General features: G+C 49.7%; 82 protein-coding genes and 1 tRNA gene (2 of these 83 cut by a window edge). 58 read left to right on the forward strand and 25 right to left on the reverse strand.

Going from position 1 to position 115343, the window contains the following annotated elements; genetic code table 11:
• Positions 1–567 carry the 3' portion of an adenylate/guanylate cyclase domain-containing protein gene (locus CRO74_RS12140; RefSeq protein WP_097126329.1) on the forward strand. Its footprint begins 480 nt before the window's first position, so 567 of the gene's 1047 nt are visible here — the last part of the coding sequence; the start codon falls outside the window, past its left edge; the stop codon is at positions 565–567.
• Positions 568–618: 51 nt separating this feature from the next.
• Here the strand turns inward: CRO74_RS12140 and CRO74_RS12145 are convergent, their stop codons facing one another.
• The 3 genes from CRO74_RS12145 to hemC all read right to left on the reverse strand — a co-directional run bounded on the left by CRO74_RS12145 (position 619) and on the right by hemC (position 3314).
• Positions 619–1866 carry an ABC transporter permease gene (locus CRO74_RS12145; RefSeq protein WP_097126330.1) on the reverse strand — a complete coding sequence of 416 codons (1248 nt, stop codon included), beginning with the start codon at positions 1864–1866 and terminating at the stop codon, positions 619–621.
• Between the two features lie 84 nt (positions 1867–1950).
• A complete protein-coding gene (locus CRO74_RS12150; RefSeq protein WP_097126331.1) occupies positions 1951–2388 on the reverse strand; it encodes a GNAT family N-acetyltransferase in 438 nt (145 codons plus the stop codon).
• On the reverse strand, positions 2385–3314 hold the full coding sequence (hemC, locus tag CRO74_RS12155) for a hydroxymethylbilane synthase (RefSeq protein ID WP_097126332.1): 930 nt from the start codon (positions 3312–3314) through the stop codon (positions 2385–2387). Before hemC ends, CRO74_RS12150 begins: the two co-directional genes overlap by 4 nt.
• Positions 3315–3597: 283 nt before the next feature.
• Between hemC and CRO74_RS12160 the strand changes: the two genes are divergently transcribed.
• Both CRO74_RS12160 and CRO74_RS12165 read left to right on the forward strand, forming a co-directional pair.
• Entirely contained in the window at positions 3598–4005 is a 408-nt protein-coding gene (locus CRO74_RS12160; RefSeq protein ID WP_097126333.1) for an Hsp20/alpha crystallin family protein, read from the forward strand.
• Between the two features lie 158 nt (positions 4006–4163).
• Positions 4164–4391: a hypothetical protein gene (locus tag CRO74_RS12165; protein WP_144035905.1), complete on the forward strand. Its 228-nt coding sequence runs from the start codon at positions 4164–4166 to the stop codon at positions 4389–4391.
• 33 nt (positions 4392–4424) lie between these two features.
• Here CRO74_RS12165 and CRO74_RS12170 read toward each other — a convergent pair whose 3' ends face one another.
• A complete protein-coding gene (locus CRO74_RS12170; RefSeq protein WP_097126335.1) occupies positions 4425–5321 on the reverse strand; it encodes a UbiA prenyltransferase family protein in 897 nt (298 codons plus the stop codon).
• A 117-nt stretch (positions 5322–5438) separates the two neighbouring features.
• Between CRO74_RS12170 and treF the strand changes: the two genes are divergently transcribed.
• From treF to CRO74_RS12195, 5 genes are all read left to right on the forward strand, one after another.
• Complete coding sequence (gene treF / locus CRO74_RS12175; protein ID WP_097126336.1) at positions 5439–7046, forward strand: alpha,alpha-trehalase TreF; 1608 nt, start codon at positions 5439–5441, stop codon at positions 7044–7046.
• Positions 7047–7343: 297 nt separating this feature from the next.
• Complete coding sequence (locus tag CRO74_RS12180) at positions 7344–8066, forward strand: AbiV family abortive infection protein (RefSeq protein WP_097126337.1); 723 nt, start codon at positions 7344–7346, stop codon at positions 8064–8066.
• Between the two features lie 181 nt (positions 8067–8247).
• On the forward strand, positions 8248–8637 hold the full coding sequence (locus tag CRO74_RS12185) for a hypothetical protein (RefSeq protein ID WP_097126338.1): 390 nt from the start codon (positions 8248–8250) through the stop codon (positions 8635–8637).
• A 616-nt stretch (positions 8638–9253) separates the two neighbouring features.
• Positions 9254–10228 carry an AAA family ATPase gene (locus tag CRO74_RS12190; RefSeq protein ID WP_218840215.1) on the forward strand — a complete coding sequence of 325 codons (975 nt, stop codon included), beginning with the start codon at positions 9254–9256 and terminating at the stop codon, positions 10226–10228.
• Positions 10229–10232: 4 nt separating this feature from the next.
• Positions 10233–12767, forward strand: a complete 2535-nt coding sequence (locus tag CRO74_RS12195) for a S8 family peptidase (protein ID WP_097126339.1) — start codon at positions 10233–10235, stop codon at positions 12765–12767.
• Between the two features lie 151 nt (positions 12768–12918).
• On the opposite strand, the gene CRO74_RS12200 is transcribed toward CRO74_RS12195, so the two are convergent.
• The 8 genes from CRO74_RS12200 to fabD all read right to left on the reverse strand — a co-directional run bounded on the left by CRO74_RS12200 (position 12919) and on the right by fabD (position 20122).
• The gene (locus CRO74_RS12200; protein ID WP_097126340.1) at positions 12919–14187 is read right to left on the reverse strand and encodes an ATP-grasp domain-containing protein; all 1269 of its coding nucleotides are present in this window, start codon (positions 14185–14187) and stop codon (positions 12919–12921) included.
• Positions 14188–14398: 211 nt separating this feature from the next.
• A complete protein-coding gene (locus CRO74_RS12205) occupies positions 14399–15166 on the reverse strand; it encodes a DNA-primase RepB domain-containing protein (RefSeq protein ID WP_179830182.1) in 768 nt (255 codons plus the stop codon).
• Between the two features lie 162 nt (positions 15167–15328).
• Positions 15329–16363 carry an AAA family ATPase gene (locus tag CRO74_RS12210; RefSeq protein ID WP_097126342.1) on the reverse strand — a complete coding sequence of 345 codons (1035 nt, stop codon included), beginning with the start codon at positions 16361–16363 and terminating at the stop codon, positions 15329–15331.
• A gap of 214 nt (positions 16364–16577) precedes the next feature.
• Complete coding sequence (locus CRO74_RS32385) at positions 16578–16787, reverse strand: helix-turn-helix domain-containing protein (protein ID WP_097126343.1); 210 nt, start codon at positions 16785–16787, stop codon at positions 16578–16580.
• Positions 16788–16881: 94 nt separating this feature from the next.
• On the reverse strand, positions 16882–17622 hold the full coding sequence (locus tag CRO74_RS12220; RefSeq protein ID WP_097126344.1) for a hypothetical protein: 741 nt from the start codon (positions 17620–17622) through the stop codon (positions 16882–16884).
• A 5-nt stretch (positions 17623–17627) separates the two neighbouring features.
• Positions 17628–18836, reverse strand: coding sequence for a site-specific integrase (locus tag CRO74_RS12225; RefSeq protein ID WP_097126345.1), 1209 nt, complete (start codon positions 18834–18836; stop codon positions 17628–17630).
• A 214-nt stretch (positions 18837–19050) separates the two neighbouring features.
• Positions 19051–19121, reverse strand: a tRNA-Gln gene (locus CRO74_RS12230).
• 125 nt (positions 19122–19246) lie between these two features.
• Complete coding sequence (gene fabD, locus CRO74_RS12235) at positions 19247–20122, reverse strand: ACP S-malonyltransferase (protein ID WP_097126346.1); 876 nt, start codon at positions 20120–20122, stop codon at positions 19247–19249.
• Positions 20123–20494: 372 nt separating this feature from the next.
• On the opposite strand from fabD, the gene CRO74_RS12240 reads away from it, so the two are divergent.
• From CRO74_RS12240 to CRO74_RS12340, 21 genes are all read left to right on the forward strand, one after another.
• Positions 20495–21190: a succinate dehydrogenase cytochrome b subunit gene (locus CRO74_RS12240; protein WP_097126347.1), complete on the forward strand. Its 696-nt coding sequence runs from the start codon at positions 20495–20497 to the stop codon at positions 21188–21190.
• 90 nt (positions 21191–21280) lie between these two features.
• Positions 21281–23218 carry a fumarate reductase/succinate dehydrogenase flavoprotein subunit gene (locus tag CRO74_RS12245; protein ID WP_097126348.1) on the forward strand — a complete coding sequence of 646 codons (1938 nt, stop codon included), beginning with the start codon at positions 21281–21283 and terminating at the stop codon, positions 23216–23218.
• A gap of 25 nt (positions 23219–23243) precedes the next feature.
• Positions 23244–24002: a succinate dehydrogenase/fumarate reductase iron-sulfur subunit gene (locus CRO74_RS12250; protein ID WP_097126349.1), complete on the forward strand. Its 759-nt coding sequence runs from the start codon at positions 23244–23246 to the stop codon at positions 24000–24002.
• Between the two features lie 253 nt (positions 24003–24255).
• The gene (locus CRO74_RS12255; protein ID WP_097126350.1) at positions 24256–24744 is read left to right on the forward strand and encodes a GtrA family protein; all 489 of its coding nucleotides are present in this window, start codon (positions 24256–24258) and stop codon (positions 24742–24744) included.
• 469 nt (positions 24745–25213) lie between these two features.
• Complete coding sequence (locus CRO74_RS12260; RefSeq protein ID WP_097126351.1) at positions 25214–25885, forward strand: RNA polymerase sigma-70 factor; 672 nt, start codon at positions 25214–25216, stop codon at positions 25883–25885.
• A gap of 50 nt (positions 25886–25935) precedes the next feature.
• Positions 25936–27009, forward strand: a complete 1074-nt coding sequence (locus tag CRO74_RS12265; RefSeq protein WP_179830183.1) for a FecR family protein — start codon at positions 25936–25938, stop codon at positions 27007–27009.
• Positions 27010–27135: 126 nt separating this feature from the next.
• Entirely contained in the window at positions 27136–30417 is a 3282-nt protein-coding gene (locus tag CRO74_RS12270; RefSeq protein WP_245877830.1) for a TonB-dependent receptor, read from the forward strand.
• Between the two features lie 19 nt (positions 30418–30436).
• Entirely contained in the window at positions 30437–32299 is a 1863-nt protein-coding gene (locus CRO74_RS12275; RefSeq protein WP_097126354.1) for a RagB/SusD family nutrient uptake outer membrane protein, read from the forward strand.
• Positions 32300–32479: 180 nt separating this feature from the next.
• The gene (locus CRO74_RS12280; protein WP_097126355.1) at positions 32480–33850 is read left to right on the forward strand and encodes a 3-keto-disaccharide hydrolase; all 1371 of its coding nucleotides are present in this window, start codon (positions 32480–32482) and stop codon (positions 33848–33850) included.
• A 123-nt stretch (positions 33851–33973) separates the two neighbouring features.
• Positions 33974–35680, forward strand: coding sequence for a hypothetical protein (locus tag CRO74_RS12285; RefSeq protein WP_097126356.1), 1707 nt, complete (start codon positions 33974–33976; stop codon positions 35678–35680).
• Positions 35681–35897: 217 nt separating this feature from the next.
• Positions 35898–38486 carry a glycoside hydrolase family 95 protein gene (locus tag CRO74_RS12290; RefSeq protein WP_097126357.1) on the forward strand — a complete coding sequence of 863 codons (2589 nt, stop codon included), beginning with the start codon at positions 35898–35900 and terminating at the stop codon, positions 38484–38486.
• Positions 38487–38678: 192 nt separating this feature from the next.
• On the forward strand, positions 38679–41060 hold the full coding sequence (locus CRO74_RS12295; protein WP_097126358.1) for a GH92 family glycosyl hydrolase: 2382 nt from the start codon (positions 38679–38681) through the stop codon (positions 41058–41060).
• Between the two features lie 252 nt (positions 41061–41312).
• On the forward strand, positions 41313–44345 hold the full coding sequence (locus tag CRO74_RS12300) for a DUF6797 domain-containing protein (protein ID WP_097126359.1): 3033 nt from the start codon (positions 41313–41315) through the stop codon (positions 44343–44345).
• A 49-nt stretch (positions 44346–44394) separates the two neighbouring features.
• On the forward strand, positions 44395–45939 hold the full coding sequence (locus CRO74_RS12305; protein ID WP_097126360.1) for an alpha/beta hydrolase-fold protein: 1545 nt from the start codon (positions 44395–44397) through the stop codon (positions 45937–45939).
• Positions 45932–47938: an NPCBM/NEW2 domain-containing protein gene (locus CRO74_RS12310; protein ID WP_097126361.1), complete on the forward strand. Its 2007-nt coding sequence runs from the start codon at positions 45932–45934 to the stop codon at positions 47936–47938. The genes CRO74_RS12305 and CRO74_RS12310 overlap by 8 nt, the downstream gene beginning before the upstream one ends.
• Before the next feature lie 21 nt (positions 47939–47959).
• Positions 47960–50209, forward strand: coding sequence for a DUF7133 domain-containing protein (locus CRO74_RS12315; RefSeq protein WP_097126362.1), 2250 nt, complete (start codon positions 47960–47962; stop codon positions 50207–50209).
• 137 nt (positions 50210–50346) lie between these two features.
• On the forward strand, positions 50347–52353 hold the full coding sequence (locus CRO74_RS12320) for an NPCBM/NEW2 domain-containing protein (protein ID WP_097127083.1): 2007 nt from the start codon (positions 50347–50349) through the stop codon (positions 52351–52353).
• Positions 52354–52553: 200 nt separating this feature from the next.
• Entirely contained in the window at positions 52554–53375 is an 822-nt protein-coding gene (locus CRO74_RS12325; RefSeq protein ID WP_097127084.1) for a ceramidase domain-containing protein, read from the forward strand.
• Between the two features lie 18 nt (positions 53376–53393).
• A complete protein-coding gene (locus CRO74_RS12330; protein ID WP_097126363.1) occupies positions 53394–55676 on the forward strand; it encodes a DUF7133 domain-containing protein in 2283 nt (760 codons plus the stop codon).
• 114 nt (positions 55677–55790) lie between these two features.
• Complete coding sequence (locus CRO74_RS12335; RefSeq protein WP_097126364.1) at positions 55791–57110, forward strand: Gfo/Idh/MocA family protein; 1320 nt, start codon at positions 55791–55793, stop codon at positions 57108–57110.
• Between the two features lie 256 nt (positions 57111–57366).
• The gene (locus CRO74_RS12340) at positions 57367–58884 is read left to right on the forward strand and encodes a sulfatase family protein (protein WP_097126365.1); all 1518 of its coding nucleotides are present in this window, start codon (positions 57367–57369) and stop codon (positions 58882–58884) included.
• A gap of 232 nt (positions 58885–59116) precedes the next feature.
• Here CRO74_RS12340 and CRO74_RS12350 read toward each other — a convergent pair whose 3' ends face one another.
• Together CRO74_RS12350 and prfA are read right to left on the reverse strand one after the other, a co-directional pair.
• Positions 59117–59437 carry a BrnT family toxin gene (locus tag CRO74_RS12350; RefSeq protein ID WP_097126367.1) on the reverse strand — a complete coding sequence of 107 codons (321 nt, stop codon included), beginning with the start codon at positions 59435–59437 and terminating at the stop codon, positions 59117–59119.
• 26 nt (positions 59438–59463) lie between these two features.
• Entirely contained in the window at positions 59464–60537 is a 1074-nt protein-coding gene (prfA, locus tag CRO74_RS12355) for a peptide chain release factor 1 (protein WP_097126368.1), read from the reverse strand.
• 186 nt (positions 60538–60723) lie between these two features.
• On the opposite strand from prfA, the gene CRO74_RS32390 reads away from it, so the two are divergent.
• The 3 genes from CRO74_RS32390 to CRO74_RS12370 are packed head-to-tail and all read left to right on the forward strand — an operon-like array spanning position 60724 to position 61894.
• Positions 60724–61011, forward strand: coding sequence for a DUF4160 domain-containing protein (locus CRO74_RS32390; RefSeq protein WP_097126369.1), 288 nt, complete (start codon positions 60724–60726; stop codon positions 61009–61011).
• Positions 60968–61279 carry a DUF2442 domain-containing protein gene (locus CRO74_RS12365; protein WP_097126370.1) on the forward strand — a complete coding sequence of 104 codons (312 nt, stop codon included), beginning with the start codon at positions 60968–60970 and terminating at the stop codon, positions 61277–61279. The genes CRO74_RS32390 and CRO74_RS12365 overlap by 44 nt, the downstream gene beginning before the upstream one ends.
• A gap of 21 nt (positions 61280–61300) precedes the next feature.
• Complete coding sequence (locus CRO74_RS12370; protein WP_097127085.1) at positions 61301–61894, forward strand: hypothetical protein; 594 nt, start codon at positions 61301–61303, stop codon at positions 61892–61894.
• Between the two features lie 109 nt (positions 61895–62003).
• Here the strand turns inward: CRO74_RS12370 and mnmH are convergent, their stop codons facing one another.
• On the reverse strand, positions 62004–63068 hold the full coding sequence (gene mnmH, locus CRO74_RS12375; RefSeq protein WP_097126371.1) for a tRNA 2-selenouridine(34) synthase MnmH: 1065 nt from the start codon (positions 63066–63068) through the stop codon (positions 62004–62006).
• Positions 63069–63187: 119 nt separating this feature from the next.
• Positions 63188–63931: a pyridoxine 5'-phosphate synthase gene (locus CRO74_RS12380; protein WP_097127086.1), complete on the reverse strand. Its 744-nt coding sequence runs from the start codon at positions 63929–63931 to the stop codon at positions 63188–63190.
• Between the two features lie 130 nt (positions 63932–64061).
• Between CRO74_RS12380 and CRO74_RS12385 the strand changes: the two genes are divergently transcribed.
• The 7 genes from CRO74_RS12385 (at position 64062) to CRO74_RS12415 (ending at position 72724) form a co-directional block, all read left to right on the forward strand.
• The gene (locus CRO74_RS12385; RefSeq protein ID WP_097127087.1) at positions 64062–64511 is read left to right on the forward strand and encodes a GatB/YqeY domain-containing protein; all 450 of its coding nucleotides are present in this window, start codon (positions 64062–64064) and stop codon (positions 64509–64511) included.
• Positions 64512–64588: 77 nt separating this feature from the next.
• A complete protein-coding gene (locus CRO74_RS12390; protein WP_245877831.1) occupies positions 64589–65134 on the forward strand; it encodes a CvpA family protein in 546 nt (181 codons plus the stop codon).
• Between the two features lie 95 nt (positions 65135–65229).
• On the forward strand, positions 65230–65385 hold the full coding sequence (locus CRO74_RS31550; protein WP_179830184.1) for a hypothetical protein: 156 nt from the start codon (positions 65230–65232) through the stop codon (positions 65383–65385).
• Between the two features lie 43 nt (positions 65386–65428).
• The gene (gene rlmN / locus CRO74_RS12400) at positions 65429–66478 is read left to right on the forward strand and encodes a dual-specificity RNA methyltransferase RlmN (RefSeq protein WP_097126373.1); all 1050 of its coding nucleotides are present in this window, start codon (positions 65429–65431) and stop codon (positions 66476–66478) included.
• Between the two features lie 190 nt (positions 66479–66668).
• Positions 66669–68090, forward strand: coding sequence for an inorganic phosphate transporter (locus CRO74_RS12405; RefSeq protein ID WP_097126374.1), 1422 nt, complete (start codon positions 66669–66671; stop codon positions 68088–68090).
• Between the two features lie 362 nt (positions 68091–68452).
• On the forward strand, positions 68453–70591 hold the full coding sequence (locus CRO74_RS12410; RefSeq protein ID WP_097126375.1) for a sensor histidine kinase: 2139 nt from the start codon (positions 68453–68455) through the stop codon (positions 70589–70591).
• A gap of 24 nt (positions 70592–70615) precedes the next feature.
• Positions 70616–72724 (forward strand): sensor histidine kinase, encoded by a 2109-nt coding sequence (locus CRO74_RS12415; RefSeq protein WP_097126376.1) that lies wholly within the window; start codon positions 70616–70618, stop codon positions 72722–72724.
• A gap of 45 nt (positions 72725–72769) precedes the next feature.
• On the opposite strand, the gene CRO74_RS12420 is transcribed toward CRO74_RS12415, so the two are convergent.
• A complete protein-coding gene (locus CRO74_RS12420; RefSeq protein ID WP_097126377.1) occupies positions 72770–73573 on the reverse strand; it encodes a lysophospholipid acyltransferase family protein in 804 nt (267 codons plus the stop codon).
• A gap of 287 nt (positions 73574–73860) precedes the next feature.
• Between CRO74_RS12420 and CRO74_RS12425 the strand changes: the two genes are divergently transcribed.
• The 9 genes from CRO74_RS12425 (at position 73861) to CRO74_RS12465 (ending at position 86799) form a co-directional block, all read left to right on the forward strand.
• On the forward strand, positions 73861–74553 hold the full coding sequence (locus tag CRO74_RS12425) for a porin family protein (protein WP_097126378.1): 693 nt from the start codon (positions 73861–73863) through the stop codon (positions 74551–74553).
• Positions 74554–74776: 223 nt separating this feature from the next.
• Entirely contained in the window at positions 74777–75808 is a 1032-nt protein-coding gene (locus CRO74_RS12430) for a fatty acid desaturase (RefSeq protein ID WP_097126379.1), read from the forward strand.
• Between the two features lie 219 nt (positions 75809–76027).
• Entirely contained in the window at positions 76028–76609 is a 582-nt protein-coding gene (locus CRO74_RS12435) for an RNA polymerase sigma factor (RefSeq protein WP_097126380.1), read from the forward strand.
• A 78-nt stretch (positions 76610–76687) separates the two neighbouring features.
• A complete protein-coding gene (locus CRO74_RS12440) occupies positions 76688–77716 on the forward strand; it encodes a FecR family protein (RefSeq protein ID WP_144035906.1) in 1029 nt (342 codons plus the stop codon).
• A 36-nt stretch (positions 77717–77752) separates the two neighbouring features.
• The gene (locus CRO74_RS12445) at positions 77753–81319 is read left to right on the forward strand and encodes a TonB-dependent receptor (RefSeq protein ID WP_097126382.1); all 3567 of its coding nucleotides are present in this window, start codon (positions 77753–77755) and stop codon (positions 81317–81319) included.
• Positions 81320–81343: 24 nt separating this feature from the next.
• Positions 81344–83074 carry a RagB/SusD family nutrient uptake outer membrane protein gene (locus tag CRO74_RS12450; RefSeq protein WP_097126383.1) on the forward strand — a complete coding sequence of 577 codons (1731 nt, stop codon included), beginning with the start codon at positions 81344–81346 and terminating at the stop codon, positions 83072–83074.
• Positions 83075–83332: 258 nt separating this feature from the next.
• A complete protein-coding gene (locus tag CRO74_RS12455; RefSeq protein WP_245877832.1) occupies positions 83333–84559 on the forward strand; it encodes a metallophosphoesterase family protein in 1227 nt (408 codons plus the stop codon).
• 32 nt (positions 84560–84591) lie between these two features.
• On the forward strand, positions 84592–85392 hold the full coding sequence (locus CRO74_RS12460) for an endonuclease/exonuclease/phosphatase family protein (RefSeq protein ID WP_097126384.1): 801 nt from the start codon (positions 84592–84594) through the stop codon (positions 85390–85392).
• Between the two features lie 201 nt (positions 85393–85593).
• Positions 85594–86799: an alpha/beta hydrolase family protein gene (locus tag CRO74_RS12465; protein ID WP_097126385.1), complete on the forward strand. Its 1206-nt coding sequence runs from the start codon at positions 85594–85596 to the stop codon at positions 86797–86799.
• Positions 86800–87239: 440 nt separating this feature from the next.
• On the opposite strand, the gene CRO74_RS12475 is transcribed toward CRO74_RS12465, so the two are convergent.
• The gene (locus CRO74_RS12475) at positions 87240–88901 is read right to left on the reverse strand and encodes a carboxylesterase/lipase family protein (protein WP_097126387.1); all 1662 of its coding nucleotides are present in this window, start codon (positions 88899–88901) and stop codon (positions 87240–87242) included.
• A gap of 625 nt (positions 88902–89526) precedes the next feature.
• Between CRO74_RS12475 and CRO74_RS12480 the strand changes: the two genes are divergently transcribed.
• The 3 genes from CRO74_RS12480 to CRO74_RS31555 all read left to right on the forward strand — a co-directional run bounded on the left by CRO74_RS12480 (position 89527) and on the right by CRO74_RS31555 (position 94243).
• On the forward strand, positions 89527–90510 hold the full coding sequence (locus CRO74_RS12480; RefSeq protein ID WP_097127090.1) for a glycoside hydrolase family 16 protein: 984 nt from the start codon (positions 89527–89529) through the stop codon (positions 90508–90510).
• Between the two features lie 437 nt (positions 90511–90947).
• Complete coding sequence (locus CRO74_RS12485; RefSeq protein WP_097126388.1) at positions 90948–93974, forward strand: DEAD/DEAH box helicase; 3027 nt, start codon at positions 90948–90950, stop codon at positions 93972–93974.
• A gap of 92 nt (positions 93975–94066) precedes the next feature.
• Complete coding sequence (locus CRO74_RS31555; protein ID WP_012930624.1) at positions 94067–94243, forward strand: hypothetical protein; 177 nt, start codon at positions 94067–94069, stop codon at positions 94241–94243.
• Between the two features lie 102 nt (positions 94244–94345).
• On the opposite strand, the gene CRO74_RS12490 is transcribed toward CRO74_RS31555, so the two are convergent.
• On the reverse strand, positions 94346–94858 hold the full coding sequence (locus CRO74_RS12490) for a phosphoribosyltransferase family protein (protein WP_097126389.1): 513 nt from the start codon (positions 94856–94858) through the stop codon (positions 94346–94348).
• Positions 94859–94992: 134 nt separating this feature from the next.
• Between CRO74_RS12490 and CRO74_RS12495 the strand changes: the two genes are divergently transcribed.
• From CRO74_RS12495 to CRO74_RS12505, 3 genes are all read left to right on the forward strand, one after another.
• A complete protein-coding gene (locus tag CRO74_RS12495) occupies positions 94993–95409 on the forward strand; it encodes a DUF4783 domain-containing protein (RefSeq protein WP_097126390.1) in 417 nt (138 codons plus the stop codon).
• A 129-nt stretch (positions 95410–95538) separates the two neighbouring features.
• Positions 95539–96123, forward strand: a complete 585-nt coding sequence (locus CRO74_RS12500; RefSeq protein ID WP_097126391.1) for a YcxB family protein — start codon at positions 95539–95541, stop codon at positions 96121–96123.
• Between the two features lie 90 nt (positions 96124–96213).
• A complete protein-coding gene (locus tag CRO74_RS12505; RefSeq protein ID WP_097126392.1) occupies positions 96214–98415 on the forward strand; it encodes a S9 family peptidase in 2202 nt (733 codons plus the stop codon).
• 136 nt (positions 98416–98551) lie between these two features.
• Here the strand turns inward: CRO74_RS12505 and CRO74_RS12510 are convergent, their stop codons facing one another.
• The 6 genes from CRO74_RS12510 to CRO74_RS12535 all read right to left on the reverse strand — a co-directional run bounded on the left by CRO74_RS12510 (position 98552) and on the right by CRO74_RS12535 (position 109473).
• Complete coding sequence (locus CRO74_RS12510; RefSeq protein ID WP_097126393.1) at positions 98552–100024, reverse strand: DASH family cryptochrome; 1473 nt, start codon at positions 100022–100024, stop codon at positions 98552–98554.
• A gap of 480 nt (positions 100025–100504) precedes the next feature.
• Positions 100505–101923, reverse strand: coding sequence for a M56 family metallopeptidase (locus CRO74_RS12515; RefSeq protein ID WP_097126394.1), 1419 nt, complete (start codon positions 101921–101923; stop codon positions 100505–100507).
• Entirely contained in the window at positions 101920–104301 is a 2382-nt protein-coding gene (locus tag CRO74_RS12520) for a TonB family protein (protein ID WP_097126395.1), read from the reverse strand. Before CRO74_RS12520 ends, CRO74_RS12515 begins: the two co-directional genes overlap by 4 nt.
• Positions 104298–104669 (reverse strand): BlaI/MecI/CopY family transcriptional regulator, encoded by a 372-nt coding sequence (locus CRO74_RS12525; RefSeq protein ID WP_097126396.1) that lies wholly within the window; start codon positions 104667–104669, stop codon positions 104298–104300. Before CRO74_RS12525 ends, CRO74_RS12520 begins: the two co-directional genes overlap by 4 nt.
• A gap of 266 nt (positions 104670–104935) precedes the next feature.
• The gene (locus CRO74_RS12530; protein WP_245877833.1) at positions 104936–106876 is read right to left on the reverse strand and encodes a glycoside hydrolase family 2 protein; all 1941 of its coding nucleotides are present in this window, start codon (positions 106874–106876) and stop codon (positions 104936–104938) included.
• Positions 106877–106962: 86 nt separating this feature from the next.
• On the reverse strand, positions 106963–109473 hold the full coding sequence (locus tag CRO74_RS12535) for a glutaminase family protein (protein ID WP_097126397.1): 2511 nt from the start codon (positions 109471–109473) through the stop codon (positions 106963–106965).
• A 486-nt stretch (positions 109474–109959) separates the two neighbouring features.
• Between CRO74_RS12535 and CRO74_RS12540 the strand changes: the two genes are divergently transcribed.
• The 4 genes from CRO74_RS12540 to uxuA all read left to right on the forward strand — a co-directional run.
• Positions 109960–110904, forward strand: coding sequence for an RraA family protein (locus tag CRO74_RS12540; RefSeq protein WP_097126398.1), 945 nt, complete (start codon positions 109960–109962; stop codon positions 110902–110904).
• Between the two features lie 106 nt (positions 110905–111010).
• Positions 111011–112288, forward strand: a complete 1278-nt coding sequence (locus tag CRO74_RS12545; RefSeq protein WP_097126399.1) for a mandelate racemase/muconate lactonizing enzyme family protein — start codon at positions 111011–111013, stop codon at positions 112286–112288.
• A 428-nt stretch (positions 112289–112716) separates the two neighbouring features.
• On the forward strand, positions 112717–114042 hold the full coding sequence (locus CRO74_RS12550; protein ID WP_394341891.1) for an MFS transporter: 1326 nt from the start codon (positions 112717–112719) through the stop codon (positions 114040–114042).
• Between the two features lie 142 nt (positions 114043–114184).
• A protein-coding gene (uxuA, locus tag CRO74_RS12555; protein ID WP_097126401.1) for a mannonate dehydratase crosses the window boundary here: on the forward strand, positions 114185–115343 show its 5' portion. Its footprint extends 41 nt past the window's final position; 1159 of the gene's 1200 nt are visible here — the first part of the coding sequence; it begins with the start codon at positions 114185–114187; the stop codon falls past the right edge of the window.

Consider the following 115343-nt stretch of genomic DNA (forward strand, 5'->3'; position numbering starts at 1 on the left):
ACTGCTATATCGGCCAGTGAAACCGTTGTAGCTACCGTCCTGTTCATTGACATCTGCGGCTTTACCGCCATTTCGGAGCGTGAATCGGCCGATACGGTTGTGCGGCTTGTCAATCGGTACTTTGATGTGATGGTCAAAGAAATAATTGCCCAGGGCGGACACGTCGATAAGTTTATGGGCGATGCCGTCATGGCCGTTTTCAGGGGCGAGTACCACTTCGACCGGGCTGTCGAAGCGGCATTGGCGGTTCGGACGCAGATTGCGGCTTTGGAAGACAATCTGCCCAATCATCCTAATTACCATCCTCAGGTATCCATCGGGATCAACACCGGCGAAATGGTATCGGGGAACATCGGGTCTGCTACCCTCCGGCGGTTAGATTACACCGTTATAGGCGATGCCGTCAACATGGCCCAGCGCCTGCAAACCATTGCTCAGGCAGGGCAAATTGTGATTGTCGAGTCGGCCCAGCAGGAAATCGCAGAATCGTTTACCTGCGAGCGCATCGGCGAAGTAACCCTCAAGAACAAGTCGGCCCCGGTTGTGGTGTATAACGTACTTGGATGATGTAGGATGTATTGCTTTCGCAGTTACATACATCCTATATCATACATCTCTCTATTCTTCGGCCAGTGTCCTTGAGATGTTCATGCGGTAGACGCCCAGGGCGGGTAGGGCAGCCGCCAGAAGGCCAATGAGAATGGCAACGCCGAGTAAAGCCCACTCTTCGGGCAAAATGCCGAATGCAGCCAGATTATAGTGGTATTCCGACGAAACGCTGCTGGAGAATAACCACAATCCTACACGGCTGAGGAGGATACCCAGGATAAAGCCGATCAGGGCCAGTACCAGACCTTCGAGGAGTAACATGCCAAAAAGTTGCGCACGGGTAGCACCCATAGAGAGCATCAGGGCCATTTCGTAGCGTCGCTCTTTCAGGGAGTTGTACAACGAAACGAAAACACTGATTCCGGAGATCAGCATAATAACAATAGCCAGCCCACGCAGGGTTTCAACACCCACACCAAGGAGTGAAAACAGCCGATTTATCTCAATGTTGGGTAGTGCTGCCTGAAGTTTAGAGTTGCTGTTGATACCCCGCGCCAGCATCATGCCCAGCGGATTCCGAAATTTGATAAGCATACTCGTAATCTCGCGGGGTTCCCCAAGTTCTTCATCGTGATGGTTCTCATGACCACCTTCTGCTTCATGATCGGCAGTCCCGGTGGTTGGCTCGGCGTGTTCCTCATGATGCTCATGAATCGCCCAAACGCTGGAAAGGGGCGTTATAATGAGTTGGTCGGCAACGGTGTTGGTGGGGCTTAGAATCCCGACAACTTTATACTTCGTGTCGGCGTGTACGTCGCCGTCTTTGTCAAGGCCGTGTGAGCCGGAGAATGTATCGCCGATTTTTAAGCCCGTAACGGCCGCTACGCGCGGGCCAATCACCGTTTCCAGCGCCTTGTCAAACAGCTTTCCCTGAGCTACGGTGGCCCCAAAATGATCGAGGTATTTTTTGTTGGTGCCAACAATTCGAAACGACTGGTAATTATCGCCCATTGACAGGGGAATAGCCGTTTTGATCATTGGATTACGGGTTAGCCGTTCGGCTTCATCGAGCGGAATGTTGCCCGTTGGTGAGTCAATCTGGTAAATACTGGCCAGAATAAGCTGGAGTGGGCTTCCTTTGGCTCCGAGTACCATGTCAATTCCTTTTATGTTTTTGCGAAACTGATCATCCAACTGCTTGTTGAGCAACAGCAGCAACGAAATAATCGTGATACCGAATGTCATGAGCAGCCCGCTTAAAAAACTGCTCAGGGGTTTGTCTTTCAGGTTACTCCAACTAATTCGGAACAGATTCATTGGCTATATCAGGATTTAACCGTAAAGGTCGCAAAGAAAGGCTTTTTTGGTGTGTTTTATAGCGTGGCTGTGACGCCCGGCGCGCTACAAATCTAGTTTGAAGTGATGGCTGGTGATGTTGAATCCTTTATTCAGATAGAGCCGATGAGCATCGTAGCGAGCCGGATTCTGGCCCGAGTCGAGTGATACGCACTGGCAACCCAGCTCACGAGCCTGCTCTACAACAAAATCGACCAGGGCACTGGCATACCCCTTTCCCCGTGCATCCGGTAGGGTGGAGAGGTCGTCAATGTAGATCGTTTTGCCGCAGTACAGAAAATTCATTGTCCGATAGCCTACTACGGCTGGTGCTGGATCGGCGGGGTCTTCGGCTGGAACAAACGCCAGCACAAATCGCTCATTGGCTTGCTGGAAGCGGATTTGTTCAAAGGCCTGTTCGGGGCTTAAATGACTGCGCAGGGCCAGCATGGCGGGCAGACAGCGTCGGATGTCGTCATCCGACCGGGCAATCAAAGGGGTCATAGTTGTGCGCGAATTTCTAGTAACAAAGTGTCGCCCCCGCGTGCCAGAATGGCTTCGGCCAGTGAATGCCCCACCAATGGAGACTCTTCGGCGGAGCCGGAAAAGGTTTCGCGCAATAGCTGACTGCCATCCAGACTCACGAGTCCGCCCGTCAGGCCAATGGTTTCACTGTCCGTCCACTGGGCGAGTGCAAAGGACGGAATGCTGCAACCACCCTCCAGCCGGGCCAGAAAGGCGCGTTCGGCCCGCAGGCAGGCCTCCGTAGGCGCGTGGTTGACCAGGCGCGTAATGGCTTCGGCTACCTCGCTTTTGAGGGCATCTTTCGCTACTTCTATGGCAATACTGCCTTGTGCAACGGCGGGCGTAAACTCGTCCAGGGGCAGGCGTTCCACAATCAGGTCGTCGTACCCCATGCGGTGTACACCGGCATAGGCCAGCAGCAAAGCATCGCAATGGCCTTCGTCGAGTTTACGGATTCGGGTTTGCAGGTTGCCCCGCATATCGACTGTAGCTAGGTGCGGGCAGTAATGTTTGAGCATGGCCACCCGACGTGTTGACGAGGTTCCGATGCGAAACGATTCGCCCCCTTGTAAAGAAAGGGACTTGTTACGGCTAACGAGAACATCGTTGGCGGGCTCACGCTCGGTAAAGGCAATAATATGTAAGTCGGCCGGAAGGTTGGAAGGCAAATCTTTAGCGCTGTGAACCGCAATGTCGATGGCGCCGGTGCGTAGTTGATCTTCCAGTTCCTGGGTAAAAACGCCTTTGCTGCCAATCTTGGACAACGAACGGTCGAGTACTAAATCGCCTTTGGTTTCAATCAGGACTAATTCTGAGGTAAGACCTCCTTTTTCGAGTAATGCCTGTATATGTTCGGCCTGCCATACGGCAAGGCGGCTGCTTCTTGTACCAATTCGAATATGCATGATAGAACAAAGATACGCCATGAAAACCAGCTTTCAGACAGGAAGCCGAATTGTGGTAAGGTGTAGAAAGACAACCACATACAGACCACAATAGCAACACTATTCTTCTACACACAAAAAAACGGCAAAAAGGACGAAATACGTCTGTATTGTGCCAAAACGGCATTAAATGGGTGGATTAGGGCAGATTTTGCTGACAACCTGACTGAAAATAATGGGATTAATCCATTAGGCACGGCGTTTGTTTATTAAGTAGATACTTGAACAGTAAACAGCATCCACTATGAAAGCGATAGAAAATGTGTTTAAGGGAACAGGCGGTCAGATAGACTTGCTAAACACGCTCTACGGTGGTTCCACTCAAACAACCATGAATGTTGAGCGTGAGGATGAGCGTCTGGTGATTACCCTGACTGCTCCCGGCGTTAGTGCCAATTCATTTAATGTGCTTGTCGAGGGCAACAAACTCGTTCTCTATACTCTGCTGGTCAGCACATCCCGACAAACGCTGGACAACGAAAATAATCAGCGTTTAGCGGTACCTATGTTTTTACGCGTACTTGATATACCATCCTTTGTTGATGCCGATCAGATTGAGGCTATACACGAGCATGGTCAGGTCATGGTTATGCTACCCTTTAAAGACAAAGAACACATGCACCGCCGAATCGACATCAAGAATCTTTTTTAGTCTATACCCTGCATTTCCATCCGGGACACCTACATTGGTCCTGTAGCCTATAGATGAGTTCAAAGCCGCTTCTACGGAAGCGGCTTTTTGATTTTACAGAAGTTTTGTTTTGACAAGGCTTGTGTATATTGAGTCATTTACCGCTCAACGTACTGTTTATGCTTCGCCACACGCCTACACAACTCCTGATGGGTCTGGGAGTTTTCATTGCCTCAGCCACTCAGGCTCAAACCCTTACGGCCGATACCGGCTGGCTTAAAGAAAAGCTCAATAGTCTGGTGATCGATAAGGACGATTCCGTGACTCCTCAGTTCGACTTCAATGACTGTCAGATGAGCATGAAGGTCGATGCAAAAGAGGAGGGTATTGCGGTTAAGCTGGATTAGGCAATACTGCTGAACAAGTGTCGGCCTACCTTCCTAAGCAGGCGTAACGGCCAGCAGAATACCCGAAAGCATCAATAAGCCATCCAGGCCAATATAATACAGATAATCAGAAACCTTACGTAAAACCCGTTGGGCCAGCAGGACCAGTATGCCCATGGGTAGCCCTATACAAATGACGCCCCAAACCGTAAAGCCATGCCGGTACAACGCAAGTAGTGTCAGTCCGAAAAAGAAAACAAGACTGCAAAAGAATCGATATAACTGGGCATCGGTTAGCCGGGAGGCAAGAGTTAACCACCTCGACTGGCGGTCAACATCCCGGTCGCGGTAGTCGAACCAGAGCGCAATGCTGTAGATGAGCAGAAATCGATTGAGAATCCAAATTGCCATCAATAACCCGTTGGGCCGTTGAAGCGGAGAAACGACAAGAAAAGGCAGTACGACCGTAACATACGTCCAGACGAAGGTAAGATACAGGCTTTTCAGAACCGCAACTCGGCGCAGAGCCCGGAAGGGTGGGCTGTCGATTTTAGGGGCCGAGTACAGGAACGTAATCAGCACCACGGGCAACAGTTCGACCAGATACAGCCGCAGGAACCACAGCATCCACAGGCCCGTCAGCACAGCACCTACAAACAAACCCGCCAGAACGGGTTTATACTGATAATTCCAGCGGCCTCGTCTGGAGTAGTCAGCGGACGAATCCGTCAAAAACCAGTGCAGCGAATAACTGCCTAACGTGCCCACAAAGGTGAACAGCAGAAGCGATTCAGGTAAGGTTAGCCGAAACAACCGAGCTGTGGTTTGGCACATCACGACCGCACAAATGGCTATATAGACATTGCTGAAAAGGAGAAACTCCAGAATGATGGTGGAAACCCTGGCAATCCGCCTTATTATCCCCAACATATAAGCCGTTGTCGTTATCATCAATTGGGGTCCCGCAGGTGTTAGGGGAAATTCCTTTTACTAACAGAACTGGTAGGAAATGGTTTATACGGGGAAAGGCCATTGACGGAATCCGGTCCTACTGGCAAACAGTATATTATGAAATTACCCCTTATGAATAGAGTACTCTTTCTGTTTTTTCTGTTTTGTCTGACACCCGGCTGGAGTCAGCAAGTTCTTGAAAAACCTAATTCAACCATACTGAATCTGGCTGGTCCGGACGAACAGTTCGGGCCGCTGTTTGAGGCTGTTCAGTTAAAAGCCGTTTTTCCGGATTCGAAAACATTTGCCGATTGCACACCTAAATTCACGGTAGCTACCATCCTGGCCAGCTACGAAAGTGCACGGCAACGTAGCGACTTCGACCTGAAAGCGTTTGTTCTCCAAAATTTCGCCCTACCCATTAAACCGGCCTCTGGCTATACGAGCAAAGCAGGACAAACCGCTCAGGAGCACCTTACCGATTTATGGCCCGTACTTACCCGGCCTGCATCGCCCGCTGCCAAAACAGGTACACTTGCCGGTTCGCTGATTTCATTACCCAAACCTTACGTGGTTCCGGGTGGGCGATTTGGTGAGATCTACTATTGGGATAGCTATTTTACGATGCTCGGCCTGAAGGCATCCGGTCAGACAGCCCTGATCCGGAACATGATCGACAATTTTGCCTATCTAATCCGAACGTTCGGCTTTATTCCAAATGGCAACCGGACTTACTTTTTGGGTCGTTCGCAGCCGCCGTTTTTTTCCTTAATGGTCAACCTGCTCAGCGAAGTGCAGGGCCGCCGGGTGCTGGTTACCTACCTGCCTGAATTACAAAAGGAGTATGACTTCTGGATGGATGGCAAAGAACAACTGACCGCCGAACACCCGGCTCACCGGCGGGTGGTCCGGCTGGAGGAAGGTGTTTACCTGAATCGTTATTATGATGACAAGATGACACCCCGGCCGGAGTCGTACCGGGAAGACGTTCAACTGGCTAAACGGAATAAAACTCCGGCCATACTTTACAAGCATATCCGCGCCGGGGCCGAATCGGGTTGGGATTTCAGTAGTCGATGGTTTCGCGATGGAAAGAACCTGAAAACAATTCATACAACGGATTTCATTCCGGTCGATTTGAATGCGCTCCTCGTTAATCTGGAACAGACACTGGCCGAGGGCTACCGGCTGAAGGGCGATAAAGTCCTGTCGAAAAAATATACAGTTCTGGCACAGCAACGACGTGACGCTGTTCAACGCTACTGCTGGAACACCAAAAGTGAATTCTTTTTTGACTACGATTTCGTTGCCAGGAAACTATCGACGGTTTACTCACTGGCGGCTGTTTATCCGCTTTTTGTGCGAATTGCGACACCTTTGCAAGCGCAGGCAGTGGCTCGCACGCTGGAAAAGTCGTTTCTAAAGCCGGGTGGTTTGACTACGACTCTTGTCCGTACCGGCGAGCAGTGGGATGCGCCCAATGGATGGGCACCCTTGCAGTGGGTAGCCATTCAGGGCCTTCGAAATTACAAACAGGTTCCGCTGGCTACCAAGATTAAAACGAATTGGGTCAACGAGAACCTGCGGGTGTACAAAGCTGCTGGAAAAATGGTGGAGAAGTATGATGTTATCAGCACAGCAGGAGCAAAGGGCGGAGAGTACCCTAATCAGGACGGTTTCGGCTGGACAAACGGGGTGCTTTTAAAGCTGCTCACCGAGAAATAGTCAACTTTAGATTGTAATGCCGACCGTCCGGCAGTGATTAATAGCTCATCTTACCCGACCGGGACGGTCGGCACTACAGCCTAAAACAATTAAAGCCGCCTGACCTAAATCGAGCGGCTTTTTCTTGTAGTCCGAGAAGGACTGTAGTAACATCCTCATAACTAACAGTTTAAGGTAAAAGGTGGTAACTAGGTAGCAAACTTGTAGCAAAATATAAATGAGCGAAGTAAATTCACTCTCCTGAAAATGTGCAAGAAGGTCAGTATTACAAATAAAAATACATCTTGATAGTTAAATATGATGGATGAAAAAATTTTTGAACGCTTGAGCGAAGAAGAATTAATAAAAGGTTGTAATTCCTGCGCGATTAATGCAAACGCTCATTATGAAAGTGCGCTCAGGGTCGCAGAAATTGAACATTATGGAATAGCATCATCGCTGTTAATTTTATCGGTTGAAGAAGCAATTAAAGGATTAATATTTATGAGTAAACTTATGGGCATGGATACACCTGATAAAGTAGAGCGATTCTTCTCTAAACACGAATCTAGGCACCAGGCAGCAAGAGACCTTTATGAGTTCATTAAAAATATTATGGATTCCGTTGATGAAGTTAAAGATTGTATTAAGGAAAATGGGCGATTATTAATGATTCAACATGCGGTTAAAGGTATGCCGGATGATATTGAAGCATGGAAAATAGATTTTCTTTCTAATCTGACTAAAAATACTCAGGATGAAATTAGTAGGATAATAATGTCAAAGTCGAATGATAGAGACCAACAACAGGAACGTGCTGACAAAAAATGGTGGAATAAGGCCAACCAATTGAAAAATAGTGGGTTTTATGTTGATTATAAAGGTGAATGGCTTCTTCCTCAAAATATTACAAAAGAAGATTTTGATGTGAGTCAAACTAAAGTTTATAATGTACTTAGCTTGCTGCAAAAAATTTGTAGCATAGATATAGTAGATTATAATTTTATGAAGCAAATATTATCAACGACACAAGTAAAATGATATTATAAATCTGATAATTAGTCTAACATCTAAGATCAAACTAGATGTAGGGGTTATATCTAATTTGATCACAAATGTGAAAGCTAATTTATTAAATATTTATATCACTCACCAAATTAGGGCGCTTGCCTTTTATTCGCTTTGAATTTTTAATCCTTGCCATTTCTTATGTAGACTTCTTATGAAAATTATTTGGAAGTTATGTCTCACATATGAAGACGCGCGTAATTATACCGGAATCATTTATTTGCATGAATGGAACGATAAGCCTTTCTATTGGGGTAAAGCTGATAAAAGTTACTTTGGTGGTCATAAACGCATCTGCAATGAAAATAAGATTAGCGGGCGTTATAACGTTGGTTACCGGCATTGGATAGAAGGCTGTCTAAAACATGGTGCAAAACTTTACATCGGCATACTTGATGAGGAAGCGCTTAAGTCTATCAGTATGATTGAGAATTATATGATTGACAAGTATCCTAGTGAGATGAACAAGAAGAAATTACAGCCAGTACAACTAGCCATTGTACATGCTGGAGACGTACCAGCTAGCATCATTTTAGACAAGTAGCAGAAAAATTGGCCTCAGTCAGCGAAATTTGCACTTTGCCCGCAAGAGAACGAACAGCCTCTTTAGGTTATGTGTCAATAGAATTACAGAAATCAGCATGAATTCTGTTTACTATAGATACAAGTACTAATTATCTACAAGTAAGGTTGGAAGCACTAATTACCTTAACTACTCTCGTGAAGCTGCTGTCAGTAGCTTACTTAGTCCTTGAAGAATGGGGCTAATTGACCAATGACCAGTTGATTGGGTTGTTACAGAGTATCGCTGTGACAAAAGTGTATTATTTAGATTGATGATTGTATAGAGTAGTATTTTTTAGTCTCATACGTACTTTAGCAGTTATATTCAATAACAGGGTGTTTTGTAACATGTGGATATTCTAAGAAAAAGAATATTTGTTGCAAATATGAATCATTCCCGTATTTAGGTCGGATTGTCTTTCTAATGAGTTGATAATGAGCAAATTAAATGTCTTAGGATTCGTGATTTTTCTCTTGCTAGATTGAGGTTGATTTCGTAAATTTATTCAAAAAAGAGAAGTCAAGGAAATTTAAACTCACTTTGAATTTCCTTGACTTCTCGACTGTATTGTGAAATACGAACAACAAATTCTGTCATGAATAATTCTGAAATGGCCGCGGGGGAACAGATAAAGGCTTTAATCAAGTCTCATTTTGATGAGGAAAAAGAAAGGTTCATCACTCTTTCCCTTCAAATTGCTGCTAATCGTGCTCGTATGGGGCATACAGTACTAGCTGAAGATATAAAAAAAATAGTTGATAAGCATAAAGTCTCATTGCCAAGGTTAAAAGCCTTTGCTTCAGATCTTCAAGGGCTGATAATCGAAAAAGAACCTGATAATAGACTGAGTGATCTTATTCTTTCTGTTGAACTAAAAGGAAGAATAGACCGAATCTTATTAGAATATAGACAAAAGAATAAGCTGCATAAATATGGTTTATTTAACCGTAGAAAGCTTTTACTGTCTGGGCCACCGGGCACAGGGAAGACCATGACTGCTTCTGTTATTGCTCAGGAAACAGGGTTACCATTTTATGTTATATTAACTGATAAAATGGTTACAAGGTTCATGGGCGAAACTAGCGCGAAGTTGCGTCAGGTATTTGAAAGTATTGCTGAGAAGCCGGGTGTTTATCTATTTGATGAGTTTGATGCTATAGGCTCGGAAAGAGGAAAAGATAATGATGTTGGGGAAATGAGAAGGGTTTTAAGTTCTTTTCTTCAATTTATTGAAATGGATGAGTCTGATAGTATAATAATTTCGGCAACTAACAATTTGAACATACTTGATCAAGCTTTATTCAGAAGATTTGATGATGTGCTTCACTATCATTACCCATCAGAGAGAGAAGTAATTGAGCTTTTAAGAAATAAATTAACTTCTTTTAAAGGAAATTATAAACTAGATTCTATCGCAAAAGTAGCTTCTAATTTAAGTCATGCAGAAATAACGCAGGCGTGTCTTGACGCAATAAAAGAAGCCGTTTTAAATGATCAAGATGAAGTCAGTAAAATTGACTTGGTTAAAACAATAAAACAAAGAATTTCCGCTTATCCACTAAAATTGTAATAAAATGAGTATAAATTTTAAGCACATTTATTTGAATGAAAACTTTCAATCAATTAGTTATACTACTAAACCACAGCTAGGGCAGACGTTAAAAATACCTAAAAGAGATAGAGATGTACATGCAAATAAATTAAATGGTCAATTAGCGGCAATATGGAGTAAAATAAAGAAGAATAATGATGAGCGTTTGGCAATAGCTTTACCAACTAAAAATGGAGCTTATATAGAATTCCACAGCCAAGCAGGTAAAGACCTTATTACAAAAAGCCTTGAAGATACTAGGAAAGGAATAAGATTACTAAATGTGAGGTACCTAGGGGAAAATAAGGAATCTATATTAGCAACGGTTTATGTTCCTAAAGGTAAAGAAGCAGCACTTATTAAGAAGATAAGAGACTATAAAGAGAAAGAGACAGTAAAAGGTAATTTTAAAAATAAAAATTTAGTAGAAAGTATTGAGGATATTAGGTTAGCCTTAGCTGAGTCTTTATGGACTGATAGTTTAAATAATATGCCTAATGATACGAAGAAGTGGTGCGAAGCTTGGCTAAGAACTGAAGTAGATAGCAAAAGCGGGCAGCTTGAGTATGAGGTGCTATCTAAATTTAGGTCACTTTTAGATGGCTTACAAATTCAGTACAAACAAAATATTATATCCTTTCCAGAAAGAGTGATTATGCTTATATATGTAAGTAAAAAAGATCTGGAAGAGATAATTGAACAAAGTGATAGTATAGCTGAATTTAGAGCAGGACAAGAGACTGCTGGTTTCTGGGTCAATGAAAGAAATGCTGACCAAGTTGATTGGGTAAAAGAACTATTGGGGCGACTTAATATTATAAATTCAAATGTAAAAGTATGTATTCTTGATACTGGAATCTCAAATGGGCACCCATTATTATCCCCTATACTTAAACACGATGACTGTTTAACAGTAAATACTACGTGGGGAATTAAAGATCATGATACAGGAAGCGGACATGGAACACCTATGGCAGGTATTGTTGCTTATGGGAATTTAGAAGCTATCTTAGGAAGTCCAGAATCAGTAGAGATTACGCACACTCTGTGTTCTGTTAAAGTGTTACCTCCATTGAATCAGCCTAATACAAAAATGGAATTGTGGGGGGATATTACTGAGCAAGCAGTTAGCCGTGCAGAAATACAGTCACCGACTCACAACATGATTTTCTGCATGGCAGTGACTGCGTTTGAGGATGAATGTCATGGTAGGCCTTCTTCGTGGTCAGGAGCAATTGACAAACTAGCATATGGTATAGATGATAATAAACGTTTGGTAATTGTTAGTGGAGGAAATGTTAGGGAAGAGATATTTTGGTTAGCTTATCCTGATAGTAATTTAGTGCATTCAATTCGTGATCCCGCCCAGTCATGGAACGCACTTACGGTTGGTGCATATACTGACAAAGTATTAGTAAATGAAACGTCTTATGCAAATCATGCACCCTTAGCACCTTCAGGGTGCCTATCTCCTTTTAGTTCTACATCTCGCATTTGGGAAACAAAGTGGCCTAATAAGCCAGATGTTGTATTTGAAGGAGGAAATATACTTGTTTCTCCTGATAATCAGTTAATTTCAAATTATGAGGATTATGGTTTGTTAACTACATCGAAGCAATTTAATATTAGCCGTCATTTCGATACAATTAATGCTACAAGTGCAGCCACAGCAAAAGCGTCATGGATGGCAGCTAAATTAATGTATCAGTATCCGGAAGCTTGGCCTGAAACTATTAGAGGATTAATAGTTCATTCAGCTGATTGGAGTAATCAAATGATCTCACAATTTAATACTGATATTACGAGAAAATCGGATGTGAGTGAGTTGATTAGAATATTTGGATATGGTAAACCTGATTTGGAAAAAGCACTTTACACAACGAAAAGCAGTTTAACATACATTAGTCAACAAACTATTCAACCATTTGTTAAAGACGGAAATAGTTATAAAACTAATGATATGCATTTTTATGAGATACCATGGCCTAAAGATGAGCTATTAGCTATGGAAAATGCTATTGTTGAATTACAGATTACTTTATCCTATTTTATAGAGCCAGGGCCAGGGCAAATAGGTTGGAAAGATAAATATCGTTATCAATCTTATGCTTTTAAATTCGACCTTAACTCACCCACCGAAAGTGCTTTGGATTTTAAAAGAAGAATAAACTCAGAAGCGATGTCTGAAGCATTAGAGGAAGAAGAGATAGTAATAGCTACTGATAGTGGAAGCGGTAGATGGCAAATTGGTAAAAATGCTAGAAGTAAAGGTTCTATTCATAGTGATAGATGGATTGGAACAGCTTCTGAAATAGCTTCTTGTAATTTGTTGGCTATATACCCAATGATTGGATGGTGGCGTGAAAGACATAACTTAAAAAAATACGATTTTTCAACCCGCTATTCATTATTACTTTCATTGAGAACTCCATCTACTGATATTGATCTATATACTGAAGTGATTAATAAAATAAAAATACCTATTGAAATAGAAGTTAAAACTGGGAGTAATAAATAAAAATTTACAAAGTCCATACAGTATTACGACAACTAAATAATATTTTTTGTCTAGTCTCAGCAAGTGTATGAGCAAAATATTTTTTTAGATAAATGTTTATATAAGTAAAAGCCTGCTATAGAGAAGTAGCAGGCTTTTAAGATTTGATGAGTTAAATATCGAGATCTTTCATTAGTATAGGGTACTTACTTTTTAAGCGGTTTATATTTTCAATCCGAGCTATTTCTTGTTCACTTAATTTTTCATAAGGGTCAACTTTTTGTCTGAATAAAGTGACTTTGGTATTGCCGACTAGCCTATTACTAGTAGATGCCTCATCGGTATTATCTTCCTTATTTTCAATCTTACCAACTTTCTCTTCTACCATTTTAACCAGGTCTACAAAGTAGTTATGACCAGTTAGGTCAATGATTTTTGTGCCAGGATTACCATTTACTTCAATTACGAAGGTTTTACCTTTATCATCTTTCATAATATCTACTCCTGCAAACTCCAGACCAACTGCTTTTGCCGACCTTATACAAATGTCCTTATCTTCTTCTGATAGTTCAACTTTCCGACCTGAACCGTTCTTGCTAATATTCGCTCGAAAGTCTCCTTTGTTAGCTGTTCTTTCCATTGCTACTGCAACTTTATCACCAACTACGATAGCTCGAATATCTTTACCATTTGCTTTTATAAATTTCTGAATTTTCAAATCAATATTTGATTTCGAAAAGCTTTCTAGCATTGTGTTAGTAGCTAGTGGGGTTTCTAAGATGTTCACGCCGACACCTTGAGACCCTTGTAATAGCTTTGCTATAGCTGGTAAACCATCGACTTTTTTCAATAGAAAGTCAACGTGAACGGGATTCTTTGCATAAATGGTCTTAGGGACTCTCAAACCCCTGTAGCTTAACTTCTGGGTTGTTTTAAGCTTGTTACTGGCTGTAAGTAATCCGTCTGCGTCTTGAGTCGAGTAAATGCCCAAGTTCTCATTTATGTGCCTTAGAATGCATGTTCCATGATTCAAGCTATCGCCAATACGAGAAATAACAGCATCATAAGCGTTTGCCTTTAATCGCTTTGGCTCTGTTAGCTCTTGATTGCCATCGTAAACGCAATCATATCCATTCTCGGACGACGAAACGTATAAATACACATCATTTGGGTTGTAAATCTCGTACGTGTGTCCGCGTTGCTCTATAACGTTAATTAGCTTGTCTTGTTGACCTGTTGCCAATACCAAAAAGTGAAGTTTACTCATGATAAATAATTGATTTGATTGTGAAAAAAACTGTTTAAGAATTTGATGTAAACATCGCTTTATGCGAGACCAAGCGATAGGACATAACTTGTTGACATTTTGCGATAAACCTGACGACACATATTCTTTTTTTATTTTGGCGGTCGCCAATTTTGCTAAAGTGCGGGCAGTCATTCTTGACTTTACCGGAAAATAAAGGGGTGCTTTAAGAGTTAAGGTCTTGTGGAGCAGATTTTTAGCCAATGTGTAGACCGGAAAAGACCAAAAAACAGAAGTATTTTTACTGGAAAACTTATTCAGAAGTACTTGTAGTAGCTAATATTCGCCAAAAATTACGCTTATGGTAGGAGTTACTTGTTGGGTTCTGTAGCAGAATAAAACGTTCCTACTGTTTTAGGTCTCTATAGGCGTTTGCAATCGTTATGTTAAAATAACGCTCTGATCGGTTGCCTTTTCGCTCTAGGATGCTTGGCATTATGTAGTCGCTTATTTCACTACGGCTTTTGCCTTCTCTAATAAGTTGGCAGATTTTACCGTACTCCTTTGCGCTCTGACTGTCATCATATTTAGGTGCTTGCCTATTCGACCGGGGGGGACTGATAACAGGAGATTGCACCACCCCCCCCAAAGGGGGTAAAAAGGTCGTTTGTCGGTGTTCCCATCGCCAAAGTTTTACGATAGGGTACTCTCTGTAAAGTTCAAAATACTTCTGCTTTTGATTGCGAAATTCAGGGACACGCCCAACGTGATCTGGCTCGGCACTTGCAAGGTCAGCCCCAAACCGAACGGCCAATTCTTTACAAATCGCTTTGGCTGTGTCTCTGTCGGCGGGGGTTTCAGGCAGTATTAACCATGCCTGAAAATTACCGGGGCTGGTCTCAATCAGCATACAGGGTTTCAAGCTTGCTACGTCTGTTAAAACTTCTCGTGTCAGGTCGTCAAGTAGCACATATTGCCAACCAATAGGACGTGCATAGATATTAAACCCTTGTTGGTTCATCGCATAAAAGAACTTTCCTGATTTTATAAACTCTTCTTTGTTGTATTTCCCAAATTTGACTTTGCCAGTAATCGGATGTACCAACCGATAGTGGTACTTTGCCGCGTTGAACGCTGCTACGTAGTTCTTAATTACTGGTGTTATTGTGTCCATAGTCATTTTGTTTTCTACCCCCTTTGGGGGGGGGGTGGTGCTCTAGCACCTTTCTATACATGACTGTAATTTGGCCCTACTAATATGGCCAACTACACTACCTGTTTAATAGAATGGAACACTTTGGAACACCATACTATAGCTGTTCCAAAGTGTTCCATTCTATGATTCTGATAGAGTAATGGAGTCCTTTTCACGTTCTAATACTCTGCCTACTCTCATGTGATTTGTTTTAAGTTTGTCAGCTATTGACCGATTAGACAATTCAGGGTTGGTTTGCTTTATCTCGATAATTTGTTGATCTAATTCATTTAGTGCTTTTCCTGTCCATTCTCGTAAGTGCTCACGTTCCTCACTATAGCCTGTTAGCTCAAACTCTAAGAAATTAGAATGCTTGACAATATTGCAAACACAAACGTTATCATCTCCGTAGACTTTTTCCGTACTGCGTTCTTTGATTTGCTTGATATACCTTATTGTACTGTTGAGCGTACTTCTACCAATGGCAAAAGCACTATCGCAAAAATTCATTAACATTTTACTGCCACTTACATCATTACCGTTTAACGGTTTGCTCATGTCTCTTTTAGGAGTATGAGCTAAAACCATAACTGATAAATCGTATTTCTTTTTTAAGGCTTTTAATTGCTTCATTAGAGATAAAGCGTCCCTACCTTTCTCGTTATCACTACCTAAATAAGTTAGATTGTCAATAATCAATATTTTAGCTTTGACCTCTACAACTGCAATTTCTAATTGATGCAGTAAATAGGCTTCATAATTGTTTTTATATACATCTGGTATTCCGGCTTCGGGGTCTATCTCTACTCGTAGTAGCTTATCACTAAATGGGTAATGATTACTGAAATTTTGAGAATAACGAGTTTCAAACTGTTTATCAGATAATTCAAAATCAAAGTATAAAATTTGTTGTGGTAAATGAGATTCTAAGCGAAAACCGGCAATGCTTTTGCCTTTACTGATTGAATTGGCAATTTGAACGGCCAAAATAGATTTACCTACGTTGGAATCTGCGAATAGAATACACAGTTCACCCTCATGCCAGAACACATCAAAAAGCATCTGAGGAATAGGCCGGTTTTTGGCTTCTTCTATCCATTGACTTGCCTTTTTGATCTTAAACAGATTGGTATGACTGGTTTGTATTTCAGATTGCTTAGTGCTCTGATAATCCATATCTTTGCTTCGTTCAGGAGCCTGTTGCGAAGGGGCTTCTAATGATTGTTATTAGCCGGTCGGGAGCACACGACCGGCTTTTGCTTTTTAAGCCTTTTGGGGCTGTGTTCCGTGTTTGTCAGTGAATTGTTTAGCCGTTACTATCAAGCCGCTTAACATATCAGTCATAGCAGTTTGCACATTGCGAAATGGATCGGTTTTATGCATTAGTTAGTTAGGCGGCTTTGGGGTAGCCTCTTTCGAAAAACTTTTCTACATCACTCTTACGAACGAATACAGCCCTACCCTTTGGGTCTGGCTTTGATACTGGGAAAGCCCCATCTCTGACGAATTGATAGTACTTATTATGTCCTATCTTGAATATTCGTTGTATGTCTTTAGGCTTTAGCCACTCGTCGGGAGAGGTTATTTTTGATTGTGCCATACTTTAAAGGATTAAATAAAATGTTATGGGACAAATGTATATAGAAAATCGTGTTAATTTTTTAACACGAAAAAATAAACATAAAAAAAGACCATTACCCTTTATAGTGGTCTTTCAGAAGTTGATCTATTACCTTAACTGTTCGGCTATTGGTAATATCCTTTTTAAAGGTGCCGGTGTGCCAGTCGCTTAACGTTGGCTTGACTTGGTATCTGTGTACAGCATACAAACCATTATAAAGAGAATCGAAGCCAAAAGCAGGGCCATACTTTTTTTCAAGGTCGTTAAGTGGTTCAAAAAGCCGGGGTACTGCTTCCTGCAACAGAGTTAGTATAAGGTGAGCAGGTTTCTGCCAGTCAATGAGTGACACAAGACTGTTCTGTTGCAATAGAGTGACTATGGACACTCTGTTGTCTAAAGTAACATCTTGTGGTGTACTGGGATCATTAACAACAATACAGTAGCGTAGTTCATCCTTTAAACAATCTTCAATGATTATAGTAAAGGGGGTAGTTGATTGGCTATATGAGGAAGTTACAGCTTGAATTAAGAAATCCTGTTTGTTGAATGGATTCAACCCCTTTATGATAGTGGTTATATCTTTTATTTCTTGCTCCAAAAATAGCCTGTACTCATTTTTGAACCAGTCATAATGTTCTGGTTGAATTAATCCTGTTAGGCGGCTCTTGATATCTGACTGTTGCCCTTTAACCATTATCCGAACGTACAGAGGATAAGCATTACTGCCATCGGCTTGCTGTTTACCTTTTAGACGAGTGTTTAGGAAGTGCTTTACTGTAATCTTTCCTTCTCTACTAAGCTTTGTAGTTTCCATAGAGTTTATATGTTTTCCCAATTAGGTACATTGGTTAGAGCTTTACTCGTATCCTGTTGGTCTAAGTGAGTATAACCCATAGTAGTTTGAATACTTTCGTGTTGGGCTATGTACTGAATTATTGCCGGGGCTATACCAAGCTTGTGCATATTAGTTATGCCTGAATGTCGCGAAGTATGAAAACTAACAGGTTTTGTTATGCCTGCTATTTCAATTACCCGTTTGAGATACTTATTAATTTTTACGTGCGACCTAGCAAACAATGGGCGGTTGTCCGTACGAGAATATTTTTGTACTAAACGTTCTGGTTTACTTGGGCCATCTTGTGTTGGGTAAAGTAAGAATAGAGATAGCCTGTTAAGCTTACCCGTTTTCTTTGCTTTTAGCTCAAGCGCAACTCCTTCAATTGTATTTAGTAGATGACTTTGGCGTAACTGAGTTACATCGCTAATTCGTAATAGAGTGTAATAACCAAACAGAAAAGCATCTCTGTAAAATGCAAGGTGCTGTTCTTCAGGGTTGAATGTTAGTTGTTCAATACAGGCTATCTCTTCGGGCCTTAGAACGATTTTATTAACCTTTGCCAACTTAGGTCGGAACGTATTGTAAGGGTTCTTCACGCTTTCAAATAGACCTTTCTGAATGGCATTCGTTAAGTACCTCTGAATAATCTGGTGTTCTTTATGGATAGTATTAGTGCTTAATTTTTGAGAGGTTCTCAAGTACACAGTATACCGTTCTACAAAGTCAAGAGTAAACGCATCAAATTCAATGTGTGGTTGTTTGTGGAAAGCCGTTAGACGTTTCAATACTAACTGTCTACGTAAGATAGTGAATCTACCCAAAGCCGGTTTATCTCGCTCAAGTTGTTGTGCAAAGTGAGTAGTAAAGGTCAATTTTTCACGGGTAGGGGTTACGGCTTGCCTCATGGTTTTGAGGTCAGCTAGTGTACACGGGCGGTTATGTTTGGCGGAAAAATTGAAGATAAAGTTTTCCATCTCAAGTATGCTTTCCCGAATAACCCTGTTCAATTGTGGGTTTCCTTTTACCTCATTCTTCTTACTATCCCATTGAGCCGGGGTTAGCCTTATGCCGGTGCTTTCGTACTGACGCTTTCCATTGTGATAGGCTTCAATGCTGATAGGTGCTTTACCATTTTTATCTAATTCGTCTCGCCGGTTATAGATTACCCGAATGCTAATTACTTTGCTCATTGTGCCTTTTGCTATAATTGATTGGCACAAACGTATTTAAGCAATCAGACTAAACTTCCTGTATCAATCTGGTAGCAAATGAGAAGGATAAACGGGTACACTAACGGACTTAAACGTATTAAGGTGAAATGATCTAAAAAGCCTTAAAAGATTAAATCCCCTGCAAATTCTTAGTTTACAGGGGATTTAAAGACTATTTTTAACTATACTCTTGTAGTCCGAGAAGGATTCGAACCTCCACAAACAGAACCAAAATCTGTCGTACTACCCTTATACTATCGGACTGTTTTGTAATTGCGAGTGCAAAGGTACTTTATTTGAGGGGTTAAAAGCAAGTACTGGCATAAAAAAAATACCTTTTTTGTACCAGTACATAGCCTTTTGCTTGATTTTCAGGAATCTATCAATTCTCAAATACCGGCAACGGGCGTGGCAGAACTGATCTTTTTTATCAATCCCTGCAATACTTTACCTGGTCCGCACTCATAAAACTCCGTAGCGCCGTCGGCTACCATGCGTTCAACGGACTGCGTCCACCGCACCGGCGACGTTAACTGCGCAATTAGATTTGCTTTAATTTGTGCGGGTTCGGTGGTGGGTTCGGCGTTGACGTTCTGATAAACCGGGCAGCGGGGCGCACTGAAGGGCATATTTTGAACAGCTTCGGCGAATTCGGTCTGTGCTGGTTCCATAAACGGTGAGTGGAAAGCACCGCCTACCGCTAATAGAACAACGCGTTTGGCACCGGCAGCTTTCAGCCGCTCCTCGGCGAGCTGAATACCCGCTACACTTCCTGATATAACCACCTGGCCGGGGCAGTTGTAATTGGCGGGTACTACAATCTCTTCCGTAATTTCGGCGCACACCCGCTCAATAGTCTCATCGGCCAGACCCAGCACGGCGGCCATAGTGGACGGAACCAGTTCGCAGGCACGCTGCATGGCCGTTGCCCGAACGGAGGCCAGCCGCAGACCATCTTCAAAGGAGAGTACACCAGCCGCTGTCAGGGCGGATAGCTCACCCAGCGAGTGACCGGCCACCATCGTCGGGGCGAAGGAGTCATGGGTGAGCGCCATAACCACACCATGCAGGAAAACGGCGGGCTGGGTATAAATCGTCTGTTTGAGGTCCTCGTCGGTTCCTTCAAACATAATATGGGTCAGATCATAGCCCAACACCTCATTGGCCTGGTCGAATAACCGGTGGGCGGCTTCGGACTGTTGGTAGAGGTCTCGACCCATACCCCGAAACTGGGAGCCCTGACCGGGAAACACGTATGCTTTCATAGTAAAGATGAACTAACTGATGGTGCAAAATAGCCGGATAATTATCGTTGTTCAAAAGGTAAATCGATTTATCCCGTCTAAGGTGCTGTTTATCATTTGGTTGCCTTTTTTACTTATCGTAAACAAGGAAAATGAATAATCATTCTGGTAGCTATCTAATTAAAACCTTATCAAATCGAACAAACATTTATGACACACTGTTGAGAAAGTAGAGCAATAAAGCAATTTATACCGACTGTAAATAAAGTTATAAAACGGTTGATAATACCGCTTAACCTTGTTTCCATCGGGATTGTGCTTTAGCTTTGATGCGCCGTTTAAAGCGGCTTTTCTTCAATAGTTTACCACTAAATTTTTCGTGTCGTTCACCGTATGGCTTGGGTAACACAAACTCTGTCCAGCTCCCTCGGCCGCAAGGTCATTATGTCGCTGACGGGACTGTTTTTAAGTACTTTTCTGATTGTACATATGGCTGGTAATCTCCAGCTGTTCAAGGGTGATGGCGGGAGGGCCTTCAATGAGTATACGTACTTCATGACCCACAATCCGGTTATTATGACCGTTTCTTACCTGCTTTACACCTCGATTCTGGTACACGCGCTGATGGCCTTCGTGCTCACGCGCCACAACCAGGCATCGCGGCCAGTAAAGTATGCGTACAGTAAGCCGGAAGCGAATAGCGACTGGTCGTCGCGGAACATGGGTATCCTGGGTACCATTCTCCTGCTGTTCATCATTATCCACATGCGTACATTCTGGTACGAAATGCACTTCGGTTCGGTCCCTATGGCCGAGTATGACGGCAAGCAGTATAAGGATTTATACGCTGTAGTGCAGGTAGCATTTGGCGAGTGGTGGTATGTACTGCTGTACGTTATCTGTATGGGTGCTCTTGGCTATCACCTGGCACATGGTTTCCAGAGTGGTTTTCAATCACTTGGTGTTCGGCATAAGAAATATACGCCCCTCATTGAAGCACTGGGCAAATACTTCTTTGCCATTATTATCCCGCTGGCTTTTGCGGCAATGCCAATTTATGTGTTTTTACAGGTTCACCATATTATTTAATGAGTGAATGTGTGAATGAAGGAATGAGTGAATAACTCATCTCCCTTATTATTCACTCATTCGCTCAGTCACTCATTGACAATTGGACAAATGAAACTGGAGTCAAAAATCCCCGCAGGTCCTTTGGCCGAGAAATGGTCTCGGCATAAGTTTTCGCTGAAGCTGGTTAACCCGGCTAACAAGCGGAAATATGAAATTATTGTAGTGGGTACGGGGCTGGCCGGTGCATCGGCGGCTGCGTCACTGGCTGAGTTGGGCTACAACGTGAAAGCGTTCTGTTTCCAGGATAGCCCTCGTCGGGCGCACTCCATTGCAGCACAGGGTGGTATCAACGCTGCCAAGAACTACCAGAACGATGGCGACAGCGTGTTCCGGCTGTTCTACGACACTATTAAAGGCGGTGACTACCGGGCACGCGAAGGCAACGTACATCGCCTGGCCGAGGTTAGCGTTAACATTATTGATCAGTGCGTAGCGCAGGGGGTTCCTTTTGCGCGTGAGTACGGCGGTACGCTGGCAAACCGTTCGTTCGGTGGTGCCCAGGTGTCGCGTACGTTCTACGCACGGGGTCAAACGGGTCAGCAACTGCTGTTGGGTGCTTATTCGGCCCTGAGCCGTCAGGTAGCTAACGGGAAAGTGAAGCTGTACCCACGTACCGAAATGCTCGACCTCGTGGTTGAGGGCGGTAAGGCTCGGGGTATCATCACCCGGAACCTGATTACCGGTAAAATCGAATCACATTCCGCCCATGCTGTTCTGCTTTGCACGGGTGGCTATGGCAACGTATTCTACCTGTCGACAAACGCGATGGGCAGTAACGTAACGGCCGCCTGGCGGGCACACAAAAAAGGTGCTTTCTTTGGTAACCCCTGCTTTACGCAGATTCACCCAACCTGTATTCCCGTATCGGGCCACTACCAGTCGAAGCTGACGCTGATGTCGGAGTCGCTGCGGAACGATGGCCGGGTGTGGGCACCGAAGTCGAAAGAAGACGCGGTACGGATTCAGAAGGGCGAAATAAAGCCAACGGATCTGGCTGAAGACGCTCGCGATTACTTCCTGGAGCGCCGTTATCCGGCCTTCGGAAACCTGGTTCCCCGCGACGTAGCTTCGCGTAACGCGAAATATGTTTGCGACGAAGGACGCGGTGTGAGTAAAACCGGTCTGGCCGTTTATCTGGATTTCGCTGATGCCATCAAACGCGACGGTCGAAAAACGATTGAAGCCAAATACGGTAACCTCTTCGAGATGTACGAAAAGATCACCGGCGAAAACCCGTATGAGCTGCCAATGATGATTTACCCGGCCGTTCACTACACGATGGGTGGCCTGTGGGTCGATTATAACCTGATGACAACCATTCCCGGTTTGTACGCGCTCGGCGAAGCTAACTTCTCCGACCACGGTGCCAACCGCCTTGGTGCTTCGGCTCTGATGCAGGGTCTGGCCGATGGGTACTTCGTTATTCCGTACACCGTGGGTGACTACCTGGCTACAATTGGCCCGGCTGATAAAATCCCGGTTGATTCGCCAGCTTTCAGAGAAGCCGAACAGAAGATACAGGATCAGGTGAACAAGCTGCTGTCCATCAAAGGGGAGCGGCCTGTCGATGAACTGCATAAGGAACTCGGCCACATCATGTGGGAATACTGCGGTATGTCACGCACGGCCGAAGGACTGAAGCTGGCCAAGCAGAAGATTCAGGCCCTGAAGAAAGAGTTCTGGACGAATGTGAAAGTGCTGGGCGATGCAGAAGAGATGAACCAGGCACTGGAGCAGGCTGCTCGGGTAGCCGACTTCATTGAGCTTGGCGAACTGATGGTCGACGATGCGCTGAATCGCGAAGAATCCTGCGGTGGTCACTTCCGGGAGGAACACCAGACACCCGATGGCGAAGCCCTGCGTGACGATGAAAACTTCGCCTACGTAGCAGCCTGGGAGTTTAAGGGTGAAAATCAGCCCGAAGAGCTTAACAAAGAGATTCTCGAATTCGAGAACGTGAAACTGACACAGCGGAGTTATAAATAATAGTTGGTAACCACTGACTGTAATTATGAAAATTAACCTAAAAGTCTGGAGACAGAAAAATAATAATACCCCTGGTAAACTGGTTGAATACCATCTGGATAATGTATCGGAAGATATGTCTTTCCTGGAGATGTTCGACGTTTTGAACGACTCACTTACCCGGAAAGGTGAAGACCCCGTTACGTTTGACCACGACTGCCGCGAGGGCATCTGCGGTATGTGTTCGATGTACATCAACGGTCGGGCGCACGGCCCACAAACCGGCGCTACAACCTGTCAGTTGCATATGCGGTCGTTCAACGATGGCGATACCATTGTGGTTGAACCCTGGCGGGCGCGGTCGTTCCCGGTCATTAAAGACCTGATGGTAGACCGGTCGGCGTTTGACCGGATCATTCAGTCGGGTGGTTATGTGTCGGTAAACACGGGCTCGGCGCGTGATGCCAACGAAATCCTCGTTCCCCGCACGATTGCTGATGAAGCCATGGATGCTGCCGCCTGTATTGGCTGTGGTGCCTGTGTAGCTGCCTGCAAAAATGCTTCGGCTATGCTTTTCGTTTCGGCGAAAGTGTCGCAGCTGGCAATCCTGCCACAAGGGCATTCGGAACATAAAGAACGGGCTGAACGAATGGTTGCACAAATGGATGCTGAAGGCTTCGGTGCCTGCTCATTCACGGGTGCCTGCTCGGTTGAGTGTCCAAAGTCGATATCACTCGATCACATTGCCCGTATGAACCGCGAGTATCTGGGAGCTAAATTGTCTTCGGATAACGTTCAAGGCTAAACCAAGCTCTTTTGAATTAAGTAAGTCCGATGTTCAGTTGAGAACATCGGACTTTTTTTGTGGTTGTCAGCCGTCTATTTCAGGTATATGGCTACTGGCTAAACCAGGCATAAGATCAGTCGGTAAGCTTGTCCGAACTTGCGGTTGATAAGGGGTTTTGACAAACTCCGCTATTGTATTTCTAAAATTAGTAATCGACTACTTAGGCTATTTAAGAAAAGGACGTGTAGCTTTGCCCTCTTATTAGTGAATTATGACGAGTGGGCTTTTTAACCGCAGGGACATCCTTGCTTATTTTATTGTTGCCGCAATTGGCGCTTCCTTACAGCTTGTAGCGGGCAGCTTATTTCAGGAATGGTTTCAGTTTAGTTACGAACAGGCCTTGCTGGCAGGTTATGTCATTGCCTTTGTGGTAGGCTTCTTTCTGACAAAGCTTTTCGCCTTCAATGCCAAGAACTCAACCAAAACCCAGCGGGAAGCCATCAAATTTACATTGGTCTCTATCGTCTCGTGTCTGATTACGGTCTACGGCTCTTCATTCCTGTACGACTACTCGGTTGGTGAATTCGAGGTTCTGACCCTCGTTGTTCCATTCTCGGTAAAGCTTGTCAATGTTAACAAGCTGGTGGCTCACACGACGGGTATGGGTGTGAGCTTCCTGAGTAATTATGTATTACACAAGACATTTACCTTCCACAATACCGGTTTTTATGAACGTCTGAAACGGCTGTTGAATCTATAGCGAACACTAAGATAACAGCAGCGTAATCCCCTATTCCGGCTATCGACAGCCGGTTTTTTTATTTTTAATCCAAGCGGTTGGCGTTACTTCACGCTGGTACTACAGTTCGGATATACTTACGACCCTGCCTGTTTTTCAACGGTAGACGGTCGTTTACACTGCCGCCCCAACGACGTCATCCAGATGACAATACGTCAATCATTAAGGTAGACGTGAGATAAAAGAACCAACGATAAAATATTATTCGTAACGATGTGGGGTAAAATAGTAAAACTTTGTCTTAGAATTAGAACATTTTGTAGTAGCCTTTATCCCTTATCATGCTTCTCAGGGTTGATAGTTATCTACTACACATGTCATAAACTCAGCGACTTCGTGAAAATTTGATCTCAACGGCCTACAGCTAGCTCATGGCTAACTGTATTCTGGGGTTTATCATAACATCAGTATAGTATCAGCATTTGCATTAATGATACCTAAAGAGAAGGAGCAGGAAGAGAATCCACTTGGTAAGGAAACGTGTAGAGTCGCTACGGATTCGTCGGAAACCAGAGTGTTTTCTGACGAATACTTCATTGAGAAATGTTTTAGTAAATCGCCGAAAGAGGGCTTCGATTTACTCTTCAGGAAGTATTACACAAACCTATGTAATCACGCAATTCGGTACGTGTATTCGAAGGAAATAGCGGAAGATATTGTGGCCGAAGTATTTGCTAATTTCTGGAACAGCAAAGCGCACGAGCATATCACGACTTCCTACCGTTCCTATTTATATACAGCTGTAAAAAACAGAGTACATAATTTTATTAAAAGTGAACTGAATCGAAACACAAGTTTTGATTCGTGTACGATTGATTTTCAAAATTATAATACGATTACCGTATTACGACCCGATGAAATAACACACTTCCACGAGTTAAGTCAGAAGTTGGAAATAGCGATTCAGCATCTTCCCAAACAATCGCAGAAAGCGTTTCAGCTAAATCGCCTTGAAGGTAAGAAATATAGCGAAGTCGCTCTTGAAATGAAATTAACAGTTAGCGCCGTTGAGCGGCTGATTAGTCGGGCGTTAGCTCGAATTCGGGAGGAGCTTAAGCTTGAATATTTATTAACTATTTTCTTAGCCTATCTAATTTCCTGATACATAAACTATCAACGTGAATAAACGTAGTTATTATGGACTCATACTTAATGAAAAAAATCATATTCGATTATTTTAACGGGAATAATACTACGATTCAATGCAAACTGATTGAGGAATGGCTTGCTGAGCCAAAAAATATAGATCTTTTTTATGTGTATCTGGATGAGTGGGAAGCCCAGCATCCTCAATACCGGTTTGATCTGGACACGGGGCTGAAAAAAGTATATACGCACATAAATACACCAGCAGAAAAACGCCCTGTTGTTTCTGATGAACCCAGCGTTATAAGCCTTTATCCGTATCTAAAGTGGGCGGCTGCGGCCTCGATTTTACTGGTAGCTGGCTGGTTGAGCTGGTCGGTAGTCAACAAACCATCAGCGGTTTCGTATAAGAGTCTCGTTCGCTATACGAAGAATCAGACCGGCGAAATTTATGAGAAAGAAAACGTTACCAACCAGCCTCTACTCATCAATTTGCCCGACAACAGTTCAATAATTCTACAGCCTCACAGTAAAATCTGCTATTCGCCAAAACAATACAATAGGACAAAACGAGAAGTGATTCTGGCTGGCGAAGCATTTTTTGAAGTACAGAAAGACGCTAAAAGACCTTTCTTCGTCTATGCGAATGAGTTGATTACCAAAGTTTTAGGTACTAGTTTTTCCGTCAAAACGCAGCCCGAAACATCGGAGATAGAAGTGATCGTCAAAACAGGTCGGGTATCGGTGTTTTTGCAGCATGACCGCAACAGAAACAAAAAAATGACCGATAACCTTCTGGAAGGGCTTGTTCTGACGGCGAACGAAAAAGTAAGAGTTAGCGAAGACGACTTTCGCATTTATGCACCAACTGTTGTTGAACAAAAATCTCTTCAGCTACCCATTCAAAAAATTGCTTTCGATTTTGACGAGACTCCGCTCATTGAGGTGCTGAACGATTTGCAGAAAGCGTATTCAATTCAACTCGTTTATAATCCTGAAAAACTGGCCGATTGTAAACTGACCGCCCATTTGTCGGACGAACCTTTGCTGGAAAAACTAAAACTGATTTGTGCGGCTATTGACGCTACATACGAAGAGGTTAACGATAAACTAATAATACACACCAACGGCTGTAAATAAGCTTTCGGCTTCAATCATCTGCCCCCTGCCTTTTCACTATTCCTAACTAAACCACAAGCATGTACATCAATGAAACACACTCTACGAAGTAGTAAGACATTCGGTAGGATATTGCGAGTCACGTTCTTGCAACTCATACTGTCGGTATTCTTTTTTGGCATTTCGGCTGCGCATGATGGATACGCGCAGGATTTACTAAATAAGCGAATTAGCCTGAAGGTAGATAATCAGCCCATTAAAAAAGTGTTGACTGAAATCGAGAAATCGGCTGAGATTCGATTCGTTTATAATTCGAGCCTGATTAAATCAGAAAAGAAAATTTCACTGAATCTGGCCAATTCAACCTTGGGCGAAGCACTTGATAATCTGCTCACACCGCTTCAGTTAGATTACAGGATTTTAGGTAAACAGATTGTTTTGAACAGGACCGAACCAAAAACGGGACTTATTCAAAAGCAAACCCCCGAGCAAACCGAAATCAGTGCGTTGGTTATACCCATCAAAGGCGTTGTAACGAGTGAATCGGGCGAGCGTCTGCCGGGCGTTAGTATCGTCATTAAAGGCACGCAGCGGGGCACCACTACCGATCAGGATGGGGCATTTAGACTGGACGCTCAGGATGCGAAAACCATACTAATTTTTAGCTTTATCGGCTACGTCAGGCAGGAAGTTACGGTTGGCAATCAAACCGATATGACGGTTTCGCTTAAAGCCGATGATTTGTCGTTGAATGAGGTGGTCGTGGTTGGCTATGGCGAGCAGAAAAAGAGCGACCTGACCGGTGCGGTATCCTCCATACAACCTAAAGATATTGTACGGGCAAATCCGGTGCTGGCCTCCAAAGCTCTACAGGGGCAGGTGGCCGGGGCAACAGTCACCAAATCGGACAACCGGCCGGGCAGTACCTACAATATTACCATTCGGGGCGAAAATACCATCAACAACTCAACGGCTCCGCTGGTCGTAATCGACGGCCTGATGGGGGGCGACATCAATAACCTGAATCCGAATGATATTCAGTCGATGGATGTATTGAAAGATGCCTCGTCGACGGCTATCTATGGAGCCAGGGGCGCTAATGGGGTCATCATCATCACGACCAAAAAAGGAATTTCGGGTAAGCCGCGGGTAAGCTATGATGCGTATGTGGGTATAAAAACGCCCGCTCACGTTCCGCGCCTTCGCAGTACCGAAGAGTTTTATAAACTCACCTACACCGACCGGATCTTAGAGGGAGTTACCGGGACTACATTTACGGCGGCCGAACTGGATAATATCAAAAACAACCGGACAACGGACTGGGTTGCGCTGGTTACGAAACCGGGTATCCAAACGAGTCAGAATATCAGCGTATCGGGCGGTACTGAGAAAACGACCTATCGCTTTTCGGGTGGTTTTCTGAACGAAGACGGGAATGTGATCAGTACCAACTACAAACGCTATAATTTGAATGCGGGCCTCGATAGTAAGCTGGGGGAGCATTTTAAAGTTGGGTTTACCTCCTATGTAACGTACTCAAACCAGAATTTAGGCTCGCAGGAGTCGTTGCGTGGCGCGTTTAGAGCCCGGCCAACCGGTGTTCCTTATTACTCAGACCTGGCCAACCCAACGGAGAATCAGGACATCAATGTAAACAACACGGCTGTATGGATGGGTATCAACGACAAACAGGTCCCTAACCCGCTACTGGATACCGACCCTAAACAATCCAAGTTGCAAACGACAGTAGCCAACATTATGGGTAATGCCTATGTAGAGTATTCGCCCATAAAAGGGTTGAGCATTCGCTCGGCTCTGTCGGCAACGTATGGCTCGACCCGGATCGGTGATTTTAGAGGGACCTGGTCAAAATCGCAGATTGGAGCCAAACCACGGGCGCAGTTCGATAACCGGACGATCGGCAGCTACACGCTCGATAATATCATTACCTACAACATGGATTTGGGCAAGCACAGGCTAAATTTTACTGGTCTGCAAAGTGCGTTTTACCAGCGAAATGAAACCTATACCATTGCCGCCAAAGACCTGCCGTTTGATTCGGACTGGTACGCGCTCAACACGGGAACCATCACCAGCTTTGGCAGCTCGCTCGTAGAGCGTTCCCTATCGTCGTTCATGGGGCGGGTAAACTACTCGTTTAACGATAAATACCTGTTGACCGTTACGGGCCGTTCGGATGGGGCCTCCCAGTTGGCTCCCGGCAATAAATGGGCATTTTTCCCCTCGGTGGCCGTGGCCTGGAAGTTGATCGACGAGCCTATGATTCAAAACATAAAGGCCATTTCTAATTTGAAACTCCGGCTAAGCTATGGTCAGGTAGGCAACTCCACCGTCAATCCATACAGTACACAGGCCGGGTTGTTGAATACCGGTTACGACTTCGACGGAACAGCCGCTTATGGATTTGCGCCCGCCAACCTGGGCAACAAAGACCTGCGCTGGGAGCGTAGTAAAGAGCTTAATATGGGCGTCGATTTCGGTTTGTTCAATAACCGGGTATCAGGAACGGTTGAAGTGTACGACCGAAAAACGGAGGATTTGATCCTGAATCAGAAAATACCAACGGCTTCGGGCTTCTCGCAGGTGACTTCGAACATCGGTAAAATTCAGAACAAAGGCATCGAGATTTTGCTGAATACGGTCAACGTTGCCACCAGTAACTTTAGCTGGAACAGCACCTTCACTTTCACCAAAAACAATAACAAACTGCTTGAACTGTATGGCGATGGCCAAACGATCGACAAGGGAAACAAGCTGTTTGTGGGTTTGCCTATTAAAGCCAATTTCGACTATCAGTTTAACGGAATCTGGCAAACGGCCGACAAGGATTTAGCCACTTCTTACAAACAGGTACCCGGAGCGGTGCGGGTGGTTGACGTGAATAACGACGGCCAGATTTCATCGACCGAAGGCATCGACGACCGCGTTTATTTAGGGACTCAGCTGCCTAACTACCTGATTGGTATCACAAACCGGTTCAAATACAAGAACTTCGATTTTTCCTTCTTCACCTATTACCGCAACGGCACCCAGTACCGCAACAACACCCTGGCTGGTACATTTGGCGATATCGGAACGCGCTACAACAGCCTGGCTTCTCTGGATTACTGGCGCAGCGATAACCCGTCGAATACCTATTTCGGAGCCGTAGCGGCCAACCCTTACCGGAACGCCATTCTGTATCAGGATGCCAGCTTTCTGCGGATTTCCGACATTACGCTCGGCTATACGGTGCCAAAGGAGTTGATGAATAAATGGAAACTCAACACGGCTCGTGTGTATGCGCAGGTTATCAACCCCATTATACGATCGAAATTCACTGGATTTGACCCGGAGTTCAACTCATCGATCTATCAGGATGATCTTCCATCCATGACACTGAGTCTGGGCGTAAACCTTAGTTTTTAAATCCTCTGTCTGAAACAACATGAAAACCATATTTCGTAAAAAATATAGCGTGTGGCTGGGGCTTTCTCTGCTGCTTGTTTCGTCCAGTTGCAAAGAGCAGTTTCTGGATGAAACCCCCGTTAGTTCGTTAACCACCGATGTATATTACAAAACAGAAGCGGGTTTCGAAGATCTGGTGCGGTCGTGTTACCCACTCTTGAGAAACATTCATCAAAACCGGGTGCTGGTGCTGAATGGCACGGATATTTTTGCCAACAACAGCGGCTGGAATCCATCGGCCGTTACGGGCAAAGAGAACCAGCCAAGCCAGTACGATGTGTACGACTCCCGTTTCAATGCCACCCTGCCCGAAGCGCAGAGCCTTTGGACATTGTTGTACGCCGAAATTGCCCGCGCCAACACGGTACTTTCACGGGCGGATGCCATCACGACAATGGCTTCTGCGCTGAAAGATGCACGGGTGTCGGAAGCGAAGTTCCTGCGGGCATTATGCCTGTTTTATGCCGTACAGCAATGGGGCGACATACCCATGCCGCTTGCCGAAATCACGACGCCGGCCAAAGATTTTCCACGAGTAGCCTCGGCGGAGGTGTACAAACAGATCGTTAACGACTTACTCGACTGCGAAGCCAAACTTCCCGTTACGGCCTCTAACTATGGCCGAATCACGAAAGGGACCGCTCAGTTTTTACTGGCAAGGGTGTATCTGACAAGAGGGTGGAATTTCAATAATGCATTGGGCGGCACCAGTGCCGACTTTGATCTGGCACTACAATACGCCGACAAAGTCATTGACACGTATCCGCTGGCTGCCAATTACAAAGATCTTTTCCCGACTCGCTCAAATAATCCATTAACACAGTATACGGGGGCGCAGAATGACAAGAATGCAGAGATCGTTTTTGCCGTTCAGTATAATTCGGATGTGCTGACCAATAAAACCGATCCCGCTTTTACGCAGGATGCTGCGGGTGGAAACGACCTGCACTCCAAATTTGGTGCGAGCGGAGAGGGCTTTCCCGGAACCAAGGGGCGAACGACGGATTACAATCGTTGCTTAAATGTACACTGCCCAACAACCGCCGTTTACCGCTTTTTCGACCCCGAAAACGACACGCGGTATGCCCATAATTTTGTGACCGTTGGCTATGCGTTGCAGGCGGTGAAAAACTTTAAAGCGTTGCCCGTTAGTAACCCTACGTTGCTGGTTAATTATAACGCTGGCGATACGGTCATGCTGTGCCGCCCCTGGAACAACCCGGCTGTTAGCGCAACTGACCGGGGTGTAGATCTGGGTGGTAAGAAAAGCTATGCGGTGATAAACACCAATGAGTTTGGTGGCGGCTATCCGATAGATAACTCTGGTTTGGCGGTTACCATGCCCCTGATGTGGAAATTCTGGCAGCCGGGTATTCCGTATGGCGATGCGTTCGGGACGTTTAACGAGTGTATTTTCCGGTCGGCCGAAGCCTATCTGATTGCCGCCGAAGCCATCGTGAAAGGGGCCAAAGGTGGTAAGCTGGGAACGGCAGACGTGTACTATAACCGGATTCTCGACCGGGCACTGGGTACCAAAAAAGGTACAGACCCGAAATGCGCTGCCGCACCCGAAGATCAGAAATCACTCGCGGCCGTATCGTACCGGGCTACCCCCGCAAACATCGCCATCGACCTGATCCTGGACGAACGCGCGCGGGAGTTCATGGGTGAATATAACCGCTGGTTCGACTTGAAACGGACAGGAAAACTGGTTGAACGGGTGAAGAAGTACAACCCCTGGACAAAAGGCCAGTCTATTTCGGCCATACACAATCTTAGGCCTATTCCACAGGGTGAAATAGATTTGTCGTACCCCAAAATGACACAAAATCAGGGCTATTAAGGGAATTGGCTAGCTAGAAAAGGAGGGGGAGATTTTTACATCCTTCTCCTTTTTCATTTCAGCAAAAAAACTGGTTGTAATGCCGACTGTCCCGGTCGGTACTACAACCGTCCCGGCACCACATTTCATCAGTAGCAACTTGACCCGTAAAGCGTTTCCGATTTTTACAAAATCATCCTAATGAGAACATTAGTAACCGTTTGCCTGATAACCCTCGTCGCCGTTAACAGCCTGGCCCAGGTGCCGTGGAAGAATCTTTATAATGGGAAAGATCTGAAAGGGTGGGTAAAGCGAAATGGGAATGCGGACTATAAACTAACGAATACGGCCATCATTGGCGTTTCGCAACTCAATACACCCAACACCTTCCTATGCACCGAAGAAACCTACGGCGATTTCGTACTGGAAATGGACGTAAAAGTAGAGCCCGGACTCAACTCAGGCATTCAAATCAGAAGCCTGAGCGACCCCGCTTTTAATAATGGGCGTGTTCACGGCTACCAGATCGAGATCGACCCCGGCGACCGGGCGTGGAGCGGTGGTATTTACGACGAAGCCCGCAATGGCTGGCTCTATCCGCTATCCATCAATCCGAAAGGGCAGAAGGCGTTCAAAAACGGGCAATGGAACAAGTACCATATCGAAGCCATTGGCCCGCGTCTGAAAACCTGGATCAACGGCATCCCCTGTGCCAACGTGCTCGACCCGCAAACCGCCCGCGGCTTCATCGCCTTGCAGGTACACCAGATCAAGCGCGAAGATCAGAACGGCCTGACCGTTCAATGGCGCAACATCCGCATCGCTACGGAGAACCTGAAAGAGGCCGTTTGGTCGGGTGGCGAGGACATCGAAGAAGTGAATTACCTGCCTAACCAACTGTCTGACAATGAAAAACGGAAAGGCTGGCGGTTGCTGTGGGACGGTAAAACCCCGGCTGGCTGGCGAGTGGCCAATGGCGATAATTTTCCAACGGCAGGCTGGGCTATTCAGGATGGTGTATTGAAAGTGCTGGGGTCTAAAAAAGACAGCATTCGCAAAGGGGGCGATATTATAACCGATCAGTCGTTCGCGAATTTCGAACTGGAACTGGATTTCAAACTAACCACGGGTGGCAACAGTGGCGTAAAATACTTTGTGGTTGAAGACCGGAAGAAAAAGCCGGGTACCGGTGCAGGACCGGAATTTCAGATTCTGGACGATAAAGTCCACCCCGACGCCAAAGAAGGCGTTAACGGCAACCGGACAACCGGCTCACTCTACGACCTCATCACCGCCGAAAACCTCTCGGAAGGCAACACCGATAAGCGCATGAATCCGCCGGGGAAGTGGAATAAAATGCGGATTGTGTCGAAAGACGGTCATGTAGAGCACTGGCTCAATAACCTCAAACTGGTGGAATATGACCGCTATTCGCAGATTTTCCGCAATCTGGTAGCTAAGAGCAAATACAATACCTACCCCAATTTTGCGCAGGCATCATCCGGCCATATTCTGTTTCAGGATCACGGCGATGAAGTGCATTTCCGGAGCATCAAGATTCGGGAGTTGTAATCTTTTACCGGACAGCATCCCTGCTGTTCAGCCGTCAGGCTAAAATAACGAGTACATAACGCTTTCTTAGCCTTGCGGCTGGACAGCAGGGATGCTGTCCGATACATCTAAGCTACCCCAACCATGAACCGTCGACATTTCGTAACCCTGAGCGCTAGCTCCTTAACCCTGATACCAACGTTGGGCTTTAGCGAACTGGTTAACCGCGCTCCCCGCAAACCAGCCTGGCTGCTCGACTGGATCGCAATCAACGACCAGCAGTTGCCCAACTACGCACCCATAAAGGTTACGGATGCCAACAGCCGATACGCGGGTGGCTATATGAATGACGCCGACATGCCGAATCCGCACAGTACAAGTGGGTTTCTGATGAAAGCTAGCATGCTGTTTGCCACGCCTGAATCGAAGTACTACCAATCGAAGAGCCTGCTTGCCGAAATCGAAGCAGCAGCCCGTGCTATGCTCAAGTTTCAGCACAGCGACGGAACGATTGATCTGCTCGATACCAATTTCCATTCCACACCCGACACCGCTTTCGTGCTGGAAAACATCGTTCCGGCTTATAAATCTCTTAACGAGTCGAATGCCAAAGGCACCAGCACGGCCATTGGGTTGATAAAAGCCTTTCTGACCAACGCCGGTGAAGCGCTGATTGTGGGCGGCATTCACACGCCCAATCACCGCTGGGTGGTTTCGGCGGCCCTGACCAAGTTAAATGAGCTATTCCCGAATCCAAGGTATACCAAACGCATCGACCAGTGGCTGGCCGAACACATCGACCTTGATCCCGACGGGCAGTTCAACGAAAAGAGCACTAACAGCTATTCGCCCATCGTCGACCGGTCGCTGATCATCGTCGCTCGTGGCCTGAAAAAGCCTGAGCTTTTCGAGCCCGTCCGGCGGAATCTGATGATGACGCTCTACTACGTACATCCCAATGGCGAGGTGGTAACGGAGGGCTCGAACCGGCAGGATAAGGGCACCATCGGCAATATGGCGAAGTATTATTATTGCTACCGCTACATGGCGTTGCTCGACAAAAATGGTGAGATGGCGGCTATGTGTCGGCTTATCGAAAAGACCTGTCCGAAGGAACAACTGGCCGGGTACCTCGATTATTTTCTGGAAGACCCGACGCTCTGGAATGAACTGCCCGCCAGCAAACCGCTACCAACCAGTTACGTCAAAGCGTTTCCGTATTCGGGCGTGGTGCGTATCCGGCGGGAGGGGTGGGACGCTACATTGTTGTCGAATAACGCGGGCTGGCTCACCTTCCACAAAGGCAACGCCATTTTGCAGGGGATGCGGGTAGTCGCGTCGTTTTTCGGGAAAGGGCAGTTTCAGACCGAGAAAATTGAGCAGCAAGGTGCTTCCTGGGTGATGCGTAAGTCGCTGGAGGGGCCATACTATCAACCTATTGCGGCTGATAAAATTGATGCCAATGGCGACTGGGATAAAATGCCCAGAACCGACCGACCGCAAAGCGAAATCCAGAAAATGACGACCACTGTTACCGTTACGGAAGCCAATAACGGCCTGCGAATCGACATCGACCTATCGGGAACCGACAATGTTCCAGTGGCGTTGGAACTGATTTTCCGGCCGGGCGGAACGCTGGGGGGCGTTACCAAACACCCTAAAAAAGACAATGCCTTTCTCTTTTCGGACGAAGCGGGCACGTATGCCGTTGGTAACGACATAATTCGGTTCGGCCCAGGGAAGGTGGAACACAAAGGTGTGCAACTGCGGGGAGCGTTGCCCGCTATGGATGCGCCAACCGTTTATTTGACGGGCTATACACCGTTTAAACACAGTATTTTTCTGGGGTAAGGGATTCTGTTGTAAACTACCCCACCCCAACCCCTCCCCTTGAAAAAAGGGGAGGGGCTAGAGAATGAGTGACTTTTTATTGTTTTAATAGCTGGTCATGAAAAAACGCTCATTATCTGTGAGAAAGGTGGTCGTTGTAGCCCCTCCACTTTTTTTAGGGGAGGGGTTGGGGTGGGGTAGCTTGCTAGGAACCAGTTCTTATTGTTCCCTTACTACCATGAGTCGATTAATTCATTTACTGTTTTTCCTACTGCTTCCCGGCGTTCACTCGTTCGGGCAAAGCTCGTCGCAAACACTCTGGTACGACAAACCGGCCGCCGTTTGGTCGGAAGCATTGCCGCTGGGAAATGGCTATATGGGCGCCATGGTGTTTGGCGATCCGGCGAAAGAACACCTGCAACTGAACGAAGGCACGCTCTATTCGGGCGACCCGACCGGTACGTTCAAAACGGTTAATGTTCGAAAAGACTTTAAACAGGTCAGTGCGTTACTGGCCTCCGGCAACTATCAGGAAGCGCAGGCACTGATTGCCCGTGAATGGCTGGGTCGAAATCATCAGCTCTACCAGCCAATGGGCGATTTCTGGATCGACGTTGACCACAAAAATGCGCCTGTTTCGAACTACAAACGCCAACTCGATCTGGCAACGGCAACGGCTACCACCACCTATAAAGCGGACAACACAACCTACACCCGGACGTACTTTGCCAGCTATCCCGACCATGTGATTGTGGTGAAACTAACCGCCAATGGCCCCGGCAAAATCAATTGTTCGTTCCATTTCTCGACGCCCCATAAACCAACGGCCAGCTACGTTGCGCAGGGCAATACACTGACGATGCGGGGAAAAGTGCCCGGCTTTGGCCTGAGACGCACGTTCGAACAGGTTGAAAAACTCGGTGATCAATATAAATACCCCGAAGTCTACGAGAAGAACGGCCAGCGCAAGCCGGGCGTTGAGAATATGCTGTACGACCGGGAGATAAACGGTCTGGGTATGTCGTTCGAAACGCGGGTGAAGGCCATTAACACGGGTGGGCGAGTGAGCAGCGGCAACGGAACACTAACTGTTCAGGACGCTTCAGAAGTTGTTTTTGTACTTTCGGCCGCAACAAGCTTCAATGGGTTCGACAAAAGCCCGGCCTACGAAGGCGTCGCCCCGAAACCTATCCTCGACCAACGGTTCAACATCATTGAGAAGAAACCATATGCCGAGTTGTACAGAACGCATTTGGCCGATTATAAAAACCTGTTCGACCGGGTAGATCTCCAACTAGCCGCCGAAACGGAGCAATCGCAACTCCCGACCGATAAGCGGGTTGAGTCATTCTCGAATGGGAAAGACCCGGCTTTTGCCGCACTGTATTTCCAATATGGGCGTTATTTGATGATTGCCGGGTCGAGGCCGGGTGGTCAGCCGCTCAATTTGCAGGGCATCTGGAACGACCAGATGACACCGCCCTGGAATGGTGGCTACACCATCAACATCAACGCCCAGATGAACTACTGGCCCGCCGAACTGACCAACTTGTCAGAGTGTCAGGAACCGTTTTTCAAGGCGGTGAAGGAACTGGCCGTCAACGGGCGCGAAACGGCCCGGAACATGTACGGAAACGACGGTTGGGTAGCCCACCACAACATGGACATTTGGCGCCATGCTGAACCCATCGACAACTGCAACTGCGCCTTTTGGCCAATGGCAGCGGGTTGGCTAACGAGCCATTTCTGGGAGAAATACCTGTTCAACGGCGACAGGACCTTTCTCAAAAAAGACGTTTTCCCGTTGCTGAAAGGGGCGGTCCAGTTTTATCAGGGCTGGCTGGTGAAAAACGAGCAGGGCTATTTGGTAACCCCGGTGGGCCACTCGCCCGAGCAGAATTTCCTGTACGATGGAAAGAAACAAGCTACATTCAGCCCCGGCCCAACGATGGATATGGCCATCATTCGGGAATCGTTTTCTCGCTATGTCGAAGCCTGTAAAACGCTGGGTATTGATGATGCGTTTACCACCGGAGTAAAGCAGAATCTGGGTCAGTTGTTGCCGTACCAGATCGGTAAATACGGCCAATTGCAGGAGTGGCAGGACGATTTTGCCGATGCCGACGTACAGCACCGCCATTTCTCGCACCTCTACGCCATGCACCCCAGCAACCAGATCAATACCCGGTCTACGCCCGAGCTGGCGGCTGCGGCCAAACGCGTGATGGAGCGCCGGGGTGATGGCGCAACGGGTTGGTCGATGGGCTGGAAAGTGAACGTCTGGGCCCGACTGCACGACGGTGACCACGCCCTGAAACTGATCACCAATTTATTCAAGTTGATCCGGACCGATTCAACGCATATGTCGGGCGGGGGAACGTACCCCAACCTGTTTTGCGCGCACCCGCCGTTTCAAATTGACGGAAATTTCGGGGCCACAGCGGGCATTGCCGAAATGCTGGTGCAAAGTCACGCGGGCGAAATTCATTTGCTTCCGGCTCTGCCCAAAGCTTGGCACACGGGCCGGGTAAAAGGTCTGAAAGCGCGGGGGGGATACACCGTCGATATGGAATGGAAAGCCGGTAAGTTGACCAAAGCCGTCGTGCATTCGGCCCTGGGCGGCAACTGCCGAATCCGAACGAATGACCAAATGACGGTGCAGCCAACGGGTCGTAGCTCTGGTCAGGCTGTAAACCCGCTATTCAGCTTTGTCGATGCGGGGAAACCGATCATTAAGGATCAAACCAAATTAGGGGAAATGCCTGCGGTAAAAGGGTTCACGATTGGTTTGAAGACAGAGAAAGGAAAACAATACGAAATTCGATAAGAATGTGTTTTTGTGATCGCCTTTTTTGTCATCCCGACGCCAGGAGGGATCTTCGCTAGTAGCAGGCATTGTTAGCGTCTAGCGAAGATCCCTCTGACGTCGGGATGACAAAAAACATCGGAATGACACAGGTTTGTCGATAAGCCCACTGCCTTGAAAAGCTAAAACCCTCAGTAGAGTTGATTTATAACTATGAATAAACGCTTAACGTACCTACTAGCGCTCATCGCCATCCTGAACCTGGATCAAACCGCCATCGCCCAGAAACAACCCGTGGATCTGGTCAATCCGCTGGTCGATGCGGCTAATTCGCGGTGGTTCTTTTTTAACTCGGCGTCGCGTCCCTTTGGCATGGTCAACCTCAGCCCCGACAATGGCGTCAATTCCGACTGGGGCGCGGGCTATCGCTATCATTCCGACAGTATAAAGTGCTTTAGCCATGTACACGGCTGGCAGTTGTCGGGGGTGCCGGTGATGCCCACGACGGGTGAGTTCAAAGGGCATTTGGGCCCCGAAAAGTATGGCTCCCGGTTTTCGCATGAGAAAGAAATTGTAAAAGCGGGTTACCATAAAGTGGTGCTGGATGCCTACAATATCACCGCCGAATTGACGTCGACCACCCGCGTTGGCTTCCATAAATACACCTACCCAGCCTCGGCGCAAAGCTATATTCTGTTTGATTTTTCTACGTTTCTAGGGCCATCCGATACCCAGAAAGGCTACGTAAAGAAAATCAGCAATCAGGAGATTGAGGGCTATGCCATCATGGCCCCGACCATTCGTCGGCCAAAAGTGCTGCCCGTTTATTTCGTGGCCGTCTTCGACAAACCGTTTGACTCGTTCAGGGGTTGGCGAAACGGGAAACTGGAAACGATCGATGGCTTCATCGAAGGCGAACGCGTGGGAACGTACCTGAGCTTCAAAACTAAAGCGGGGGAGGTGCGGAAGATGAAAGTGGCCATTTCATACGTCAGCGAAGAACAGGCCCGAATCAACCTCAAGGCCGAACTGCCGCACTGGGATTTCGAGAAAACCGTGCAGGAGAGCCGCAGCGACTGGAACAACTGGCTGAGCCGGATTCAGGTCGAAGGCGGCAGCGATACCGTCCGAAGCCGCTTCTACACCGATCTCTGGCACGCCTTGCAGGGCCGGCGCATCATTTCGGACGTCAACGGCAAATACTCCGACATGACCGGTCCCGAACGGCGCATCAAACAGATTCCGCTGGATGCCAGTGGCAAACCCAAATTCAATCACCACAACTCCGATTCCTTCTGGGGGGCGCAGTGGACCATCAACACGCTCTGGCATCTGGTGTACCCGGAGGTCACCGAATCGTTTGTCAACTCGATGGTGATGATGTATCAGGATGGCGGGCTCATTCCCCGTGGACCGGCAGGCGGCAACTACACTCATGTGATGACCGGAGCCTCTACCACGCCCTTCATCGTGAGCGCGTTCCTGAAAGGCATCCGGGGCTTCGACATCGAAAAAGCCTACGAGGGTCTGCGCAAGAACCATTTCCCCGGTGGCATGATGAGCAAAGCCGGGTACGAACACAACACGTTCAAAGGGGGTGGTATCGAATTTTACCTGGACCGTGGGTATGTGCCTCACCCCATGAGCAAAACCCGCTACGGGTTCCATCAGGACGGGTCGACACAAACGCTGGAGTATGCCTATCAGGATTACACCCTGGCGCAGATGGCCAGAAAGCTAGGCAAAACCGACGATTATGCCCTGTTTATGAAGCGGGCGCAGAACTACAAAAACGTCTGGAATCCTGAACTGGGCTGGATGTGGAACCGCACCCTCGACGGCAAATGGGCTGAGCCGGTGGATATTCTGCGATACGATAACGGTTGGGAAGAGGGCAACGCAGCCCAGTACACCTGGTTTGTGCCGCACGATGTGCAGGGGCTAATTAATCTCATGGGCGGTCGCGAAGCTTTTACCAGTAAGCTGAACGGCTCGTTCGAGAAGGCGCAGAAACACGATTTTGTATCGGGTAAATCGCACGATAACGAGACGCTGGAAGAACTGCGCCGGGTATTTCTCAACTACGGCAATCAGCCGAGTATTCAAACGGCGCACTTATTCAATTACGCGGGTGCGCCCTGGCTCACCCAATACTGGACACGGCAGGTGATCGAGAAAGTATACAGCGGCATCTCACCCGATTACGGCTACAGTGGCGACGAAGATCAGGGACTGATGGGTAGCCTGTCGGTGTTGCTCAAAACGGGCTTGTTCTCGACCAACGGCGGCACCACGCCCGAGCCGTTCTACGAAATCAGCAGCCCGATTTTTAACAAGGTCACGATCAAGCTAAATCCGAAATATTACAAGGGCAAGCAGTTCGTGATCGACGCGAAGAACAACTCGGCCGCAAACCTGTACATCCAATCGGCGCAATTGAACGGCAAACCCCTCGATCGCCCCTGGATGTTGCACGAAACGGTGATTAACGGCGGTACCCTGACCCTGCAAATGGGTGCCCAACCGAACAAAGTGTGGGGTAGTAAACCTGAGCAGGCACCGGTGTCCATGTCGTCGGAGGCCACAAAACGATAAGATGAATACGCTACCCTGATTAGACTAAGTACTCTTCCAAAATAGAAACTTGAATAAAAGTTAGCGGTTGTGTCTGGGCCAAGCTCCAGCTTGGCCGTCGAACTGGGAAGTCAACGGCCAAGCTGGAGCTTGGACATAACCTAATCAGACGATTAAAGTGGAAGACTACTAAGTAGCTTGGTGAAAACAGCTTTGTCAGCATGACAAAAAACTTGATTAGGAAGACTTTAAAGTAAATTAGCCTTAGTCCTTATGAAGCGAAATGTGGTAGGCGGTTTAGTGGTGTTCGTGCTGGCTATTTTTGTGGCCGGGTTCGTTGCGGACCCGATTGAGGGGGCGTGGGAGTATACCATCAAGCTGGACGAAGAACTATCCGGCACCCTGACACTAAGCCGGAAAGAGGCAGCCTATACCGGCGCTTTACATTCATTCGAGCACGGAGCCATACGCATCCAGCCGCTAACGATTGACGCCAATACGCTGAATGGCCGTTTTACACTCCGAAAAGTAACCTACCAGCTAACCGGCGTGTTCACCGGCGATACGTTTACCGGTACCGTTTCGTCGGCCACGAAAACGTATCCGATAACCGCAAAACGGCCGCAGGAACCAACGGTTGCGTACAACCCTCCCGGGGTCTCCTACATCCTGTCGGATAACGAGCTGAACGCATTTGAGCGCGACATTGACCACGCGGGCCTGATCGCAGGTTTCGACCGGCAAGGATACACCCGTGGCGAGCGTATCTACAATGCCATCTGCATCAACTGCCACGGCAATCCCGAGATCGAAGGGTCTATTCCCCTGTCGCACAAGTTCTGGGCACAGCCGTTCAAGGCGGGTCACGACCCCCACGCGATGTATCGGACCATTACGAAAGGGTATGGCTCCATGCCGCCCCAGATGACGCTTACCCCGCAGGAGAAGTACGACGTGATCGGGTACATCCGGCAGAACTTTATCCGGGAAAGTAATCCCGGCCAATACTTCCGCGTCACGCCCGGCTATCTGGCCAAACTCCCAACAGGAACATCGACAGGACCGGCGGTGAAACCCTATCATCCGTGGTCGGATATGGACTACGGGAATTTCTTTATCAATACGTACGAACTGGCCGATTCGGCAACGGGGCCGAAACGCTTCCATTCGCCGGGACGCGCGCCCTATGCCGATGAGGACTATCGGAAGAACAATTTTGCGTACAAAGGCATTGCAGTGCGGGTCGATACCGGATCCGGTGGGGTATCGGCCGGGAAGGCCTGGATGATCTTCGACCATGACCTGATGCGCGTGGCCGGTGGGTGGACGGGCAAGGGATTTATTGACTGGGAAGGCATCCTACTCAACGATAACCACGAAACCTACCCCCGAACCATCGGGCAGTTGCACATCGAAACGCCCGTTGGCCCCGGCTGGGCAAATCCCCACACCGGTTCCTTCGATGACCCTCGATTTACCGCGCGGGATGGTCGCCAGTTTGGGCCGTTACCCAAACCGTGGGCTAACTACAAAGGGCTGTATCATTACGAAAACTCGGTTATCATTGCGTACAGCGTTGGTCAGGCGGCTATTCTGGAAAAGATGGGATTGGAAAAAATGGAAGGCCAGCCGGTCTTTACCCGAACCCTGACCATTAGTCCAGGTCAGCAACTGCTTAAAACCCGCGTGGCGCGGGCTGGCACCAACGTCGCGGCCATTGGCAAGGGGGCATCGCTGAAAGAGGAGGACGGATACGTTGTTTTACGGATTTCGGCCACGGCGAAAACGACCGTTAAGCTGTTTATGGCTCGGCCCGGCAGTAAACCCCTGACCTATTTTGCCGCGCGTTCTCCCAAACCCGAATCGCTCGACCAATATACCAAAGGCGGAAAGCCTCATTATCCGCAAACGCTCTACACGACCATCACGCGGGGGAACGACGACGGCTTGTTTGCGGTGGATCAACTGACGCCACCCTACGAAAACCCGTGGCGGTCGCGGATGAAACTCAGTGGTATTGACTTCATGAAAAATCCCAATGTCGCGGTTTTGTGCACCACCGACGGGGATGTCTGGCGGGTGACGGGCCTGACCAACCCCAGCGGGCGTCTGGGCTGGAAACGCATCGCATCGGGGCTTTTTCAGCCATTGGGTATCAAAGTATTAGCCGACAAAATATACGTGACCTGCCGAGATCAACTGGTCCTGCTCCGCGACTTAAACGGCGATGGCGAAACCGATTTTTACGAAAGCTTCAACCACGACCATCAGGTAACCGACCATTTTCATGAGTTCGCGATGGGCTTGCAGGCCGATAAGGAAGGGAACCTGTATTACGCCAAAAGTGGCCGCCACGCCCGCGAAGCCCTGATTCCGCAGCATGGAACCCTGTTGAAAGTCAGCAAGGATGGGGCCACCACGCAGGTTATTGCCACCGGCTTCCGGGCCGCCAATGGTGTGTGCATCAACCCCGATGGTAGTTTTATCGTGACCGACCAGCAGGGCTACTGGAATCCCATGAACCGCGTCAACTGGATTGATGGGAAGGGAAAATTCTACGGCAACATGTGGGGCTACAACCCGCCCAACGACTCGACCAAAGCGGCCATGGAGCAGCCGCTGGTGTGGATTGATATGGAGTTCGACCGGTCGCCATCGGAGTTGCTTTGGGTAGACAGTAAGAAATGGGGACCGCTGAACGGCGGTTTGCTCAGCTTTTCGTACGGATATGGGAAAATTCAACTGGTGCTGCCCGAAGATGTGAACGGACAGAAACAGGGCGGGGTGATCGACCTGCCGGGGGTTAAGTTCCGCACCGGCATCATGCGGGGCCGATTCAACCCCGCCGATGGGCAGTTATACGCCTGTGGCATGTCGGCCTGGGGAACGTCGCAAACGATTAAAGGGGGCGATTTCTACCGGCTTCGCTATACCGGAAAGCCCGTTTCGCTCCCCACCCGACTGAGCGCCGAAACGGATGGCGTTACGCTGACATTCGCCAGCGAGCTAGCCGACAAAAGCACCCGCAACCCCGCCAATTTCGAGGTAAAAAGCTGGGACATTCGGCGGAGTCGGAAGTACGGGTCAGATCGCTACAACACGCAGACGCTGATCATTGCCGACGTGAAACTGAGTAGGGACAAAAAGACCGTAAAACTCCTGCTCCCCGGCCTAAAACCCACCGATGTCATGACCATTGCCTATTCGGTTACGGATGCCAAAGGACACCCCTTGAAAGGGAAAGTACAGAACACCATCCACCAGCTGCGAAAAGCCAACAACCAGCTTTTTGCCGGGGGCAGGTAAGGCGTCGAAAAGGTCAAAAGAAAATGAAGACAGTCCACAACGAATAAATATGAAGTTTTCACTACGTCCAGCATCTGTTGCCTTTATTTGGTTTGTTCTGTTTATGGCGGCCAGCGAAGCCATTGCCCAGGTGCCCGTTTCCTGGAAAGTGACGGTTTCGGTGGCGCCTGAACTCCGCCCGTCGTTCCGAAAAGGGGGGCGGCTACTGCTTCACGTGACCAAACAGAACGAACGCGAACCCCGCAACCGGTCGGAGATAACGGTGGGCGTGACCCCGCAGCAGTGGAACGGGGTTAGTCCATTCGTGATCAATACGAAAGATAAGAACGTTCTGTCGGTTGGGCTGGATAAACTGCCCAGCAACCCGTCGGAGATGTATTATTTCCAGGTTGTTTACAAGCAAAACCCCGACGATGGGCAGGAGAACGTACCGGGTAATCTATACAGCATCGTCGACTCGGTGCCGTTCTCCAAAAAAGCAAACCTGAGCCTGACGCTCAAAACGCTGATTCCGCCCGCTACCATCGTTCAGCACAAATTTGTAAAATCGGTCGAGATCAACAGCCCGCTTTTGTCGGCGTTTTCGGGAAAGTCGCGCTCGTTGAAAGCGGCTATTCTGCTGCCGTCGGGTTATTTCGAGAATCCCGACAAAACCTACCCGATCTGTTACCGGGCTGCGGGCCTGAATGGTCGCTATACGGCGGTGAACGGGTTGATGGCCAACAAAGAATTCACCGACTGGTGGTTCACCAAAACCGCCCCGCAGATCATCTACGTGTTCCTGGATTCGCAGGGGCCCTACGGCGATACGTATCAGGTCGACTCAGAAAATAACGGCCCTTGCGGCAAGGCGCTGACCGAGGAACTGATCCCCGAAATCGAGCGGCAGGTTCGCTATAAACCCGACTCGAAACTGCGGTTCCTGACGGGTAATTCAACGGGTGGCTGGGTGTCGCTGGGACTACAGATCTTCTACCCCGATTTCTTCGACGGTACCTGGTCGTACAGCCCCGATCCCGTCGATTTCGAGCATTACGGTCTGATCAATATCTACGAAGATGAATCCATTTTCTACAACCGCTACGGCTACCTGCAACCCGGCCGCCGGACCATTTACGGCGAACCTACGTTCTCGATGAAAGACTGGATCGCGGGCGAAAATGTCAACAGCCGAACAGGTACGTACTTAATTTCGGGTGGTCAGTTTGGGGCGTACAATGCGGTGTTCGGCCCGAAAGGAAGTGATGGACTGCCGTCGCTCATGTTCGACCCGCTAACGGGAAAAATCGACCATGCTATTGCCAAACAGTGGGAGAAGTACGATTTGAAAAAGGTGCTGGCGAAAAACTGGTCGACCCTCGGCCCGAAATTACAGGGCAAAATCTGGGTGTGGATGGGCGATATGGATGGACTGTACTCGAACGTGGCGACCCGGTTTTTGCAGAAGTTTCTGGAGAAGACCGACAACCCGAAATCGGACGCTAAACTTTCCTTTACGGCTATGGCGGGTCACGGGCAGGAGTGGAGCGATAAAGCCGCGCTGACCCTGATTGCCGAACGAGTGGCTAAAAAACTGACACTGGTCCATGACTAATTTCTACCGACTGTTACTTGCCGGGTTTTGCTGCATTGTATCGGCCACCCACGCCCAGACAACGACCAAACTCTGGCTGGATGAAATCAATATCAAATCCTTCTCGGAAGGCATTCCGGCGGTATTAGGCAAAACCAACGCGGCCGGTGATTCCATGCTCATCGACGGGCAGTATTTCAGGCACGGCGTTGGGGTGAACGCTACCAGTATTCTGGCGCTTTCTCTGGACGGGAAAGCCACCGAATTTTCGGCGCTGGTAGGTGTAGACGACAAAGGGAATAAAGACTTACCCCACACCTTTTACGTGGTCGCCGACCGCAAAATCCTGTTCGACAGCGGAGAAATGCGGCTGGGCGACGTACCCAAACCCGTAAACGTAAACCTTAACGGTGTAAAGCGACTTGGTCTATTGGTTAAAGTCAACGACGAGGGGCGCACGAAAGTCTACGCGAACTGGGCCAACGCGCAGCTGACCATGCTGGACAATTACCGTCCCCAAAACATTCCCAATTCCGACGAGAAGTACATCCTGACGCCCCTGCCGCCACAAACGCCACGCATCAATTCGGCCAGCGTGTTCGGGGCCACACCCGGCAACCCGGTGTTGTACCTCATTGCCGCCACGGGCGAGCGACCCATGACTTTCTCCGCCAAAGGACTTCCGAAAGGCCTGTCGCTGGACGGGAAAACGGGCATCATTACCGGTAATGTAAAACAACGGGGAGCGTATCTGGCGACCCTGACGGCGACCAACGCGCTGGGTAAAGCCACCAAAAAACTGACCCTTAAAATCGGTGACACCATTGCCCTGACGCCCCCCATTGGCTGGAACGGCTGGAACTCCTGGGCCAGAAACATCGACCAGGGAAAAGTTATTGCCTCGGCCGATGCGCTGGTGAAAATGGGCCTGCGTGACCACGGCTGGACCTACATCAACATCGACGACGCCTGGCAGGGCAAACGGGGCGGTAAATTCAACGGCATTCAGCCCAACGAGAAGTTTCCGACTTTCCAGAAAATGGTCGATTACGTACATGGGCTGGGCCTAAAAGTCGGTGTGTATTCTACGCCCATGATTACGAGTTATGCGGGCTACATCGGCGGCTCGTCGGATTTCAAGGATGGTCATATTACCGACGCTATCATCACCAACAAACGCGCATTTCGATACGTTGGTAAGTACAGGTTTGAGACCAACGACGCTAACCAACTAGCCGCGTGGGGCATCGATTACCTCAAATACGACTGGCGCATCGAGGTGCCGTCGGCCGAGCGGATGTCGGTAGCACTCAAACAATCTGGTCGCGATATCCTGTACAGTATTTCCAATTCGGCACCCTTCGCCAACGTCAAAGACTGGGCTCGCCTGACCAACAGTTACCGTACCGGCCCTGATATTCGCGACAGTTGGAACAGCCTGTTTGTATCGGCCTTCACGCTCGACAAATGGGCTCCTTACGGCGGTCCCGGCCACTGGAACGACCCCGACATGATGATCGTGGGCAACGTAACCACAGGCACCCAACTGCACCCCACCCGCCTGACGCCCGACGAGCAATACAGCCATGTGAGTTTATTCAGCCTGTTGTCGGCCCCCATGCTCATCGGTTGCCCCATTGAACAACTCGACGCCTTTACGCTGAATCTGCTCACCAACGACGAAGTGATCGAGATCGATCAGGACCCGCTGGGCAAGTCGGCCAGGCTGGTCATGAACGAAAATGGTATGCAGGTCTGGCTGAAACCGCTGGCAGACGGGTCGTATGCCGTGGGCCTCTTCAACGTCGGTGATTTCGGGAAAACACCCGCGTCTTATTTTCGCTGGGGTGATGAGAAACCGAAATCATTCACATTTGATTTTATAAAAGTCGGTTTAACCGGAAAGTACCGGCTGCGCGATGTGTGGCGTCAGCAGAATTTAGGCAATTTTACACGCTCATTCAAAACCGAAATCCGTCATCACGGTGTTGTGATGCTACGAGTATTTTCGGAAAAGTAAACGGACGAATTCTCAATAAAGATGGCTAAGACAAAACGCTTTACGTTAGCAGTTGCCTCAGTAGTAGTGCTTTCAATTTTTATGCTGGGGTTTCAGCAAATCTCCGGTATCAAACCTGCCTTTTCACTCGACGATTACAAAATAGAGGAGGGATTTGAATTAAAATTAATTGCGTCGGAATCGTTGTTGAAAGCCCCCGTCAGCCTGGATTTCGACAACAAAGGCCGGATGTGGGTGGTCGAAATGATCGGCTACATGCCCAACCTGGAAGGCATCGGCGAGGAGGAACCCACCGGCCGAATTTCTATCCTCGAAGACCGGAATAAGGATGGCATAGCCGACCATGCGAAGGTATTTCTGGATAAGCTCGTGCTGCCTAGAGCGATGGCGCACGTATACGGCGGCCTGCTGTACGTGGATGGTCCCAAGCTTTGGTTTGTCGAGATCAACAACGACAAGCCCGGCAAAAAAACGCTGGTCGACCCGGTCTATGCCGAAGGCGGTAACGTGGAGCACTCGTCCAATGGGTTGATGATGAACATCGACAACTGGATTTATAACGCCAATTATAACTTTCGGTATCAGCTGAAAAACGGCAAATGGCTGAAAGAACCAACCACCGACCGGGGGCAGTGGGGCATCACGAGAGACAATTTCGGACGGCTGTACTACAACAACAACTCCACCAATTTGCAGGGCGATTTTGTGCTGCCCAACAAAGTAATCCGAAACAAGTATTTTAAGCCGACCGTCGCCGAACACCAGCGACTGGCCAGCAACCGCGTGTACCCCATTCATCAAACGTCGGTCAATCGGGGCTACCAGACAGGTGTTCTGGACGAAAAAGGCTTGTTAAAAGAGGTGACGGCTGCCTGCGGGCCACTGGTGTACCGGGGTGGCGCTTTCCCGGACGCGTACAATCAGAACGCGTTTGTCTGCGTGCCCGAAGCCAACCTGATCAAGCGAAATATCCTGAACTTTAAGGGCCTTCAAACAACGGCCAGTCAGGCTACGGAAGGCAGAGAATTTATTGCGTCGACGGACGAAGGGTTTCGGCCGGTGAATCTGTTTATGGGTCCCGACGGTGCCATGTACGTGGTCGATATGCACCGGGGCATCATTCAGCACAAGGCGTATATCTCGCAATACCTGACCGAACAACTTGCCAGTAAAAAGCTGGATACACTGCAAAATGCCGGGCGTATTTTGAAGATCACGAGCAAAACAAACAAGCTCAATCCAACCCCCGATTTCACCAAAGCGACGACTGGTCAACTGGTTGCGTTGCTGAGCAACTCAAACGGCTGGTTGAGAGATCGTGCGCAACAGGTGCTGATTCAAAGAAAAGATCTTTCGGTTGTTAATCAGTTGCTTACGCTGGCTAAATCTACCAATGAATTGGCAACGGCCATTCATGCGCTGTATGTACTGGACGGGTTAAACGCCCTTACATTTGACAATCTGAGTGCCCTGGTGAAGCAATCGAAACAGCCCGAAACCATTGCCCACGCGCTGGGCCTTCTGGAGCGCTTTGCCACACCCCAGCGGGTGGTCGGCATGAAGGCCATCAGTACCGAATTGCTGGCCCGGAACAACGAAACGATAGACCTCTATCTGTCGATGGCGTTGAACCCGTGGCTCAACCTGTCGGAGACCACCTTCCTGCCCATGCTGTCGGAGATAGAAAAAAAATACGCGACGCAGAAAGTAGTTCAGGAGGCTATTACCAGCGGCCTTGATGGGAAAGAGGCCGTGTATCTGGCGTCCATGAATCCGAGCGATTTTCTGAAAAATAACCTAACCCTGACCATCAGTAACCGGCAGAAAAAGCAACTGAACTCCATTTACGTAGCTGAGGTAAATGCCGTTGACGCCCGCACGAAAGGCCTGAAACTGTTCCGAACCATTTGTGCGACCTGCCACGGTGCCGATGGGAAAGGCATTCAGGATTTGGCCCCGCCCCTCAAAGGCTCCGAATACATTGACGGCTCCATGAAACGGCTGGCGGCTATCATTCTCCACGGCGTCAGCGGGCCGATTCACGTGAACGGGAAGCTCTACCAGTTGAACAACGAAATGCCCGCCCTACTCAACAACAAGGACATCAGCGATCAGGACATTGTCGATATTATCCGCTATACCCAGAATGCCCTTGCCAAAGAAGGGAAAGGCATTTCGACTGCTGACGTCAAAAAAATGAGAGACAAAAAGCCCTCGGGTAGTGGCGTTCTGACCGAAAAACAGCTGCTCGAAGAGGATTTTGAGAAGTGATGTTTTTTGTCATGGCACCGGCCACCCGGCCCGACGCAGGAGGGATCTTCGGCAGGCGGGCTATTTTTTACTCTTACCGAAGATCCCTCCTGACGTCGGGCCGGGTGGCCGGTGCCAGGACAAACAACCCACCGAACATGACTAAACTCTTTACCACTCTTTTACTTACGTTAACCCTCGGCGCGCAGGCCCAGAAAACCACCACCGTCTGGCTCGACGATCTGCCGATTCAAACGTTCTCGGAAGGACTCCGGCCGGTAAAGGCAAAACACAATTACAGCGACGACACGCTGCGCATCAACGGTACGCGCTATGTACGCGGGCTGGGTGCTCAATCGCCCTGTGTGCTGGCGTTTGACCTTGGCAAAAAAGCCACCCGTTTCTCGGCCCTGATCGCGGCCGATGATCTGGGCAACAAAGACATACCGCTGACCTTCTATGTGTTAGGCGATGGCAAGGTGCTTTTCGAGAGTAAGCCCATGCGCATCGGCGATGCGCCCGTTCCTATCAACGTCGACCTGACCGGGATCAGGCAGCTTGGGCTTCTGGTGACCGATAAAGTAGGCGGTGTTGGCAACAAGCGAACCTACTGCAACTGGGTCGATGCGCAGGTCGATATGCTTGGCAACGCCATGCCCGAACACATTCAGCACCCCGGCGAAACGTATAATTTAACGCCACCGCCGTCGAAAAAACCGAAAATCAATTCGGCAACGCTGTTTGGGGCCACACCCGGCAATCCGTTTCTGTATCTCATTGCGGCAACGGGTGATCGACCGATGACGTTCTCCGCGAAAGGGATTCCGCAGGGGCTGACGCTGGACCAGAAAACGGGCATCATCACCGGCCGCGTGGCCCAACGGGGAACGTACCGGGCAACACTCGGCGCGAAAAACAAGCTCGGGCAGGCTACCAAAGAACTGACCATCAAAATCGGCGATACCATTGCCCTGACGCCCCCCATTGGCTGGAACGGCTGGAACTCCTGGGAAGCGCACATCGACCGCGAAAAGGTCATTGCCTCAGCCGAGGCAATGGTAAAAATGGGCCTGCGCGACCACGGCTGGACGTATATCAACATCGACGATGCCTGGCAGGGCAAACGGGGCGGGCCGCTCAACGCCCTGCAACCCAACGCGAAATTTCCGCAGTTTAAGGAGATGGTCGATTACATTCACTCGCTTGGCTTGCGGGCGGGCCTGTATTCAACGCCCTATATTTCCAGTTACGGCGGTTACGCGGGCGCGTCGTCCAACTCGGCCTTTGGGGGCGAAACTCACGAGACGATCATGGTAGATCGGCGGGCGTTTAACCGGATTGCCAAATACCGGTTCGAGACGGAAGATGCCCGCCAAATGGCCGAATGGGGGTTCGATTTCCTGAAGTACGACTGGCGCATCGACGTTAACTCGACCGAACGGATGTCGACCGCCCTAAAAAAGTCGGGCCGGGACATTATTTTCAGTTTATCCAATAACGCCCCCTTCGAAAAAGTAGCCGATTGGGCGCGGTTGTCGAACATGTACCGCACCGGCCCCGACATCAAAGACAGTTGGACGAGCCTGTACCTAACCTCGTTTTCGCTCGACAAATGGGCTCCCTACACCGGCCCCGGCCACTGGGCCGACCCCGACATGATGATTCTGGGTAAAGTGTCCATTGGTCCCGTCCTGCACGACACCCGCCTGACGCCTGACGAGCAATACAGCCACGTCAGCATCTTCAGTCTGCTGGCTGCGCCCATGCTGATCGGCTGCCCCATTGAGCAACTCGATGCGTTTACCCTGAATCTGCTCACCAACGATGAGGTCATCGCCGTCAACCAGGACCCGCTGGGCAAACCCGCCCGACTGATCCGAAATGAAAACGGCGTCGAAATCTGGCTTAAACCGCTGGACGATGGTTCGTATGCCGTGGGCCTGTTCAATACGGGTGATTTTGGTAAAACACCCCAATCGTACTTCCAATGGGGCACCGAAACGCCGGAAGCCTTCACGTTCGATTTTGCCAGCATCGGCCTGAAAGGCAGCTATAAACTACGCGATCTATGGCAGCAGAAAGACTTGGGTACGTTCAGCGAGACGTTCAAGACGAGTATTCGGCATCATGGGGTAGTGATGCTTAAGATGGTTGCCCGTAAATAAGCGGAAGTTAGATATAAGCTTACAGATGAGGTTGCTAAATTGGTATTGGATAAACAGACAATTAGAAACGTGATCGTTTTTGATTGTCTGTTTTGAAGCCGTAGTTGGCGGACCCGTTAACTTTATCCAGTTGTTAGGATCAGAATACGTTAGTGATGACTTGGAAAATTATAATTTTTCAGCGCTTTTTCTCTTTAGTTATGCCATCCCAGACCATCTATAAACTCCTTATCCGCTCGTTTTTTCTGACGCTGGGTATGCTCGTTATCTGGTGGGGGCTGGATTCCTTTTTTAGCGGCTCGGTTTGGGCGGGCATGGTGGTCAGCAAATCGGCGCTGGTGGTGGAATACTGCGAATTCAATAACGTGGCCCGGTTCTTTCACCAGCCCATGAATACATACTCCAATCTGGCGTATTTCTTCTTCGGCGTGCTGATCCTGCAAATTGCTTACGACGACTATAAAAAGGAAGGCATCCGGCGACAGAACCGGCTGGAATCGTTCCCGATGCTTTCGGCCCTCATGGGCATCTGCTTCATTTATCTAAGCTTCGGCAGTGCCTTTTTCCATGCGTCGCTGACGTGGATAGGGCAGCGCGTCGACATGAACGGTACATACGGAATTACCCTCGTACTGGTCAGTATCGCGTTTTATCATGTGTTGCCTGAAATTAGATTTACGCAATTCGTTAAAAACGTCTGGGTCATTGCTTTAGTCATTGTGATTCTCCTGTTTTTGAAAATTGCCTTGTTGATTTCCAGTGGTGTTCTGTTGCCTTCGTTAATTCTGGCCCTGCTGGTAGGCATTGCAGTAAATTATCTCCAATTCAGGAAAAAACGCTCGATCCTGTTAGCCGTTGCCAGCCTGGTGCTTATGGTGGTTGCCGTCCGATTTCGCACGCTGGACGTGCAGAAAATAGGCTGCGACCCGCATTCAGTGATTCAGGGGCATTCCATCTGGCATTTACTAACGGCGCTGAGCAGCGTTTGCAGTTACTCATTCTTTCGATTTGCTAAACCCTAGACCAAAATACTCGCTAACATGAAGCGTAAACCATTGATTGTTTGCACGCTGGCTCTATCCGCATTGATCTACGCCTGTAAAGTGCAGATGGCGACGAACACCCCCGCCGGTAGCCCGGCTCCGATGACTGCCGCCGTCGATAAGGATACCGCGTTGCCATTGGCTCCGTTTGCCGTTACGCCCCTAACGCCCGAGCAAAGCCAGCAGGCCTTTGTGCTGCCCCCTGGTTATCATATGGAACTGGTGGCCAGCGAACCCATGATTACCGAACCCGTTGCCATTGCCTGGGACGGTAACGCCCGCATGTATGTGGCCCAGATGGAAACTTATACGCAGGACGCCGATGGTACCGGCACCAAGGACAAAAAAAGCCGGGTAATGCTCCTGGAAGATACCAACAACGACGGCAAAATGGACAAAAGCTCGGTGTTCATCAAAGACCTGATGCTGCCGCGTATGATCCTGTGTGTCAACCATGAACTTCTTGTCAATGAGACTGATACCTACGATATTTTCAGCTACAAAGACACCAATGGCGATGGCGTAGCGGATGAAAAACGAGCCGTATACACGGTTGGTAAAGTAGCGCCCGGTAACCTCGAACACCAGCGTAGTGGGCTGGTCTGGAACATCGATAATTACATCTACCAGACTGTTGACCCCATTCGTTTCCGGTACGTGGGCGGGATGCTCAAACCCGATTCCCTGCACAGCGGCTCCAATGGGCAATGGGGACTGACGCACGACAATTACGGCCGGTTGTTTTATAGCCGGGGTGGGGGCGAAAACGCCGGTTCGGGCTTTCAGATCAACCCGAAATACGGTGCCCTGGAGTTTGCCGACGCGTATAACGAAGAAACATTCAGCCCCGTCTGGTCGCGCATTTCCAATCCCGAAGTGCAGGGTGGTCCGCCCCGGTTACGTCCCGATAGTACCCTGAACCACTTTACGTCGGGCAATGGCCAGTCTATTTTCCGGGGCGACCGCCTGCCTGCCGATCTGGTGGGCGATTACCTGATCAACGAACCCGTAGCACGGATTATACGCCGGGCGAAAGTCGTTAATCGGGACGGCAAGACCTATCTGGAAAACGTGTACAAGCACAAGGAGTTTATTGCCAGCACTGACTTTTTCTTCCGACCCGTCAACACCTACACCGGCCCGGATGGCTTACTGTACATCATCGACATGAACCGGGGCATTATTCAGGAATCCAACTGGACGAAAAAAGGGACGTTCCTGCGGAATAAAATCGACCAGTACGGAATCGCCAAAGTGAACCAGCGCGGCCGCATCTGGCGGTTAGTACACGATGGCTATACACCCGGTCCGAAGCCTAACATGCTCGACGTTCCGGCGGTCGATTTAGTGAAACACCTGGATCATGCCAACGGCTGGTGGCGGGATAATGCCCAAAAACAGATCGTACTTCTCGGCGATAAGTCGGTTATTCCGACGCTGAAACAAATGGCTGGCGGTCAGAAAGGGGCTTCGGCGTTGGGACGTCTGCACGCGTTGTGGACGCTCGAAGGTCTGGAGGCCATCGACAAAGAGCTGTTGACGGCTACGCTTAAAGACACCGATGCGCAAATCCGGCGGGCATCGGTCTGGATCAGTGAGCGTTACCTCAAACAGAACGATGCCGACATGATTGCCCGCGTAGGTGGTCTGGTGAGTGATCCGAATTACGACGTAAAAACGCAGTTGGTTCTATCCTTAGGGGCTAATAAAAATGAGCGCGCCCGGCAAATCGTTCAGGATATTCTGGCCCAAAATCCGGAGAATCAAATGCTCGCCCGCGCCAAAAACAGCATCGACCGAAACGAAGATGCCAAGGTATACGGTATGAAGCTGGGTGGCTTCACGGCCTCGGAGCGGAAGCTGATCGTGAGTGGGGGAGAAATTTACAAAGGCATGTGTTCGCCCTGCCACGGGGGCGATGGCAATGGCTTACCCACCAATGCGGCACCGGCCTTGCGAGGAGCCAGACACGTTAATAACGACCGGGATTACGCCATCCGGATTTTGCTGCATGGCCTGAAAGGCCCGATTGAGGGGAAGACGTACCCCAGCGAAATGGCCTCAATGAAAGACAACACCGATGAGTGGATTGCTTCGGTGGTCAGCTACATCCGCTATGAATTTGCAGGTACGTCGGTGAGAGGGATAAAAGGTCGGCAATCGGCGGTAGTTCAGCCCGAGGAGATCAAAAAAGTACGGGAATCCTACCCATCCTCACGCGAAGCCTGGACAATAGACGAACTTGAAAAACAACTCCTGCCCACAACGACGTTGAAGTAATTGTTTTGTGTAGTACCGACCGTCCCGGTCGGGTGTGAAGTAAGTTGCCTTACACCCGACCGGGACGGTCGGTACTACACAAAACAAATCCAACCCCCTTTTACCAACATAAACATGAAAGAAGAACAAGGCATTAATCGCCGGGATTTCGTTGGGAAAGCCGCTACCGCTGTGGCCGGTTTTATGATCGTTCCCCGCTTCGTGCTGGGCGGCAAACGGCCAGACGGCACCAAATATCTGGCACCCAGCGATGTTATTTCCCTGGGCTTTATCGGTACCGGCAAGCAGGGAAAAGGGCTTATTAATTCGTTTTTAGGTACGAATGAAGCCCGGATCATTGCCATCAGCGAAGTCTACAAAGCCAAAGCACAACAGGGACTGGACCGGATAAAAGCCCATTACGAAAAGAACCCGCAGTCAGGCAAGTACGGTGACGTTCCGGTCTATACCGATTTTCGGGAGCTATTGGCCCGTAAAGACATTGACGCCGTAGTCATTGCCACCCCCGACCATTGGCACGCAGCTATGGCCGTTCGGGCGGCTCAGGCGGGCAAAGATATTTATTGCGAGAAACCACTGGCGCTTACCGTGAAAGAAGGTCGGGCCATGGTCGATGCCGCCCGCAAATACAACCGGGTGTTCCAGACGGGAAGTATGCAGCGGTCGTGGCCGGAGTTTCGGCAAACGGCCGAACTGATTCGCAATGGCTATATCGGCGAAGTAAAAACGATTAAAGTGAACGTCGGCCCACCGCCAACGCCTTACGATCTGCCTGCCGAACCTATTCCCGATGGGCTCGACTGGGGTAAATGGCTCGGCCCCAACGAGCCGGTGGCGTTCAATTCTGAACTGGCACCCCCGCTTTCGAAAGATGTGTTCCCCAATTGGCGCAACTACCGGGAGTTCGGCGGGGGCATGGTGACCGACTGGGGTGCCCATATGTTCGACATCGTGCAATGGTCGCTGGATATGGACAACAGCGGTCCCGTAGAGGTGATTGCGCCTGATGGCAAAGACCACCCGTTTCTGACCTATAAATACGACAACGGCATTGTGATGACCCATGAGAAATGGGACTGGAACAACGCCATACATTTCGTGGGGACGGAAGGTGAAATTAAAGTGCAGCGGAAAAAAATCGAAACGACACCGATTTCATTGGCCACCAAAGAAATTGGCGAGACCGAAAAGCATGTATACAGGAGCGACAACCATTACAAGGATTTTCTGGAGGCCATGCGCAAACGCAGCAAACCCATCTGCGACGTTGAGATCGGCCATCGCACCGCATCGGTCTGCAACATCGGTAACATTGCGTACCGACTGAATCGCCCCCTGCAATGGAATCCGAAGAAAGAACAGTTTAAGAACGATGCCGAAGCCAATGCCCTCCTCGGCCGCCCCATGAAAAATGAGTGGGGGATTAAGCTTTAAGTAATGCCGGTTTGTGTAGTGCCGAGCGTCGGCCCGGCGACCGTCCCGGTCGGCCGTGAAGTAAGTTGCCTTACACCCGACCGGGACGGTCGCCGGGCCGACGCTCGGCACTACACAAACCGTTTCTTTCAGCCGCTCGGCATTTTCGGCGATGCGGAGTTACTGTATCATTGGTCTTGTCCTCACAGACCGAAGATACGGTTGCGCGGCTTCCCTGCCGCGTTACGTATACAGAACCAATACCCCACCAATCAGAATGCTTAGATTTACTAAAGGGAGTGTCGTCATAGGCATCATCGGCTGTGTGCTGATTTGTATCAGCATGGCGATGAGACCCGCCCGGTCGCAACCGCCTAATATCGTTTACATTCTAGCCGATGACCTGGGCTACGGCGACGTGTCAGCGTATAACCCGGCGGGCAGGATTGCTACGCCCAACATTGACAAACTTGCCTCGCAGGGGATGCGCTTTACGGATGCTCATTCGCCGTCGGGTGTTTGCACACCTACGCGGTACTCCTTGCTGACGGGTCGTTATCCATGGCGCAGTCGCTTACCCGTGGGTGTTTTGCGCGGCTACAGCCGGACATTGATCGAAGCGGATCGTCCAACGGTGGCTTCGTTACTTAAACGTAATGGGTACCAAACGGCGGTCATTGGTAAATGGCATTTGGGCCTGGATTGGGTTCCGAAAAAAGGTAATGAGTCATTGTTAGCGTCGGCGAATTATGGCATCCAGGCAGAAATGGACCCGGAGGTGATCGATTTCTCACAGAATCCGGCGCAGGGACCTAATACCGTTGGGTTCGATTATTCGTATGTGCTGCCCGCTTCGCTCGATATGCCGCCCTATTGTTACCTGGAAAACCATAAACTGACCGAGTTACCCACAGACTACACCAAAGGCAATAAAATGGAGTCGGGCTATGCGGGGCCTTTCTGGCGCGAAGGCAGGATGTCGCCCTCGTTCGATTTTCATGGCGTGCTCCCTCGATTCGTTGAAAAAGCTACGAATTTCTTGAACCGTCAAACGGTGAAAAAACCGTTCTTTCTGTATTTGCCGCTGGCCGCACCGCACACACCCTGGATGCCAACCAAAGACTATACCGGTAAATCGAAAGCAGGAGAGTACGGCGATTTTGTGCAGCAGGTCGATGCGGCTGTAGGGGAAGTGCTGGCGGCACTCGAAAAAACAGGACTGGCTGGGAATACCCTCGTGGTTTTCACCAGTGACAACGGCCCCTATTGGCGGGAGGATTACGTAAAGCGGTTCGATCATAAAGCCGCCGGAGAATTTCGGGGCATGAAAGGCGATGCGTTTGAAGGGGGCCACCGTATTCCGTTTATCGTCCGCTGGCCCGGCACCGTGAAAGCCGGAACCGTGAGCAACGCCACAACGACCTTAGCAAACCTGACCGCTACCTGTAGAGAGATTCTGGGCAATACCAGCCCAAATGTGGAAGACAGCTATAGTATTTTGTCGGTGCTTTCCGGGAAAACCAACGACGTATCGAATCAACCGGCGGTTGTGCATAGCTCGTCGATCGGCTTTTTTGCCATTCGGAAAGGGGATTGGAAATTGATCGAAGGGTTGGGTTCGGGCGGTTTTACAGAACCTAAAGAAATCAAGCCTAAAGCGGGCGAGCCCATCGGGCAGTTATACAACCTCGCCACTGATCAACTGGAAACCACCAACGTGTATCAGCACCATCCCGAGAAAGTAAAGGAACTAACGGATTTGCTGGCAAAAATCAAGGAAGGGAAATCCAGGTAAAGCCAACTGCCGGAAACAACAGGCGCGACAAAATACTCTTTTGCCGCGCCTGTTATGTCTCGAAGGATGAGTGAACTACTGATACCGTCAAATAGATTGGCGTTTGGAAGCTTCGATTGCCAATACGTCTTCCAAGGTAAGATAAGGCCCCGAATGAGTAGCCCATCGCTCCCCCGATTCCGCTAATTCAGCCGAGGTATGCCCGTTTTTAATCACCTTAACCTTTGAGGCTTTAGTTACCTGGGTCTTCTTTCCTTTGTTGTTGGCTGATTTGAGCATAACGAATTCGTTCTTTTCGGCTGGCTGGTCGGCAACTTATCGGTCTAATTTGACCATTTCTAATTGAAAAGACAACGTATAGTAGTCGATTTTGGTTGCTAAGACCGACACTATGATACTGTTGCTCTCCACGGCTATCAATTCGGTCAGGTAATGGCTTAAAGTCACTATCAGCGAATAAGCTTTCTACTTCTTCTATAGTGTTTCCTCTTTCAGGGTAATCTTCTGTAACATGCTTTTTATTACCAGAATCCCATTGAAAGGGTAGAGACATTCGTCGGGAAATTAATAAAGAGTTATCTAAACCGTTGCGCCTTCTTTCAGCCGTTCGGCGTTTTCGGCGATGCGAAGTTGCTCGATGAATTCGCCGATGCCACCGTCCATCACAGCAGGCAGGTTATACACTGTTAGCCCGATGCGGTGATCCGTTACGCGGCTTTGGGGGTAATTGTAGGTCCGGATCTTGTCGGAACGGTCGCCACTGCCTACCATCGTTTTGCGCTGGGAAGCGATGGCGTCGTTGTGTTTCTGTAATTCGATTTCGTATATCCGCGACCGTAATACCGTCAGGGCTTTGTCGAAGTTTTTTAACTGCGACCGCTCATCCTGGCACTGAACAACGATACCGGATGGTATGTGAGTAAGCCGCACCGCCGAATAGGTAGTGTTTACCGATTGACCACCCGCCCCTGACGAACAGAAGGTATCCTTCCGAATGTCGTTCATGTTGAGCTCAACGTCCACTTCTTCGGCTTCGGGCAGCACGGCAACGCTGGCCGCCGAGGTATGAATACGGCCCTGGGTTTCGGTAGCCGGTACACGCTGCACCCGGTGAACGCCCGACTCGAATTTCAGTTTGCCGTATACATCTTCGCCTTCTACTTCGGTAATAATCTCTTTGTAACCACCAGACGTTCCTTCGGTAAAGTCGACCAGCGACATTTTCCAGCCCATTTTCTCGCAGAAACGTTGGTACATGCGGAAAATATCGCCCGCAAAAATGGCCGCTTCGTCGCCACCGGTGCCTCCCCGAATTTCCAGAATGACGTTTTTGCTGTCGTTCGGGTCTTTCGGCATCAGCATTTCCTTGAGGATTTCCTCCAGTGTATCCCGGCGAGGCAGCAGCTCGTCCAGTTCGCCTTTGGCCATTTCCCGAAAATCTTCGTCCTTTTCGGTCGCGATGATTTTCTTTGCATTGTCGATCTCTTCAAGCAGTTGCAGGTAGGCCTGGTACTGCACGACGATCTTTTCCAGATCCTTGTATTCTTTGCTCAACTTCATAAACCGCTTCTGGTCCGAAACTGCTTCGGGCTGCACGATTTGTTGAGCTACTTCGTTGAAGCGTTCGCGGATGGCTTCTAACTGGTCAAGCATATATGTATAACTTTTTCTGTTATTCCGGGGAATAAGAAGAGCGTGTATCTAATAAGAAAAACAAAATTACGAAAATTCTGTGGTTCACCTTTGTCTGATTGCCGATTGGCACCCGGCTAACACCTGAGTGCTTTTTAAAGCAGTATTTTTGTTGGTAAGGTTACAAATTTGGTGGTATGTTTGTCCATGCCTAAATTTTTTGAATTGTATGGCTGGCGTTTTTTTGCGGTCATGTTCGATCTATTAAACGAACCTTTTCATATTCACGTTACAGACAAAGGGAAAAAGGAATGCAAATATTGGGTAACGCCAGAGGGCGCTTTTCAGTTAGCCTTTAACCGAGGGTTTTCCCGACATGAACTTCGTAAAATAGAAAAAGCGATTACAATGCACGCAAGCCAGGTAATCGATCAATACCAAATATACTGTTATGAGAACGGCATCCAACCCGACTACAAAACGCTTACTCGCTAAACTGCCCACTAATCCTGCCTTGCGGATTGATCCACATCAGCTGCCGGATTTATCGACTGTCGAGGTGTCTGGTATGACAGTTGTCTGTGGTTTTGAGGATGGACGTATGATTAGCTTTCCGCTTAGCTGGTCTAGAAAGTTAACAGAGGCTACTGCTGAACAACGTCAGGCATTTGAATTTAACGCCCATTTTATTTTTTGGGACGATATTGACGAGATTATTGGCGTGAGAAATATTCTCTTTGGCAACCAATTGAAGTGGGAATAATTGATGAATAAAGGCTTAATCATGACACTGGAAACATTTTTTTGTACGCTTACATTTTCCGTTTTTTTAATTTCCTGCAATCCCGAACGGGTTCGCTACACCAATGAGTTGAAGCAGGAAATGGCCGACTCGAAGATCAAGCGGATTACGAATGCGGATCTGGTCGAAACGGTCGATGATTTGGGCGGAAAGGTAATCGCCGTGGTAGAAAAAGAACTCACCACACAGCTTCAGAAAACGACGGACCCCGCCGAGCGGGCAAAAATATGCCAGTTGCAGAACCTGCCCCGCACGAAAGCCATTGCCGAACGTTATGCGCTCGACATACGCCTGCTGGGTGAGGCCGATATTCAAAACAAAGCACTGACTGCCAAGGAGCGGGAAATTCTGGATGCTTATCTGTACAGTGCCAAACAGAAGCAGTCGCCGATCTCCAATATTCAAAAGCTTACGGATACCACCTACGTCTATAATAAGCCCGTACCACTCAGCAACCCCATTTGTGATGTTTGCTTTGGCAAGCAGGAAACGCCATTTGCGGTCTGGCATCTGGGTTTCAACAAACGCGAAGTGGTTCGGCGGATGAGTGCGTCGGTTAAGAAGAAGAAAGCGTAGGGTTGTGGTTGCTGGTGCGGGTATTGGTGTTGCTGGCGCGAGTATTCACTCGTGTCAGTTAATAAAGCCAGTATTCACTGGCGGTTAAATGCGTCAGCGAATGCTGACTTTATGAGAGGCACGGGTAAATACCCGCGCCAGACGCGCCAACCCGCGCCACCCACTCAATTAGCTGCTTTGCGGTTTCTTCCGGATTATCCTCGGCAGTGTTAATCGTTTGAATTGTAGCCGGGTCGCGGTGGGAAAGGCCGTGTAAGTAGGCTTTGTCGTAATAGTCCAGTGTCAAATCAGCGACGGTGGCGTAGTCGTGGTTGACTAGCGCGTTAAGGGCATCCTGTGTGACTTTGCCGCCCAGCCGTTTGCGTATTCGCTCGGTGGCTTCGACGAGTAGGCCGTGGTCTATGTTGGCGTATTCAGTCACCAGGCGGGTTACGCGTTTGGCTTTGGGTAAGTCGATGAACGCGACAGGAGCCGACCGCATCTGCTGCCAGAGGGCCATTGGAATAAAGCACGAACCGATGTTGCGACTTTCGTCTTCAAGCCAGATTCGGCGACTGGTGTCCAGGGTCAATAGTGTCTGGAAAATCAGGTTTTCAAACTGCTCCGAAGCCGGTTGCGGTCGTTGCCCGATGGCTCCGTACGACGATCCTTTATGGTTGGCAAGCCCTTCCAGATCAATGATCTGTTCGCCTTGGCGAGCCAGCTCTTTTAGAATGTCGGTTTTACCACTACCCGTTTTTCCCCCCAGAATGATAAGGTTCAGGGGTTGCGCGAAGGAGTCGAGCACGGCATTGCGGTAGGCTTTGTAGCCGCCCACCAGCGTCGACGCGGTCAGTCCGGCGGTGTCCAGCAGCCAGGCAAACGACCCGCTGCGCATACCGCCCCGCCAGCAATGGACCAGCACTTCCTTGTTTTGCGGGTTCAGCTTTTTCGACTGTTTTACAAAATCGGCCAGCTTCGGTCCAACCATACTGAGGCCTATTAGCACAGCCGCGTCTTTTCCCGCATTTTTGTATTTGGTGCCCACCTGTGCCCGCTCGTCGTTGTCGAAAAGCGGTATGCTCACCGCCCCCGGAATATGCGCATGGTCATACTCCCCCGGCGACCGGACATCAATGACCGGCAGGCTACGTGCCTTCTCTAAAAACTCTTCGACGGATAGTTTGTGGACCATATTTCTGAACCCGGATTTAGCTGATTTTTTTGATGGGCTATGATTTTGGTAATTAACGGGTTAGCCCATTTATCTGAGGGAAGTAAAAGTTACCTACTTTTAAATCATAGTCTGTCAAATTAATAAAATAAATCCTGCGGGGCCGCCCGGCGGTTCAGACACCGTAAATACATTTGTATCGTATTCTCCAGTCCGAAATAAAGCGCGTCGCAGATAAGCGCGTGGCCGATGGATACTTCTTCCAGACCGGGGACTTGCTCATCAAAGAAGCGCAGGTTTTCCAGACTCAGGTCGTGTCCTGCGTTCAGGCCCAGGCCCAACTCAATGGCGCGCTGAGCAGCCCGGACAAATGGTGCCACGGCGGCTTCCCGGTTCTCGGTGTAGTGGGCCGCGTAGGGTTCGGTGTATAACTCAATGCGGTCGGTGCCCACGGCTTTAGCTCCTTCGACCATGCGCTCATCGGCATCGACGAAAATAGATACGCGAATGCCATCGGCTTTGAACGTATCGACCAGATTCCGAAGGTGATCGGCATGGCGAATCGTATCCCAACCGGCATTGGACGTGATGGCATCGACCGCGTCGGGAACGAGCGTCACCTGCGCGGGCTTTACCCGTTTGACCAGCTCGATAAACCGCTCGTCGGGGTTACCTTCAATATTGAACTCCGTCGTAACGACCTCGTGCAGGTCCAGCACATCCTGATAGCGGATATGCCGTTCGTCGGGGCGGGGGTGAACGGTAATGCCCTGCGCACCGAAGCGTTCGCAGTCGAGGGCGACTTTTACGAGGTCGGGGTTGTTGCCACCCCGCGCATTGCGAATCGTGGCAATTTTGTTGATGTTAACGCTTAAACGGGTCATCGGGTAATGAATAATGACTAATGTACAACGAACAATGACTGGTTTCTTAACTTTGCTGAACCGTTGATGGTTCATGGGCGCTTACTGTTCTGCCTTATCCATCATTCATTTTACATTACTCATTATACCAATGTCTCTAAAACAACAAATTGACGCCGATATAAAGCAGGCTATGCTGGCCAAAAATCAGGATACACTGCGTGCGTTGCGGGCTGTAAAGTCCATGATCCTGCTTGAAGAAACCAAAGAAGGTCAATCCGGCGATCTGAAACCCGAAGACGAAACCAAAATCCTGACCAAAGCCGTCAAGCAGCGGAAAGATTCGGCGGACATTTACCGGCAGCAAAATCGGGCCGATCTGCTGGCCGTTGAAGAAGCCGAAATCGCCGTTATTGAGCAGTACCTGCCCAAGCAGCTTTCGGAAGACGAACTGAAGGCAAAACTACAGGCAATCATGACCCGTCTGGGGGCTTCGGTGCCATCTGATCTGGGCAAAGTAATGGGCGTTGCGTCCAAAGAACTCGCCGGACAAGCCGACGGGAAAGCCATCTCGGCGATGGTAAGACAACTTTTACAATAAGTTAAAGATGTACCTACGGACTTTAGTCCGTATTTACTTTATTAGAAATACGGACTAAAGTCCGTAGGTACGTTATTATGAACACACTCGACATACTTATGCTCATTCCCCTGGCCTGGGGGATTTTTAACGGATACCGCAAAGGTCTGCTCGTGGAGATCGTGGCGATTATCGCGTTCGTGGTGGCTATGATTGTCGGGTTTAAGTTTCTTGCGTTTGGGATTGACCTGCTCAGTCCCTACATCAGCCGCGAACTGGCCCGGAAAATACTGCCGTGGCTGGGTTTCTCGGTGATCTTTTTCCCGACAGTGGTCATGATCAATCAGATGGGCTTTGCTATTCGCCGGTCGTTAAAGTACTCCATATTAGGTACGTTCGATAGCGTGGCCGGGGCAACCGTTGGTCTTTTTACGTGGGTCTTTGGCATCAGTGTTATCCTCTGGTTGTTCAGTTATATGGGCGTGAAAATGCCCGCCCGCCAAACGGAAACTGCCTTTTTGTACCCCTATATCCGGCCCATTGCGCCCAAAGTGATGGACAAAGCCGCCGTTTGGGTACCCAAAGGCTTGGAAGAAGGGAAGAAATGGCGCAGTAGTGTCGACCGTCTCGGCCGGTTGAATTAACCAGCGGATTTGCTGTACTGCTCGTTCAAATGGGTACGCATTTTGTACAAATGAGTGTGTTCAGGTTCTCTCCTAAATACGCTCATTTGTGCAAAATGATGAAAAGCAGAATCTTCCAGCAAATTGGCCTTTCCAATGAATTTGAGGAATTGCAGGGACGCGTAAGAATCAATCAGGGCGACTGGAAAACGATGACGATGGGGTATGCCTCGCCCATGTTCAAGGTGAAAATTGATTTTTACGAAGATTGAGGAAGGAAACTTTGCCAGTTGTCAGTGCTGTTGTAGCAGTATAATGAAACAAGATATTCGTAAACTGACGGCTGTTCAGTTAAAAGACTGGTTTACTAAAAACGGCGAACAGGGTTTCCGGGCCAAACAGGTGCACGAATGGCTCTGGAAAAAATCGGCGTCGTCGTTTGAGCAGATGACCAATCTGTCGCTGTCGACGCGTGAGGTGCTGAACGCTAATTTCGAAATCCGTCCGCTAACCGTCGACCAGCAGCAGAAAAGCAACGATGGCACCATCAAGTCGTCGTTTAAGCTGTTTGACGGCAACCTGGTCGAAGGGGTTCTGATTCCGGCGTTACGAAACGACGACCTAGATCGAATGACAGCCTGCGTATCGAGTCAGGTGGGTTGCTCGCTGACGTGCAAGTTCTGCGCCACGGGCTACATGGATCGGAAGCGGAATCTCGACGCGGCCGAAATCTACGATCAGGTGGTGGCCATTGACCGGCAGGCCAAAGAAAACTACGATGCGCCCCTCACCAACATCGTGTACATGGGCATGGGTGAACCCCTGCTGAACTATAAAAACGTCCTCGAATCCGTCGACCGCATCACCTCGCCCGATGGGCTGGGCATGTCGCCGAAACGGATTACCGTGTCGACGGCGGGTATTGCCAAGATGATCCGGCAACTCGGCGACGATGCCGTGAAATTCAATTTGGCCCTGTCGCTGCATGCCGCCAACGACCAGAAGCGCGACCAGATCATGCCGATCAACGAAAGCAACACGCTAGAAGCTCTGGGCGATGCGTTGGCGTATTTTTACAAGAAAACGGGAACGCGTATTACGTTCGAGTACATTCTTTTCTACAACTTCAACGACACCCTGCAAGACGCGCAGGAGCTTTGGAAGTTCACCAAGCGCGTACCGGCCAAGGTGAACATCATCGAATACAATCCCATTGCCGAGGCCAATTTCAAAAACACTGATCCGCAAACACTGGACAAATTCGCCGGGTATCTGGAAAGTAAAGGTGTCATTGTCAACGTACGCCGAAGCCGTGGTAAAGATATTGATGCCGCCTGTGGGCAGTTAGCGGGGAAGAAGGTGTAGAGACCGGTCCGCCGGTGCGGCAATACCTTGCGTCTTAACGGCAATTGAGACTTAACAGCAACTAAGACGCAAGGTATTGCGTCTCTACTTAACAATTTGGTAATATAGCAATGCCTAGTTTACCGTACTTTTGTGGCAATCATTGGCTTACGGACCCACCGCTAGCTAAACCACAGACGATACATCACTTATGTTTGGATTAGAAACGGATGTTTTTATCCTCCTCTTTATCAGCCTTTTTGCTGCCTGCGCCTTCGAATTTGTAAACGGTTTTCATGATACCGCCAACGCCGTTGCCACCGTTATTTATACCAACTCCTTAAAGCCAACGGTTGCTGTTGTATGGTCGGGGATTTGCAACTTCACCGGCGTTTTGCTCGGCGGAATAGGAGTGGCCATGGGCATTGTCAATCTGCTTCCTGTTGAGTTACTGGTCGATCAGAACGTTTATCATAGCGTAGCCATGGTGCTGGCCTTGTTGCTCAGCGCCATAATCTGGAATCTGGGAACCTGGTATTTTGGTCTGCCCAGTTCAAGTTCACACACCCTTATTGGCTCTATTTTAGGCGTTGGCCTGGCGTTTGCTACCATGCCCGAAAACAAAACCGGAGCTGCCGTTAACTGGGACAAAGCGATTGAAACGGGTTACGCCCTGTTACTATCTCCGCTATTAGGTTTTAGTTTGGCCATTGTGCTGATGTTCATTTTACGTCGGTCTGTACCCGAAGAAGCTAAAGATCAGCTTTTTAAGGAGCCTAAAAAGAATACGGAACCACCTACCTGGGTGCGGGCTATACTGATTGCTACCTGTTCGCTGGTCAGTTTCTTCCACGGCAGTAATGATGGTCAGAAGGGCGTAGGCCTAATCATGCTAATCCTGATCGGTATCGTTCCCTACCACTTTGCGGTAAAAGCCGACCTTGACCCGCGCCTGATGCAGACGAACGTGACGGCCATTCAGCAAACCATAAGTGCGCTGGACTCCACCCATTTATCATTGACAAACCGCGTCCGACTGGCGCAAACGAATACTGAGTTGACCGAGTTGAGTGCGCTGGTAAATGGCCCACTCGTTGATGGTAAAATTCCGAACGAGAAACGGCTGGACGTACGGCGTGACTTACTCCTCATCAACAGCAACATCAAAAAAATTACGGCCGATGAAGGATCGAACCTCAGTGCGGCCCAGAATGCTCTATTAACGAAGAACTTAGGTGAAGAAGGCGGATTGCGTCGGTTTACGGACTACGCCCCGCTTTGGGTTATTCTGATGATCGCCTTATCGCTGGGTCTTGGTACTATGATTGGCTGGCGCCGGATTGTGGTGACAGTGGGCGAAAAGATCGGTAAACAACACTTAACCTACGCACAAGGAGCTTCCGCTGAACTGGTTGCTGCTATGATGATTGGGATGGCGTCCTGGCTGAAGTTGCCCGTTAGTACAACGCACGTACTTTCGTCGGGTATTGCCGGTAGCATGGTGGCCAACAAAGGGGTCAAAAATTTGCAGGCCGGAACGGTCAAAAATATTGCGCTGGCCTGGATACTAACGCTACCTGTTTCGGTACTGCTATCGTTCACGCTCTACATCTTCTTCCGCTGGGTATTGTAGTAGCAAAGCCATCACGAACAGCAGGTTATATTCTGTATAGTGCCGTGGTTTTGATTTAATTTTTATAGACAAGGCGCCGATTTATTCGAAGCCAGGACAAACAGCTCATAGTATTCATGCTTGATTAAAGCATGAATACTATGAGCTGTTTGCATTATAACATCCAAAAGCTGAAACCGTTGAGAGCCACAAGGCAGCGTAAACTGAGTTCATAATTGAGTTATTCATAGTATGGATTCACAGAAATAACAATACTTTTTTTAGTTATAAGTCTCTAACTAGTACATTCATATTATTACATTATAGCGTTATTTGGTCTGTCAGCACTCACTTCGCTGGCGAAGGAGCTAATCACCATATCCATGCCGGCTTATTTACGCCTGATCATCCTTGGGGCTATATTTATTTGTTTTGGCTCGGGGCTTTCTCGTGCTCAGTCCGTGTTGCTGAATGACCCCAACCAGTCTTATTTACTCTTCGAGCGTTTTTCTGTGCTTGAAGTAAAGTCCGGTACCGTCACCATCGACTCCCTGTTGCGCCACCCTCAGGCCTATGCCTTTCGTCCCGGTCAGAAACATACTTTCCGGCTGAATGACCAACCAAAAGCCTACTGGTTACGGTTGGATCTGACCAACCAAACTTCTCAACTTTTCACCCTGCGTATCTTCCTGTTAAGTTTTAACCGGATGGTTCTCTACGAAACCGACGGTGCGCGTGTCGTCAACCAGCGGGAGCTGACGTTGAAGGTTACAAATACAACGGACTTCTTCCAGCACAGTAAACGCATATGGCCTCTACACGTGAGTAGGGGGCAGACGCATACGATTTACCTGTACATCGACACAATCTTCGCGACCAGGCTACCCCTCTCTGCTCAATCCAGTGGGCTGCTACTCAGAGAAAGTCATCATGAGGATTTGTTCTATGGATTTTACTCCGGCTTCGTGCTGATTGTCATTCTGTACAGTCTGATTCTGTTTGTTCGTCTGGGTGATTGGGATAACCTACTTTATGCTATATGGGTCTTCCTGATCGGTTGTCAAATTGCCTATACATCCGGTCAGGGAGTTGAGTTATCAAACCAGCTGCATAATCTGTATTTTACATTTACCCCTCTCTTTATTACCTGCATTACTCTGGCCCATCTGTTATTTCTGCTGTCCTTCCTCCCGCTTCGCCAGCTTGCTCCGGGTTGGTACAGGGTAGGGCTGTATTTTGCTGGCTTCTTTGCTTTAACTATTACTGCTTTCATAGTCTTAATAATCCTAAGACAATTTACCAATACATTCATTGTCAGTTATTTCGGGATTTTACTTGGATTGCTTGAGTGGCTATTTAGTCTATCAGTGGGCATTGTGGCCTTCCGGCGAGGCTTCAGGCCAGCGCTTCTGTTTGTTATTGGCACGCTGGTTTACTACAGTTCCTTTATTGCTTATATACTGCTGCTGGTCGAAAGGCTTCCCTTTAGTTTCTGGACGCTGCACAGCGGAACTATTGGCTCAGGACTTGAAATTTTGATTTTTACTCTGGCGATGGGGAATAAAGTTAACCTGCTCAAAAAGAGGCAGGATGAAGCTATCCGTGAGCAATTACGGCTATCAGAGGAAAATCATCATTTGGTCGAACGCCAGAAACAGGAATTAGAGCAAAAGGTCGAGCAACGCACGGCCGAACTACAAGAGTCCCTTACAACCCTCCAATCAACACAAGCCCAGCTCATCCAGAAAGAAAAACTCGCCAGCCTGGGCGAACTGACGGCAGGTATCGCCCACGAAATCCAGAATCCACTCAACTTCGTCAATAATTTCTCGGAGGTTAGCACCGAACTGGTTGAAGAGCTAAAAAGCCCCCTAAACCCCGAAGGGGGAATACGGCCAGGCGAAAAAATGGATATGGCGTTGTTTGACGATCTAACCCAGAACTTAACCAAGATCACCCACCACGGCGGTCGTGCTTCGGCCATCGTCAAAGGGATGCTGGAGCATAGCCGCGCTTCTACCGGCGAGCGAACCCCCACCAACCTCAACGCTTTAGCCGATGAATATTTGCGGCTGGCTTATCATGGATTAAGAGCAAAGGACAAAAGCGCCAACTGCCAACTGATTACCGACTTTGGCGCTGAGTTACCCCCTGTGTCGGTAGTGCCGCAGGAGATTGGACGAGTGCTCCTAAATCTCTACAACAACGCCTTTTATGCGGTTGGTCAGCGGGTTTCAATCGCTGGCAAAGACGAAACGTATCTACCTACCGTTTGGGTCAGCACCCGTCAGGTCAATAGTCACGTCGAGATTGGAGTAAGCGATAACGGCATGGGCATTCCCGACAGCATTCGAGACAAGATTTTCCAGCCTTTTTTCACCACCAAGCCCACGGGTGAGGGCACGGGGTTAGGGCTGAGTTTAAGTTATGACATTATCACTAAGGGGCACGGAGGAATCATGGTGGTGAAGAGCTTGGAAGGGGAGGGTGCCCAGTTTATCATCCAGTTACTTTGTTCATAATTAAAAGATATCCCACCGTTTCTGATGAAGCTATTACTACTTGTCTTGCTGCTAAGCCTGTTGAATTTGGTTGCTATTGCCCAGCCGGTTGTGCTGAATGACCCGGCCAAGGTCTATCACATATTTCAAAACTGCGAGGTTCTGGCGCTTGAGCCAGGGCGTACTACCATCGACTCGCTCCTGGTACATCCCGAGAAGTACCTCTTTGCATCAGTCAACCAGAAGCCGGTTGTTTCGCTGAGCAATCAAGTCTATTGGTTCCGGGTGGAACTCACCAATCAAACCCAAACCGACCTGCTGTTACACTTCATTTACTTTACATTTCAACGGGTGACTGTCTACGAGGTGACCGGTAAGCAGGTATTAGCCAGCCAGGACTTTACCTACGGCCTCAGCAGAGGAAACGATAACTACTATCAAACCCGACGCATCTTTCCGCTTAAGGTAGCCAACGGGCAGACCCATACGCTGTACTTCTATGTCGAAGGAATGTATCAGCACTCGCTCCATGTTACGGCTCAGTCTGGTATGATTTTGCAGTCTCATTTGTTTGCCAAGGATTTGACAGCGGGTCTCTTCATCGGGTTTATCCTGATGATTATTCTCTATAGTGTGCTTTTATATATCCGGCTGGGCGACCGGGATAACCTGTTTTATGTCTTATGGGTATTCATAACTGGTTTTTTGTACTTAGCATCCTATAATCAGATCGCGCCTGTTTCAACGAGTTTACACAATTTTTATAGCTGGAACGGCAATTTTATTCAGTATGCCTCCTCTATGGCGCACCTGCTTTTTGCGCTATCCTTCTTACCTGTACGGCAACAGGCTAAAGGATTATTTCGGCTAAGCTTGTTAGTGGCTGCATTTTACATGGTCGCCATACTGCTTTTCCTGACGAATAAGGCACCGGATATCTTGTATAACCTCCCTTATCTGATAGATGGTATAATTTGTCTACTGCTGGGTGTAACTATGTATAGAAAGGGCTTTAAACCGGCACTGTATTTTATCATCGGTAATATTGTCTTTTTTGTTTTCTTTTATATTTCTCTCTTCACGCTTCTTGGCCTGGACCCGCCAGCCTTCTGGAGGTATAATGGCTCTTATTTGGGCGTATGTGGTGAGATTTTATTCTTTACCCTTGGCCTAACCTATAAGGTCAACCTGCTCAAAAAGCACCAGGATGAAGCCATTCAGGAACAACTTCGGTTGACGAAAGAGAATCAGCAACTCGTTGAGAACCAGAAACAAGCCCTTGAAGAGAAGGTCGAGCAACGAACCGCTGAGTTGCGAGCCTCCCAAGCCCAACTCATCCAGAAAGAGAAACTCGCCAGCCTGGGCGAACTGACGGCAGGTATCGCCCACGAGATTCAGAACCCACTGAACTTCGTCAACAACTTCTCCGAAGTGAGTGCCGAGTTAGTCGAGGAACAGAAAGAAGCCTTAACCAAAGGCGACTTAGAAGAAGCGGGCTTTATCGCCGACGACCTGGCCCAAAACCTGCAAAAGATTCATCATCACGGCAGCAGGGCTTCGGCCATCGTCAAAGGCATGCTGGAGCATAGCCGTAGCAGTACGGGCGAGAAAGCACCTACTGAACTCAACGCCCTCGCCAATGAATATCTGCGCTTAGCTTACCAAGGCTTGCGAGCCAAGGATAAAAGCTTTAACTGCGAATTGATGACGGACTTTACTTCCGACTTGAGCAAAGTTGAAGTAGTACCTCAAGAGATTGGCCGGGTGCTGCTGAACCTCTACAACAACGCGTTTTACGCTGTTCACGAAAAGCAGAAAACGGCTCCTGCGGATTATCAACCCACCGTCACTGTCAGTACTCGGTTCGTGTCTGCCAGTAGCCCTGAAAGGGCGACATCAATAACCAATCCCAACGGGCTTGGCGGAGTGGTCGAAATTCGGGTCCGCGACAACGGCGCAGGTATTCCCGAATCAATCAAAGCCAAAATCTTCCAGCCTTTTTTCACCACCAAGCCTACAGGCGAGGGTACGGGGCTGGGACTGAGTCTGAGCTACGACATCATTACCAAGGGGCACGGGGGAATTATGGCGGTGGAGAGCCGGGAGGGGCAAGGTGCCGAGTTTATCATTGAACTGCCGTCGAGCCAACTGTGAATGGAATCAGCTGTATTCCGTAGCTCTGTAGTTAAAAACGTCGCGTTACTGAACCCACTCCGGCGCATCCTGCTCGATGGCGTGCCGAACTTTGGCAACGATCTCGTCAACGGTATCATCGGGGCTAAAGTGCATTGGTTCCTTAAACTGAACCGTGAGCAGCGTATTCCGTTTCTTAAAACGTAGTCCTTTCTTGTCGAAGGCGCGTCGGAAGCCATTGATCACGACCGGCACCACAATGGGCTCGTTGTTCTTGATGAGGTATCCCGTTCCTTTTCGTACCGGCGCAAACGGCGTTGTGGTGCCTTGCGGAAAGCTTACTACCCAGCCGTGGGCGAGTGCTTTGGCAATCTTCTCATTGGCCGAATTATCGACCGCCCGTTGCACTTCACGCCCTTCGGCCCGCCACGACCGCTCGATGGTTAACGCGCCACCCGCGGCAAAAACGCGGGGAACAATTCCTTTTTTCATGGTTTCAGAAGCGGCCACATAATACTGTCGTGCCCGCGGACCGAACAAATAAACGGGGGGCAACAATGTATTCTGAAACCCCCATTTCACGGCGCAAAAGATGTGAAAAAAGGCAATCACATCGGCAAAATACGTCTGGTGATTGGACAAAAACAGGACGTTATTGATGGGTAAATTCTCCAGATTCTCGGTCCCTTCGATCTGAATTCGGTTCACTACCGTATAGCGGGCGTATGTCAGCCAGCCAACAAAGCCAATTATTATCCGTCTGAATAACAGCGAGTTGCCGAAAGGGTCGCACTCGAACAGGCCGAGAATATCCAGCGGCATCAGGAACTTGGGCAAATAACTGAATTTAGTTGGCTTTATGTACTTCATTTTCTGGGTAGGAATCGCAGCTAATGGGTAAAGTTACAAGTATGCTACAATGTTTTAAAGAAAAAGTGCAAATGCTTGATTTACACATGAAATATTTATCAATAACAACAGGCTTACACAATCACCAAAAAAGAATAATAAACTTTTTTTAAACCAGATTAATCCTTTGACCGGCTACGCCCTCTAACCATCAAATTCGCAACAATAAACAACTTCGCCTATTGCCGACAGTGTACACAACTAAGTTCAGGTTTCCCTTTTTTCTAATCTATTTTCCCTTTACAACCATGAAACGAATTGTGCTTGCCGGTGTCATTGCTTTGTTTGGTTTATTCGCTGCTCAAAGCACTTTTGCTCAGGTTCAGGTCGGCATCCGGGGTGGTGCCAACTTCGGCTTTGCGTCGAAACCCGAATACCTCGGCAGTCTAACGCCCGACTTCCATTCCTCCATCGGGCCAACCGGTGCCCTTTTTCTCGACATTCCCCTGAGTGACCGCGTATCGTTTCGCCCGGAGGTGTCGTACGTCCGAAAAGGCGTTGCGATAAAAGAAGGTTTTGATATTAATCTGGGCGGGTTTTCGCTGCCAATTGGGGCTTCTATCGCTTACCAGTCTCAGCAAATTGAGGTGCCCTTGTTGTTTAAATTCAACCTCAGCGATGGACCTGTACAGCCTTACTTTATCGCTGGTCCGGCTGTGAGTTATGCGTTCGACGGCCGTATCCGCACCCGTGGATCTGCTCTGTTCACGACCCGGCCGTTTGATGTAGATGTTAACTACGGCGGTATGCTAACCCCCTGGGATGTTAGTGCCGTTGGTGGGTTAGGTCTGGCTATGGATGCCGGTGCCGGTAAGTTATTTATCGAAGGTCGCTATACACACGGGTTCACCCGCCAGGTGCAGGTACCGGTTGTCAATGTCAATGTCCGCAACCGGGGTGTGGCCGTATCGCTGGGTTATTCATTCCCGATTGGTTATTAGTTCACTCATTCCACCACTTCACTCATTTTTCTATTGAATCAACCTGAATTAGCAAAGGCGGAGTCTCTCGACTTCGCCTTTCTTGTTTAATGTAAGAATGGAGTTAAAATCAGGGAACTTTGGTTGACTAAGTGGGATTTCACACTTGAATTGTATTAATTTTACTTCTCGTTAATTACCAAACCACACGGGCGTTCCCCGTTGCACTTGCGACACTTAACTTATGGCAATGGTATCTGATTTTGTTCATTCAACTGCTCCCGAACCCCACCGTATTCGGACCCGGCAAATTCTGAAATCGCACCCCGAAATTAAAAAGTTGATTGGGCAAAAGAACCCGACTACGATTTGGGTAGCGCTGGGATGTGTTATTCTGATGACCGGCATGGCGTACCTGGTTCGCGATCAATCGTGGTGGGTTATCGTGGCAGCCGCCTGGTTCATTGGTGCTTTCCCGGCTCACACGCTGTTCGTTTGTATTCACGAAGCGGCTCACAACCTGATTTTCCGCAAACCGTCGGCCAACGCATGGGCGGCTATTTTTGCGAACCTGCCAACGGTTTTTCCAACGGCATTGACTTTTAAGAACTTCCACATCAAGCACCACGCTTTTCAGGGTGTTCATGAGCTGGACGCCGATTTGCCGGACTGGTACGAAGCGAAATTGATCAAAAACTACGCCATTGGTAAGGCCATCTGGTTGTTGTTCTATCCTATTTTTCAGGGTATTCGCACCCTGCGTATGAAAGAGCTGGCCGTTTTTGATAAGTGGGTCATTGCCAACTTTATCATTCAGATCACCTTTGATGTGCTGATCGTAACGTTCTTTGGCTGGAAGGCACTGGCGTTTATGGTGCTTTGTCTGTTCTTCTCGGTTGGCCTGCACCCGCTGGGCGCTCGCTGGGCGCAGGAGCACTTCCTGACCCTCGACCCACAGCAGGAGACATACAGCTACTATGGCCCGCTGAACGGCCCGAACCTGAACGTTGGTTTCCACAACGAGCACCACGATTTCCCGTCTATTCCCTGGAATAAATTACCGGAAATCAAGAAGTCGGCGCCCGAATATTACGAGTCGCTCAAATACCATACATCCTTTATAAAGCTATTTTTCCTCTTCCTGTTCGATCAGGAGATTTCGCTTTACTCCCGTATTGTTCGCAAAGAGCGGGGTCGCGTTCCCGTTTCGGATCAATCGAAACCGGATATGGATCTGGTGCAAGCACAAGCTGTGTCTGTGGAAGCGGCCGCTTAACGACCTGGATCAGTTATCAGGGAAAACATACAATTATTAATAAAAAGCCCCATTGCGCAAGTGATGGGGCTTTCTGTTGTTCAATGATTGGGGCTTAAGGTTGCTGAAAGAGTAGAAATAACTACGTATGTTCCTTAGACTAAGTGTTCTTTCCAGAATTCACAGAAACTTAATTTATGTTTGGTTGCCGAGTGAACTGTCTATGTCAACTTTGTGGCTATGTCTGAGCAAGAGCTAACCGATACCGAATTAGTAGCCCTGCTTCGTGAAGATAGCGAGGAGGCATTTCGCGCGTTGTACGAACGCCACTGGTACGACCTTTTTGTGCTGGCAAAGCGCAAACTCCGCGACGAAGCGATGGCTTCCGACATGGCTCAGGAACTGTTTCTGCGGCTATGGCAAAAACGTAAAACGTTACTCATCAACAATGTTGGTGCTTACTTGACCACTTCCCTAAAGCACCTTATTGTCGACCATATACGCACGCAGTTGCAGGGGGAGAAATATGCCAGTCACTTCGTTTATACTCCGCCAACGGATACCCTTAACACGCTCCATTCGGTTCAGTTTAGCCAACTGACCGAATCGCTCAACCAGGCCTTGGAGCAACTGCCCGACAAAACCCGCGAGGTATTTGTTCTCAACCGATTCGAGCAACTAACCATCCGCGAAATCTCCACCCGGCTTGGCCTCTCCGAAAAAGCCATCGAATACCACCTGTCCCGTTCGGTTGCCTTCCTCCGCGCCAACCTGCACGACTATGCTACGGCTGTGGTGCTGACTACGTTATTCACCGCTTAACAAATTCGTAACATATGGGTCTTAGGGTATTTTTCGAGTTGTTCGTCTTACCTTCTGAATACGGCATAAACTGATACGTTGCCGTCGCCAGATGATATGGACCCCAAAGCGCTACAAGCCTTACTGACCAAGTACCAGAACGGTGATGCAACCGACGAGGAACGGGCGCAGGTCGAAGCATGGTACGATGCGCTGGATGGCGAAGCTGAACCCCCTTTGTCGGCGTCTGAAAAGCAGGCATTCGTAAATCAGCACTGGCAGGAGGTAGCGGCACAGATCAGACAGACACCAACCCGTAGCTGGCAATTGACGCTGTTTTACCAACTGACTGCTGCCGCTGTGCTTGTATTAAGTATCGGGCTGGGCTGGTATTTTTTGATGAACCGTTCGCCGGAACCGGTTTCCGATCAGGTAGCGGCTCAAACGGGTCAGTCGAAGCTGGTTGCTAAAACAAACGAGTCGCGAAAGCCGCTTCGGATTGCGTTATCGGATGGAAGCGTTATTACTCTCAAGCCGGGGAGTCAGGTGCAGTATCCCGAACAATTTGCCGAAAACCGGCGGGAGGTTCGGCTGGTGGGCGAGGGATTCTTCGAGGTCACTAAAAATCCGAAGCGCCCCTTTCTGGTCTATGCCAACGGACTGGTTACGAAAGTGCTGGGCACCAGCTTCACCATTGTGGCTCATGCGGGTAAGCCCACCGCCGAGGTCGTCGTTCGGACGGGGCGGGTAGCGGTCTACCGGCAGGCAGATCAGCCAGCAACCACGTCCGACATGGTATTGACACCTAACGAGAAAGCCACTTTTTATCGGGCGGAGAGCCGGATTGTCAAATCGCTGGCCGATCATCCGGTGGTTATTCGGCCTCAGGCCATCAAAACCCACTTTGTGTTCGACAATACCCCCGTAGCCCGCGTGTTTAAGGAGTTGGACGAAGTGTATGGCGTAACCATCTCCTTCGACGCCGACGCCCTCGTAAACTGTACACTCACGGCTAATCTGGCCCACCAGTCATTACCCGACCAATTGAACATGATTTGCCTGTCCATTGGGGCTACCTATCAAACCAGCGGCACGAATATTCAGATCAGCGGTCGGGGCTGTCCTTAAAAATCAAACCAGCTTACTTACAACTACTTACACTTTATGAAACGTTTTCTTTCGCTATTGGTCAGCGTCCTGCTGAGCAGTAGTCTAGTCCAGGCTGTGCCCTTATCAGCACAGGAACTGATGAATCGCCCCGTTTCCATAACGGTAGAAGGCGAGACGGTACGAACGGTGTTGCAGCAACTGGAAAAGGCTGTCGATGTGCGATTTGTGTATAGCCCTCGGGTGATTGGTGCCGAAAAACGAATTTCGATCAGTGCCCGCAACGAACGATTGTCGAGTGTGCTCCAGCGGTTGTTTACGCCCCAGAACATTGCGTGGGAAGTGATCAACGGACAGATCATTCTGAAAAAAGTGGATGGACAAAGCAGCCTGCTGTCCGTCCCGGCTTTTCAGATCAGCCGGGCTGTAACGTTCGACCAGCCCCGGCGTATACTGTCGGGTGTGGTGCGCGATAACACCAGTAACCAGCCGTTACCCGGTGTGAGCATTGTGGTGAAAGGCACCACACGCGGCACGTCGACCAATGCTGATGGCGGCTTTTCGCTGAATATTCCGGATGCCGGTGGCAATTTGGTTCTGTCTTTTTCCTTCATTGGCTACGAAACGCTGGAAGTACCGGTAAATGGCGGCCAGTCTACCCTCAACGTGAGCCTGAAAGAAACGCAGAACGCGCTGAGCGAAGTGGTGGTGGTCGGTTACGGTACCCAGAAGAAAGTGAACCTGACGGGAGCCGTGTCTCAGGTGCTGGCCAAAGAACTCGAAAACCGGCCGTTGAACAACATGTCGCAGATTCTTCAGGGCATGGTTCCCAACCTGAACATCACCTTCAGTACGGGCCAGCCGGGGCAGGGGGGCAACCTGAACGTACGTGGCGAAACATCGATTAACGGGGGAGGGCCGCTGGTGTTGATCGACGGTATCCCCGGCGACATCAACCGGATCAATCCGGCCGACGTGGAGTCGGTATCGGTGCTGAAAGATGCGGCCGCTTCAGCGATCTACGGAGCGCGGGGTGCGTTCGGGGTTATTCTGGTGACGACCAAAACGGCCAAAAATGGCAAGACAACCATATCATACAGCAATAACTTCGGCTGGTCGGCCCCAACGGTCAGCACCAAGTTTCTGACCAATGGCTACGAGTATGTGCGGATGAATGATGAAGCCTTTACGCGGGCTACGGGAAATAGCTATACCCGGTATTCGGAGGAAGATTACAAGGAACTGGAGGCCCGCCGGTACGATAAAGTGGAGAATCCGGCCCGCCCCTGGACAATCATCAAAAACGTAAACGGAAAAGATATTTACAACTATTACGGGAATTACGACTGGTGGAACGCGCTCTTCAACACGACCGAACCTTCCAAACAGCACAACATCAACCTGTCTGGCGGGACTGACAAGGTAAATTATTTTCTGTCGGGGTCGATTTTTGAGAAGGACGGGATCATGAAGATCAACACCGATAAATTCACGTCGTACACCCTCCGCAGCAAAATCAACGCCCAGCTAACGCCCTGGCTCAAAGTGGGCAGCAACATCCAGTACTTTGATTCGAAGTATAAATACCCCGGTCTGGAAGGGGGTGCCAACGCGAACTTTGTCGGGATTACGGTTCATGCCTTACCCGCCTACGCGCCCACGAACCCTGATGGGACAGCTACCTATAACACCCTGAAAAACAATTACTCCATTGGCGATGGGCTCTACGCGAACCTGCTGAAAGGCGTTGCCGGGGGCGAAAAACGGGTGCATGAATTAACGGCGATCAACTCGGTTACCATCGACTTCACCAAAACCTGGAATCTGGTCGCCAACTACTCCTATTCATTCTACATTGCTGATGACTGGTACCGGTCGGCCGTGGCGCAGTACTCCATTCAGCCGGGAATTCTGACTACCGTGCCCAACTACAATACCGATCAGTACCGCAAAACATTCTGGTTCGACCCGATGAACGTGACCAACGTGTATTCGTCCTACAACCATACGTTCGGGAAACACTATATGGCGGCCACGGCGGGGATCAATTACGAGTCTAAAAAGCACCAGCGGCTGTTTGGGGCGCGCAAGAACCTGCTCTCCGAAAGTCTCAATGACCTCAACCTGGGCACGGGCGAACAGCTTTCGGCGGGTGACTCGTATCAGTATTCACTGTTCGGGGCATTTTATCGCCTGAACTATGACTATGCCGGCAAGTACCTGCTGGAAGTGAACGGCCGCTACGACGGAACCTCACGATTTGGCGAAGGTCGGCGGTACGGTTTCTTTCCGTCGGTTTCGGCGGGCTGGCGGCTGAGTGAAGAACGTTTCTTCGATCCGCTGAAGGGGATTGTCGATAATTTCAAAATCAGGGCTTCGTACGGTACGCTGGGCAATCAGTTGCCGTCCAACACCAACTCGGCCAGCTTTTACCCGTATATCTCTATCATGCCAACGGCGCAGTCGAGCTGGATAACCAACGGGCAAAAGCTGTCGTACGTGAACAGCCCGAACCCGATTTCGCCGGACCTTACCTGGGAAAAAGCCACCACCTCCAACCTGGGTCTGGATGCAGGTTTGTTTAAGAACCGACTCAATCTATCCGCTGATGTCTACGTCCGAAACACAACGGGTATGCTGGTTCCGGGACAGGTGCTGCCAGCGGTTTACGGGGCCGGTGTGCCGACCCAAAACGCCGGAGATTTGCAGACGAAGGGTTTCGAACTGTCCATCGGCTGGCGCGATCAGGTTAAAATGGGCGGCAAGCCATTCGTCTATAATGCGTCGTTTGTCCTGTCCGATTCCAAATCGACCATTACCAAATACGACAATCCAAACAAGATTCTGTCGAGTCGCTACGAGGGGCAGACCATTGGCGACATCTGGGGTTATTCCATCGACGGGTATTTCAAAACCAACGAAGAAGCACAAGCGTATGCCGTCGATCAAACGCTGGTCAACAAGCAACGCCTGAGCGCCCCCGGCGACTGGAGCAAACTACAGGCCGGTGACCTCAAATTCATCGATACCGACGGGAACGGGAAGATCGACCAGGGTGCCAATACGCTGGCGAATCATGGCGATTTGAAGATTATTGGCAACGACCGGGCACGCTACCGGTACGGTGTCAACCTTGGTGCCAGCTGGAACGGCTTCGACATGTCGGTGCTGGCGCAGGGTATCCTTCGGAAAAACTGGTATCCGGGCAACAACGCCGATAAATTCTGGGGGCCTTATTCGCGGCCGTATTATTCGTTTATTCCCGAGAACTTCGAGGCCGACGTCTGGACGCCGACCAATACCGACGCGTACTTTCCGGTGCTGAGAGGCTACACGGCGCTGAACGGCGGTGGTGACCTGAACGCTGCCAACGATCGCTACATTCAGAACATCGGCTACCTCCGCCTGAAAAATGTGGTGATTGGCTACACATTGCCCGAAAGTCTCAGCAAAAAGATCAGCATAGCCCGCGCCCGGATTTATGTAAGCGGTGAAAATCTGCTCACTTACACGCCCTTGCGTTCCAAATACATTGACCCCGAGCAACTCGACGGCGACGCCACAAACGGCAGAACCTACCCGCTGTCCAAGACAATTTCTGCCGGTCTGAATCTCACGTTCTAGGTCCATCCAACTCTTCGTACTCCGATGAAAAAAATACTAAGTATCCTGGCTGTAACCCTTGGTTTGTCGGCCTGCGACCTGAACATGCTGCCTCAGGACGCCATCTCACCCAATACCTTTTTCAATACCGAAAACGACCTGCTGCTCTACACGAACTCGTTTTATAACGCGCTGCCATCGGCCGAGGATGTGTATAATGAAGACGTCGACAATGTCGTTAAAAATAGCCTGCGCGATGAATTGCAGGGTACGCGGGTAGTGCCCACCAGCGGGGGCGGCTGGAGCTGGGGAACCCTGCGCAACATCAACTATTTTCTGGCTAATTCAGGCAAATGCCCGGACCCCAAAGCCGTAGCCAAATACAACGGACTGGCCCGCTTTTTCCGCGCTTACTTTTATTTCGGCATGGTGAAGCGCTTCGGCGATGTCCCCTGGTATTCGAAACCAATTGAAATAATGGATCAGGAAATGTTGACCAAAGCACGCGACCCCAGAGCGATGGTCATGGATTCAGTCATGGCCGATATCAATTATGCCATTGCCAACCTCGACGCGTCGCGGCAGGTGAGTACGGTCACGAAATGGACAGCGCTGGCACTGAAATCAAGAATAGGGCTGTACGAAGGTACCTTCCGAAAATACCATACCGAATTTGGGCTGCCCGGTGCCGATAAATTTCTGGATGAGAGTATCATAGCCTCTGAGGATTTAATGAAGAATAGTGGGTACACGATCTACAAAGCTACCCCCGCTACGGCCTATGGTAAGTTGTTTTCGTCGGATAACGCCATTCCCGATGAGGTGATCCTGGCCCGCGATTTCAGCGATGAGTTGCAGGTATACCACAACCTGAACTATTACACCATGACGGCCTCCTACGGAAAGCCCGGTCTGGAGAAGAAGCTGGTGAACAGCTATCTGATGGCCGATGGCACCCGTTTTACCGACGTCAAAGGCTACGAAACCATGCAGTTTGCGGACGAGGTACAAAACCGGGACCCCCGTCTGGCGCAAACCATCCGGACGCCGGGCTACACTCGTATCGGCGAAACGACGCCACTGGCGCCGGAGTTTGGCGCAACAGTTACCGGCTACCAACTAATCAAGTTTGTTTCGGCACCCAAATGGGATACGTTTACCAAAGACATTACCGACATGCCCATTTTCCGGTATGCTGAAGTACTGCTGAATTTCGCCGAAGCCAAAGCTGAGCGGGGCACGCTCACCCAGGCCGACCTGGATCTGTCGACCAAACTTACCCGCGACCGCGTGGGCATGCCGAACATCAATCTGGCCGCTGCCAACGCCAATCCCGACCCCTATCAGGCGCAGCAATACACGCAGCTAAAAGGCCCCAACACGGGTGTCATTCTGGAAATACGGCGAGAACGGCGCGTGGAGCTGGTGATGGAAAACTTCTTCCGCTGGGACGACATCATTCGTTGGAAAGAGGGGCAACTGCTTACCAAAACATTCAAGGGGATGTATTTTCCGGGGCCGGGCAGTTATGATCTGGACAAGAACGGGAAAGTGGACCTGGTTATCTACGAGGGCACCAAACCATCCGTGCCAGGGGCTCAACTCCTCAAGCTGGGCAGCGAAATTCTACTGGAGAATGGTAATAAAGGCGGCAACATTGTCGTGAACGGGCACATCAACAAAAAATTCAACGAATCCCGCGATTACCTGTACCCCATTCCTACACAGGAGCGACTGCTGAATACTAAGCTGATGCAGAACCCTAATTGGGAGTAAGGGGAAGCGGAGCTGGTTTAGTGTCAATGTTTTGGTAAGTGTATCAGACAGCATCCTTGCTGTCTGGCCGTCAGGCTAAAATTGCCGTAACTAGCCAAGTTGAAATGGGTAAGTAACTTATCTTTAGCCTGACGGCCAGACAGCAAGATGCTGTCTGATACAACTGCCCAAACCTCTACAAGATTAGTTTTAAACCGTAAGATGCTTCTGCAAAATTCGTAATCACCCACCCCTAACCCCTTAACCCTACACACCACTATGCTTTCTGACAGACGATCGTTTCTTGAAAAAATGGCTCAGGTCGGGGCGCTGGGTTTGCTGCCCACGGCTCCGGCGCTGGCTGCGGCCGCGTCTCCCGTTTCGGCAGAAGAAAAGAATCATTTTGTGGCCGGACCGTACCTGCAAAATATGAGTACCCGCAACGTGACAATTATGTGGATTACGCACAAAAACTGTTTCAGTTGGGTCGAGTACGGAGCCGGAACCTACACCAGCAAACGGGAATTTGGCTATAGTAACGGGTTGATCGAAGCCAATAACCGGATCAACAAAATAACCCTGTCAGGGCTGGCACCGGGGGCCGACCATAAGTACCGGATCGTTTCGACCGAAATATTGGGCTACAAAGGCTCGAAGGTGGAGTTCGGCGAAACCATTACCAGCCCGATGTACGGCTTTAAAACCCCGGCCGAAAACGAGGAAGAGTTTAAACTGGTTATCTTCAACGACATCCATGACCGCCCTCAGATCATTCCTCAGTTGCTGTACCGCCACGGCTACACGGGCAATAAACGGGATTATGATTTTGTCGTCTTCAACGGTGACTGCTTCGACTGGGTTACTGAAGAAACCCAGATGGTAGAGCATCTGATCAAGCCGTCGGTTGATATTTTTGCGTCGGAAATGCCGTTCATTCTGACGCAGGGCAATCACGAATGCCGGGGTAGTTTTTCCCGCCATATTCCTGCCTACTATGCTTATCCCGATGCTAAGTACTACTATGCGTTCACGCGTGGCCCGGTGCGGTTCGTCATTCTGGATTCGGGTGAAGACAAGACCGACGACAGCGTTGAATACGGCGGACTATCGGCGTTTGATCGCTATCGGGAAACACAGGCAAAGTGGCTGGAAAAGGAAATAGAAAGTAATGAGTTCAAAAAAGCGGCTTTTCGGGTCGTGCTGATTCATATTTCACCCTACCATTCCGGCGATTGGCATGGCACGATGCATTGCCGACAGGTTTTTGGCCCGTTGTTAAATAAGGCAAAAGTCGATCTTCAAATTTCGGGGCACACGCACCGGTACGGCACTCATGATGCCAATGCCGATCACAATTATCCCATCGTAATTGGCGGAGGGCCGCTGGAAGGAAACCGAACGTTGATAAAGCTGCATGCTACCAGCAAAGAACTGAATCTGAAAATGATTCGGGATGATGGCGAAGTGGTTGGGAAGTATACCCTTTCCAAAAAGAATCGTTCGTAAAACCAATGGAACTCTACCCTAGTCAATCACTTATGAAACTAATTAACAGCCTGCTGTTCTTACTCCTGTCCTTCGTTGTTTATGCCCACGAAGGCCCATCTGACGTAGCGAAGAAAGCAAAAAGTCTAAAGGTGATGACATATAATATTCATCACTGCAATCCACCCTCTGCCGGGAGCAAGATTGACGTGGAAGCCATTGCGCGCGTCATTACGGCCGAAAAGCCTGATTTTGTGGCCTTACAGGAGGTCGACGTGAATACCGAACGGTCGGGGAAAGGACTGAATCAGGCGAAAGAACTGGCCCGGTTGACGGGTATGCATTTCTTCTTTTCCAAGGCCATCGACCACCAGGGGGGCGACTATGGCGTTGCGGTTCTGTCCCGGTTTCCCATCCTCGACTCCACGCGCTTTATTCTGCCCATAGACCCCGCCATTGGGGGCGAAACCCGTACCATAGCTGCCGTGACGGTGGAGCCCACAAAAGGGAAGCGGATCATCTTCGCCAGTACGCACCTGGATTTGAAAGAACCCAACCGACTTACGCAGGCTGAACTAATTATTAGGCATTTCAACGGACAGCGTCTGCCCGTCATTCTGGGGGGCGATTTCAATGCTCAGGCCGACAGTAAAGTTATCCAGCTTTTTGACCAGACGTTCGTCCGGAGCTGTCAGCCCTGCGCCCCCACCATTCCGGTCAAAAACCCCAACCGCGCAATTGACTTTGTCATGTATAAACAGGACAGCTCTCTGAGAAGTGTGTCAACCAACGTTATTGACGAGCAGTACGCGTCCGACCATCTGCCCGTAGTAGTTGAATTGAAACTGAACTAACTGTGATAAATAAGTCGTAGAACGTGGGGTTTTAATGAGTTGACAAACTAGAAAAACCGAGCACTTGCAGACTTAAATTGCCCATTGGAGTTGCCTGGGCCACCAATAGATAGATATACCGCTATTGGCGGGTTGTATGCCCTTACTTTGTGGTCTGTGTGATTTGTTCACAACAGCCAACGTTTTAACGCATACCAACCCATGAATTTTCGATACTTCCTCAAAGCAAGCCGCTCGTTTAGCGTAGCACTTTTTGTTGCGCTGTACCTAGTCGGGTGTACGTCAACACCCAACGATCCGCAACCCGCTGCGGATCAGTATCTGGTTAGCAGCAGCAACGTAGCTACCGTTTCCAAAGACCAGTTAACGGCTCAGGCATCAGCCATTAGTCCCTTATATGCGCTGTTATTGAAGCAGGGCATTTCGGTGATTAAACTCGTTTATAAAACCAAGAACTGGGATGGTACGGCCATCCAGGCATCGGGCCTGCTGATTGTACCCAATACAACCACTGCCGTTCCCATGATTAGTCAGCAGCACGGGACTATTTTCGATGATGCCGATGCGCCTTCTAATTTCGGTCCGGCCAGTGAAGCGTATCAATTCGCCACGATTTTTGCCTCTATCGGCTACATCATGGTCTGTCCGGATTACATCGGCTTTGGTGCGTCTAAAAATCTGCCGCATACCTACGAAAACCGAACGAGTCTCGCCCAGGCCAGTCTGGACATGCTGCGAGCCGCCCGGGAGTACATAGGTAGCCATTCGGAGATCAAATGGGATTCCCGGCTCTACATGGCGGGCTATTCGGAAGGGGGGTACGCTACCATGGCGCTGTACAAAAAGATGCAGGATGAGGTGCCCACGGAGTTCAATCTGCGGGCGGTTTCCTGTGGCGCGGGGGCTTACGATAAAACCAGTTTCATGAAGGCCTTGCTGACGCAGAAATCGGCGGGGGTGGCGCAGTGGAACCGGGCGTTTCTGTGGGTATTGCTGACCTACGATCAGATATATAAACTCAACCGGCCGCTGTCGTTCTACTTCAAAGAGCCTTATCTGGCAGATATTCAGAAAAGCCGCCAACTGGCCACGTTGGATGTAAGCTTCGATCAGGTACTGACCGACTCGTTCAAAGCGGGCATTTTAAACGGAACGGACACTGCCTTTCTCAACGCCGTGGCCGATAATAATATTTATGACTGGAAGCCGCTGACTACCCTTCATCTTTACCACGGGGATGCCGATCCGCAGGTGTATTACCTGAACTCCAAAAATGCTTATGATGCCATGCAGGTGCGGGGAGCGGGCAAAACGGTTCAACTCTTCACCAGCGTTGGTAAAACGCACGTTCAAACGATTCCGGATTGGCTGGCAGGCACGTACACGCTGTTTACCACGGTGCAGTAAGCGTTGATAACCACAGAGCCGCAAAGCGCACAGAGGTTGATGGAGGTCCTTTCTTCCCCAATCAACCTCTGTGCGTTTTGCGGCTCTGTGGTTAAACTACTCTGTATTGCAAAAGTGTTGCGGTCTTACGTTCACCTGATTTCAACCTGCATAGCCCATTAGATGGTAGAAGGAACTGTACTGTTCTACAGCACCAGCGTATTTTTTCGGTTTTGAGTACATGGGTTTTCCCCTTCCAGGCAAAGTTGCCGGTAGTTTTTGGCGGAAGGGTTACGTCAGCCCGCAGCGCGCCTTTTTGAACGACATAATTGACGGCAACTGTCCCGTTAGGGTGAGGAATCTCACCGCTGATCGTATTTATGGAACCCAGGTGGGGCTTGGCCTGAGCTACTTTCTTGAAGTGGCGACTCATGTTCAATCGAACGAGTTTTAAGCGTGCATTATAACTTTCCGACGGCTCGCCATACGGCCAGTTCGTGACTAAATCGGTCATCAATAACCTCGCAGGTGGTATCAATCCGCATGGTGGGTCGGGTTTTAAGGTTGTAAGCTGGCCACTTGGGTACGTCTTTGGCGGCCGGTTTGCCGGTTCGGGCGAACGTAGTCCATAATTCAGCGAAGTGACGCGAGGCCGTGAAGCGCTCAGGCCGGTTACCGCCGAAGAAGCTTTCTTTGGGCGCAGAACCGTCGCGGGGTGGAATTTCGTTGTTGAACTTAAACGAAATGTCCATCGCGTGGGGCGTACCCATTGGGTAATCGGTACCCGGAATTTTCTTCTCCGACTTGTACCCGAAATTGTACAGATAGACCGGTGCCCCGCCCTGTTTCACCTTTTTCTCGGCAATATCGACCGAACCTAAACCCATCATGGTAATGGAGGATATGGCCATGAAAATCTGTGGTGCCGTGGCATCAGGATTTGCTTTTCGGTAGGTATCAACAATTTTAGCCGTGTCCTCGCCGTATTGGGGCTCCAGTTTTTTCGATAGGCTGTCGAAGTCCAGTTTGGCAAACTCGGTGTCTTTACGTTCCCAGGCGAAGAAGGCGTATTCGTCCTCATTCCAGCCAACCAGCAGCGGTTTATTACGCGAAATGGCCGGGGCCGTTGGATCGAACGGATGATGAGGCAGCACAACACCATCGACTACCGGGCCAAAGCCCCCGTAGTTTCGGCGCATCATGCCCAGATTCTTGTTCTTTTCAATAAAGGGCGGTACAAACGGCAACTTGGCCTGCATAGCGAGCAAGTCCGCAGCCGGTATATCCAGCAACTTCCGCCAGTCTTTGGGAGCAATATTCAGTTCTTTCAATAGCATGGCCGTTGTTTCGGCGGCTATTTCTTTGGTCGTCATCCGAACGCCCGGCCCGCTTTCGATGGAGGCCTTGTTAAAGTAGGGGGCCGCTTCGGGCATGGCGTACAGACAGGAGGTTTTGGCCCCACCGCCCGATTCGCCCCAGATCATGACGTTGTTCGGATCGCCCCCAAACTGCGCAATGTTGTCGTATACCCATTTCAGGCCAGCCGCAATATCCAGCATGCCCATGTTGCCCGACCCGGCATAGTCGGCACCGCCAAGTTCATCCAGGTACAGAAACCCAAGCAACCCTAAGCGGTGATTGGTTTCGACGACTACCACATCGAAATTTCGGGCCAGGTTCGACCCGTCCTGTCCTCCTGCGGCTCCCGAACCACCTACAAAGCCCCCACCGTGACTGTAGAACATAACCGGCCGTTTCTTATTGTCATTGGCCGGGGTCCAGACGTTCAGAAACAGGCAATCTTCCGACGGGGCTGGCTCATTCCGGCGGGGTGGCTGAATAGCGGGCGCACCAAACTGCAACGCATCCCGCACGCCAGTCCAGGGTTCGAGCGGGGCCGGTCGTCGGAACCGTCGGTCGCCGGAAATGCGTCCTCCGTAAGGTATGCCTTTGAATAGATTTACCCCTTCGTTTTGCATTCCTTTTATCCGGCCATAGGTTGTTTCTACCTCAACAAACGCGTCAGCTTTGCTATGGAACGAAAACGCATGTTTGGGTACAGAGACCGCAACCGTTGCGAGTGATAATTGAGCTAAAAAATCCCGGCGGTGTAGTTTTTCCATCAGAAAGCGTATTCGGTTATTTATACGTGCTTTATTACAATAGTATAGTTTATTCTTTTATTAATTTAATATAGTTTTCTTATATACTGATAGGTAAAGCTGATCGAGGCATGTTCTTCGTCTATCCGCCAGATAAACTATGAAATTAGTGATCGAATAGTTTCGGGAAACACTTATTGGGCAGTTCGAGTATTCGCTACTTCAGGAACTGATGCGGGTGTGGCCATTCAGGCGCGTTTCTATCGGCTCTTCGGCTACATTTTTTACTTCCTTACCCTATGGTTCTCCAACAAGAATACAGGCACTTTCGTCTAGTTCTTGTTGGCTATAGAAAGAGGTAAAGGTAATTTAATGGAAATATATAGATTCCAATATCTGGAATATATATACAAAATATGGAATATTAGTTACTGAAATCTAATAAGGGTTACTTTATAGGGTAAAGGAAAAAATAAAAAAAATGTGTTAATAATCAGTAGACTAGCTCTCTTTCCTATCGGGATTGCTACTGATTAATACGCTTTATGGAAATTCTGGCCCTGAAATTGTTAGGCCGTTTCATGCTATTGTTCTCCCGTATATAGGTAGATAAACTCTAGCTATGGAAACGCATTCCCTTTACGCTATGAAACGTGCTCTGCTTTCCTTAACAATGCTATTTTCGTTGGGCATCTTCACTGCCATTACACCGAGTTGTAGGCAGGTTGTTCTATATCCGCTTGACCCCGTTGTGTCGGCTATTGTCTGTCAAACTGACGAATCAAACCTTTGTAGTTTTGATTACGCCACATCAGCCGATTCGCTGTTGGCAAAGGACGGCTGGGGTAAGGCTTTTGATGATAACTTCGATAAGAGTCCGGCTGATCCGACAAATCCTAACTGGAGGCTTTGGATAGGCGGGAGTTTTAACAATGAACTACAACTCTACACCAATAACCCGGAGAACATAGCGGTTACTAAAGATTTCGAAAAAACGGCCAATAACTTGTTGGTAATCAAAGCGAAAAAAAGGAAAGTAAAGGGTTATAAATACCGTCAGGACATCGATGAGACTTGGAAGGAATTTGATTTTACTTCGGCCCGGATCGAATCGAAGGCCCTGTTTATGCTCAATGATATCACTAGTCAGCTGCGGGTAGCTGCCCGTATCAAATTGCCCACCGGCTATGGCATGGGAGCGTCTTTCTGGTCTTATGGGGATAACTGGCCGACCAACGGGGGCATTGCCATCATACAGGCCCGTGGTCATGACCCTTATAATTTCCAAAACGCTTACTTCTATGATGATGTGCTGTACCGGGAACTCATCCCTCAGGAGGGAAGAACGATAACCAGCACCACCAACCTGACAGATCGCTGGCATGTATATGAAATGATCTGGCAAAAAGATACCCTGACATTCTTACTGGATGGCCAGGTGATTGACACCAAACAGGGTGACTATGTAGCAAATCTGTTTGAGAAACCGCAGCGAATTACGTTGAACCAGGTAGTTGGGGGCGACTTATTCTTACGCGAAAACACCCTGCCCACCGCCGATCAGATAGTACTCAATGGCAACGAAGGCATCATGCAGGTCGATTGGGTAAAAGTGTACGCAAAAAACTAGGTAACCCACCCGGTAAATCCGGTAATGATGAACGGTTATTTACTGGGGTTGGCGTACCCTGCGAGGCTCCTGCTTACGTAGTGCTCCCCGTACTCTTCAAAATAAAAGCCAGAAAATCCTCGCTGACTTCCTTCTGGTTTAGTGGCCGCTCCAGGCCGCTCTTCAGCCTCATTTCCTTAATTTTCATCACTTTTACACGGCATTTTTACCATTCACTGATTTTGTCAGTTTCTTACTTGTACATTTTGTTTTGATTCGTATATTTGAAATCTTTGACAACTGTAAATATCAGTTAATTGATTCATTATGAGTGAGTTCGCTGGTTTTATTGTGCAGATGTCGGCGCGCCATCCACGCTAGTCTTTAACCGCTATTGTTCACCCTCTTCCCGACGTTCAGGCTGGTCTTCCAAAGGCTGGGTTGAATGCTATTGAACCATGAAAGTCTCGCCGTTGCAACCGTTTCAAATCGTGTATTCGCTGCTGGATCACGAGTTTCTGGGCTACCTCATTGAAGCATTTGTTGTGCAACGTAATAGTAAAGGAGAACTGACGCTGCAAAACCAGACGCTGTCGACCCAAAATGTTGGGGAATTTGCCAAAGGATTGGATGAGCGGGATTTTGAGTTGGTTAAACTCATCGATAGTATTCAGCAGGATACCATTGTTAAAAAGTTCAACACCCGAAAGCTGCCCGCCGTTGATTTCTTGCTGAAAATATACGATTCCCAGAAAGGTGATAAACTGGTTCAGGAGGCTATTGGAGGCTATCTGGAAACCATTAAAGCCCAAATTATGGCCCTGCTGCCCGGCAAGCCTTTTTACATTATGGGTAATGATGGCAACCCCGCCTGGGAGTCCATTATCTGGATGCCCGAACCAGCACGGGTGCATTTTCACTTCGTCCGGAACGCCGACTCTACCCACTATTTCCCAATTATCCGCTATCCGGTTGGCCCACGAGAGGGCGGCCCACGAGAGGGCGGCCCAAAAGATGGTAAGGATAGTGGACCGGTGGATACGGAGCGGGTTGAGTTTCAGTACAAAGATGCCCTCATGATTTGTGATGAACCGGCTTATCTGCTGGTTAACAACCGGCTCTATCATTTCAGTAAGAATGTCGATGGTAAAAAGCTCCGGCCCTTCTTTACGAAAAATCATATCGTTATTCCCCGCAACATTGAACAACAGTATTACGAGCGGTTCGTTACACCCCTGATTGCCTCGTATGACGTGTATGCAAAAGGATTCGAGATTCGAACCGAAGCCATGGAGCCGGTGCCCGTTCTGACCGTGGCCGAAATGGTGCATTCGAGTAAAGCGGTTCCGGTGGCCTTGTTTCAGGATGGGTCGGAAGCTACTGACAATGAGGATGTCGCTAGCCAGCGAATTATGTTCGATCTGTCGTTTCAATACGGCGATTTCACCTTTCGCTACGACAACTTCGGAGCATCGGCCAACGTGAGTCTGGAAAAGAAAAACGACGAGTATATTTTTCATAAAATTCGTCGGGATCAGCGGCTGGAACGCCTGAAACTTACGTTTTTACGGGAATCGGGTCTGGATCTACGGCATGGTCGGCTGGCGCTGTCAAAAGCCGAGGCCTTCAGCTGGCTGGCCAATAACAATAGTCAACTGCAGGAAGCCGGGTTTTTACTTCGGCAAGATGCGCAGGATACCAAACGGTACTTTCTTGGCTATTCGAGCATTAACGTGTCCATTAAAGAGGGTCGCGACTGGTTCGATATTTACGCCAACGTTCGATTTGGCGAGTTCGAAATTCCGTTTCTAAAATTACGGACGCTCATTCTTAACAAGAAGCATGAGTTTACCCTGCCCAACGGCGAAATAGCGGTCATTCCCGAAGCCTGGTTTACCAAGTATTCCGAACTTTTCGGCTTTCTGGAACATCCCAATGGGATTGATGAAGATGAGCGACTGGTCCTGCATAAGCACCACCTGGCGCTGGTACAGGAACTGGAACGCGAAAACCTGGCCACGACCATCATCAGCCGAAAGCTCGAACGGCTGCGCGATTTTGAAGAAATTGAGTCGTTCCCGCTACCCACTCGCTTTATGGGCAGCCTCCGGCCCTACCAGCAGGCGGGGTACGACTGGATGAATTTTCTGCGGCAGTACCGGTTTGGCGGGTGTCTGGCCGATGATATGGGTCTGGGTAAAACTGTCATGACACTGGCTATGCTACAAGGCCAGAAAGAAGCAGGTGTAACGGAGCCAAGCCTGCTGGTTATGCCCACATCGCTGCTCTATAATTGGGAACTCGAAGCCCGGAAGTTCACCCCCGACCTGCGCGTGATGGTCTATACCGGAACCTATCGCGAGAAGAATACCGCCCAGTTCGACGGCTATGACCTCATTCTAACCTCGTACGGAATTGTCCGGATCGATATTGATCTGTTGAGCGATTACCGGTTCAACTACGTCATTCTCGATGAGTCGCAGGCCATTAAAAACCCGTCGTCGCACATCACCAAGGCCGTTATGCAGCTTAATAATGCGTACCGGCTTATACTGACGGGTACGCCGATCGAGAACAGTACAATGGACCTGTGGTCGCAGATGACCTTCATCAATCCCGGCTTGCTGGGTAGTCAGTCATTCTTCCGGAATGAGTTTCAGATACCCATTGAAAAGCGGCACGACGAGGCCAAAACCGGCAAGCTGTACGGGCTCATCAAGCCGTTTATGCTTCGGCGTAACAAGGCGCAGGTGGCTACCGATTTGCCGCCTAAAGTAGAAAGTGTACTCTACTCCGACATGACTCCCGATCAGGCCGCTCAGTACGAAGAAGCTAAATCGTACTACCGTAATCTGATTCTGGAACGGATTGAAGAGGAGGGAATTGCCAAGTCACAAATGATTGTGCTGCAGGGCCTGACCAAACTTCGGCAGATTGCCAATCACCCCCGCATGGTCGATGCCGAGTACGAAGGTGACTCAGGCAAGCTGGATGATATGCTGATGCGGCTGGAAAGCGCCATGACGGAAAATCATAAAGTGCTGGTGTTTAGTCAGTTTATTAAGCACCTCACGGTGGTAAGGCAGTATCTGAAAGAAAAGAACATCAAATACGCGTATTTGGATGGGTCGACAGTTGATCGCCAAAGCCAGGTGGAACTGTTTCAAACCGACGATTCGGTGAAGTTATTCCTGATCTCGCTGAAGGCGGGTGGTCTGGGACACAACCTGACGGCGGCCGACTATGTGTTTATTCTGGACCCCTGGTGGAACCCCGCCATCGAAGCGCAGGCCGTTGACCGGGCGCACCGAATTGGTCAGCAGAAAACCGTCTTCACGTACAAATTCATTGCCAAGAACACGGTAGAGGAAAAAATCCTGTCGTTGCAGCGGGCCAAACAGCAGCTGGCGGGTAGCCTGATTACCACGGAGGAGAATTTTATGAAAGCCCTTACAAAAGAGGATATTATGGTGCTTCTGGAGTAGCCTGATAAAAGAATGAACTATTTCAGGGAGGATTTTAGCTGAGAGTAGTTATTAACCCGGTTATGAACCGTTCACGCTAAAAAACTCAACGTATGAATGCGAAAAGCATCTTAGGCATTATCCTGACTCTGGCCGGTTTGATCGGCCTTATTTACGGTGGCATCGATTTTACCAAAGGGGGTGTTTCTCAGGCATCCTTTGTGTATGTTATTCTCGGCGGCATTTTCTTCTTTGCCGGTATCGGTCTGGTGAGAAGTACGAGAGTGTAATTGGTTATTAAGTTAATAGTTATTGGTTAATCGTCATGGGCAATCGTTAACCAATAACTATTAACTCAATAACCATTAATTTAATAACCATTAACCAACCAACTACGTCAAATAAACGCCCATCCGCTCCTTGTCACTTAACACAACATCGACGTGCTCGGTCAGGGTGGTGCTGAGCTCGTAGCCTTTGTAGTCGGCGGCTACCGGGTAACGCGGGTGATTGCGGTCGACCAGAACCGCAACCTGTAATTTTCGGACGGGTTGGCTTAGAAAGGGCTGTAAGCTGAACGCCAACGTTCGGCCGGTATACAAAACGTCATCGACAACAATAACGACGGCATCCGTATAACTGGTAACGGGCGGGTCAACCGTCACTGTCGGTTGTGCTTCCTGTGTTTTGTCGAAATTTAGCTGAAGCAGACTTACTGAAAAGGGAGCTATGGCCTGCAACTCCTGCGCCAATGCCTGCGCCAGCACGTAGCCCTCTCCGGCAATACCCGCCAACAGCAGCGTGGACTCTTCAAAATTATTTTCATAAATCTGAAAGGCAATTCGTCTGATTTTTTGCTGGATCTGTTCGGCGTTCAGGATAAGCGTCGGCTGCGCGGTATTCATAAGCGAATTGTAAAATAAAATGACCCCGCAAAGATGGGGAAAAAGGCGTTAAGCAATGAAATATAGCACTGGGGTATTTAGTTGGCATAGTTTTCGCCTTTTGTGCTGAAAAGAGAATTATGCTCTCGACAGCTATGAGCCTATTATTTAGTTTTATGTTTAGTTTATTGCTGGGGCTACACCCCGCAATACGACCGGCCGAAGCCGACATCACCCAAACTGTGGGCACCTCCCTGCGTAGTGGCGATGCAGGGCAGTTATCGGCTCGTTTCGCCAAAACAATTGAATTGGTGATCGACACCGAAAAAATTGACTTTAAGGCTCTCCAGGCCACCCACGCCGAACTCATTTTGCGATCCTTTTTTCGTAAATACCCGCCACATAGTTTTCAATTCGTGTACCGGGGCTCGTCTGATCACCTGCAATACAGCACCGGCACGTACGAAACCAATGGGCAGGTGTATTCTGTGTATGTGCTGATACGCCAGACCACCAACCATCAATACGCCATTAATGCCCTGCACTTCCGAAGGGAGAAGAAAGACGTGTGATGTAGGATGTAGGATGTATGATGTAGGATATATGATATAGCTGGCTGACCGCGAAAGCAATACATCCTACATCATACATCCTACATCATACATCTTTCTCTTATCTTTGCACTTTCATGTAGAGGTGCTATGATTGTTAAGACAAAAAAATACGCGTTAGACCAAAAAACGTATATTAACATTGCCCTGCGCCAGTGGGTAAAAGATAACTGGAAATGGGGATTTGTGCCGCTGGCGCTCATTTTACTGAACGTCGTGCTGAGCCTGACGAACATCTATCCGAATTACTGGATTTACATTGTTGTTGTGCTGCTTACCATCCTGTATGTACTGTTTTGGGCCGTTCAGATTACGGGTATTGCCCAGATGGAGCAGAGTAAGGCATTATTTCAGAAATACGTCTACGAAATTGATAGCCGCCAGATTTTAATGCGGATCAATGCCAAAGAAGGCGGTATTCTGAAATGGAACCAGATTAATGGCGTTTTCAAAGACAAGGATGCTTACATTCTGTTTCTGGACAATGCCGAAGCCATGTCGAACGTAAAAGCCAGCTGGATTGCCAAAACTGTGACCAAAGGCCTGGCCAAAGCGCAATTCCTGTACTTACCCTATAGTATCTTCACCAGCGAAAATGACCTGCGCTTTACGGATGCCCTCCTGAAACGCAAAGGGCTGTTGCCGGGCAGCGTCCCTGCCGAACCGGTGAAATAAGGTATCTTCCCAATAGAACGGTTCGCCGTTGCGACGGTTCGCTGTTGCAACAGCGAACCGTTTTGTTTTGTACATCCTAAAAAAACGCTCATGACTGCCCGCCAATTTCTAATTCGGATTCTCTTTTTTCTTGTTGCCTTCCCAGCCATTGGTCAAACCCGAAAGAATATATCACTCGATGATATCTGGGGGCGAAATCAGGGCGTTTTTAGCCAGCGTACCGTCGAAGCCGTTAACTGGATGAAGGCCGGTGGCTTTTATACCACCCTCGACGGCGGGAAAATCGTTAAGTTTTCCATTACTACCGGCGCGCCCGTAGAAACCCTCTTCGACGCGCAAAACGCAACCGTGTCGGGTACGGCAAAACGGGTTAGCGTAGAGGGTTACCAACTGTCGGCCGATGAGCGGAAGATGCTGATCACTACTCAGGAAGAACCCATTTACCGCCGGTCGAGTAAGGCGGATTTTTACGTCTATGACCTCAATTCGGCCCGGCTGACGCAGCTAAGCAAAGGCGGTAAGCAACAGTACGCTACCTTCTCGCCCGATGGCAAACGCGTAGCATTCATGCGGGACAACAACCTGTTTGTGGTCGACCTGGCCACCAAACAGGAAACTAAACTCACCACCGACGGTAAGCTGAATGCCATCATCAACGGTGGTGCCGACTGGGTGTATGAAGAAGAATTTAGTATGGCGCGGGCGTTCGAATGGTCGCCGGACAGCAAGCGACTGGCCTGGATTCGGTTCGACGAAAGCCGCGTTCCCGAATACGACATGCAACTCTGGGGAGGTCTCTATCCGGTAGAATACCGCTTCAAATACCCGAAAGCGGGTGAAGCAAATTCCCGCGTGTCGGTTTGGGTGGCCGATGTGCTTACCGGCAAAAAAGTACAGGCGCAAACGGGTGCTGAAACCGATATTTATCTGCCCCGCATTCAATGGACCAAAAATCCGGATCTGCTGTCGATTCGGCGAATGAACCGGTTTCAGAACAAGCTCGACCTGCTGCACGTAAACGCGGCAACCGGCCAGGCAACAACGGTCCTCACCGAGACAAGCCCCACGTACGTCGACCTGGAATTTACCGACGACCTGACGTACCTGAACGATGGAAAGTCGTTCCTATGGAGTAGCGAACGCAGCGGCTACAGGCACCTGTATCTGTACGGTATGAACGGCCAGCTTATTAGGTCCATTACGACGGGCAACTTTGAGGTGTCCAGCGTATCGGGCGTCGATGAGACGAGTGGCACAATCTTTTTCACCTCTACGGAAACGTCTCCGCTCGAACGGCACCTGTACCGAGTTGGCGTGAACGGCCAGAACAAACAGAAACTGACGACGCTGCCGGGTACGTACACCGCCAATTTTAGCCCCGATTTTACGTACTATTTGCTGTATCATACGTCGGCCAGCGCGCCGGTTCGTGTTAGCCTGCGGGATACCAAAACAACCAGCGACCTGCGGGTATTGGAAGCCAACGATGCCCTGAAAGGCCGTTTGGCAACCTATACCATCACGCCAAAACAGTTTTTCCAAACCAAAGCAGCCGATGGTTCCCCGCTCAACGCCTGGATGATTCGTCCCACGAACTTCGACAGCACGGGTGCCAAAAAATACCCGGTGCTTATGTTCGTATATGGTGGTCCGGGCTCGCAGACGGTGAAAAACGATTGGGATAGCCGCGATTTTTTCTGGTATCAGACCCTGGCGCAGAAAGGCTACATCATTGTGTCGGTCGATGGGCGGGGTACGGGTGCCCGTGGAGCCGCCTTCCGAACGGCTACTTACGCCCAGCTTGGCAAACTCGAAACCGAAGATCAGATTGCCGCTGCCCGAAATTTAAAGACCCTGCCTTATGTTGACCCGGCCCGCGTTGGTATATGGGGTTGGAGTTATGGTGGCTACATGAGTGCGCTGTGCATGACCCTGGGGGCCGATGTGTTCAAAGCGGGGGTTTCGGTGGCACCCGTTACAAACTGGCGGTTCTACGACACCATTTATACCGAACGTTACCTCAAACGCCCACAGGATAACGCAGCGGGTTACGACGATAATTCGCCCGTTACGCACGCGGCCAAACTGCGCGGCCCGTTCCTGCTCGTACACGGCACCGGCGACGACAACGTGCATTTTCAGAATTCCATTGCCTTCGAAGACGCCCTTATTGCCGCTGGCAAGCAATTCCAGTCCTTTTATTACCCCAACCGGAACCACGGCATCTACGGCGGCAACACTCGGCTGCACTTGTATCAGATGCTGACGGATTTTGTGGAGAAGAATCTGTAAGTAGTAATGATGTGTGATTGTTTTATTGAAAAATAGCCCTTCATCCTCGGTCTGTGTCCTTACAGAACGCTGTTACTATAGCTTTTATGAGCGTTCTGCAAGGATACAGACCGAGGAGGGGTTAGGGCGGTCGGTACTACAGCTGTGGGGCAATCACCCACTTATTTGGGTCTACCACCGGCAAGGGGTAATCCTGCCCGAGCACTACGCCATACTGTTCCTGTTGCTGAGCGGTTAAATTCGAGACGAGATGTACCTGATCGTTGGGCACTTTAGCCAGTTCGGGGAGCCAGTGTTTTACGTAATCACCCCGCTCGTCGTAGCGGAGAGCCTGGCTGAGTATGTTGAAGTAGCGCGGTTGCCCGTTGCTGAACTGGCGCGGGTCGTTGCCGACGCCCGCCACATAATTCCAGTTGCCCCAGTTGCTGCACGGGTCGTAATCAATGAGTTTGCTTTCAAAATAAGCGGCTCCCCAGGTCCAGTCGAGGCCGAGATCGCTCACCAGAAAGCTGGCTACATTTTGCCGCCCCCGGTTGCTCATGAAGCCCGTTGCATTCATCTCGCGCATATTGGCATCAATAAACGGAATTCCCGTCTGGCCTTCAGTCCATTTCCGAAACAGGCCCTCGTCTCGCCCGAACGTTTTATGGAGGTCATGTTTAATGCCACTCCGTTTAAAAATGCGAGAGCCAAACTTAAGCGCTACAAACCGAAAAAAGTCGCGCCAGAGAAGTTCGAAAATCAGCCAGTAGGTCGAATCGTTGCGAACGCGATCGGATTCGTATCGCCTTATCTCTTTGAAGACCTGCCGGGGCGACAGGCATCCATTTGCCAGCCAGGCTGAAAATTTACTCGAATAATCGTCGCCTAACAGGCCGTTGCGAGTTTCTTTATAGGTCGCAATCAGGTCGGTTTGCCACAGGTATCGGTTGAGTCGGGCGAGCGCCACCGTTTCGCCCCCTTTAAAGGGTACTGCGCCACGAGCATCGGGTTCAGAGATCAATTTTACATCTGCATCATTAAATCCAAGAGTTGATAAGGATGGTATTTCGCCTGGGTCTATAGCGGGTACGAGGTCGACGCGGGTCGGGGTGGCGAAAGCGGACCGAATGGTGACCTGTTTTTCCAGTTGCTGCCGGAATTTGCTGAACACATCGGGCAGTTGCGAAATGGTAAACGGCAAGTCCCGTACGTGGTAGAGCGTACTCATCCAGAACAGCTCGAAGTCGATGTTGAGGGGTTTCAGCTTCGTACTTAGCCTTGTTTCCTGGGTGGTTTCTTCCTGCGTGACCTCTTTGCTGGCGTACACGGCTGTGGCCCCCATTTCTTTGGCCAGTTCGGAAAGAACATCAGCGGGTTTACCAACGCGAACAATCAGGTCGGCTCCCCGGCTCCGGAGCGACTGGCGCAGATCGGCTACACTTTCGAGCAGGAAATTGGCCCGAAAAGCCGACATCCGGTGAAACCCCAGCTGAGAATGCCCGGCAAACCAGCGCGGGTCAAACACAAATATGGGGAGTACCTCATCAGCGACTTCAAGCGCCCGGACAAACCCTTCGTTGTCGTGCAGGCGGAGGTCATTACGAAACCAGTACAGAATGCGATTCATTAGTAACAGAGAGCGGTTGTCTGTTACTAATGAATCAGCAGCCAATCTTGTTCATTACACCCTAAAATATGCCGCAAATTAACTAACCCCGCAGGGGTTGACTACGGATATCCGGGGGCGCAGCCCTCGGAGTGGCAGTGGTCTGACCACCTGCCCCAACCCCGCAGGAGTTGACTGTGGATAACCGGGGGTGTAGCCCCCGGCTTTTACCTGCGAGACTATACTAACCCCGATAGGGGTTGACCACGGGTGACCTCCAGGCTCCGTCTGATCCGAGGGCTGCGCCCCCGGTTATCCGTAGTCAACCCCTTCGGGGTTGGAGGTAGGTGGTGCTGTCTCCGGGGCGATCCGAGGGCTGCGCCCCCGGTTATCCGTAGTCAACCCCTTCAGGGTTGGAGGTAGGTGGTGCTGTCTCCGGGGCGATCCGAGGGCTGCGCCCCCGGTTATCCGTAGTCAACCCCTTCAGGGTTGGGTGGTCTGCTATTTGGTGATGATGGAGACTGTTTTGTTGGGTTTATCTACATCCATCCGGGCAATTTTGGCGGGTGAAACAGCCGTAAACTCCTTTTGGGTGACGGGTTTACCATCAACGAGGAATATGGCTATATCCTTGAAGGCTGATTCATTTGAGGATGGTGCTTCAGCATCTAGTTGAAAATTAATGGGCAGATTATACTTTACATTTACCACCTCGCCATTCTGTCTGGCTGGTGTCCAGTTGGGCATATTTTTTACCACCCGTACCGCTTCGGCATCGGCACCGTAGCCAATACCTTTCAGGATTTGCACATCGGAGATCTCGCCGGTTTTTGTGACAATAAAACTAACAAACACCCGGCCATGAACATTCGCCTTTAGGGCGGCTTCTGGGTATTTCATGTTTTTCTCAAGATAAGCACCTAATTGTGCCATGCCTCCCGGAAATTCGGGCTGTTGTTCAACCACGGTAAAGATTTCACCGTCTACTTTCACGGACTTGCGAGCGGAGGTTTCGGCAGTGGTGAGAGCGGTCTGGTCCTGCTCCGATTGGGTACACATGGTCAGTAGGGCGGCCAGGGGCAGGGCGAGGACGTAGCCGAGGAGCGCCCGGCGATGGGTTTGCGGTTTTTGTAACATAACGATACGTTGTTTGAGGGTTGATTTAGAAACGAAGGGGGTTGTCAGGGCGGTCATGGGCACATCGAGCGCGTAAGCCACTAGTTGTTGGGCATACGTGGGCTGAGCAGCAATGTAATGAGTAGGTATTGTACTGGCAGACAACTGGCGGACAGCGGCCTGGTCGGCCAGAAACTCGTGGATCTCCTGAAGGGCGCGCTTGTACAGCCAAAGCACCGGATTGAACCAGAAAAAGGCCTGTGTAACTTCCAGAAGCAGCACATCGGCGGTGTGGCGCTGGCGGATATGGGCCTCTTCATGGCGCATCAGGGCTTCGGGCTGGGTACGGGCATCGGTTTGATTCAGCACCAGATAGCGGCCGAACGAAAACGACGGGGCTTCGTTGGTTGGGAGCTGCACGAGCGTATAAGCGGGGGTGCGCTTAGCCGTGCCACGCCGGATCAGGCGAAATACGGACCACAGATTGACGCCCATTCGTACCAGCGTGGCAAATACGCCCAGGCCGTAGATCAGACACAGCCAGTCCGATGCGGTCAGGCTATCGGATTGCGGTTGCGGGCTGCCAATAACAAACGTCGGTAAGATAATCGTACCCACCGGTAGTGAATCGCCCGTTCCGGTGGGTAGTTCGACCAGCGGGAGCAATAACGAAAGCCCCACCGATACGAGCAGATACGCCCGGTTCATGCCGAAAAACGTGTTTCGGCGCAGCAACAGCGCGTAACAGCCGTAAAACAACAGCAGATACAGGCTGGCGGTTAAGAGATAGGGGAGCGTGTTCATTTCTTTTTTGTGGTTACGAGTATGACTCCATTTTTACCTTTTTCACCGTAAACCGTTGCCGATTCGCCTTTCAGGACCGTGACATTGTCGATGTCATCTGGGTTGAGGTGGCTGATACCGCTTTTAGCTTCGACACCATCAATGATGATAAGTGGCTCGCCGGTCATGAATCTATTACTTCGTATCGTAAAGCTTGTGCCCGGCTTTCGTAGGGAATCGGGTAAGGGCATCGCATACCGATTTTTACTGCCGCCCGACATGCCTTTATCTAATTCAAAGCTTCCAGGCTTATTCGTATTGACAATATTGTCCAGGGTTTGCACCGAACCAGCTTTTGAATCAGGCGTAACCTGCCCCGTTCGCTTATCCTCGGTCTTCTTTTCGAGCGAAAACTGAATGGGGAGATTGTACATGACAGACACGGCCTTACCCTGTTGCTTACCGGGAATCCAGTTTGGCATTTGACTAACCACTCGTATCGCTTCTTCATCACAGCCACCGCCAATGCCCTTCAGAACCCTCAATTCCCGGATATCACCGGTTTTGTCGACAATAAACTTTACGTACACTCGGCCTTGTATTTTATTTTGGCGAGCTTCGGTCGGGTAGCGTAAGTTGCGGGCCAGGTATTGATATAGAGCACGTATACCACCGGGAAATTCTGGTACTTTTTCAACAACGGTGAAGATTTCATCGCCGGTCTGGGATATCTGTTTCTGGGGTGTTGGCGTCGATGCTGGTTCGTATCCAATTACATGTACATCGTTCAGTTGATTGCCTGAAACCTGCCCGGTTCGTTTATCATCGGTTTTCTTTTCGAGCGCGAACTGAATGGGGAGAACATACTGGGTAGCTACGGTCTTTCCATTTTGTTGGCCCGGAATCCAGCGCGGCATTTGCTTCACAACGCGCAGAGCTTCTTCATCACAGCCACTGCCAATACCTTTTTTAATGCTGGCAGAACCGATGGCACCGGTTGGCAGCACCACAAACTGAACCAGAACGTTGCCCTCAACACCAGCCGCTTTGGCTTTAGCCGGATACCGTAGCGCATGTGCCACATATTGCATCAATCCCGGAATACCCGTTGGAAAAACAGCTGGTTCTTCAACCGCCCGGTACACCTTACCATTAATGGTTTCTGAAGAAGGCGGTGTGCGTACCGGCATAGACGGATTAGGCTTAATCGCCTTGTAAGCCGCCGTTGCGCCCATGGTAGGTAACTCATTTGGGTCAGTTGGAGATAGGGCGATGTTTAACGTTGTTCGCCCCTTTTCCCCAACTTGAGGAACATTTGTTGTCGAAAAACCGACAAAACTGAAACTGATCGTTGCTGTTTTAGGGACGTTCTTAAGAGTGAACTGCCCCTGTGTGTCGGTAGGTATACCTTTGCCGGTTTCGGCAACGACAACTATCGCCCCCGGCAGCGGCTTCCCATCCACTGAACTCGTCACTTTTCCGGTTACCGTAATTCCCTCATCCTGAAGCGAGTCCACGACAGCCGTAATTTCTTCCCGTGCCGTGGTCATGGCCAGCAACCCAAATGCCAATGGAAGAACCAGCACGTATTTGCCCAGCGCCCAGCGGGTCGTGGCTTTTTGTTGCAGCATGATAATGCGTTGCTTAAGGAGCGACGGGTTGAAGAAACTGTTCGTTAGCGGGTCGGGACTGCTTACGCTGAGTTGTGTACCAAAGGAGTAAGCCACCAGAAAGCGGGCGTATTCCGTGGGTTGGGTGGCGGGCTGATCGGCCAGAAATTCGTGTACCTGGCGTAGCAGACGGGCAATCAGCAGCAGTGCCGGACAAGCCCAGAATACAGCCTGGACAATGCCCAGGCCGAGCACATCGGCGCTATGCCATTGCCGAACGTGTACCAACTCATGCCGCAAAATCAGGGTGTTGTCGGTATCGGCGGGGTTCAGGATAATGTAGTTGAAAAACGAGAAGGTTGGGAGCGTCGGGTCGTTTGGCTGCACCAGTATATACCCATCCTGCGTCTGCCGGGGCGACCAGTGAATTAGCCGCAACAGACGCCCGGTTCGGATGCCTAACCGGGTGAGTAAGGCCAAAGCAATGAGTCCATACCCCCACAGCGCGAGTTGCTCCCAATCGGGGCTGGGCTCGGCTTGAGGGGCTTCGAGCGTAGCTACCTGGATAGTAGTTACGGGCAGCGCTATAACGCCCACCGGCATTGGGAGTGTTTCCACGGTTTCGGCGGGTAGCCTAACCAGCGGCAGAGTCAGTGAGAGCACCAACGAGGCCAGCAGATACGCCCGGTTCAGCCCGAAAAACGTATGCCGACGCAGCAGCAGCCAATAACAACTGGCAAACAGCAGACCGTAGAGGTTCGCTTTGAGGAGGTAATCGAGGGCGTTCATTGGTCTTTCTGTTTGTTTAGGAGCTTGATGATTTCGTCGGCTTCACCTAGACTGATGTTTTTATCCTGCACGAAGAACGACACCAGTTTTTTGAGCGAATTATCGAAGTAGTTCGCCATGAGTTGCTCGGTCTGAAAACGCCGGTATTCTTCCTCCGAAATGAGGGGATAATACTCGTGCGTTTTCCCATAAGCCCGGTAGCCAACCAGTTCTTTCTTTTCCAGAATGCGGATAATGGTCGAGACGGTATTGTAGGCGGGTTTGGGCTCGGGCAGTTCGGCCAGAACATCCTTGACAAAGCCTTTCTGAAGTTGCCAAAGCACCCGCATGATTTCTTCTTCGGCTTTGGTAAGGTCGCGTATCGGCATGACGTACAGTGATTTATTGATAGTGAACGAAATGTATGACTAATGGTTTAGTTTTACAACTAATTTATTAGTTATATTTTTTGAGGAAACTAAAAAAGCCCTTTCTGGTGGCAGAAAGGGCTTTGTGTTGGGGTTGTACCCGACAGCATCTTGCTGTCGAGCCGTCAGGCTAAAAAACAGTCGTCTAAAATACGTTTCACTAAAAAAGGGCGGTCACTATTTATCGCCTAACGGTTCGACAGCAAGATGCTATCGGGTACAAGTGACTACTTAAACAAGGGCGCGTGAATCTTCTTCAGCGTTTCAATGGGAATTTTAATGACTTCGCGGTCGTAGGTGAGCAGGCCATTTACTTCGCCTTCTACATCCGTCGTTTGCGTATACACAGCTGCCGAAAGGGCCTGTTTCTGATAATACTCCACGATTTTAGCGTATTTCTTTTGGTAAGCTTTCAGCACTTCATCGGCCGATTGATAGGTCTGGTAACCCCAGTTGCGCATTTCAGGATTCCACAGATGCCCCTGCACCGGCCAGCCGATGCCGCCAAATTCACCAATAACCACTACGCGGTCGGTTTTTGGGGCGGGTGCGTTGGGTTCTGGCTCGTAGGTATGAATATCGTAGAAATCGCCCGCGCCGAGGTCGTTCCAGCCGCTGCTGGCGTTAACGGTCCGGCTGGGGTCGAGGGCTTTCACCCAATCGGCCAGGCGCTTGTTGTCGTACTGGCCCCAGCCTTCGTTATGCACCACCCAGGTAACAATGCTGGGGTGGTTATGCAGGCGGTTCATCATCCGGCGCAGTTCCAGTTCAAACTGTTCTTTGCCCTTCGACCGGCGAATCGGCTCCGACTGGTCGCCGGGGGCTTCGTTCTGGCCTTCCAGAAAGCCCGACGGCATGTCCTGCCAAACCAGCATACCCATCTTATCGCAGAGGTAGTAATAACGGTCGGGCTCGACTTTAATATGCTTGCGGAGCATGTTGAAGCCGGACTTTTTCAGGAAATCAATTTCAAACGCCATCGCTTCGTCGGAGGGGGGCGTTAGTAAACTACCGGGCCACCAGCCCTGATCGAGCGGGCCGTTCTGAAAGACGAATTTGTTGTTCAGCAACAATACCGGCTGGTTCGCCACCGACGTAGCGACGCCCGGCCCCCGACCCATCGCGATTTTCCGCATGGCAAAATAGCCGGTTACCACATCGAGCGAATTGCCCGTTACGGTGGCGCTGGCAAACGCTTTGTTCAGAGCCTCATCCTGACGCGGGCGTTTGTTGCGGGGTGTATCGCCGAAGGGGTCGGTCACGGTAACCAGTTCCGCTTTGAGGTCGTACAGAAACGGGCTGTCGGGCGACCAGAGTTTGGGGTTTTTCAGCGAAAGGTAGCCCGTTCGTCCGGCCCGGACCAGCGTTGTCGCCACGGTTCGGTTACCATCCAGTGCCGTTAACCGAATAGCGGTGGTGTAATTATTGGCTGGCTTATCGAGCAGCACATCCACCCGGACGCGCCCTGAATCCAGTTCCGGGGTTAGTTTGACCTCTTCAATGTAAGCCTGTTTGGGTACGGGTTCCATCCAGACCGTTTGCCAAATGCCCGACACGGGTGTGTACCAGATGCCGTTTGGATTCAGCAACTGTTTGCCGCGTGGCTGCTCCCCCGTCGACGTTGGATCGGTTACGCCCAGCAGCAGTTGATTCTGACCGTCTTTCAAATAATCCGTGACGTCGAAGCTAAAGGCGTCGGAGCCGCCCGTATGCGATCCGGCCAGCCCCCCATTGACCCACAGACTGCACTCGTAATCCACCGCGCCGAAGTGCAGCAGCACCCGTTGCCCGGCCCAGTCGGCGGGCAGGCTAACTGTCCGGCGATACCACAGGCGCTGGTCGGCGGTGAGGGGTTTGTTTACTTTCGACACTGTCGATTCAAGGCAGAACGGCACCAGAATCTGGCCCGAAAACTCCGTTGGCTGGGGAGCGATTTTGGGCGTAATGGCATAGTCCCAAAGGCCGTTCAGGTTCTGCCATTGTTTCCGAACCATCTGCGGGCGCGGGTAGTCGCGCCAGGCATTTTCCGGCGTTAGCTGTTTCTCCCACCGGCTCATGATGGGTGCCGCACGGGGTAGATTCTGGGCGGGTGCAGGCGTTTGGGAGTGGGCAAGTCCTGAAGTCAGTAGGAGGCCCAGTAGGGGAAAGAAGGGTAGGGACGTTTTCATTTCTTTTAGGTTTAGGCTTTGCCCGTCAACTAACCACCCCCAACCGAAGCGTCGGTTGGGGGTGGTTAGTTGACGGGCAACCTGATTTACTTACTCAGTTTCCCTTCCAGCATTTTGATATAATACCCACCTACAACCGAGCGGGCCTGAAAGCCGACCTGCTTGGCGTTGGTAGTCTCGTGCCAGTCGGAGAGGGGCACCCGCGTCGGGGTTTCGTTGACGTACTTCCAGACGGGCTTGATGAACGCTTCGAAGTCGCGGTCCGATTTGGCGAGGGTAGCGGTCCACACAATCCAGTCGGATTTTGTATAGGTTTTGCGGCTGTCGAGCGGAAGGCCGTACGTACGCTGTTTGGTCAGGTAATAGGCAATTTCCGTTTGCGTAACCTCTTTCGGGAAGATATTCAGGTTTAGTAATTTATCCCAAACGAGGTTGTATTTCTGGCTCCAGGTGTCGTTCTGATTCTCGAAGGTCAGGTCGTAGTGGGCTTTCTGGTTGAGGGTTTTATCGAGCGAAAGCTGCTGCCATTTGACGGCCATATCCCGCGCCGTTTGCAGGTAGCTCTGTCCGGTGGCCTTGTCGCCTAGTTGAGTGGCCATCTTTCCGTAAGCCGCAATGCCCAGAATCGCCTTAACAGACAGGTTGGCGTTGCGGGCAATATGACCGGCGAAATCATCCGTACAAAGCTGATTGTCGGGGTCGAAACCGTCTTTTTTGAGGTATTCAACCCAGGTCGTCAGGGTTTTCCAGTGTTGTTTGGCGTAGTCTGCGTTTCCTTCGGCTCCGGCAATGGCACCGGCCAGGATCAGCATGTTGCCGCACTCTTCCACGGGCATATCCTCGCCGTAGGTTTGGCCGTTGGCCTGTGGGTACGTCCCGACATCATGCGCGGCAAAGGGCTTTTTCCAGCGCCCACTCTCCGAATACTGGAAAATAGGCTCCATCATACCCTTTAGCAGCGTTGGGTTATACAGCAGGAAGAGCGGAGCCGAAGGATAGGTAACATCTACCGTGCCGATAGAGCCATTGGAAAAATTCTCTTTCGATAGAAAGAAGGTTTCGCCTTTGGGACCGGCCACAATTTTATGGGCAGAAATGGCCTGTCGGTATGCCAGCGCGCACAGGTCCGCGTACTCTTTACCACCGGCCTTTTTCGCGTCGGAATAAAGCCGGTTGTCGAACTTCTCGCATTTATCCCGAAGTCGGCCGTAGTCTTTTTCGGCTGTCTGCAAGAGCGAAACCATGGTCGTTTTCTCATCCCGACGCCACCACGGGCGCAGGTTCTGCTTGAAATACTGTACCGAATACAGATCATCGTACCCAAGCATCAGGTGTTTTTCGGCGGATTTCGATACGTTGCCAAAGTCGAGTACGCTGGCAATGGCAACATCTACGGCGGCTCTTGGCTTGTTGCCCGGCACGGCGGCTTTGTTATCGGTGGGGAGCTGACCATTCGTCAGGAATGCCTGTTTGAGGCCCGGTGCCATTCCGTTGGCGGTCTGATTGCCCGTTTCCTGCGGGACGGCCAGATAGGCGTACCCCCAGTCGATGCGTATATTATCGCCTTTCTTCGCCAGCACGGGCTGGGCCTCGGTGCCAACGGTTTGAAAGATCAGCCCCGGTGCCTGGCCCGCTTTCAGGACAACCTCCTGGCCAATCGTATTCGTTGCCATCGTGCCGGATTCACTCAGGTAAACCTGCACCGAATGCGGCTTGCGGTCCTGCGAACGAACCTCGAAAGTAACATACGTAATCGGGCGGGCGGCAACGTCCAGATCATCCAGCAACAGGGGCGACATGAAATTAACCACCAGGCCCACCGGTCCGGCAGTAAACAGGTAATCGGTTTGGGTGGCTGATACATTCACGCCCGTTTGGGTCGCTGCGGTGATTGTCTGGGTGGTGATGGGATTCAGGATGCCTACGTCGATAAACGAACCGCCCCGGGGGCTTACGCAATGCACAGCCAGCACATTTTTGCCTTTACGCAGGGCTTTCTGCCCCGCCGGAGATAACGGCAGGTTAACATATTCACTCACATAGTCGGGCTTGTCGAGGATTTTCGTGCCGTTCAGATAAACGATTACGTCATCGTCGTGATTGATGGATAATAGCAGTTTTGTAGGATCGGCTTTCCCATCGTAGGTGAATTCCCGGCGGTAATAAATGCCGTCTTTATCGGTAGTGACCCATTTGGTTTTGGCTTCGGGCGTATCGCCAAAAGGACCCTGACCCGATTGCCAGCCGGTGGCTGAGAAGTCGGCCTTTTCCCAGCCAGTAACGGGCTTTTTCGTTGTGTACTGAGCTGTATATGATTGGGTTTCACCGGTGGGTAGAATGGCTTCGTAATTTGGCGGGACGGCCCCTAAAAACTGATATGCTTTGCCGTCGACCCGGATAAGGCCCTCCAGCGATTGGGGTTTACCAGTCCAGTGCCGCGTGGGCGAATCGGTTAGTTTGTCCGTCATGCTCCAGACGCTGAAGTAAGGGTCATGCGTAATAAGCGGGTAAGCGGGTGGGCGAAGATTCTGGGCCGAAAGCTGCCCGCAAACGAGAAAGAAAAGAAGCGTAATGAAGAGTGCCGAGTTTTTTTGCATTGGAACTAGCTGGTTGGTATACGAAAATCATCCACAACATAAACCATATGTCGGCATGCCTTTACTTATAGAATGGGAATAATTTGGCACCGCCCGGATAGTCTGTCTACTTTACTGCTGACGATGATGCTCCTTAAACAAAAAAGACTGGAGCAGACAGTATAAAAAGGGAGTTACGCAGGGCTATTAGCCATTTTCTGCAACCGATTGTAATTTACATATGGTGTTGTTTGGGACGTGTACCGAAACTAGCTGGCCTTAACCGATCGATCATTCATGTATTTTGTATTTAATAGTATATAAATTATTTATTATTAAATTATTCTTTCAGTAGTAATTTGCAATCGGTTGCAAATATGAAAATTATGAAAGACTTTTATCTTCCTGGTGCGCAGCTGTTCCTCTTCCAAGTTTACAAAGGGTAGATGAATTGGTTATCTGCCTTATTCGCCCTAAATCCTAAACGTTTAATTTTCACTATTTTCAATGAAACAGATATTCGTAATGACCGCTGTGTTGTTACTGACCGGCCTGGCGTCGGTATCGGTTGCACAGCAGATCTCGAAGGAGGAACTGATCTTCCTGACGCCCGAATGGAAGGGGGAGCGATTCCCCGATGGTCGCCCGAAAGTGCCGGATGCGATTATCAAACGCATGAAGCTGGTGACCCATGAAGAAGCCTGGTCGGTGATGAAAGGTGAAAAGTACCGCTATCAGTACGCAGGCGACTGGCAAACCATCAACCCTGATAGTGTTTTGGTGGGACGCGCCCTAACGGCAACGTTTATGCCCGGCCGTCCGGATGTACATCGGGTAACGGACGACAAAGGACACACGAAAGATGGCCGGGTGAAATCGCAGAATGCCTGGCCAATTGACATGCTTGTGAAAGGCGATGTGTATGTGGTAGACCAATACGGTATGCACGAAGATGGGCCAACGATTGGCGATAACCTGGGCAACTCGATCTACGCCAAAACGGGTAACGGAATTGTCTACGAAGGGGCTCTTCGGGATGTAGCCGGATTGAAAGAAATTGGCGGGTTTACGTCGTATTTTCGGAGCTATCACCCCTCACACCATAACCCGGAAGGCGATTTGAACACCACGCTGGTGGGGATTAATCGCCCAACGCGCATTGGGAAAGTGATGGTGATGCCGGGCGATATCGTATTGGGCCGCGATGGTGGGGTAGCGTTTATTCCGCCCCATCTGGCCGAGAAAGTGGTGAAAACGTCGGAGATTATCCGGTTGCGGGATATGTTCGGACACCTGCGGTTGCGGGAGCAGAAATACACACCGGGGCAGATCGACTCACGCTGGTCGGATGTGATCGAGAAGGATTTTTCGCAGTGGCTCAATGCCCACGTCAGCGAACTGCCCGTACCCAAAGAGCAGATTCAGGAATACCTCAAAACCCGTACCTGGTAGTTGAGTGTACCAAACAGCATCTTGCTGTTTGTGGGTACTGAATTTACATCACACAAACAGCTGGAAGCTGTTTGGTACATATTAATACCTTTTCCTTTCCCAAATCATGACAACATCCCGTCGTTCTTTCTTAACCAAAGGTGCCATTGCCAGTGCCTTAGCAGCTACCACATTATCGACATTCGGGGAGGGGCTGGAAACGGCCGTTCACAATGCTCCCCTGTCTTCGGCACCTTCCGATCTGAAAATCACCGATATCAAGTGCGGTTACATCCGGAATGGGCATAGCTTATTTGTGAAAATCCATACCAACCAGGGCATCTGGGGCTGTGGCGAAGGCGTTGATGCCACGCCCGGAACCTATCACCTGGTGAAGATGATGGGCGAACGCATCAAAGGCAAAAGTCCGCTCAACGTCAATCGCCTGTTCGAAGATGTTCGAAAAGCCGGTTTCTTTGAAGGTGCCCAGGCGGGTATGTATATCTCCGTACTCTCGGCGATTGAAACGGCCCTTTGGGATTTGACCGGTAAAGCGCTGGGTATGCCCGTGTATCAGCTGCTGGGTGGGAAATTCCGTGATAAGATCCGGGTTTATTGCGACACCGGGGCGTACCGGGAAACCGACACCAGTGCCGAAGCCTTCGGCAAAAGTGCCAAAAAAGCCGTCGATATGGGCTTTACAGCGGTGAAATACGACATTGATGAGCGCAACGACCCGAATAAATACGATGCCTACAACTGGACCGCCAGCCAGGGTGAATTGGAGCGGATGTACAACCAGATTGCCGGTGTTCGCAAAGCCGTTGGGCCGAAGATCGACATCTGCGTAGACATGCACGGGAAGTACGACGTAACTACCGGTCGGCGGGTGGCCAAGATGATGGAGCCGCTGAACCTGCTGTTTCTCGAAGAACCGATCCCAGCCGAAAACCCCGAAGCGTACAAGCAAATCCGGGAGGCTTCGAATACGCCGATCTGCGCGGGGGAGAACCATTATCTGGCGCACGGATTCCGTAAACTGCTCGAAATTGGTGCCGTCGACATCGTCATGCCCGATTTGCAGAAAGCAGGTGGCCTGAGTGAAGGGCAGCGAATTGCCAATTTGGCTAACTTGTATTACGTGCCCTTTGCCCCGCACATGGTGGCGTCGTACCTGGGCGCGATGGCATCGAGCCACGTATGCGCATCCGTGCCCAACTTCCTGATTCTGGAATGGCAGATCTACTTCCACGAGGAGCCGATGTTCAAAGAGATCGTCACCTTCGACGGGCCGATGATCGAGAAAGGATTCATTCCGTTATCCAACAAACCGGGTATCGGCGTTGAGATCAACGAGGAAGGTATGCGTAAATACGCACCGAAGGACGTTCCGTTCTTTGTATAAACATCGTAACGCGGCTGGCGTTCCACCGCGCTGGCGTTCCAGCCTCGTTACGATGTTTATACAAAGGAGTTGGCTGTTGGGAATAGTCTGTGACTATGTCCTGGCGTTATCCGGTCTCTGACCGGTGTATCAATCTTTGCAAGCCGCCGTTGCGGGGCCTCTGTGGCTAAATAAATTTTCTTAAGTATTTCGTGTGGATAAGTCGGTGTTTATGCCCTGAAAGCTGTGGATAACTTTTATGAATGTGGATAAGCCTGAATGCATGTACTCATGTAGAAAGACCCGTACACAAGGGCAACCGATGTCAACAATCTAGCCGGTACAGTAATTAAACGGGCTAACCGTGTTTTAGCGTAGTCTGACCGACGCTCATCTTAATCGAACTTGTTCCATTGACAACAAAACCCACTCCCATTGCTGCCGATGCGCTGAGGCAAACCGGTGGTACGTTGCCCGCTTCCAGTAACTACCGCTGGGTCATCGTTGCGCTCCTCTTTTTCGCCACAACGATCAACTACCTCGACCGCCAGGTCATTAGCCTGCTGAAACCAATTCTCGAAAAAGAGTTCAGCTGGACCGAGTCTGATTACGGCAACATCGTTACGGTCTTCACCTTTTTTTACGGAGCCACCACCTTGCTGGCGGGCTACCTTATCGACCGGGTGGGTACCAAGCTGGGCTATATCGGGGCCATTCTGGTCTGGAGCTTAGCGGCAATGGGCCATGCGCTGGCTGGTAGTACGTTTGGGTTCATGATTGCCCGTGGTCTGCTGGGTATTGGCGAAGCGGGTAACTTCCCGGCGTCGATCAAGACCGTAGCCGAATGGTTTCCCAAAAAAGAGCGGGCGCTGGCCGTTGGTATCTTCAATGCCGGTGCCAACATTGGCGCGGTAGCAGCACCCGCCGTTGTGCCCTGGCTGGCCCTTATGGCCGGCTGGCAAACGGCCTTCATCGTAACGGGCGCGCTGGGCTTTGCCTGGATTGTCGCCTGGTGGTTCATGTACGAAATACCAAGCCGCCACCGGAAGGTTAACGAAGCCGAACTGGCCCACATCACGCAGGAAACGGCGGCTGAATTTGCCACCGCTGGCGATGCAGCTACCGTAACAACGGTAGATGGTGAAGCCGTGAAGTACCCCATTTTTGCCAATAAAGCCATCTGGGGCTTCATGAGTGGCAAACTACTGACCGATCCCATCTGGTGGTTCTTCCTGTTCTGGTTGCCGTCTTATCTGGCTAATATTTACCACCTCGATCTGAAAAAACTGGGCGCTCCGCTCATCGTTATTTATCTGGCCGCAACCATTGGAAGCGTTGGTGGGGGCTGGCTCTCGTCCATGCTGATCCGTAAAGGCTGGCACCCGACAAGAGCGCGACAGTGGTCGATGGCTCTATTCGCCATATGCGTGATGCCGGTTATGCTCATCAGCCAGATGAACAGCATGTGGCCGGTAATCGGTATTCTATCGCTGGCGGTAGCGGCTCACCAGGCGTGGTCGGCCAATATTTTCACGGTAGCGGCCGATCAGTTTCCCAAGCAGGTCATTAGCCGGGTAGTCGGTTTAGGCACTATGGCCGGAACATTGGGCGGTGCTGTCTTTCCCCTGATCGTTGGTCGGATTCTGGATCATTATAAGCTACTGGGTAGCCTGTCAGAAGGGTATTACATCATTTTTTACATCGCCGGTTTCGCGTATCTGGTGGCCTGGACGATGTTGTACATTTTTGTTTTCAGTCGGGTGAAGAGTAAGTAGGTTTAGCTTATTTCTAATTCCGGTATTCATGGGCCAGGTTGATTCGCTCGACTGGCCCATTTTTCTGAAATTTGCAGGAACGTACCCATGGGTACGTAGGCTACTCACCAACCAGTCTAAATAATCAAGCAATAGCATACGAATGGGAATGTTACAAACAATGCGCTGGTTCGGGCCGAATGATCCGGTTTCTCTGATGGACATTCGGCAGGCCGGTTGCGCGGGCGTGGTCACCGCCTTACATCAGATTCCGGTGGGCGACCTGTGGTCAATCGACGCCATCAACGAACGGAAACAACTGGTCGAAGCCGATAATGACCGGTATTCGCCCTTGCAGTGGGCCATAGTGGAAAGCCTGCCGGTACACGAAGACATCAAAAAGGGACGACCCACCCGCGACGAATACATCGAGAATTATAAAGAGTCGATTCGGAATCTGGCCACTTGCGGCATCAAAACGGTCTGTTACAACTTCATGCCGGTGCTGGACTGGTCGCGCACGAACCTCAATTACGAAATGCCCGACGGCTCGCGGGCGCTCCGATTCGTGTGGGAAGACTTTGCCATCTTCGACCTGTGCATCCTCAAACGCCCCGGTGCCGAGGTCGACTACGAACCCGAAATCATCGAATCGGCTCACCAGAAGTTCAGCGAAATGACGCCCGAGCGTATTGCTGAGTTATCCAACATTGTGCTGCTCGGTTTACCCGGCTCCGAAGAGGCTTTCACCCTCGATACCTTTCAGGGACTGTTGAAGGAATACGCCACCATCGGTGATGCCGAGCTGCGGCAAAACCTCTATTACTTTATCCAGCAGGTAGCTCCCGTGGCGCAGGACGCAGGTGTAAACCTGTGCATTCACCCCGATGATCCGCCACGGCCGCTGTTGGGCCTGCCGCGCGTGGTCAGCACCGAAGCCGATCTGGCGCAGTTGATGGACGCCAGCAATGTGACGGCCAATGGCATTACGTTCTGTACCGGTTCGCTGGGCATCCGGCCCGATAATGACTTACCCGCCATGATTCGGCGGTTTGGCGAGCGTATTCATTTCATTCACCTGCGAACAACGAAACGCGAAGAAGACCCGCGTAACTTCCACGAAGCCGACCACCTGGCGGGCGATGTGGATATGTATGCGGTGGTAAAAGAAATCGTGCTGGAACAGAAACGGCGCGCGCAGCAGGGTATCGGCGAAACGTCCATTCCGATGCGCCCCGACCACGGCCACCAGATGCTCGACGATCTGCACAAAAAGACCTATCCCGGCTATTCTGCTATCGGTCGGTTGCGCGGGCTGGCTG

Source organism: Spirosoma fluviale, assembly GCF_900230225.1.
Lineage (GTDB): Bacteria > Bacteroidota > Bacteroidia > Cytophagales > Spirosomataceae > Spirosoma > Spirosoma fluviale.

Bases quoted from the DNA above. Each gene is read 5' to 3' on its own strand.
- CRO74_RS12145 (WP_097126330.1), bottom strand. From the start codon at position 1,866: ATGAATCTGTTCCGAATTAGTTGGAGTAACCTGAAAGACAAACCCCTG.
- CRO74_RS12150 (WP_097126331.1), bottom strand. From the start codon at position 2,388: ATGACCCCTTTGATTGCCCGGTCGGATGACGACATCCGACGCTGTCTG.
- hemC (WP_097126332.1), bottom strand. From the start codon at position 3,314: ATGCATATTCGAATTGGTACAAGAAGCAGCCGCCTTGCCGTATGGCAG.
- CRO74_RS12160 (WP_097126333.1), top strand. From the start codon at position 3,598: ATGAAAGCGATAGAAAATGTGTTTAAGGGAACAGGCGGTCAGATAGAC.
- CRO74_RS12165 (WP_144035905.1), top strand. From the start codon at position 4,164: ATGCTTCGCCACACGCCTACACAACTCCTGATGGGTCTGGGAGTTTTC.
- CRO74_RS12170 (WP_097126335.1), bottom strand. From the start codon at position 5,321: ATGATAACGACAACGGCTTATATGTTGGGGATAATAAGGCGGATTGCC.
- treF (WP_097126336.1), top strand. From the start codon at position 5,439: ATGAAATTACCCCTTATGAATAGAGTACTCTTTCTGTTTTTTCTGTTT.
- CRO74_RS12180 (WP_097126337.1), top strand. From the start codon at position 7,344: ATGATGGATGAAAAAATTTTTGAACGCTTGAGCGAAGAAGAATTAATA.
- CRO74_RS12185 (WP_097126338.1), top strand. From the start codon at position 8,248: ATGAAAATTATTTGGAAGTTATGTCTCACATATGAAGACGCGCGTAAT.
- CRO74_RS12190 (WP_218840215.1), top strand. From the start codon at position 9,254: ATGAATAATTCTGAAATGGCCGCGGGGGAACAGATAAAGGCTTTAATC.
- CRO74_RS12195 (WP_097126339.1), top strand. From the start codon at position 10,233: ATGAGTATAAATTTTAAGCACATTTATTTGAATGAAAACTTTCAATCA.
- CRO74_RS12200 (WP_097126340.1), bottom strand. From the start codon at position 14,187: ATGACTGCCCGCACTTTAGCAAAATTGGCGACCGCCAAAATAAAAAAA.
- CRO74_RS12205 (WP_179830182.1), bottom strand. From the start codon at position 15,166: ATGGACACAATAACACCAGTAATTAAGAACTACGTAGCAGCGTTCAAC.
- CRO74_RS12210 (WP_097126342.1), bottom strand. From the start codon at position 16,363: ATGGATTATCAGAGCACTAAGCAATCTGAAATACAAACCAGTCATACC.
- CRO74_RS32385 (WP_097126343.1), bottom strand. From the start codon at position 16,787: ATGGCACAATCAAAAATAACCTCTCCCGACGAGTGGCTAAAGCCTAAA.
- CRO74_RS12220 (WP_097126344.1), bottom strand. From the start codon at position 17,622: ATGGAAACTACAAAGCTTAGTAGAGAAGGAAAGATTACAGTAAAGCAC.
- CRO74_RS12225 (WP_097126345.1), bottom strand. From the start codon at position 18,836: ATGAGCAAAGTAATTAGCATTCGGGTAATCTATAACCGGCGAGACGAA.
- fabD (WP_097126346.1), bottom strand. From the start codon at position 20,122: ATGAAAGCATACGTGTTTCCCGGTCAGGGCTCCCAGTTTCGGGGTATG.
- CRO74_RS12240 (WP_097126347.1), top strand. From the start codon at position 20,495: ATGGCTTGGGTAACACAAACTCTGTCCAGCTCCCTCGGCCGCAAGGTC.
- CRO74_RS12245 (WP_097126348.1), top strand. From the start codon at position 21,281: ATGAAACTGGAGTCAAAAATCCCCGCAGGTCCTTTGGCCGAGAAATGG.
- CRO74_RS12250 (WP_097126349.1), top strand. From the start codon at position 23,244: ATGAAAATTAACCTAAAAGTCTGGAGACAGAAAAATAATAATACCCCT.
- CRO74_RS12255 (WP_097126350.1), top strand. From the start codon at position 24,256: ATGACGAGTGGGCTTTTTAACCGCAGGGACATCCTTGCTTATTTTATT.
- CRO74_RS12260 (WP_097126351.1), top strand. From the start codon at position 25,214: ATGATACCTAAAGAGAAGGAGCAGGAAGAGAATCCACTTGGTAAGGAA.
- CRO74_RS12265 (WP_179830183.1), top strand. From the start codon at position 25,936: ATGAAAAAAATCATATTCGATTATTTTAACGGGAATAATACTACGATT.
- CRO74_RS12275 (WP_097126354.1), top strand. From the start codon at position 30,437: ATGAAAACCATATTTCGTAAAAAATATAGCGTGTGGCTGGGGCTTTCT.
- CRO74_RS12280 (WP_097126355.1), top strand. From the start codon at position 32,480: ATGAGAACATTAGTAACCGTTTGCCTGATAACCCTCGTCGCCGTTAAC.
- CRO74_RS12285 (WP_097126356.1), top strand. From the start codon at position 33,974: ATGAACCGTCGACATTTCGTAACCCTGAGCGCTAGCTCCTTAACCCTG.
- CRO74_RS12290 (WP_097126357.1), top strand. From the start codon at position 35,898: ATGAGTCGATTAATTCATTTACTGTTTTTCCTACTGCTTCCCGGCGTT.
- CRO74_RS12295 (WP_097126358.1), top strand. From the start codon at position 38,679: ATGAATAAACGCTTAACGTACCTACTAGCGCTCATCGCCATCCTGAAC.
- CRO74_RS12300 (WP_097126359.1), top strand. From the start codon at position 41,313: ATGAAGCGAAATGTGGTAGGCGGTTTAGTGGTGTTCGTGCTGGCTATT.
- CRO74_RS12305 (WP_097126360.1), top strand. From the start codon at position 44,395: ATGAAGTTTTCACTACGTCCAGCATCTGTTGCCTTTATTTGGTTTGTT.
- CRO74_RS12310 (WP_097126361.1), top strand. From the start codon at position 45,932: ATGACTAATTTCTACCGACTGTTACTTGCCGGGTTTTGCTGCATTGTA.
- CRO74_RS12315 (WP_097126362.1), top strand. From the start codon at position 47,960: ATGGCTAAGACAAAACGCTTTACGTTAGCAGTTGCCTCAGTAGTAGTG.
- CRO74_RS12320 (WP_097127083.1), top strand. From the start codon at position 50,347: ATGACTAAACTCTTTACCACTCTTTTACTTACGTTAACCCTCGGCGCG.
- CRO74_RS12325 (WP_097127084.1), top strand. From the start codon at position 52,554: ATGCCATCCCAGACCATCTATAAACTCCTTATCCGCTCGTTTTTTCTG.
- CRO74_RS12330 (WP_097126363.1), top strand. From the start codon at position 53,394: ATGAAGCGTAAACCATTGATTGTTTGCACGCTGGCTCTATCCGCATTG.
- CRO74_RS12335 (WP_097126364.1), top strand. From the start codon at position 55,791: ATGAAAGAAGAACAAGGCATTAATCGCCGGGATTTCGTTGGGAAAGCC.
- CRO74_RS12340 (WP_097126365.1), top strand. From the start codon at position 57,367: ATGCTTAGATTTACTAAAGGGAGTGTCGTCATAGGCATCATCGGCTGT.
- CRO74_RS12350 (WP_097126367.1), bottom strand. From the start codon at position 59,437: ATGTCTCTACCCTTTCAATGGGATTCTGGTAATAAAAAGCATGTTACA.
- prfA (WP_097126368.1), bottom strand. From the start codon at position 60,537: ATGCTTGACCAGTTAGAAGCCATCCGCGAACGCTTCAACGAAGTAGCT.
- CRO74_RS32390 (WP_097126369.1), top strand. From the start codon at position 60,724: ATGCCTAAATTTTTTGAATTGTATGGCTGGCGTTTTTTTGCGGTCATG.
- CRO74_RS12365 (WP_097126370.1), top strand. From the start codon at position 60,968: ATGAGAACGGCATCCAACCCGACTACAAAACGCTTACTCGCTAAACTG.
- CRO74_RS12370 (WP_097127085.1), top strand. From the start codon at position 61,301: ATGACACTGGAAACATTTTTTTGTACGCTTACATTTTCCGTTTTTTTA.
- mnmH (WP_097126371.1), bottom strand. From the start codon at position 63,068: ATGGTCCACAAACTATCCGTCGAAGAGTTTTTAGAGAAGGCACGTAGC.
- CRO74_RS12380 (WP_097127086.1), bottom strand. From the start codon at position 63,931: ATGACCCGTTTAAGCGTTAACATCAACAAAATTGCCACGATTCGCAAT.
- CRO74_RS12385 (WP_097127087.1), top strand. From the start codon at position 64,062: ATGTCTCTAAAACAACAAATTGACGCCGATATAAAGCAGGCTATGCTG.
- CRO74_RS12390 (WP_245877831.1), top strand. From the start codon at position 64,589: ATGAACACACTCGACATACTTATGCTCATTCCCCTGGCCTGGGGGATT.
- CRO74_RS31550 (WP_179830184.1), top strand. From the start codon at position 65,230: ATGATGAAAAGCAGAATCTTCCAGCAAATTGGCCTTTCCAATGAATTT.
- rlmN (WP_097126373.1), top strand. From the start codon at position 65,429: ATGAAACAAGATATTCGTAAACTGACGGCTGTTCAGTTAAAAGACTGG.
- CRO74_RS12405 (WP_097126374.1), top strand. From the start codon at position 66,669: ATGTTTGGATTAGAAACGGATGTTTTTATCCTCCTCTTTATCAGCCTT.
- CRO74_RS12410 (WP_097126375.1), top strand. From the start codon at position 68,453: ATGCCGGCTTATTTACGCCTGATCATCCTTGGGGCTATATTTATTTGT.
- CRO74_RS12415 (WP_097126376.1), top strand. From the start codon at position 70,616: ATGAAGCTATTACTACTTGTCTTGCTGCTAAGCCTGTTGAATTTGGTT.
- CRO74_RS12420 (WP_097126377.1), bottom strand. From the start codon at position 73,573: ATGAAGTACATAAAGCCAACTAAATTCAGTTATTTGCCCAAGTTCCTG.
- CRO74_RS12425 (WP_097126378.1), top strand. From the start codon at position 73,861: ATGAAACGAATTGTGCTTGCCGGTGTCATTGCTTTGTTTGGTTTATTC.
- CRO74_RS12430 (WP_097126379.1), top strand. From the start codon at position 74,777: ATGGCAATGGTATCTGATTTTGTTCATTCAACTGCTCCCGAACCCCAC.
- CRO74_RS12435 (WP_097126380.1), top strand. From the start codon at position 76,028: ATGTCTGAGCAAGAGCTAACCGATACCGAATTAGTAGCCCTGCTTCGT.
- CRO74_RS12445 (WP_097126382.1), top strand. From the start codon at position 77,753: ATGAAACGTTTTCTTTCGCTATTGGTCAGCGTCCTGCTGAGCAGTAGT.
- CRO74_RS12450 (WP_097126383.1), top strand. From the start codon at position 81,344: ATGAAAAAAATACTAAGTATCCTGGCTGTAACCCTTGGTTTGTCGGCC.
- CRO74_RS12455 (WP_245877832.1), top strand. From the start codon at position 83,333: ATGCTTTCTGACAGACGATCGTTTCTTGAAAAAATGGCTCAGGTCGGG.
- CRO74_RS12460 (WP_097126384.1), top strand. From the start codon at position 84,592: ATGAAACTAATTAACAGCCTGCTGTTCTTACTCCTGTCCTTCGTTGTT.
- CRO74_RS12465 (WP_097126385.1), top strand. From the start codon at position 85,594: ATGAATTTTCGATACTTCCTCAAAGCAAGCCGCTCGTTTAGCGTAGCA.
- CRO74_RS12475 (WP_097126387.1), bottom strand. From the start codon at position 88,901: ATGGAAAAACTACACCGCCGGGATTTTTTAGCTCAATTATCACTCGCA.
- CRO74_RS12480 (WP_097127090.1), top strand. From the start codon at position 89,527: ATGAAACGTGCTCTGCTTTCCTTAACAATGCTATTTTCGTTGGGCATC.
- CRO74_RS12485 (WP_097126388.1), top strand. From the start codon at position 90,948: ATGAAAGTCTCGCCGTTGCAACCGTTTCAAATCGTGTATTCGCTGCTG.
- CRO74_RS31555 (WP_012930624.1), top strand. From the start codon at position 94,067: ATGAATGCGAAAAGCATCTTAGGCATTATCCTGACTCTGGCCGGTTTG.
- CRO74_RS12490 (WP_097126389.1), bottom strand. From the start codon at position 94,858: ATGAATACCGCGCAGCCGACGCTTATCCTGAACGCCGAACAGATCCAG.
- CRO74_RS12495 (WP_097126390.1), top strand. From the start codon at position 94,993: ATGAGCCTATTATTTAGTTTTATGTTTAGTTTATTGCTGGGGCTACAC.
- CRO74_RS12500 (WP_097126391.1), top strand. From the start codon at position 95,539: ATGATTGTTAAGACAAAAAAATACGCGTTAGACCAAAAAACGTATATT.
- CRO74_RS12505 (WP_097126392.1), top strand. From the start codon at position 96,214: ATGACTGCCCGCCAATTTCTAATTCGGATTCTCTTTTTTCTTGTTGCC.
- CRO74_RS12510 (WP_097126393.1), bottom strand. From the start codon at position 100,024: ATGAATCGCATTCTGTACTGGTTTCGTAATGACCTCCGCCTGCACGAC.
- CRO74_RS12515 (WP_097126394.1), bottom strand. From the start codon at position 101,923: ATGAACACGCTCCCCTATCTCTTAACCGCCAGCCTGTATCTGCTGTTG.
- CRO74_RS12520 (WP_097126395.1), bottom strand. From the start codon at position 104,301: ATGAACGCCCTCGATTACCTCCTCAAAGCGAACCTCTACGGTCTGCTG.
- CRO74_RS12525 (WP_097126396.1), bottom strand. From the start codon at position 104,669: ATGCCGATACGCGACCTTACCAAAGCCGAAGAAGAAATCATGCGGGTG.
- CRO74_RS12530 (WP_245877833.1), bottom strand. From the start codon at position 106,876: ATGAAAACGTCCCTACCCTTCTTTCCCCTACTGGGCCTCCTACTGACT.
- CRO74_RS12535 (WP_097126397.1), bottom strand. From the start codon at position 109,473: ATGCAAAAAAACTCGGCACTCTTCATTACGCTTCTTTTCTTTCTCGTT.
- CRO74_RS12540 (WP_097126398.1), top strand. From the start codon at position 109,960: ATGAAACAGATATTCGTAATGACCGCTGTGTTGTTACTGACCGGCCTG.
- CRO74_RS12545 (WP_097126399.1), top strand. From the start codon at position 111,011: ATGACAACATCCCGTCGTTCTTTCTTAACCAAAGGTGCCATTGCCAGT.